Annotated in this window: 123 protein-coding genes, 2 tRNA genes and 1 pseudogene (1 of these 126 running past the window's edge); 59 read left to right on the top strand and 67 right to left on the bottom strand. The window is 64.1% G+C overall.

Features of this window, described 5'->3' with window-relative positions; genetic code table 11:
- Positions 1–74, bottom strand: partial view of a class I SAM-dependent methyltransferase gene (locus tag DH08_RS22940; protein WP_192181451.1) — the beginning only. It extends 997 nt beyond the left edge of the window; the window shows 74 of its 1,071 coding nt (coding positions 1–74); its start codon is at positions 72–74; its stop codon lies beyond the left edge, outside the window.
- A gap of 149 nt (positions 75–223) precedes the next feature.
- Here DH08_RS22940 and DH08_RS22935 point away from each other — a divergent pair, with 149 nt between their 5' ends.
- Both DH08_RS22935 and DH08_RS22930 read left to right on the top strand, forming a co-directional pair.
- The gene (locus DH08_RS22935) at positions 224–1,255 is read left to right on the top strand and encodes a GlxA family transcriptional regulator (RefSeq protein ID WP_192181450.1); all 1,032 of its coding nucleotides are present in this window, start codon (positions 224–226) and stop codon (positions 1,253–1,255) included.
- A 457-nt stretch (positions 1,256–1,712) separates the two neighbouring features.
- Positions 1,713–2,366, top strand: a complete 654-nt coding sequence (locus DH08_RS22930) for a glutathione S-transferase family protein (protein ID WP_192181449.1) — start codon at positions 1,713–1,715, stop codon at positions 2,364–2,366.
- Between the two features lie 67 nt (positions 2,367–2,433).
- Here DH08_RS22930 and DH08_RS22925 read toward each other — a convergent pair whose 3' ends face one another.
- From DH08_RS22925 to DH08_RS22910, 4 genes are all read right to left on the bottom strand, one after another.
- On the bottom strand, positions 2,434–4,056 hold the full coding sequence (locus DH08_RS22925) for an ABC-F family ATP-binding cassette domain-containing protein (protein WP_192181448.1): 1,623 nt from the start codon (positions 4,054–4,056) through the stop codon (positions 2,434–2,436).
- A 176-nt stretch (positions 4,057–4,232) separates the two neighbouring features.
- Positions 4,233–4,976 carry a 2OG-Fe(II) oxygenase gene (locus DH08_RS22920; RefSeq protein WP_192181447.1) on the bottom strand — a complete coding sequence of 248 codons (744 nt, stop codon included), beginning with the start codon at positions 4,974–4,976 and terminating at the stop codon, positions 4,233–4,235.
- A gap of 270 nt (positions 4,977–5,246) precedes the next feature.
- Positions 5,247–5,771 (bottom strand): carboxymuconolactone decarboxylase family protein, encoded by a 525-nt coding sequence (locus DH08_RS22915; protein WP_192181446.1) that lies wholly within the window; start codon positions 5,769–5,771, stop codon positions 5,247–5,249.
- A 6-nt stretch (positions 5,772–5,777) separates the two neighbouring features.
- Positions 5,778–6,200 (bottom strand): OsmC family protein, encoded by a 423-nt coding sequence (locus tag DH08_RS22910; protein WP_192181445.1) that lies wholly within the window; start codon positions 6,198–6,200, stop codon positions 5,778–5,780.
- Between the two features lie 179 nt (positions 6,201–6,379).
- Here DH08_RS22910 and DH08_RS22905 point away from each other — a divergent pair, with 179 nt between their 5' ends.
- The 9 genes from DH08_RS22905 (at position 6,380) to DH08_RS22865 (ending at position 13,490) form a co-directional block, all read left to right on the top strand.
- Positions 6,380–7,048: a phytochelatin synthase family protein gene (locus DH08_RS22905; protein WP_192181444.1), complete on the top strand. Its 669-nt coding sequence runs from the start codon at positions 6,380–6,382 to the stop codon at positions 7,046–7,048.
- Positions 7,049–7,208: 160 nt separating this feature from the next.
- The gene (locus DH08_RS22900) at positions 7,209–7,394 is read left to right on the top strand and encodes a hypothetical protein (RefSeq protein WP_192181443.1); all 186 of its coding nucleotides are present in this window, start codon (positions 7,209–7,211) and stop codon (positions 7,392–7,394) included.
- A gap of 277 nt (positions 7,395–7,671) precedes the next feature.
- Positions 7,672–8,397, top strand: coding sequence for a 3-keto-5-aminohexanoate cleavage protein (locus DH08_RS22895; protein WP_192181442.1), 726 nt, complete (start codon positions 7,672–7,674; stop codon positions 8,395–8,397).
- 200 nt (positions 8,398–8,597) lie between these two features.
- Positions 8,598–9,107 carry an Lrp/AsnC family transcriptional regulator gene (locus DH08_RS22890; protein WP_192181441.1) on the top strand — a complete coding sequence of 170 codons (510 nt, stop codon included), beginning with the start codon at positions 8,598–8,600 and terminating at the stop codon, positions 9,105–9,107.
- Positions 9,104–10,267, top strand: a complete 1,164-nt coding sequence (locus tag DH08_RS22885) for a saccharopine dehydrogenase family protein (RefSeq protein WP_192181440.1) — start codon at positions 9,104–9,106, stop codon at positions 10,265–10,267. The genes DH08_RS22890 and DH08_RS22885 overlap by 4 nt, the downstream gene beginning before the upstream one ends.
- Positions 10,268–10,367: 100 nt before the next feature.
- A complete protein-coding gene (locus DH08_RS22880) occupies positions 10,368–11,156 on the top strand; it encodes an ABC transporter substrate-binding protein (RefSeq protein WP_192181439.1) in 789 nt (262 codons plus the stop codon).
- 227 nt (positions 11,157–11,383) lie between these two features.
- Complete coding sequence (locus tag DH08_RS22875) at positions 11,384–12,061, top strand: amino acid ABC transporter permease (RefSeq protein WP_192181438.1); 678 nt, start codon at positions 11,384–11,386, stop codon at positions 12,059–12,061.
- Positions 12,058–12,732 carry an amino acid ABC transporter permease gene (locus DH08_RS22870; RefSeq protein ID WP_192181437.1) on the top strand — a complete coding sequence of 225 codons (675 nt, stop codon included), beginning with the start codon at positions 12,058–12,060 and terminating at the stop codon, positions 12,730–12,732. The genes DH08_RS22875 and DH08_RS22870 overlap by 4 nt, the downstream gene beginning before the upstream one ends.
- A gap of 29 nt (positions 12,733–12,761) precedes the next feature.
- The gene (locus DH08_RS22865; RefSeq protein ID WP_192181436.1) at positions 12,762–13,490 is read left to right on the top strand and encodes an amino acid ABC transporter ATP-binding protein; all 729 of its coding nucleotides are present in this window, start codon (positions 12,762–12,764) and stop codon (positions 13,488–13,490) included.
- 3 nt (positions 13,491–13,493) lie between these two features.
- Here the strand turns inward: DH08_RS22865 and DH08_RS22860 are convergent, their stop codons facing one another.
- The 3 genes from DH08_RS22860 to DH08_RS22850 are packed head-to-tail and all read right to left on the bottom strand — an operon-like array spanning position 13,494 to position 15,829.
- Positions 13,494–13,895 (bottom strand): GFA family protein, encoded by a 402-nt coding sequence (locus DH08_RS22860; protein ID WP_192181435.1) that lies wholly within the window; start codon positions 13,893–13,895, stop codon positions 13,494–13,496.
- A 33-nt stretch (positions 13,896–13,928) separates the two neighbouring features.
- Positions 13,929–14,987, bottom strand: coding sequence for a Gfo/Idh/MocA family protein (locus tag DH08_RS22855; RefSeq protein ID WP_192181434.1), 1,059 nt, complete (start codon positions 14,985–14,987; stop codon positions 13,929–13,931).
- Positions 14,988–15,043: 56 nt separating this feature from the next.
- Positions 15,044–15,829, bottom strand: a complete 786-nt coding sequence (locus DH08_RS22850) for a ThuA domain-containing protein (protein ID WP_192181433.1) — start codon at positions 15,827–15,829, stop codon at positions 15,044–15,046.
- Positions 15,830–15,983: 154 nt separating this feature from the next.
- Between DH08_RS22850 and DH08_RS22845 the strand changes: the two genes are divergently transcribed.
- Complete coding sequence (locus DH08_RS22845; RefSeq protein ID WP_192181432.1) at positions 15,984–16,739, top strand: bestrophin-like domain; 756 nt, start codon at positions 15,984–15,986, stop codon at positions 16,737–16,739.
- 7 nt (positions 16,740–16,746) lie between these two features.
- Here the strand turns inward: DH08_RS22845 and DH08_RS22840 are convergent, their stop codons facing one another.
- A complete protein-coding gene (locus DH08_RS22840) occupies positions 16,747–18,225 on the bottom strand; it encodes a tlde1 domain-containing protein (RefSeq protein WP_246800964.1) in 1,479 nt (492 codons plus the stop codon).
- Here DH08_RS22840 and DH08_RS22835 point away from each other — a divergent pair.
- Together DH08_RS22835 and DH08_RS22830 are read left to right on the top strand one after the other, a co-directional pair.
- Complete coding sequence (locus DH08_RS22835; protein WP_192181646.1) at positions 18,224–18,826, top strand: hypothetical protein; 603 nt, start codon at positions 18,224–18,226, stop codon at positions 18,824–18,826. The genes DH08_RS22840 and DH08_RS22835 overlap by 2 nt on opposite strands.
- Positions 18,827–18,871: 45 nt before the next feature.
- A complete protein-coding gene (locus DH08_RS22830) occupies positions 18,872–19,018 on the top strand; it encodes a hypothetical protein (protein WP_006201500.1) in 147 nt (48 codons plus the stop codon).
- A 17-nt stretch (positions 19,019–19,035) separates the two neighbouring features.
- Here the strand turns inward: DH08_RS22830 and DH08_RS22825 are convergent, their stop codons facing one another.
- Positions 19,036–19,215, bottom strand: a complete 180-nt coding sequence (locus DH08_RS22825) for a hypothetical protein (RefSeq protein ID WP_192181645.1) — start codon at positions 19,213–19,215, stop codon at positions 19,036–19,038.
- Entirely contained in the window at positions 19,212–19,415 is a 204-nt protein-coding gene (locus DH08_RS22820; RefSeq protein WP_192181431.1) for a DUF3606 domain-containing protein, read from the bottom strand. The genes DH08_RS22825 and DH08_RS22820 overlap by 4 nt, the downstream gene beginning before the upstream one ends.
- A gap of 134 nt (positions 19,416–19,549) precedes the next feature.
- Here DH08_RS22820 and DH08_RS22815 point away from each other — a divergent pair, with 134 nt between their 5' ends.
- Both DH08_RS22815 and DH08_RS22810 read left to right on the top strand, forming a co-directional pair.
- On the top strand, positions 19,550–19,999 hold the full coding sequence (locus DH08_RS22815; protein ID WP_192181430.1) for a hypothetical protein: 450 nt from the start codon (positions 19,550–19,552) through the stop codon (positions 19,997–19,999).
- A 74-nt stretch (positions 20,000–20,073) separates the two neighbouring features.
- Positions 20,074–20,625 (top strand): dihydrofolate reductase family protein, encoded by a 552-nt coding sequence (locus DH08_RS22810; RefSeq protein WP_192181429.1) that lies wholly within the window; start codon positions 20,074–20,076, stop codon positions 20,623–20,625.
- A 21-nt stretch (positions 20,626–20,646) separates the two neighbouring features.
- Here DH08_RS22810 and DH08_RS22805 read toward each other — a convergent pair whose 3' ends face one another.
- From DH08_RS22805 to DH08_RS22785, 5 genes are all read right to left on the bottom strand, one after another.
- Complete coding sequence (locus DH08_RS22805; protein ID WP_192181428.1) at positions 20,647–21,543, bottom strand: dihydrodipicolinate synthase family protein; 897 nt, start codon at positions 21,541–21,543, stop codon at positions 20,647–20,649.
- A gap of 130 nt (positions 21,544–21,673) precedes the next feature.
- Complete coding sequence (locus tag DH08_RS22800; protein WP_210328840.1) at positions 21,674–23,743, bottom strand: ABC transporter ATP-binding protein; 2,070 nt, start codon at positions 23,741–23,743, stop codon at positions 21,674–21,676.
- Positions 23,740–24,645: an oligopeptide ABC transporter permease gene (gene opp4C, locus DH08_RS22795; RefSeq protein ID WP_192181427.1), complete on the bottom strand. Its 906-nt coding sequence runs from the start codon at positions 24,643–24,645 to the stop codon at positions 23,740–23,742. The genes DH08_RS22800 and opp4C overlap by 4 nt, the downstream gene beginning before the upstream one ends.
- Positions 24,638–25,594 (bottom strand): ABC transporter permease subunit, encoded by a 957-nt coding sequence (locus DH08_RS22790; protein ID WP_192181426.1) that lies wholly within the window; start codon positions 25,592–25,594, stop codon positions 24,638–24,640. Before DH08_RS22790 ends, opp4C begins: the two co-directional genes overlap by 8 nt.
- A gap of 94 nt (positions 25,595–25,688) precedes the next feature.
- Positions 25,689–27,287 (bottom strand): ABC transporter substrate-binding protein, encoded by a 1,599-nt coding sequence (locus DH08_RS22785; RefSeq protein WP_192181425.1) that lies wholly within the window; start codon positions 27,285–27,287, stop codon positions 25,689–25,691.
- 185 nt (positions 27,288–27,472) lie between these two features.
- Here DH08_RS22785 and nanR point away from each other — a divergent pair, with 185 nt between their 5' ends.
- On the top strand, positions 27,473–28,183 hold the full coding sequence (gene nanR / locus DH08_RS22780; protein ID WP_192181424.1) for a transcriptional regulator NanR: 711 nt from the start codon (positions 27,473–27,475) through the stop codon (positions 28,181–28,183).
- Positions 28,184–28,417: 234 nt separating this feature from the next.
- A complete protein-coding gene (locus DH08_RS22775) occupies positions 28,418–29,125 on the top strand; it encodes an SOS response-associated peptidase (RefSeq protein ID WP_192181423.1) in 708 nt (235 codons plus the stop codon).
- Between the two features lie 74 nt (positions 29,126–29,199).
- Here DH08_RS22775 and DH08_RS22770 read toward each other — a convergent pair whose 3' ends face one another.
- The gene (locus DH08_RS22770; RefSeq protein ID WP_192181422.1) at positions 29,200–30,015 is read right to left on the bottom strand and encodes an oxidoreductase; all 816 of its coding nucleotides are present in this window, start codon (positions 30,013–30,015) and stop codon (positions 29,200–29,202) included.
- A 124-nt stretch (positions 30,016–30,139) separates the two neighbouring features.
- On the opposite strand from DH08_RS22770, the gene DH08_RS22765 reads away from it, so the two are divergent.
- Together DH08_RS22765 and DH08_RS22760 are read left to right on the top strand one after the other, a co-directional pair.
- Positions 30,140–30,703: a TetR/AcrR family transcriptional regulator gene (locus DH08_RS22765; RefSeq protein WP_192181421.1), complete on the top strand. Its 564-nt coding sequence runs from the start codon at positions 30,140–30,142 to the stop codon at positions 30,701–30,703.
- A gap of 82 nt (positions 30,704–30,785) precedes the next feature.
- Positions 30,786–31,658, top strand: a complete 873-nt coding sequence (locus DH08_RS22760) for an MBL fold metallo-hydrolase (RefSeq protein WP_192181420.1) — start codon at positions 30,786–30,788, stop codon at positions 31,656–31,658.
- An 84-nt stretch (positions 31,659–31,742) separates the two neighbouring features.
- Here DH08_RS22760 and DH08_RS22755 read toward each other — a convergent pair whose 3' ends face one another.
- Positions 31,743–32,063, bottom strand: coding sequence for a hypothetical protein (locus tag DH08_RS22755; RefSeq protein WP_192181419.1), 321 nt, complete (start codon positions 32,061–32,063; stop codon positions 31,743–31,745).
- A gap of 101 nt (positions 32,064–32,164) precedes the next feature.
- Here DH08_RS22755 and DH08_RS22750 point away from each other — a divergent pair, with 101 nt between their 5' ends.
- Both DH08_RS22750 and DH08_RS22745 read left to right on the top strand, forming a co-directional pair.
- Entirely contained in the window at positions 32,165–32,341 is a 177-nt protein-coding gene (locus tag DH08_RS22750) for a hypothetical protein (RefSeq protein ID WP_006201518.1), read from the top strand.
- Positions 32,338–32,547 (top strand): hypothetical protein, encoded by a 210-nt coding sequence (locus tag DH08_RS22745; protein ID WP_006201519.1) that lies wholly within the window; start codon positions 32,338–32,340, stop codon positions 32,545–32,547. Before DH08_RS22750 ends, DH08_RS22745 begins: the two co-directional genes overlap by 4 nt.
- Before the next feature lie 74 nt (positions 32,548–32,621).
- Here the strand turns inward: DH08_RS22745 and DH08_RS22740 are convergent, their stop codons facing one another.
- The 3 genes from DH08_RS22740 to DH08_RS22730 all read right to left on the bottom strand — a co-directional run bounded on the left by DH08_RS22740 (position 32,622) and on the right by DH08_RS22730 (position 36,711).
- Positions 32,622–34,061: an FAD-binding oxidoreductase gene (locus DH08_RS22740; protein ID WP_192181418.1), complete on the bottom strand. Its 1,440-nt coding sequence runs from the start codon at positions 34,059–34,061 to the stop codon at positions 32,622–32,624.
- A 91-nt stretch (positions 34,062–34,152) separates the two neighbouring features.
- Positions 34,153–35,085, bottom strand: a complete 933-nt coding sequence (locus DH08_RS22735) for a dimethylarginine dimethylaminohydrolase family protein (RefSeq protein WP_192181417.1) — start codon at positions 35,083–35,085, stop codon at positions 34,153–34,155.
- Positions 35,086–35,106: 21 nt separating this feature from the next.
- On the bottom strand, positions 35,107–36,711 hold the full coding sequence (locus DH08_RS22730; RefSeq protein WP_192181416.1) for a zinc-binding metallopeptidase family protein: 1,605 nt from the start codon (positions 36,709–36,711) through the stop codon (positions 35,107–35,109).
- 82 nt (positions 36,712–36,793) lie between these two features.
- Between DH08_RS22730 and DH08_RS22725 the strand changes: the two genes are divergently transcribed.
- The 5 genes from DH08_RS22725 (at position 36,794) to DH08_RS22705 (ending at position 41,741) form a co-directional block, all read left to right on the top strand.
- Complete coding sequence (locus DH08_RS22725) at positions 36,794–37,681, top strand: LysR substrate-binding domain-containing protein (protein WP_192181415.1); 888 nt, start codon at positions 36,794–36,796, stop codon at positions 37,679–37,681.
- Between the two features lie 105 nt (positions 37,682–37,786).
- Positions 37,787–38,878: an ABC transporter ATP-binding protein gene (locus tag DH08_RS22720; RefSeq protein WP_192181414.1), complete on the top strand. Its 1,092-nt coding sequence runs from the start codon at positions 37,787–37,789 to the stop codon at positions 38,876–38,878.
- 83 nt (positions 38,879–38,961) lie between these two features.
- Positions 38,962–40,074, top strand: coding sequence for an ABC transporter substrate-binding protein (locus DH08_RS22715; protein WP_192181413.1), 1,113 nt, complete (start codon positions 38,962–38,964; stop codon positions 40,072–40,074).
- A 24-nt stretch (positions 40,075–40,098) separates the two neighbouring features.
- Positions 40,099–40,932, top strand: coding sequence for an ABC transporter permease (locus DH08_RS22710; RefSeq protein WP_192181412.1), 834 nt, complete (start codon positions 40,099–40,101; stop codon positions 40,930–40,932).
- A gap of 2 nt (positions 40,933–40,934) precedes the next feature.
- Positions 40,935–41,741: an ABC transporter permease gene (locus DH08_RS22705; protein WP_192181411.1), complete on the top strand. Its 807-nt coding sequence runs from the start codon at positions 40,935–40,937 to the stop codon at positions 41,739–41,741.
- Between the two features lie 116 nt (positions 41,742–41,857).
- Here DH08_RS22705 and DH08_RS22700 read toward each other — a convergent pair.
- Positions 41,858–42,611 (bottom strand): annotated as a pseudogene (locus DH08_RS22700) (2-keto-4-pentenoate hydratase).
- Between the two features lie 407 nt (positions 42,612–43,018).
- Entirely contained in the window at positions 43,019–43,378 is a 360-nt protein-coding gene (locus DH08_RS22695; RefSeq protein WP_006201529.1) for an ArsR/SmtB family transcription factor, read from the bottom strand.
- A gap of 433 nt (positions 43,379–43,811) precedes the next feature.
- On the opposite strand from DH08_RS22695, the gene DH08_RS22690 reads away from it, so the two are divergent.
- Both DH08_RS22690 and DH08_RS36550 read left to right on the top strand, forming a co-directional pair.
- A complete protein-coding gene (locus DH08_RS22690) occupies positions 43,812–44,057 on the top strand; it encodes a DUF982 domain-containing protein (RefSeq protein ID WP_192181410.1) in 246 nt (81 codons plus the stop codon).
- A gap of 300 nt (positions 44,058–44,357) precedes the next feature.
- Positions 44,358–44,633: a PilZ domain-containing protein gene (locus DH08_RS36550; protein ID WP_246800961.1), complete on the top strand. Its 276-nt coding sequence runs from the start codon at positions 44,358–44,360 to the stop codon at positions 44,631–44,633.
- Positions 44,634–44,962: 329 nt separating this feature from the next.
- Here DH08_RS36550 and DH08_RS22685 read toward each other — a convergent pair.
- Positions 44,963–45,039: transfer RNA gene (locus DH08_RS22685), tRNA-Arg, on the bottom strand.
- Positions 45,040–45,094: 55 nt separating this feature from the next.
- Positions 45,095–45,400, bottom strand: coding sequence for an ETC complex I subunit (locus DH08_RS22680; RefSeq protein WP_006201534.1), 306 nt, complete (start codon positions 45,398–45,400; stop codon positions 45,095–45,097).
- A gap of 325 nt (positions 45,401–45,725) precedes the next feature.
- Between DH08_RS22680 and DH08_RS22675 the strand changes: the two genes are divergently transcribed.
- The 3 genes from DH08_RS22675 (at position 45,726) to DH08_RS22665 (ending at position 47,508) form a co-directional block, all read left to right on the top strand.
- Entirely contained in the window at positions 45,726–46,892 is a 1,167-nt protein-coding gene (locus DH08_RS22675) for a flavin-containing monooxygenase (RefSeq protein WP_192181629.1), read from the top strand.
- Between the two features lie 110 nt (positions 46,893–47,002).
- Positions 47,003–47,079 (top strand) — tRNA-Pro (locus DH08_RS22670).
- A 231-nt stretch (positions 47,080–47,310) separates the two neighbouring features.
- Positions 47,311–47,508, top strand: coding sequence for a hypothetical protein (locus DH08_RS22665; protein ID WP_192181409.1), 198 nt, complete (start codon positions 47,311–47,313; stop codon positions 47,506–47,508).
- Between the two features lie 123 nt (positions 47,509–47,631).
- Here DH08_RS22665 and DH08_RS22660 read toward each other — a convergent pair whose 3' ends face one another.
- A complete protein-coding gene (locus tag DH08_RS22660) occupies positions 47,632–48,456 on the bottom strand; it encodes an alpha/beta fold hydrolase (RefSeq protein ID WP_192181408.1) in 825 nt (274 codons plus the stop codon).
- A gap of 118 nt (positions 48,457–48,574) precedes the next feature.
- Between DH08_RS22660 and DH08_RS22655 the strand changes: the two genes are divergently transcribed.
- Positions 48,575–49,585 carry a GlxA family transcriptional regulator gene (locus tag DH08_RS22655; protein WP_192181407.1) on the top strand — a complete coding sequence of 337 codons (1,011 nt, stop codon included), beginning with the start codon at positions 48,575–48,577 and terminating at the stop codon, positions 49,583–49,585.
- Between the two features lie 278 nt (positions 49,586–49,863).
- On the opposite strand, the gene hdaA is transcribed toward DH08_RS22655, so the two are convergent.
- From hdaA to DH08_RS22640, 3 genes are read right to left on the bottom strand one after another with little or no spacing between them, the layout of a single operon-like run.
- Entirely contained in the window at positions 49,864–50,568 is a 705-nt protein-coding gene (hdaA, locus tag DH08_RS22650) for a DnaA regulatory inactivator HdaA (RefSeq protein ID WP_192181406.1), read from the bottom strand.
- Entirely contained in the window at positions 50,568–51,770 is a 1,203-nt protein-coding gene (locus DH08_RS22645; RefSeq protein ID WP_192181405.1) for an AI-2E family transporter, read from the bottom strand. Before DH08_RS22645 ends, hdaA begins: the two co-directional genes overlap by 1 nt.
- Positions 51,742–52,299: a CDP-alcohol phosphatidyltransferase family protein gene (locus DH08_RS22640; protein WP_192181404.1), complete on the bottom strand. Its 558-nt coding sequence runs from the start codon at positions 52,297–52,299 to the stop codon at positions 51,742–51,744. The genes DH08_RS22645 and DH08_RS22640 overlap by 29 nt, the downstream gene beginning before the upstream one ends.
- Positions 52,300–52,512: 213 nt before the next feature.
- On the opposite strand from DH08_RS22640, the gene purM reads away from it, so the two are divergent.
- The 3 genes from purM to DH08_RS22625 are packed head-to-tail and all read left to right on the top strand — an operon-like array spanning position 52,513 to position 54,833.
- Positions 52,513–53,592 (top strand): phosphoribosylformylglycinamidine cyclo-ligase, encoded by a 1,080-nt coding sequence (gene purM / locus DH08_RS22635; RefSeq protein WP_192181403.1) that lies wholly within the window; start codon positions 52,513–52,515, stop codon positions 53,590–53,592.
- Positions 53,589–54,296: a phosphoribosylglycinamide formyltransferase gene (gene purN / locus DH08_RS22630; protein ID WP_192181402.1), complete on the top strand. Its 708-nt coding sequence runs from the start codon at positions 53,589–53,591 to the stop codon at positions 54,294–54,296. The genes purM and purN overlap by 4 nt, the downstream gene beginning before the upstream one ends.
- Before the next feature lie 12 nt (positions 54,297–54,308).
- Positions 54,309–54,833, top strand: a complete 525-nt coding sequence (locus DH08_RS22625; protein ID WP_192181401.1) for a SixA phosphatase family protein — start codon at positions 54,309–54,311, stop codon at positions 54,831–54,833.
- Between the two features lie 70 nt (positions 54,834–54,903).
- Here the strand turns inward: DH08_RS22625 and DH08_RS22620 are convergent, their stop codons facing one another.
- Positions 54,904–55,110 carry a DUF680 domain-containing protein gene (locus tag DH08_RS22620; RefSeq protein ID WP_192181400.1) on the bottom strand — a complete coding sequence of 69 codons (207 nt, stop codon included), beginning with the start codon at positions 55,108–55,110 and terminating at the stop codon, positions 54,904–54,906.
- Between the two features lie 56 nt (positions 55,111–55,166).
- Positions 55,167–55,400, bottom strand: coding sequence for a DUF680 domain-containing protein (locus tag DH08_RS22615; RefSeq protein ID WP_006201546.1), 234 nt, complete (start codon positions 55,398–55,400; stop codon positions 55,167–55,169).
- A gap of 485 nt (positions 55,401–55,885) precedes the next feature.
- On the opposite strand from DH08_RS22615, the gene DH08_RS22610 reads away from it, so the two are divergent.
- Together DH08_RS22610 and DH08_RS22605 are read left to right on the top strand one after the other, a co-directional pair.
- Positions 55,886–56,554 carry a response regulator gene (locus DH08_RS22610; protein ID WP_192181399.1) on the top strand — a complete coding sequence of 223 codons (669 nt, stop codon included), beginning with the start codon at positions 55,886–55,888 and terminating at the stop codon, positions 56,552–56,554.
- A complete protein-coding gene (locus DH08_RS22605; protein WP_192181398.1) occupies positions 56,544–57,896 on the top strand; it encodes a sensor histidine kinase in 1,353 nt (450 codons plus the stop codon). The genes DH08_RS22610 and DH08_RS22605 overlap by 11 nt, the downstream gene beginning before the upstream one ends.
- A gap of 4 nt (positions 57,897–57,900) precedes the next feature.
- Here the strand turns inward: DH08_RS22605 and DH08_RS22600 are convergent, their stop codons facing one another.
- From DH08_RS22600 to DH08_RS22570, 7 genes are all read right to left on the bottom strand, one after another.
- On the bottom strand, positions 57,901–58,779 hold the full coding sequence (locus DH08_RS22600) for an ABC transporter permease (protein ID WP_192181397.1): 879 nt from the start codon (positions 58,777–58,779) through the stop codon (positions 57,901–57,903).
- A 103-nt stretch (positions 58,780–58,882) separates the two neighbouring features.
- Entirely contained in the window at positions 58,883–59,737 is an 855-nt protein-coding gene (locus tag DH08_RS22595) for an ABC transporter ATP-binding protein (RefSeq protein WP_210328839.1), read from the bottom strand.
- Positions 59,738–59,895: 158 nt separating this feature from the next.
- Complete coding sequence (locus DH08_RS22590) at positions 59,896–60,846, bottom strand: ABC transporter substrate-binding protein (protein WP_246800977.1); 951 nt, start codon at positions 60,844–60,846, stop codon at positions 59,896–59,898.
- A gap of 239 nt (positions 60,847–61,085) precedes the next feature.
- Positions 61,086–61,859, bottom strand: coding sequence for a 4-hydroxy-tetrahydrodipicolinate reductase (gene dapB, locus DH08_RS22585; protein WP_192181395.1), 774 nt, complete (start codon positions 61,857–61,859; stop codon positions 61,086–61,088).
- Positions 61,860–61,921: 62 nt separating this feature from the next.
- Positions 61,922–62,731, bottom strand: coding sequence for an agmatinase family protein (locus DH08_RS22580; RefSeq protein ID WP_192181394.1), 810 nt, complete (start codon positions 62,729–62,731; stop codon positions 61,922–61,924).
- A gap of 204 nt (positions 62,732–62,935) precedes the next feature.
- Positions 62,936–65,056: a molybdopterin-containing oxidoreductase family protein gene (locus DH08_RS22575; protein WP_192181393.1), complete on the bottom strand. Its 2,121-nt coding sequence runs from the start codon at positions 65,054–65,056 to the stop codon at positions 62,936–62,938.
- Between the two features lie 86 nt (positions 65,057–65,142).
- On the bottom strand, positions 65,143–67,020 hold the full coding sequence (locus DH08_RS22570; protein WP_192181392.1) for an ABC-F family ATP-binding cassette domain-containing protein: 1,878 nt from the start codon (positions 67,018–67,020) through the stop codon (positions 65,143–65,145).
- A gap of 342 nt (positions 67,021–67,362) precedes the next feature.
- On the opposite strand from DH08_RS22570, the gene DH08_RS22565 reads away from it, so the two are divergent.
- Positions 67,363–67,563 (top strand): hypothetical protein, encoded by a 201-nt coding sequence (locus DH08_RS22565; protein ID WP_192181391.1) that lies wholly within the window; start codon positions 67,363–67,365, stop codon positions 67,561–67,563.
- 142 nt (positions 67,564–67,705) lie between these two features.
- Here DH08_RS22565 and DH08_RS22560 read toward each other — a convergent pair whose 3' ends face one another.
- The 4 genes from DH08_RS22560 to DH08_RS22545 all read right to left on the bottom strand — a co-directional run bounded on the left by DH08_RS22560 (position 67,706) and on the right by DH08_RS22545 (position 70,354).
- Positions 67,706–68,152, bottom strand: coding sequence for a Ros/MucR family transcriptional regulator (locus DH08_RS22560; protein WP_192181390.1), 447 nt, complete (start codon positions 68,150–68,152; stop codon positions 67,706–67,708).
- A gap of 166 nt (positions 68,153–68,318) precedes the next feature.
- On the bottom strand, positions 68,319–68,522 hold the full coding sequence (locus DH08_RS22555) for a hypothetical protein (RefSeq protein WP_006201563.1): 204 nt from the start codon (positions 68,520–68,522) through the stop codon (positions 68,319–68,321).
- A complete protein-coding gene (locus DH08_RS22550) occupies positions 68,515–69,462 on the bottom strand; it encodes a DMT family transporter (protein ID WP_192181389.1) in 948 nt (315 codons plus the stop codon). The genes DH08_RS22555 and DH08_RS22550 overlap by 8 nt, the downstream gene beginning before the upstream one ends.
- A gap of 58 nt (positions 69,463–69,520) precedes the next feature.
- The gene (locus tag DH08_RS22545) at positions 69,521–70,354 is read right to left on the bottom strand and encodes a hypothetical protein (protein ID WP_192181388.1); all 834 of its coding nucleotides are present in this window, start codon (positions 70,352–70,354) and stop codon (positions 69,521–69,523) included.
- Between the two features lie 111 nt (positions 70,355–70,465).
- Between DH08_RS22545 and DH08_RS22540 the strand changes: the two genes are divergently transcribed.
- Entirely contained in the window at positions 70,466–71,419 is a 954-nt protein-coding gene (locus DH08_RS22540) for a LysR substrate-binding domain-containing protein (RefSeq protein ID WP_192181387.1), read from the top strand.
- Positions 71,420–71,780: 361 nt separating this feature from the next.
- Here DH08_RS22540 and DH08_RS22535 read toward each other — a convergent pair whose 3' ends face one another.
- Positions 71,781–71,948, bottom strand: coding sequence for a hypothetical protein (locus DH08_RS22535; RefSeq protein ID WP_192181386.1), 168 nt, complete (start codon positions 71,946–71,948; stop codon positions 71,781–71,783).
- A gap of 135 nt (positions 71,949–72,083) precedes the next feature.
- On the opposite strand from DH08_RS22535, the gene DH08_RS22530 reads away from it, so the two are divergent.
- The 5 genes from DH08_RS22530 (at position 72,084) to DH08_RS22510 (ending at position 75,440) form a co-directional block, all read left to right on the top strand.
- A complete protein-coding gene (locus tag DH08_RS22530; RefSeq protein ID WP_192181385.1) occupies positions 72,084–72,251 on the top strand; it encodes a hypothetical protein in 168 nt (55 codons plus the stop codon).
- Positions 72,252–72,348: 97 nt separating this feature from the next.
- Complete coding sequence (locus DH08_RS22525) at positions 72,349–74,427, top strand: ATP-dependent helicase (RefSeq protein WP_192181384.1); 2,079 nt, start codon at positions 72,349–72,351, stop codon at positions 74,425–74,427.
- A 71-nt stretch (positions 74,428–74,498) separates the two neighbouring features.
- Positions 74,499–74,804, top strand: coding sequence for a hypothetical protein (locus DH08_RS22520; RefSeq protein ID WP_192181383.1), 306 nt, complete (start codon positions 74,499–74,501; stop codon positions 74,802–74,804).
- Complete coding sequence (locus DH08_RS22515) at positions 74,801–74,965, top strand: hypothetical protein (protein ID WP_210328838.1); 165 nt, start codon at positions 74,801–74,803, stop codon at positions 74,963–74,965. Before DH08_RS22520 ends, DH08_RS22515 begins: the two co-directional genes overlap by 4 nt.
- A gap of 172 nt (positions 74,966–75,137) precedes the next feature.
- Entirely contained in the window at positions 75,138–75,440 is a 303-nt protein-coding gene (locus tag DH08_RS22510; protein WP_192181381.1) for a DUF982 domain-containing protein, read from the top strand.
- 106 nt (positions 75,441–75,546) lie between these two features.
- On the opposite strand, the gene DH08_RS22505 is transcribed toward DH08_RS22510, so the two are convergent.
- The 3 genes from DH08_RS22505 to DH08_RS22495 all read right to left on the bottom strand — a co-directional run bounded on the left by DH08_RS22505 (position 75,547) and on the right by DH08_RS22495 (position 77,875).
- Complete coding sequence (locus DH08_RS22505) at positions 75,547–76,335, bottom strand: GGDEF domain-containing protein (protein WP_192181380.1); 789 nt, start codon at positions 76,333–76,335, stop codon at positions 75,547–75,549.
- Positions 76,336–76,551: 216 nt separating this feature from the next.
- Positions 76,552–76,992, bottom strand: a complete 441-nt coding sequence (locus DH08_RS22500; protein ID WP_246800960.1) for a hypothetical protein — start codon at positions 76,990–76,992, stop codon at positions 76,552–76,554.
- Positions 76,993–77,362: 370 nt separating this feature from the next.
- A complete protein-coding gene (locus DH08_RS22495) occupies positions 77,363–77,875 on the bottom strand; it encodes a DinB family protein (RefSeq protein WP_192181379.1) in 513 nt (170 codons plus the stop codon).
- Positions 77,876–77,991: 116 nt separating this feature from the next.
- Here DH08_RS22495 and DH08_RS22490 point away from each other — a divergent pair, with 116 nt between their 5' ends.
- Positions 77,992–78,684 (top strand): glutathione S-transferase family protein, encoded by a 693-nt coding sequence (locus DH08_RS22490; protein WP_192181378.1) that lies wholly within the window; start codon positions 77,992–77,994, stop codon positions 78,682–78,684.
- A gap of 26 nt (positions 78,685–78,710) precedes the next feature.
- Positions 78,711–79,346 carry a 5,6-dimethylbenzimidazole synthase gene (bluB, locus tag DH08_RS22485; RefSeq protein ID WP_192181377.1) on the top strand — a complete coding sequence of 212 codons (636 nt, stop codon included), beginning with the start codon at positions 78,711–78,713 and terminating at the stop codon, positions 79,344–79,346.
- A 114-nt stretch (positions 79,347–79,460) separates the two neighbouring features.
- Here the strand turns inward: bluB and DH08_RS22480 are convergent, their stop codons facing one another.
- A complete protein-coding gene (locus DH08_RS22480) occupies positions 79,461–80,054 on the bottom strand; it encodes a TetR/AcrR family transcriptional regulator (RefSeq protein ID WP_192181376.1) in 594 nt (197 codons plus the stop codon).
- Between the two features lie 284 nt (positions 80,055–80,338).
- Between DH08_RS22480 and DH08_RS22475 the strand changes: the two genes are divergently transcribed.
- A complete protein-coding gene (locus tag DH08_RS22475; protein WP_210328837.1) occupies positions 80,339–81,718 on the top strand; it encodes a hypothetical protein in 1,380 nt (459 codons plus the stop codon).
- A 235-nt stretch (positions 81,719–81,953) separates the two neighbouring features.
- On the opposite strand, the gene DH08_RS37200 is transcribed toward DH08_RS22475, so the two are convergent.
- Entirely contained in the window at positions 81,954–82,250 is a 297-nt protein-coding gene (locus DH08_RS37200) for a GNAT family N-acetyltransferase (RefSeq protein ID WP_345892433.1), read from the bottom strand.
- Between DH08_RS37200 and DH08_RS36545 the strand changes: the two genes are divergently transcribed.
- Complete coding sequence (locus tag DH08_RS36545) at positions 82,237–82,494, top strand: hypothetical protein (RefSeq protein ID WP_246800985.1); 258 nt, start codon at positions 82,237–82,239, stop codon at positions 82,492–82,494. The two genes, DH08_RS37200 and DH08_RS36545, sit on opposite strands and share 14 nt — an antisense overlap.
- Positions 82,495–82,500: 6 nt before the next feature.
- Here the strand turns inward: DH08_RS36545 and DH08_RS22455 are convergent, their stop codons facing one another.
- Entirely contained in the window at positions 82,501–82,701 is a 201-nt protein-coding gene (locus DH08_RS22455; protein WP_120016686.1) for a hypothetical protein, read from the bottom strand.
- A 180-nt stretch (positions 82,702–82,881) separates the two neighbouring features.
- Here DH08_RS22455 and ndk point away from each other — a divergent pair, with 180 nt between their 5' ends.
- Positions 82,882–83,304 (top strand): nucleoside-diphosphate kinase, encoded by a 423-nt coding sequence (ndk, locus tag DH08_RS22450; RefSeq protein ID WP_006201580.1) that lies wholly within the window; start codon positions 82,882–82,884, stop codon positions 83,302–83,304.
- A 167-nt stretch (positions 83,305–83,471) separates the two neighbouring features.
- Here the strand turns inward: ndk and DH08_RS22445 are convergent, their stop codons facing one another.
- The 6 genes from DH08_RS22445 to DH08_RS22420 form a co-directional block, all read right to left on the bottom strand.
- Positions 83,472–84,236 carry a YbaY family lipoprotein gene (locus DH08_RS22445; RefSeq protein ID WP_192181374.1) on the bottom strand — a complete coding sequence of 255 codons (765 nt, stop codon included), beginning with the start codon at positions 84,234–84,236 and terminating at the stop codon, positions 83,472–83,474.
- Positions 84,237–84,315: 79 nt separating this feature from the next.
- Positions 84,316–84,795, bottom strand: coding sequence for a molybdenum cofactor biosynthesis protein MoaE (locus tag DH08_RS22440; RefSeq protein WP_192181373.1), 480 nt, complete (start codon positions 84,793–84,795; stop codon positions 84,316–84,318).
- Between the two features lie 4 nt (positions 84,796–84,799).
- Positions 84,800–85,057, bottom strand: coding sequence for a molybdopterin converting factor subunit 1 (gene moaD, locus DH08_RS22435; RefSeq protein ID WP_192181372.1), 258 nt, complete (start codon positions 85,055–85,057; stop codon positions 84,800–84,802).
- Between the two features lies 1 nt (position 85,058).
- Positions 85,059–85,655: a CDP-diacylglycerol--glycerol-3-phosphate 3-phosphatidyltransferase gene (pgsA, locus tag DH08_RS22430; RefSeq protein WP_006201585.1), complete on the bottom strand. Its 597-nt coding sequence runs from the start codon at positions 85,653–85,655 to the stop codon at positions 85,059–85,061.
- 140 nt (positions 85,656–85,795) lie between these two features.
- Entirely contained in the window at positions 85,796–87,868 is a 2,073-nt protein-coding gene (uvrC, locus tag DH08_RS22425; protein WP_192181371.1) for an excinuclease ABC subunit UvrC, read from the bottom strand.
- Positions 87,865–88,629: an SDR family oxidoreductase gene (locus tag DH08_RS22420; RefSeq protein ID WP_192181370.1), complete on the bottom strand. Its 765-nt coding sequence runs from the start codon at positions 88,627–88,629 to the stop codon at positions 87,865–87,867. Before DH08_RS22420 ends, uvrC begins: the two co-directional genes overlap by 4 nt.
- A gap of 411 nt (positions 88,630–89,040) precedes the next feature.
- Between DH08_RS22420 and DH08_RS22415 the strand changes: the two genes are divergently transcribed.
- The 6 genes from DH08_RS22415 to DH08_RS22390 all read left to right on the top strand — a co-directional run bounded on the left by DH08_RS22415 (position 89,041) and on the right by DH08_RS22390 (position 95,235).
- Positions 89,041–89,697, top strand: coding sequence for an outer membrane protein (locus tag DH08_RS22415; protein WP_192181369.1), 657 nt, complete (start codon positions 89,041–89,043; stop codon positions 89,695–89,697).
- Between the two features lie 243 nt (positions 89,698–89,940).
- The gene (locus tag DH08_RS22410; protein WP_192181368.1) at positions 89,941–90,870 is read left to right on the top strand and encodes a substrate-binding domain-containing protein; all 930 of its coding nucleotides are present in this window, start codon (positions 89,941–89,943) and stop codon (positions 90,868–90,870) included.
- Between the two features lie 54 nt (positions 90,871–90,924).
- On the top strand, positions 90,925–91,989 hold the full coding sequence (locus DH08_RS22405; RefSeq protein WP_246800959.1) for an ABC transporter permease: 1,065 nt from the start codon (positions 90,925–90,927) through the stop codon (positions 91,987–91,989).
- 2 nt (positions 91,990–91,991) lie between these two features.
- The gene (locus DH08_RS22400) at positions 91,992–92,786 is read left to right on the top strand and encodes an ATP-binding cassette domain-containing protein (RefSeq protein WP_192181367.1); all 795 of its coding nucleotides are present in this window, start codon (positions 91,992–91,994) and stop codon (positions 92,784–92,786) included.
- The gene (locus DH08_RS22395; protein WP_192181366.1) at positions 92,783–93,742 is read left to right on the top strand and encodes a cyclase family protein; all 960 of its coding nucleotides are present in this window, start codon (positions 92,783–92,785) and stop codon (positions 93,740–93,742) included. The genes DH08_RS22400 and DH08_RS22395 overlap by 4 nt, the downstream gene beginning before the upstream one ends.
- Positions 93,743–93,756: 14 nt before the next feature.
- On the top strand, positions 93,757–95,235 hold the full coding sequence (locus tag DH08_RS22390) for an amidase (protein WP_192181365.1): 1,479 nt from the start codon (positions 93,757–93,759) through the stop codon (positions 95,233–95,235).
- 220 nt (positions 95,236–95,455) lie between these two features.
- On the opposite strand, the gene DH08_RS22385 is transcribed toward DH08_RS22390, so the two are convergent.
- The 4 genes from DH08_RS22385 to DH08_RS22370 all read right to left on the bottom strand — a co-directional run bounded on the left by DH08_RS22385 (position 95,456) and on the right by DH08_RS22370 (position 98,573).
- On the bottom strand, positions 95,456–96,727 hold the full coding sequence (locus tag DH08_RS22385; RefSeq protein ID WP_192181364.1) for an ROK family protein: 1,272 nt from the start codon (positions 96,725–96,727) through the stop codon (positions 95,456–95,458).
- Positions 96,728–96,850: 123 nt separating this feature from the next.
- Positions 96,851–97,273 carry a GFA family protein gene (locus DH08_RS22380; RefSeq protein ID WP_192181363.1) on the bottom strand — a complete coding sequence of 141 codons (423 nt, stop codon included), beginning with the start codon at positions 97,271–97,273 and terminating at the stop codon, positions 96,851–96,853.
- A gap of 73 nt (positions 97,274–97,346) precedes the next feature.
- On the bottom strand, positions 97,347–97,724 hold the full coding sequence (locus DH08_RS22375; protein ID WP_192181362.1) for a TfoX/Sxy family protein: 378 nt from the start codon (positions 97,722–97,724) through the stop codon (positions 97,347–97,349).
- A 252-nt stretch (positions 97,725–97,976) separates the two neighbouring features.
- Entirely contained in the window at positions 97,977–98,573 is a 597-nt protein-coding gene (locus tag DH08_RS22370; protein WP_192181361.1) for a glutathione S-transferase, read from the bottom strand.
- A gap of 259 nt (positions 98,574–98,832) precedes the next feature.
- Here DH08_RS22370 and DH08_RS22365 point away from each other — a divergent pair, with 259 nt between their 5' ends.
- Positions 98,833–99,336, top strand: coding sequence for a hypothetical protein (locus DH08_RS22365; RefSeq protein WP_192181360.1), 504 nt, complete (start codon positions 98,833–98,835; stop codon positions 99,334–99,336).
- 438 nt (positions 99,337–99,774) lie between these two features.
- On the opposite strand, the gene DH08_RS22360 is transcribed toward DH08_RS22365, so the two are convergent.
- Complete coding sequence (locus DH08_RS22360; RefSeq protein WP_192181359.1) at positions 99,775–100,305, bottom strand: DinB family protein; 531 nt, start codon at positions 100,303–100,305, stop codon at positions 99,775–99,777.
- A 96-nt stretch (positions 100,306–100,401) separates the two neighbouring features.
- Between DH08_RS22360 and DH08_RS22355 the strand changes: the two genes are divergently transcribed.
- Positions 100,402–101,001 (top strand): TetR/AcrR family transcriptional regulator, encoded by a 600-nt coding sequence (locus DH08_RS22355; RefSeq protein ID WP_192181625.1) that lies wholly within the window; start codon positions 100,402–100,404, stop codon positions 100,999–101,001.
- Between the two features lie 8 nt (positions 101,002–101,009).
- On the opposite strand, the gene DH08_RS22350 is transcribed toward DH08_RS22355, so the two are convergent.
- The 7 genes from DH08_RS22350 to DH08_RS22320 all read right to left on the bottom strand — a co-directional run bounded on the left by DH08_RS22350 (position 101,010) and on the right by DH08_RS22320 (position 106,233).
- On the bottom strand, positions 101,010–101,846 hold the full coding sequence (locus DH08_RS22350; protein ID WP_192181358.1) for a DMT family transporter: 837 nt from the start codon (positions 101,844–101,846) through the stop codon (positions 101,010–101,012).
- On the bottom strand, positions 101,843–102,418 hold the full coding sequence (locus DH08_RS22345; protein WP_192181357.1) for a TetR/AcrR family transcriptional regulator: 576 nt from the start codon (positions 102,416–102,418) through the stop codon (positions 101,843–101,845). Before DH08_RS22345 ends, DH08_RS22350 begins: the two co-directional genes overlap by 4 nt.
- A 283-nt stretch (positions 102,419–102,701) precedes the next feature.
- Positions 102,702–103,316, bottom strand: a complete 615-nt coding sequence (locus tag DH08_RS22340) for a LysE family translocator (protein WP_192181356.1) — start codon at positions 103,314–103,316, stop codon at positions 102,702–102,704.
- A 176-nt stretch (positions 103,317–103,492) separates the two neighbouring features.
- On the bottom strand, positions 103,493–103,945 hold the full coding sequence (locus DH08_RS22335) for a hypothetical protein (RefSeq protein ID WP_006202602.1): 453 nt from the start codon (positions 103,943–103,945) through the stop codon (positions 103,493–103,495).
- 139 nt (positions 103,946–104,084) lie between these two features.
- Entirely contained in the window at positions 104,085–104,951 is an 867-nt protein-coding gene (locus DH08_RS22330) for a 23S rRNA (adenine(2030)-N(6))-methyltransferase RlmJ (RefSeq protein WP_192181355.1), read from the bottom strand.
- The gene (locus DH08_RS22325; protein WP_192181354.1) at positions 104,948–105,565 is read right to left on the bottom strand and encodes a hypothetical protein; all 618 of its coding nucleotides are present in this window, start codon (positions 105,563–105,565) and stop codon (positions 104,948–104,950) included. The genes DH08_RS22330 and DH08_RS22325 overlap by 4 nt, the downstream gene beginning before the upstream one ends.
- A gap of 8 nt (positions 105,566–105,573) precedes the next feature.
- Entirely contained in the window at positions 105,574–106,233 is a 660-nt protein-coding gene (locus tag DH08_RS22320) for a TetR/AcrR family transcriptional regulator (RefSeq protein ID WP_192181353.1), read from the bottom strand.
- Between the two features lie 85 nt (positions 106,234–106,318).
- On the opposite strand from DH08_RS22320, the gene DH08_RS22315 reads away from it, so the two are divergent.
- Positions 106,319–106,798, top strand: a complete 480-nt coding sequence (locus DH08_RS22315) for a carboxymuconolactone decarboxylase family protein (protein ID WP_192181352.1) — start codon at positions 106,319–106,321, stop codon at positions 106,796–106,798.
- Positions 106,799–107,126 lie beyond the last annotated feature (328 nt).

The following is a 107,126-nucleotide window of genomic DNA, read 5'->3' as shown; positions in this document are numbered from 1 at the left end:
GCCGTCAGGTCGCCGATGGCGCGGGTGGCGAAGGCCTCGAGCTTTGCTTCGTCGATCTTTGGTGTATCCAGCATCGTACTTTCCCTTCGGGCGTTGAGTTGCGTTTGGATGCGGCTGTGGTGTAGGCCCTTGGGGAGTCTGCGCGACAGAGCCGCTATCGCCCGCAATCGGTCCATTCGTGCCATGTGGGCCGCTTTCTCGTCGCGCGGCGCGAAAGGTCGCGATGTCCAGACAGGTCAACCAGAACGGATCGGTCCCGCTGCGGGTCTGCCTCGTGGCGCTGCCGGATGCCGTCATTTCGACGCTGGCGGGGATCTACGACGTCATGAACGGGGTCTCGATGATGGGGATCGCCAGCCCCGGCGCCGAACATCCCTTCAAGGTGGAGATCGTCGGCGAACAGGCAGGTCCGTTGCGATTGGCCAGCGGCGTCCCCATCGACGTGCAGCGCACGATCGATGACATCACGACGTGTGCCATCGTCATCGTGCCGTCGGTTCTGCTGAAGCCGGGCGGATGGGAAACGGGCCGCTACCCACGCCTGGTGGACTGGCTCAAGCGCATGCACGATGAAGGTGCGAGGCTGTGCTCCGCCTGCTCAGGGGTCTTCCTGTTGGCCGAGACGGGGCTATTCGACGGCCGGGACGCGACCGTCCATTTCGGCTACGCGAGGGAATTCGCGGCTTGCTACCCTGCCGTACCGATCCATCCCGAACGTGTACTGGTGATCGCTGGCCCGCGCGAGGATTTGGTCAGTTCGGGCGCGTCGAACACCTGGCACGACATGGTGCTTTACCTGATCGCCCACCACGTCGGCGCGACGGTCGCGCAGGAGGTCGCGCGCATGTTCGCGCTGCAATGGCATCAGGACGGGCTGGCCCCCTACATGGTCTTCGAGGGCAGGAACGACCACGGCGACGCCGAAATCCAGAACGCGCAGGAGTGGCTTGCGACCCACTTCTCGATCGCCAATCCGGTCGACGAGATGGTCAAGCGGTCCAAGCTCGCCGAACGCACCTTCAAGCGACGTTTCGCCGATGCGACGGGCCTTGCGCCGCTTGCCTACGTACAACGTCTGCGGATCGAGGACGCCAAGCGGCGGCTGGAGCGCACCAGTTCGCCCGTGGACGAGATCAGCTGGCGCGTAGGCTACGAGGACGCCGCATTCTTCCGTCGTCTGTTCAAACGCACCACTGGAATGACGCCCGGCGCCTATCGGAGGCGGTTCCAGATACCGGAGTTCGCTCGCGGGTAGCCCGCAATCGGGCGGTTAGCCGCGCTCAGGACCGGAAGTCTCGCATCCATCTGGACCAGCGCACGACATGTTGAATGCCGACATTGACTCGAGATGACCAGACGGCTGCCTAAGCTCAGGTCACGATTATGCTCACGCCGATCTGAAAGTCCGCTTTTGAAGGTCCGAAACCAGAAGCTGCCAGTCTGCTCGCGGCCCGAGTCCGGCCGTTCTAAAATAGCCGCTTTGCGCCATTTTGAGACCTTCGCCGACGGAAGGGTTTCAAGCCGTTCGCCGGCAACGGCCGCGTGCAGAAGGTTCGGACCGCGAAATCCCATGGCCAAAGAAAACGAGATAGTTGTCGGGACCCGCGCGGCTCGTTCGTCCTCTGAAGGCAAAGCGCAAGAACCGGATACCTGACCATGAGAAAGATCGTCGCAACCACGCACAGCATCATGCAATCACCCGGAGCCTTCCAATGACCCCCACCATCACAGCCTTTGAACGATCGCCCGACCGCGGCAGGGGACAGGCCCGTGACATGCGTGTTCGTTGGGCACTCGAAGAAGTCGGCCAAGCTTACGACGTTCGTCCTGTTTCGTTCAGCGCGATGAAGCAACCCGCGCATCGTGCGCTTCAGCCTTTCGGGCAGATCCCGACCTATGAGGAAGGTGATCTCGCTCTGTTCGACTCAGGGGCCATCGTGTTCCATATCGCGGAGCGCAATGCGGGCCTGCTGCCGGACGACGCGAATGCCAGGGCGCGCGCGATCACATGGATGTTTGCCGCGGTCAGCACGCTGGAGCCGCCGATCGTGGATCGGGAAACCGCCATCCTCCTGGAGCGCGACGAGGCCTGGCACAAGCAGCGCCTGCCCATGGTCGAGGATCGTATCCGTGGCCGGCTGGGCGAACTCTCCGATCGCCTTGGCGACGCCGACTGGCTCGATGGTGGGTTCAGCGCCGGTGACCTCCTGATGGTGATGGTGCTGCGCAGGTTGAACCGATCGGCTCTGCTGGACGAATATCCGAACCTCTCCGCCTATGTCGCCCGCGGCGAAGCGCGGCCGGCCTTCAAGCGTGCTTTCGACGCTCAATTGGCGGTTTTCGCCACCGCATCGGATGGCGGATGAGGCCGCTCCAGGTCACTTGCGGCAGACGCGAGTGGGCGTCCGCCTTGTGCCAATTGCCGCCTAGCCTCTAGCTCCTCAGCCCCGGCGCTTCCTGCCCGGTGCGCTCGACATATTCCGTATAGCCGCCGCCATAGGTGTGGATGCCTTCGGGTGTCAGTTCGAGCACGCGGTTGGAGAGCGCAGCCAGGAAGTGGCGGTCGTGCGAGACGAACAGCATCGTGCCTTCATATTGCGAGAGGGCGGTGATCAGCATCTCCTTGGTGGCGATGTCGAGGTGGTTGGTCGGCTCGTCCAGCACCAGCAGATTGGGCGGGTCGAACAGCATCAGCGCCATCACCAGCCGGGCCTTTTCGCCGCCTGACAGCACGCGGCATTTCTTCTCGATCTCGTCGCCGGAAAAGCCGAAGCAACCGGCGAGTGCCCTAAGCGGCGCCTGGCCGGCCTGCGGAAAGCTGTCCTCAAGCGTCTGGAACACGGTGCGCTCGCCCTCGAGCAGTTCCATGGCGTGCTGGGCGAAATATCCCATCTTGACGCTCGGGCCGCGCGCCACCGTGCCGGCATCGGGATCGGACGCGCCGGCCACCAGCTTCAACAGCGTCGACTTGCCGGCGCCGTTGACGCCCATGATGCACCAGCGCTCGCGGCGGCGGACTTGAAAATCCAGCCCCTCATAGATCGAGCGGCTGCCGTAGCCCTTGTGGACGTTCTTCAGCGTCACCACGTCCTCGCCGCAGCGCGGCGCCGGCTGGAATTCGAAATTGACGATCTGGCGGCGCTTCGGCGGCTCGACGCGGTCGATCTTGTCCAGCTTCTTCACCCGGCTCTGCACCTGGGCCGCATGCGAGGCGCGCGCCTTGAAGCGTTCGATGAAGGCGATCTCCTTGGCCAGCATCGCCTGCTGGCGCTCGAACTGCGCCTGTTGCTGCTTGTCGGCGATCGCCCGCTGCTGCTGGTAGAATTCGTAGTTTCCGGAGTAAGCGGTGAGCGAGCCGGCGTCGATCTCCACCACCTTGTTGACGATGCGGTTCATGAACTCGCGGTCGTGCGAGGTCATCAGCAGCGCGCCGTCGTAACCCTTGAGGAACTGCTCCAGCCAGATCAGGCTTTCGAGATCGAGATGGTTGCTCGGCTCGTCGAGCAGCATGACGTCCGGCCGCATCAGCAGGATGCGGGCCAGTGCCACGCGCATCTTCCAGCCGCCGGAGAGTTTGCCGACGTCGCCGTCCATCATCTCCTGGGAAAAGCCGAGGCCGTCGAGCACCTCACGTGCGCGGCCGTCGAGCGCATAACCGTCGAGCTCCTCGAAACGGTGCTGCGCCTCGCCATATTTTTCGATGATCTCGTCCATCCGGTCGGCCTGGGCGGGATCGGCCATGGCCGCCTCGAGTTCCGCCATTTCGGCCGCCACGTCGCTGACCGGCCCTGCGCCGTTCATCACTTCGGCGACTGCGCTGTGGCCTGCCATGTCGCCGACATCCTGGCTGAAATAACCAATGGTGACGCCGCGATCGACTTGCACCTGGCCCTCGTCGGGCTGTTCCTCGCCATTGATCATGCGAAACAAAGTCGTCTTGCCGGCGCCGTTGGGGCCGACAAGGCCAATCTTCTCGCCCTTCTGCAGCGCGGCCGAAGCCTCGATGAAGACGATCTGACGGCCATTCTGCTTGCCGATGCTTTCGAGACGAATCATGGGGTGTTCCGGGAGGCCGATGCGAGGTTGAGGGATTTGTCCGGGGCCATACGCGAATGAGGGTGCCGGGGGAAGAGGCAGAAGCGCCGCAGCGCCGACAGTGAAGACTGGCGACGGCGGCAGTGACAGCCGATCTCCCCCTTCGCGGGGAGATTGGCAGCCGCGGCGCCAGGCCTCTACTTCGCGTCGTGGAAGATGATGCCGACCGTATGCCGCATGCCCGAGCGCAGGCGGCTGACGCCGTGCCTGAGGTTCACGCGATAGTGGCCCTTGGTGCCTTGCACCGGGCGATTGTGGACTGCGAAGACCACAGCGTCGCCCTGGGTGAGCGGCACGACCTCGGCGCGGCTCTGCATGCGCGGGCGCTGCTCGGTCAGCACGAACTCGCCGCCGGTAAAATCCTCACCTGGCTCTGACAGCAGGATTGCCACCTGCAGCGGGAAGGCGAGATCGCCATAGAGGTCCTGGTGCAGGCAGTTGAAGTCGCCGGGGCCGTATTGCAGCAAGAGCGGTGTCGGCCGCATCTGGCCGTTGTCGTGGCATTGTTTCAGGAATGCGGCGTGGTCCGCGGGATAGCGCTGCGCCAGCCCCAAGCGCTCGTTCCAATCATTGGCGACCTCGGCCAGACGCGGATAGAGCGCGGTGCGCAAGGCGCCGATCAGATCAGGCAAAGGGTAACGGAAATAGCGATACTCGCCCTTGCCGAAACCGTGACGTGCCATGTGGACATGACTGCGGAAGTGCTCTTCGTGCGGATAGAGCGCCGCGATCTCGGCGCATTCCTCGGGCGAAAGCAGCTTTTCCATGACGGCGCAGCCATGGTTGTTCAGTTCGCCAGCCAGTTCGCTCCAGTCCTGATCGGCGACGCGCGCCTCCGCCGAACGATTTGCACGACGAGCACTTATAGAATGGATGGTCATGGATTTCGCTCCCGATAGCTTTTGTTGCCCATGAAAGTGGGGCGGACGGCAGGTGGGAGCCACCCGTTTCCTGCGGAGATTGGGCGCCACTTTCCCTTCTCCCCTTGTGGGAGAAGGTGGATCGGCGCGACAGCGCCGAGACGGATGAGGGGTGTTGGAAGGAATGAGGCGGCGGCGATTTCAGACACAATACCAAGCTGGAACACCCCTCATCCGACCGAGCTTCGCTCGGCCACCTTCTCCCACAAGGGGAGAAGGGAAGATCGCACGTCACCGCTTCCGATAACCCTCCAGCTCCGGATCGAGATCGACGCGCACCGCGTTGGTGAACACGCAGGTCGCCACCATGATGCCGGCGAAGGCGACGAGATTGACCAGAAGCGGCTCGTCGTAACTTGCTTTCAATTGCGACCAGATCGCATCAGAAACCGCGTTGGCGTCGGTTGCAATCGCCGTGCCCAAGTCGATCAGCACTGCTTCGTCGGCGGTGGGTTCGATGCTACCGGGGTCGAGCCCTGAGTCAATCAGCGCGCGGCGGAAGAAGGTGACCGGAATCTCGGCGCGGCAGGCTTCAGAGATCGCCAGCGACAACAGCCAGATGGCGCGATCGCCGAGCGTGGGCCTGAGCAGGTCGCGCAGGGTGAACCATTCGGCGTAGATGCGGTGGGCGGCCGGCGACTGCAGGAGGATCCGCTTCATGTTGGTCATGCGGCCGCGCAGCGCGAGTTCCCTGTCGTGCTCGGCGCGGATTTCGGCGGATGCCGTCGCGTAGTCGATCGGGGAAAGTTCGGCCATAACCCCTCACCCCAACGTCGCGTGCAATTCAGGCAAGCCGCGCAGCGTGTTGGAGACGGTGCAAATCGCCTCGGCATCCTCGACGATGCGCTGCTTGGTGGCCAAGTCGAGGTCGCCGGCAATCTCCAGCCTGATGTTGAACGTCTCGACGCGCGATGGCTCGTCCTTCGCCTTCTCGCCGCCGACCTCCGCCCTCACCTCGCCGAGCCGGTCGGCAACGCCGAGGCGCGTGGCGGCGATGCGGGCGCTCAGCACCATGCAGGCGGCCAAAGAGGCGTAGAGCAGGTCGAGCGGATTGAAACCCGGCGCGCTGACTGCGGTGACGACATCGACCGTGCCGCCGGTCGGCGTGGTGACGAGCGGCAGGCCGCCCGGCGGCAGGACGGCCAGCGCGCCGGTGACGCGGGTCCTCACCTTGAGTTCACCCATGGTAAAATCCTTTCGACCGCGGCAGACAAGAATCAAGGGCGCAGCCGCCGTGGCGCGCGCCCTGCCCCGCTATATGGTACGCCCGGGGTCGACGCCGCAACATCGACTGTTGTCTCCGATTTCGCTACGCTGTGGCACTTCTGAATTGTCCTGTTGCTGCACTGTTTCGAGGTTCGGCAATGAAGCGCAGTCTCGCCTTTGGTTTGATTGCAGTTGCCGGCCTTGGCCTGCTTGGCGGCGGCGCACTGTTGCTTGTTGGCCAGACCGCGGTTTCGCCCGACGCAATCCAATCGTCGGTTATCCGTACCCCTGCACTGATCGACAGCGCCTGGAAGCTGCCGGTGGCGGCCACGTTCAACGCCGGCCTTGACTGGCAATCGAACGGCTCGCGGTGCGGTCCGGCCAGCGTCGCAAACACATTCCGTTCCATCGGAGAGGAGGAGACAAGCGAGGCCGAGGTCCTCGAGGGCACGGGAAAGTGCTGGACAGGCTTTTGCATTATCGGGCTCACGCTGGACGAGGTTGCCGAGGTCGCTCAAACGAAGACCCGTCGGAAAGTCTCCGTGCTGCGGGACCTGAGCGCCGAAGAATTCCGCGAGCACATGAAGCGCGCCAACGACCCGGGCCGCCGTTACATCATCAACTTCACCCGCGAGAAGATCTTCGGCGCCGGCAGCGGCCATTTTTCCCCGATCGGTGGCTATCTGGAGGCCGAGGACATGGTTTTCGTCCTCGATGTCAACGAACGCTACAAGCCCTGGCTGGTCGAGCGTGAACGCCTGTTCTCGGCCATGGACACGATCGACAGCGATGGCGACAAGAAGCGCGGCTTGCTGCTGATCGAGTGAAAACGACAGCGACGCCTGGGTGCACCCAGGGCGTAAAAAATTGCCCGATTTCAAGCCGATACGAACAAGCGCGAAGGCGCAGCTTTCCATATGTGGGCTCATTCACACGGCCGCAGGGCGCTGACTGCTATATTGGCCTCTTCGCACAATGGAGGCTCAAATGAGGTTCGTCGCAGTGCAGGAGCCGGATGACAGTTGGGCGGTGTTTGACTCGACGGTCGACGAGCCCACCGACTACTCTGGTCGCGTCCTTCTTGGTTTGACGTCGAGTGAGGCCCAGTGGTTCGCCGAAGTAGCAAACGATGAAGTCGCATGGCGGGAAAGCAACCGATTGGGCGCGCATTAGTGCCTGGTCGAGCCGGAACCTGTCATCTGAGCCGAATGGGCAATCGTCAAGCGGCTGACCATCTGCCAGAATGCTTGCCGGCACGGAGTCCGGTTCTTACGGCCTTGGCTACCGGCAGCGCCGCCGGCCGCTTCCCCTCTCCTGCTTGTGGGATCGGAAAGGCGTTTGCCTGCAGCCACCACCGGCGTATCGCCTGTCAGGAATGATTGGCTGCCTGATTCCGGTTTGCGCCGGCCTCGGCTAGAGTGGCCGCAACCGCAACCGGGTCGTTCCTCCGATGATCGTCCAGACCTGCATCAACGGCGCGCGCGGCGCCGAATTTCATCCGCAACTGCCGCTCGATGCCGACGCCATGGCGCGCGACGGTGCTGCTTCTGTGGCCGCCGGTGCGGCCGAGTTGCATGTGCATGCGCGCGGGCTGGACGGCCGCGAAAGCCTGGCACCGGCGGCGATGGACGCGACGGTTCTGGCGCTGCGCCGGGCTTGCCCGGGCACGCTGATCGGCGTCTCCACCGGCGCCTGGATCGAGAATGACGACCAGCGCACGCTTGTGGCCATCGCCGGCTGGCGCGAATTGCCGGACTATGCCTCGGTCAATCTCAGCGAGGCGGCGGCGCCGCTGGTGATGGAAAGCCTGCGCCAGCGCGGCATCGGCATCGAAGCCGGGCTGGCGTCGATCGCCGACGCCGAGCGCCTGGTCAGCCTCGACCATGGCGGACGGGTGCTGCGCATCCTGATCGAGATTTCAGAGCAGACGCTGGACGAGGCTTTCGCCGTTTCGGACGGCATCGAGGCCGTGCTGGAACGCGCCGGCATCCGGCGCTCGATCCTGCTGCATGGCGAGAACGCGACCGTGTGGCCCTTCCTCGAGCGGGCGGCGGAGCGGAAGTGGTCGACGCGCGTCGGGCTGGAAGACGGCAAGGAGTTGCCTGACGGAACGACTGCACCCGGCAATGCGGCGCTGACGGCGGCCGCGGTGGCGATCTTCCGTGCTGGGCGATAGTCGCTGATCCATCCAGATAGACCCTTTGCGCCGAAACGATGTTTCGCGCGGCGATGCGACCTGGTCGGGCGTCGGGTGTATCCGGCGTGTTGACAAACCGTCGGAACCGCTCTTGCTGTTTTAAAATATTGTCCCTATGATATTTTCATATAATAAAGAAAACGCCTCAAAATTTTTCTCTTTTGTGAAAGTTTGAGCCTTTGCGCGAACACCTCGACCAGACCGACCGCCGACTGGTCAAATTGCTGTCGCAGGATGCCCAGCCCGGCATCAATCGGCTCGCAGAGACAATGGCGGTCTCGGTGCCGACGGTGCGCACGCGGCTGCGCAACCTGCTCGACCGCAACCTGCTCAAGATCGTCGGGCTGCTCAACCTGACCGAACGCCCTGAATTGATCTCGGCTATTGTCGGCATCAATGCGCAGGGGCGCGGCCGCGCCCGCGAATTGGCGCAGCGCATCTCGGAACTGCCTTTCGTCAACTCGGCCTCCGTCGTCACCGGGCGTTTCGACATCATCGTCGACGTGACCGTGGCCGGCGATGTCGCCGACCTCTACCGCATCACCAGCGAGCTGATCCCCGGCGCGGGCATTCCGGGCGAAGTCGTGCGCAGCGAGACCTTCGTCGTCATGGCTTCCTGCAACAAATGGGTCAGCCTGCCGGAAGGCTGCTGGTCGGAAGAAACACCGGCGCGCAAGGAGCCGGCATGAGGATCGCGGTTCTGGGCGGCCTCGGCCTGCAAGGCCGGGCAGCCATTGCCGATCTCGTCGCCAGCGTCGATGTCGAAGAAGTCGTCTGCGTCGATACCGCCTCTGACGGCCCTGCCCGGCTTGAGGGCCTGACCGACCTTTCGCGCGTACGTTTCGTCGTGCCCGAGGGTGCGATCGGCCCGGCACTCGTTAATGTGCTGGCCGATGTCGATGCGGTCATCGATCTGTTGCCGCAGCCGCTGATGCGCGAGGCGGTGCTGGCGGCGATCGCGACGCGCACGCCGCTGGTCACCACCAATTACGGCAAGGCCATCGCCGATCTGGCACCGGCGGCGGAAAAAGCCGGCGTTTCGATCATGACCGAATGCGGGCTCGACCCCGGTATCGACCTTGTGCTTTACGCGCGCGCCGCAAGGCAGTTCGACAGCATTGCATCGATCGATTCCTATTGCGGCGGCATCCCCGAGCCAAAGGCGATGGCCAAGCCGCTTTGCTACAAGGTGAGCTGGAACTTCGACATGGTTCTGGTCAGCCAGAACCGCGACAGCGTGATGATCGAGGACGGCGAGCGCGTCGCGGTGCCGGCCGGCCGGCAACACGACAACCGCTTCATCCATGAGATCGAGGTCACGGGCCTGGGCCGGCTGGAGGCCTTCCCCAATGGCGACGCGCTGCATTACGTCGAGATGCTGGCCGCCGCCAAGGGGCTGCAGCGCTCCGGCCGTTATACGCTGCGCTGGCCGGGATGGTCGGCGTTCTGGGCGCCGCTGAAGGAGCTTGGCTTCCTATCCGAAGACAAGGTGCCCGGCACCAGCGCCAGCCCGCGCGAATTTCTCGGCCGGCTGCTCGGCCCGCAATTGCAGTACGGCGCCGACGAGAAGGACCTTTGCGTGATGCGCAATGTCTTTTCCGGCAGCGAAGGCGGCCGCCGCAAGACGGTGACCTCGGAGTTGATCATCGAACGCGACCTCCAATCCGGCCTTTTCGGCATGAGCCTCGGCGTCGGCTACCCCGCAAGCATCGTGGCGCAGATGCTGGCGCGAGGCGAGATCACTACCCCCGGCCTGCTCAACCCGCTGCTGCATGTGCCCGACGGTCGCTTCTTCGACGAACTGGCCAAGCACGGCATCCGGGTGACCGAAACGGTCGACTGGGACTGAGACAGATTTTCGGACGGTGGTCGCCGCCGGCAACGGCGCTGCCGCTCAGAAAGCACCCCGAAGGGTGAAAATAACAAACGACAACAAGGAGGAATGCCCAATGAAGATTGCCAAGCTTTTCATCGCCGGACTTGCGCTCGCCGGCCTCACCACTGCTGCCGGTGCCGGGACACTCGACGACATCACCAAGCGCGGCGAGTTGCGCGTCGCGGTACAGACGCAGGGACCACCCTTCTCTTTGGTCGGCGCCGCCGGCGAACGCACAGGCAGTTCGGTCGAACTCGCCGAACTGATGGCCAAGGAAATGGGCGTCAAGATCACCTTCCTCGATTTCGACTGGGACGGGCTGATCCCGGCGCTGTTGTCGGGCAAGGCCGATCTGCTGGTCGCCGACATGACGCCGACCTTGGCGCGGGGCATGAAGGTCGCCTTCACCAAACCTTACATGTATACGGGCAGCACCGTCTTCACCAAGGCCGACAGCAAGTTCAAGACCACCGAGGACTGCAAGGCCAAGGGCACCAAGATCGCCGTGCTGCTTGGCGCCACCGGCGAGAAGGAGGCCAAGACCGCCTTCCCCGATGCCGACATCAAGAGCTACAAGGGCGGCGGCCCGCTGCTGCTCGACGCCGTCAACAACGGCCAGGCCGATTGCGGCGTCAACGACGTCTCGGCGGTCAAGGGTCAGTCGACCGCCTATCCGGCCGGCAGCTTCACCATCATGCCGGACCTCCTGTCGAAGGAGCCACTTGCGTTCGCCACACGCTATGACGAGCCGGACCTGCTGGTCTGGATGAACCTGTTCCTCGATCAGGTCAGCGTCGACGGCCGCCTGCAAAAGAACCTCGACTACTGGGTCAATTCCGACGCCTGGAAGAAAGACCACTGACATAGGACGTAGTGAGTAGTGAGTAGTGAGTAATGAGTAATGAGTAATGAGTAGTGAGTAGTGAGTAGTGAGTAGTGAATCGCAAATCCCGACACGCTTCCCTATTTCTTGCTTCCCAATCACCACCTCCTAATTACTACTTACTACTTACTACTTACTACTTACTACTTACTACTTACTACTCACTATTCACTATTCACTATTCACCACTCACCAGTCACCGCCCCATGCTCGAAAATTTCAGCTTCCGCACCATCGTCGAATATCTGCCTCTGTTCGGGCAGGGCCTCGTCACGACCGTGTGGCTGTCGGCGCTGTCCTTTGCCGGGGCGCTTGCCGTCGGCATCGTGCTCGCTGCCATGAACCTGCAGCGCGGCTGGCTGTTTCGCGTTCCGGCCAAGGCCTATATCGACGCGGTGCGCGCCACGCCTTTGCTGGCGCAGCTCTATTTCCTCTATTTCGGCCTGCCCCGGCTCGGCTTCGTGCTGCCCGAGCTTGTCGTCGGCATCCTCGCGCTGTCGTTGAACAGCGGCGCCTATATCGCCGAGATCATCCGCGCCGGCATCCTGTCGATCCCGCGCGGCCAGGTGGAAGCCGGCGTCGCCTCGGGGATGACCTATATCCAGCGCATGCGCCTTGTCATCCTGCCGCAAGCGTTCAAGGTGACGATCCCGCCACTGCTCGGCCAGGCGATCGTGCTGGTCAAGGATTCGGCACTGCTGTCGCTGATCTCGGTTTCCGAGCTGACGCGCGCCGGCCAGTTGCTTGCGTCTGACCGCTTCATGCCGGCGGAAGGTTTCATCACCATCGCCGCCTTCTACCTGCTGCTCTATTACGGCCTCAAGGGACTGGCGGCGCTCTCCGGTCGCTGGCTCGGCTTGCAGCCGGCAAGGAGCAGCACATGATCTGGCAGCAACTGCAAAGCCTCGCCGGAAGCTACCCGCTGGCGCTGCGCGGCCTCGGCATGACCGTGGTGCTGTCGCTGATCAGCCTGGTGCTGGGCACGCTGCTCGGCTTTGGCCTCGGTATCCTGCGCACCGGCGGCAACCGGCTGATCAGTGTGGCGATCGGCGCCTGGGTCGACCTGATCCGCGGTACGCCGTTCCTGGTGCAGATCTTCCTGATCTTCTTCATCCTGCCGGAATTCTGCATCGAGCTCGATGCTTTCACCGCCGGCATCATCGCGCTGACCAATCTCGCCGCCTGCTTCATCTGCGAGATCGTCGCCGCCGGCATCCGTTCCGTCCCGACTGGTCAGGTCGAGGCAGCCCTTGCATCCGGACTGTCTCGCTGGCAGCGCATGCGCCAGGTGGTGCTGCCGCAGGCGATGCGCATCGTGCTGCCGCCGCTGGTCGGGCAATATGTGCTGCTGATCAAGGACTCTTCCGTCGTCTCGGCGATCGGGCTGACCGACCTGACCCGCGTCGGCTGGCTGGTGGTGCAGCGTGTGCCCAACGGGCTGCTGGTCTTCTTCCTGGTCGGCGTCGGCTATTTCATCGTCTGCTATCCGCTGATCATGCTGGCCCGCCGGCTGGAACGCCGCATGGGTGCGGCACATGGCGAGGTGCAGTTGTGACGTCGAGCCCCAGCAAAAATGGTACCGGCATGATCGAGTTTCGCGGCGTCAACAAATGGTTCGGCGCACTCAACGTGCTTCGGGATATCACCCTCAGCGTCGAGCCGCGCGAGGTCGTCGTCGTCTGCGGCCCGAGCGGCTCGGGCAAGAGCACCTTGATCCGCTGCATCAACGGGCTGGAGACGATCAAGGACGGCGATCTGGTGGTCGACGGCCAGCGCCTCGGCGACCCCGCCACCAACATGACGCGGCTGCGCACCGAGATCGGTTTCGTCTTCCAGTCGTTCAACCTCTATCCGCACAAAACAGCGCTCGAGAACGTGACGCTGGCGCCGATCCATGTGCGCAAGATTCCTCGCACCGAAGCCGAGCAGGCCGGGCGCGAGCTGCTGGCCAAGGTCGGCCTGGCCGACAAGGTCAACGCCTATCCTTCACAACTGTCCGGTGGCCAGCAGCAGCGCGTGGCGATCGCGCGCTGCCTCGGCATGCGCCCCAAGATCATGCTGTTCGACGAGCCGACCTCGGCGCTCGATCCCGAGATGATCTCGGAAGTGCTCGACGTCATGGTCGCGGTGGCCGAGGAAGGCATGACCATGATGGTGGTGACACACGAGATGGGCTTTGCCCGCAAGGTCGCGCAGCGCATGGTGTTCATGGATGCCGGCGCCATCGTCGAAAGCGGCACGCCGGATGAATTTTTCGCGCAACCGAAGACCGACCGCAGCCGCGCATTTCTGAGCAAGATTCTGAGGCACTAGGCTTCAGCCGAACGTCACCAGAGGCTCGGTGCGGATCTCGACCCACTCGCAGCGCCGGCTGTCGTGATAGAAGGACTGGAAGGGCGGCGGGAAGGATGGGTCGGCGAAGGCGCCCACCGGGATGGCGATCACGCCGGGCTGGACATCGATCCGGTAGTGCACCGTGGTCCCGCAATCGGGGCAGAAATTGTAGGTGACGCGGCCGCCCGCTTCGCCGATGCGCGTGAATTCCGCCGATCGTCCCTGGACCGATACGCCGTCTTCGGCAAAGCGGACATTGAAGCTGAAGGCGCTGCCGGTGCGCCGCTTGCAGTCCAGGCAATGGCAGACCGAGATGCGGACGGGTTCGCCCACGCAAGTGGCTGACAGCTGGCCGCAAGAACATTCCGCGCGACGCGTGACCATGGCTGGCTCCTTTCCGAACCGGACGAAACGGCCTCACTGCGTGTCGGCGTGGGCCCTCAGTTCCGCCCTTTTTTCGTCCGAGACGACCGCAAGGTCCAGCACCTTCTGCAATTCGGCGGCGTGGTGAAAGGACGGCTCGGGCTGGACGCCGCTCAGCACCGCATCGGCGAAGCGCTGGTAGTTGGTCGGCACGGTGCCGGCATCGAGCACCTGCCATTTGGCTGTCTCGATGTTGGCGCCCATACATGCCTTGAGTTCCGAGCCTTCCAGATTGTGCACCACTTCGAGGCCGCCACTGTCGCCATAGATGCGCAGCCTCAGCTCGTTGAAGTGGCCGGTCGCCCAGCGGCTGGCGTGCACGACGCCGAAGGCGCCATTGGCGAAATCCAGCGTCATGGCGAAGCTGTCATTGGCGTCGAGACCGTATTCGCCGATGCGGTTGCCGGGCGCCTTGTCGAAGGCCCTGAGGCGGCAGAAAACATGGTCGATGTCGAGGGCGGCGCCATAGCTGGCAAAATCGAGGATGTGGATGCCGACATCGCCGAGCACACCGTTGGAGCCGTGGTCGCGCGACAGGCGCCACAGCCATTTCGGATCGGTGCGCCAGTCGCCCCAATGCTTCGACACCAGCCAGCTCTGCAGATACGACGCCTCGACATGCCGGACCGTGCCGATCTCGCCTGCAAGCACCATGGCGCGTGCCTTCTGAAGTGCTGCGACATTGCGATAGGTGAGGTTCACCATGTTGACGATGCCGGCGGCTTCGGCGGCATCCGCCATCTCGTTGGCCTTGCCGAAATTCTCGGCAAGCGGCTTTTCGCACAGCACCGGCTTGCCGGCGGCGATCAGAGCCATGGTGGTCGGATGATGGATGCGGTCCGGCGTGACGTTGGCGACCGCGTCGAAGGCGCCCCATTTCAGCGCTTCCTCCAGCGACGCGAAGCGGTTGGGAATGCCGAAGCTGTCGGCGAATTCGCCGACGCGCCTGGCGTCGACATCGACGGCGGCGACGATTTCGACGCCCTTTATCTTGCCGAACTGCCGGGCATGCTCCTGCGCCATCCAGCCGGTGCCGAGTATCAAAAGCCGCATTTTTTGCTCCCTGGAGCCAGAAATGGAGATTAAACGATCAGGCCGCGCCGGCGTCCTCAGCGGAAGCCGGCTTCGCCGGTGGCGTGGAGTTTTCCGCCGCGCTCGACGATCGGCTCCAGCGCCTTGTCGACCGGCACGTTCGGCGCATCGAGGATGGCCGGCTTCGCACCCTGCGGGTTGTGCGCCCATTTCACGGCGTTGCGCAGCACCTTCTGCACGGTGGCATCGTGATAGGTCGGATAGGTCTCATGGCCCGGCCGGAAATAGAAGATGCTGCCGGCGCCGCGCCTGTAGGTCAGCCCCGAGCGGAACACCTCGCCACCCTGGAACCAGGAGATGAACACCGTCTCCAGCGGCTCCGGCACGGCGAACTGCTCGCCATACATCTCCTCGTTCTCGAGCTCGAAATATTCGCCGATGCCCTCGGCGATCGGGTGGCTGGGGCTGGTGACCCAGAGCCGCTCGCGCTCGCCGGCCTCGCGCCATTTCAGCGTGCAGGGCGTGCCCATCAGCCGCTTGAAAATCTTCGAGAAATGGCCGGAATGCAGAATGATCAGCCCCATGCCCTCGAAGACCCGGCGCGCCACGCGCTCGACCACCTCGTCGGCGACGGCGCCATGATCCTTGTGGCCCCACCAGACCAGCACGTCGGTCTCGGCCAGGCGCGCGGCCGGCAGGCCGTGCTCCGGCTGCTCCAGCGTCGCGGTCGAGGCGGAAATGCCAGTGTCCGCGTTCAACGCCCTGGCGATCGTGGCGTGCATGCCTTCGGGATAGATCGAGGCGACCACCTCATTGGTGCGCTCATGGATATTCTCGCCCCAGACGACAGCGCGTATTGTCATGACATCCTCTTGATGGTGTGAAGCCGGAGCCGCCCCGATCATACATAGTGCCTTCGGCTGGCATTGAAAGCGCTTTTCGCGCAACGCCGTAGCCGCCAGTTCTGCCAAAATGATTCAGCGCGACATTTGCCCAATGTCGTGCGCAATATCAGCCATGAGGGAGGGCCTGATTGGATTGGGGATCTTCATCTGTCTGGCCGGCGCTTCGCTGACCAGCCTGATGATCTATGAGAGATTTCCGAGCCACCATCGCCAGGACGACACGAGCGCCGTCGTGCGGCATGCCGCGAACCTGTTCGTGGTGATGTCTTCGCTGGTGCTCGGCCTGATGATCAATTCGGCCAAGAACACGTTCGAATCCATCGACCACAACGTCCACGCCTTCGCAACGGAACTGATCCTGCTCGACCGCTCGCTCAGGCAATACGGACCCGAGACGGACCCGGCACGCCAGTCGCTCGCCGCCTACGCGCAGCGGGTTGTCGATGCCACCTCCCCCAGCCAGCAGACTCCGGCCGTCGCCAACCGGCTGTCCGAGCTGCTGCTCAACCAGGTCGGCGACATGCTGGCGGCGCTGACGCCGCCGGAGGCCAGGCATGCGGCCCTGCTGCAGAGTGCGGCCCAGCAGCTGCAGAAGGTGATCGAGCGACGCTGGGTGCTTATCGAACAGTCGGAAGGTGCGATCCCCGCGCCGCTGATCGCGCTGCTCGTCGCCTGGCTGACGCTGATCTTCGCCAGCTTCGGCTTCCGGGCACCGCGCAACGCCACCGTCGTCGGCACCTTCATCGTGTCGGCAGCACTGGTCGCCTCGGCACTCTATCTGATCCTGGACATGGACCTGCCGTTCTCGGGCCCGATCCAGATTTCGCCGGCGCCGCTGCAGCGGGCGCTGGCGGAAATGACGCAGTGATGTCCGGCTAGCCCTGGCGGCCTTCCTGGGCGACCTGCGTCAAGGGCTTGGACATGCGCGGCACCACGACGAGGCGCTTGATCTTGCCCTTCTTGAAGGCAGCGAGGAAGCGGCCATAGTCCTTGAAGGCCACGCAGCCGCTGGATTGGGCTGGGGCGTTGCGCAGCAGATAGGTATGGGCGAGCAGGCCGTTGCGGTTATATTTGTTCCTGCCGCTGGTCGGCGTCAGCCGGATGGCCTCGACGCCGTGGAAGCGCGATTCGCGCATCGACAGATTGTAGGTGTCGGGCGGCGTCGGGCCGGAATTCTTGCGGTTGGAGAAGCGCGGTTGGTCGACCATGGCGCCCTTCCCCGAATGCGCCTCGAGCTTCGAGCCATCGGGCATGTAGACCGTCGCCGCCGAGATGTCGTAGACGGCAACGCCATCGCCCATGCTGGGCCGGCTGGTGAACAAATTGCCGAACACGCCGCCTGCGCCGCGCTCGGGCATGTCAGGCTTGGCATAGGCCAGCATTTCGCCGTCCTGAGCCTTCGACCGCTTGGCTGGCTTGGCCGGCTTGCCCTGGCTGGCTTGCACGACCTGGTTGGCTTGCACGCCCGGCAGGACCCCGTGCTCGGCGCTGCGTGGCGACAGGGCCGGCGCGCGCGGTGCCTCGGCCGTCGGCACATCCGCGGCCTTGGCCGACTGGGTCTTGGTGGGCTTTGCAGCCTGCGCCTTTGGGACTTGAGCCTTTGGCGCCTCGGTCTCTGTCTTGGAGGCACGGGCCCTGGGGGACTCGATCTTGGGAGATTGGGCCGGTTGGTCGATCTCCGCCTGCGGCCGGCCAGTCGGCAACGGAATTGCGTCCGGCATCTCGTCCTGTGGCGGCAGCGAGGCTACCTGAACCTCGGCCTGCTGCGTGTCAGGCGCCGCCAGCGCAACGGACGGCGGCGGCGACAACATATCGGCGGCCTCCGGCATGGCATTGGCCAGCGCAAGGGCCAGGCGCGACGAGCGTTCGATCTCCGCCACTTGCGGCCCGAAGCGCACCGATGCCGGGCCGTTTTGGTCGGGCAGGCGAACAACGGGCTCGGCAAAGCGGGCATCGGATGGCAGGCTCGCCAGCATGAGGGGCCCGTTTTGCGCGCGGGCAAAGGCGGCAGCGAGCTTTTGCGGCGACAGTTTTGCCCTCGCCACCACGCCGTCGAAGCGGTCGCCGGGCAAAGTGGCAAGCGCTGCGACATCCGCTGTCTTCGGTGCGATACTGTCCGGCTTTGCCGCCGGCTGCAGCCGCGCCATCTTGCCGTCATGGGCGAAGCTGGAAGCCGCGCGCAGGCAGCCGGCATCGCACTGGCCGAGCAGGGAAGCTGGCCGGCCGTTGGCGGGTGCCCAGGCGAGCGTCCGGCGCGGATCGGCAAACGCAATGGTTCTGGGCGCAAGCAGGCTTTGCGGCAGTCCGCTGGAAGCGGCGGTGAGCGAGGTGCCGACGGAATCGAGGCCGGCCATGGTCGCCACCGACCAAAGAGCGATCACCGCGCCGACGGCGGGAACCGCGACCCAGCGCAGGCCGGGCTTCTTCGAAGTCAATCCACGATCAGGATTGTCACCCCGGTCTTTCAAACGCACAAACGCCATACAACCACTCTCAATCGGCGTGCCGGCTTATGGGCCTGGCATCCGTCTCGATTACAGTTCGCCTGGTGCCCCCTGCACCTTCCTGCGTCTGTTGCCGATTGAATCAAAAGATGGACAAAGTTGGTTAACCAATCCCTCCATCGGTCGCCGATTGCACGGCGGTCGATACGAAAAAAGAGCCCTCCACAGTCTTCGCTATGGTAAAAATGCTCTCCCTCGCCTGCCTTGCTGCCCGTTTTTGCTGATCAAGTCAAGAAACCCCGGCACGAGCGGCCGCGCGGAACAGCCATTTGGATCGATCATATTAGATTTCACTAATGAAATATTGGGTGTGGTGCCCTTGCCGGCGCGTTTTGGTGCGCGCGGCCACGAGTGGTTTGCGCGACCATACGCGGTGTCCGGCGAAGGCCTGGCGGCAGGACAAACGACCAACCAGCCACTCGTTTGCCAAATGCTGTTTGCCAAAAATTAAGCTATTGAGGACAAGCTAATATGCTTGATCGTCGACCACGAGCCAATGACCAAGAATCTCAACAACGCCAAGCCCAACAGTCCAGCCAACGAGACAAGGCCGTCGCCCCTCGGCAAGGTAGCGCCGGCGCTGTTCCCGCTGGCGGTGGTGGCACTCGGCTACATGGTCGGCAAGCAGTTCTTCGGCTTCTGAACAGAGGCGTCGAAGGCTCAGCCTTCAGCCTTGAAATTCCTCGCCTCCTTGTCGACCTTTTCGCTGTCCTTGCCGTGCTCGCGCATCAAATCCCTGGCTTGCTTGGGCGAGACATCGGTGGTCTCGGCCAGGCGCATGGCCTTCCGCTCCACGCTTTCGGTCATTGACTTGCGTACGGATTTGCGGTTGGCCGTCACGGTTTTTCACTTTCCTGCTGCTTCAGCTCCCTTGCCGCCTGTTCCAATGCAGCGCGATCGTTACCGATGCGGTCGACCAGCGCCTGCGCCTGGTCACCGGTGATGCCGGTTCGCAGCGCCAGCGCCTCGACGTCCAGCACGTTGTCCGGGTCGATGGCCTGATCGTCTCGCGGAATGTTGTCCTTGCCGAACTTGTTCATAACGCACCTCCCTGCTTACGGAACAACGGCAGGGGCGACCGACAGGTTCCCTTCTCCGGCAGTTCCGCCAGCCGCCTCGTCTCCTTCCCTAGCCTGCCTGCCGCGCTAGCTGTCTCCTCGAAAGGAGGATCGGCATGGCGATCTATGGTCTGAGGGTGGTGAGCTTCATCTTCGCGGCGCTGGCCTTCGTGCCGGCCGGCGCGCATGTCTTTGCGATGTTCAACAAGCTTGGGCTCGACGGCACCAGCTACCTTGCCGCCCAGCGCGCCTATGACGGCTGGAGCCTGTTCGGCATCGTCGTGCTGGGAGCGCTTCTGTCGACCGCGGCACTTGCGGTTCTGCTTTACCGCTCGGGCGGCGCCTTCGGCCTCGTCGCCCTCGCCTTCATCGCCATCGGCGCCACGCAGTTCGCTTTCTGGACGTTCACCTTCCCGGTCAACCGGGCGACCAGCAACTGGACCATGCTGCCCGACAATTGGGAGGTGCTGCGGCGGCAGTGGGAATATTCGCATGCGGCCGCCGCCTGCCTCAATGCGCTGGCGCTGCTTTTGCTGTTCCTTTCGGCGCTGCGCCGCGTCGGGTGACTTTTATCCGTCACGTGAAAACCGATTGCAAAATGCAATCTGTTTTATATCCTTGGTGAAACAAGGAGACCCCGATGGGAAGGATCATCTATTCCATGCTGATGTCGCTGGACGGCTACATTGCCGGGCCGGACGGAAACATCGACTTGCCGGTGCCCGAAGAAGAATTGCACCAGCATTTCAATGACGAGATGAGACAGACCTCGGTCATGCTCTGCGGACGACGGTTGTATGAGGCGATGCGCTTCTGGGACAGCCCGGACCGAGAGACCGGCGCCGAAGTCGAGCGGGATTTTGCCCGTGCCTGGCGGGAAACGCCGAAGATCGTGTTTTCGACGACGCTGCGGGACGTTGGCCCGAACGCCCGGCTGGCGAGCGGTGACACCGAGACCGTGGCCAGGAATCTCAAGGCGGAGACGGATGGTGAGATCGGCGTCGGCGGCGCCGAACTGGCCGCGCATCTGGCACGATCGAGCCTCATCGACGAGTATCGGCTCTATATGCAACCGGTCGTGCTCGGCGGCGGCAAGCCGTACTTTCACGCCGGCCTGTCGCTTACGCTGACGCCGCTTGGCACGGAAAGCCTTTCCCAAGGCGTGACGCTGCTGCGTTACGCACCAGCCTGAGCTTCAACGGCGTCGCTTGCCTCAGGCCAGCCATTCCCGGATCGCCGGGCGGGCCAGGACCTCGCGCATGCGGGCTTCTGCGTCGCTGACGCCCGGTGCCATCGGCGCCCGCGTGGGGCCGCAGTCGACACCGATGACGCGGAAGGCCGCCTTCATGCCGGGCAGCACGCTGGTTTCCATCAGCGCCTCGACGAAGTCCTGCGACACCATCTGCAGGGTGCGGGCACGGGCAAGGTCGCCGGCGCGCACCGCCTGGTCCACCGCCACATAGAGCCGCCCGAGCAGATTGTACGTGGTGCCGATGCCGCCCTCGGTGCCGAGCATTCCGGCGGCGGCATAGATCTCGTCAAAGCCGTAATAGAACAGTTTTTGCGGCTGTCGCTTACGCAGCAGCGAATATTTGAACAGGTCGGTGGAGGTATATTTGATGCCGACGACATTGGCGATATCGAGCAGCCGCACCAGAAGCGCCAGCGGCAGCGGCCGGCCGGTGCGCAAGGGGATCTCGTAGACGATCAGCGGCAGGCCGGTGGCACCGGCCAAGGCCTGGTAATAGCCAAACACTTCCTCGTCGGAGAACGGGTAGGAATGCGGCGGCAGCGCCGACAGCGCGTGGTAGCCCAGCTTCTCGGCCTGCCGCGCCAGGCGAACGGAATCACGCAGATTGGGCATGCCGACATGGGCGATCAGCGTTGTGCCACTTGGCTTGGCGTTCTCGGCGACCAGTTCCTGCTGCGCCAGCAGTTCGTCGACCGTCAGCAGGCCGGACTCGCCGCTGCTGCCGCCGACATAGAGGCCGGCCAGCCCCTGGCGCAGCACATAGTCGTTGATGTTGCGCTGGCGCTGCGGATCGAACTCGCCCGCGTCGCTGAGGCCGGTCATCAAGGCGGCATACATGCCCGCCAATTCTCTCGTCATTGTTGGACCCTCGGTGCTTTCAGGATTTTCTCAGGGACATCGGAGCCTGATCTGTTGATTCCGGTTACGGCTCTATCGTCTTGTTTCGGCATGACCTTTTCGGCAACCAGCTTCGCTCTGAAGGCATCGCTTACACCTCCCCGGCATGGTGGCAGGTGACGAGGTGTTGCCCTGAGGCGGATGAGCCGAAGTCGCGCGGCTCGGGTGCCACCTTGGCGCAGATCTCGGTCGCCTTCGGGCAGCGCGGATGGAAATGGCAGCCGGATGGCGGCTTCGACGGATCGGGCACGCCGCCGCCGAGCACGATGCGCCGGCGCGTGCCGCCGGCCTTCGGATCGGGCACCGGGATCGCCGACAAGAGCGCCCGCGTATAGGGGTGCAGCGGCGTGCCGAATACCGCCGCAGTCGAGCCAGTCTCGACGATGCGGCCGAGATACATCACCGCGACGCGGTCGCTGAGATAGCGGATCATCGACAGATCGTGGCCGATGAACAAATAGGTCAGGCCAAGCCGCGTCTTCAGATCGTCGAGCAAATTGACGATCTGCGCCTGGATGGAGACGTCGAGCGCCGAGATCGGTTCGTCGGCGATGATGAATTTAGGGCTTCCGGCGAGCGCGCGGGCGATGCCGACGCGCTGGCGCTGGCCGCCGGAGAGCTCGAACGGGTAGCGGTCGCGTAGCGCTTCGCGCAAACCGACCAACGCCAGCAGGTCGCTAACGCGCGCCTCGCGCGACGTGCGCGTTCCGATCTTCTGGGCGCGCAAGCCCTCACCGATGATCCGGCCGACGGTCATGCGCGGATTGAGCGAAGCGAAGGGATTCTGGAACACCATCTGCATGTCGCGCCGGCGCTCTTTCAGCCGCTCGGCCGTCGCCTCGGCATAGTCCTTTCCCTCGAACAGGATCTCACCTTCGCTCGGCCGTTCGAGGCCAAGCACGGCGCGGCCGGTCGTCGACTTGCCGCAGCCGCTTTCGCCGACCAGTGCCAGCGTCTCGCCGCGCAGCACCTCGAAGCTGACGCCGTCGACGGCGCGCACCGCGCCGACCTGGCGCCTCAGTACGCCGCGGCGGATCGGGAAATGCACCTTCAGGCCAGAGACGGTGAGCAGCGGCTCATTTGGCGCGGCGCCGGATGCCCTTGCGGTCGCCATGACTGCTTCCGGCGTGCGCGGCAAGCCTTGCAGCTCGCGCCAGCGCCAACAGGCAGCGGCATGGCCCGATACGACCGGCTCCAGCACGGGCTTTGCCTCGCGGCAGCGAGCGACGGCATGGTCGCAGCGCGGCGCGAAGGCGCAGAAGGTCGGCGGTAGCGTAACGTTGGGCGGCGCGCCCTTGATCGGCACCAGCCTGGTGTTTGCCGCCGTCAGCGACGGGATCGAGTTGAGCAGGCCGATCGTGTAGGGATGGGTGGGCGCTGCAAACAGCCGCTCCACCGGTGCGGTCTCGACGAGACTGCCGGCATACATCACCGCCACGCGCTCGACGAAGCCGGCGACGAGGCTGAGGTCATGGCTGATCCAGATGATCGCCATGCCGAGTTCTTTCTGCAGGCGGGCGACGAGTTCGACGATCTGCGCCTGGATGGTGACGTCGAGCGCCGTCGTCGGCTCGTCGGCGATCAGGATCGAGGGCTTGCAGACCAGCGCCATGGCAATGCCGATGCGCTGCAATTGCCCGCCAGAGAACTGGTGTGGGAAGGCCTGCATGCGCTGCGCCGCATTGGCGATGCCGACGAGGTCCAGCATGTCGAGCGCCTGACGCTCGGCTTCTCTTTCGCTGAGTCCCTGGTGCTCGCGTAGCGCTTCGGTCAGTTGCAGGCCGATGGTCAGCACCGGGTTCAGCGACGACATCGGATCCTGGAAGATCATGGCGATGTCGCGGCCGCAGATCTGGCGCAGCTCGCTGTCCGGCATGGCGAGCAGGTCGCGGCCGCGAAACAGTGCGCGGCCTGATGTCACCCGGCCTGGCGGCTTGCGGATCAGGCCCATCAGCGTCTGCATGGTGACCGACTTGCCGGAGCCGCTCTCGCCGACGATGGCCAGCGACTCGCCCTCGGCGAGCTGGAAGGAGACGTCGTTGACCGCATAGACCGCGCGGCCCTCGGGGCCGAAGGCGACGCTCAGCCCTTGCACGTCGAGCAAGGGCCGCTGCCCGGCCGCTTCCACCTTGTCACGCGCAAGCGTATCGGCGTGCATCATTTGCCGCCTCCGCCGATGATGTGCTGCGGATCGAGCGCATCGCGCAGGCCGTCGCCGACGAAGTTGATGCTGAGCACGGCAATGGCGATCATGGCGCCGGGCGGGATCCACATCCAGGGCTGGCTCTCCAGGATCGACAAAGTGCGGGCGTCGCGCAGCATGTTGCCCCAGCTGGCGGCCGGTGCCTGCGCGCCGAGACCGAGGAAGGAGAGCGAGGCTTCGAGCAGGATGACGGTCGCCACGTCGAGCGTGATCGCCACCAGGATCGGGCTCAGCACATTGGGCAATATGTGCTCGAGGATGATGACCGAGGGCGAGGTGCCGAGCGAGCGAGCGGCGAGGATGAATTCCTGGTTGCGCAGCGAGAGAATCTCGCCGCGCGTCAGCCGGGCGATGGAGGGCCAGCTGAGCAGGCCGATGACCAGCATGGTGTTGAGGATGCTGGGGCCGACCACGGCAACGAAGGCGATGATGATGACCAGGCGCGGAAAGGTCAGCACCATGTCGATCAGGCCCATCAGGAAGAGGTCGACCTTGCCGCCGAAATAGCCGGCGACGGCGCCGACGAAGATGCCTATGGCAGCCGAGATCGCCACGGCGATAAAGCCCACCGACAGCGAGATGCGGCCGCCATAAAGGATGCGGGCGAAGATGTCGCGCCCGGTGCCGTCTGTGCCAAGCCAATGGACGCCGCCCGGCGGCTGGTTACGACCCCTGAGGTCGATGTCGTTCGGCCCGTAATGGGCGATCAGCGGCGCGAAAATGCAGGCGAGCACGATGATGGTGAGCACCACCAGCCCGACCGTTGCCAGCCGGTGGTGCAGGAAGCGGCGCGCCGCCTCGCCCCACAGGCCACGCGAGGCGCCTGCGGTAATGCCGGTATCGAGGGCGGCCTCAGTCATAGCTCACCCTCGGGTCGAGCACGCTGTAGGCGAGATCTGTCGCAAGGTTGGCCAGCATGACAATGATGGCGGTGATCAGCACGTAGCCCATGATCACCGGACTGTCGCGGTTGACCACCGCGTCGATGAACATCAGGCCGATGCCCGGCCACTGGAAGATGGTCTCGATGACCACCGAGCCGCCGAACAAAGTCGGCAACGCCAGGCCAAAGACGGTGACCAGCGGGATCAGCGCGTTGCGCAGGCCGTGGCGCAGCACGATGGTGCTGGGCTTGAGCCCCTTGGCCCTGGCGGTGCGCATATAGCTCTGGTTCAGCACTTCGAGCATGCCGGCGCGCGCATAGCGCATGAAGATCGCGGCGCGGAACAGAGCAAGTGCTGCCGCCGGCAGGATCAGGTGCCTGAGATTGTCGGCCAGCGAAAAGCTGTCGCCCGCGGTCGAGATGCCCGATGAGGGCAGCCAGCGCAATTCCAGCGCAAAGACATAGACCAAGAGCAGGCCCATGAAGAAGTCCGGGATCGAGACGCCGACGAAGCCGCCGAGCGTCAGCGAATAGTCCGTCAGCCTGTATTGCCTGAGCGCGGAGATGACGCCCAGCGTGGTTCCGATGACGAAGGCGGCCAGCAGCGCCACGCCCATCAGCTCCAGCGTCATCGGCAGCCGTTCGCCGATGATCGCGGCGACGCTGCGGCCATTGACGAAGGAGCGGCCGAGATTGCCGTGCAGGATCTGGCCGATCCAGTTGAGGTATTGGATGTAGAGCGGCTGGTCGAGGCCGAGCTCGCCGCGCCGCATGGCGATCAGCTCCTCGCTCGACGGCGCCTCGGCGGTGATCATCGCCAGCACCGCATCGCCCGGCATGGCGTGGGCGATGGCGAAGACGATGATCGTGACCCCGAACAGCACCGGCACGCCGAGCAGGAGCTTGCGCAAGAGATAGCTGAGCACCGGCCTCTCCTATGCCAAGCGCGAGTGTTGAAAGCGGGGAATCATGGGGCTCCGCTGGGCCGGAGCCCCATGGCAGTCGAGCATGCTCGGCGGCCTACTTGGCCACTTCCCACTTCTCGACTTCGTTGTAGACGGCGTGGTTGAAGATCACGAGCGGCTGTTCCTTGAAGTGCTGGGCGAGGCCGACGATGCGGTTGTTGAAGGCGAGCGGACGCACCTCGTTCCACAGCCAGGCCTTGGGCAATTCCTTGTTGAGGATGCGCGAGGCTTCCTGGTACGCCTCGGCGCGCACCTCACGATCCGCCGACTCCAGCCCCTTGTTGAACAGCTCGTCGAGCTTCGGGTTGCAGTAGCCGAAGCCCAGCGGCTTGGCGCCGCAGACGACCAGCGGCGAGCCGAGCGAGGGATCGAGCCCCATGCCGTTGGCGAAGAAGCCCATCTGGAAAGTGCCGTCGGCATAGACCTGGTTGATGGCCGCCGGATCGAGCAGGCGCGGCTGGACGTTGACGCCGACGGCGGCCAGATAGCTCTGGATGGCGGTGACGGTGTCGACATTCATCTGGTCGGAATAATAGTAGATGAAATCGACCGGCTGGCTGCCGTCCCAGCCCGCTTCGGCAAGCAGTTGCTTGGCCCTGTCGGGATTGTAGTCATAGGGCTCGAGGTCCTTGGCGCGCGCCCAGTCCTGCGGGAACAGCGTGTTCGACAATTCGCCGGCGCCCTGCTTGACCGTCTCGATGATCGCCTTGCGGTCGATGGCGTAGAGCATCGCCTGGCGCACCCTGACATCGGCGAAGCGCTTGTCGGCCAGGTTGAACTGCAGATAGGTCGGCAGGCCGGCGGAGAATTTCGGCAGCACCGTCAGATAGTCGAGCTTCTGCAGCCGGGCGAGTTCGGAGATCGGCACGCCGCCGCCCTCATAGGACATGGCGTCGACTTCCTTCGTCTCCAGTGCGGCGATGATCGGCGGCACGTCCTTGTAGATCTGGTAGATGATGCGGTCGAGCTTGGGCGCGCCGAGGAAATAGTCGGGATTGCGGTCGACCTCGACATACTGGTCGCTCTCGTATTTCTTCCAGATGAACGGGCCGGTGCCGACGCGGTTGACCCAGAAGGTGTTGCCCTTGATGTCCTGCGGCGCGACCTTGCCCAGAATGTGTTCGGGAAAGATGCTGATGGCGATAAGCTGCAACTGGACCCAGAGCGGCTTGGCGCTGTCGAGTTCGACCTGGACGGTCATGTCGTCAAGTGCTTTCACCCCTGCAAGCGAGGAGGCGGAGCCATCCTGAAACGCCTTGTATCCGGCCACCGCGCCAAGCTTCTGCGACCAGGGCGAGCCAACCTTGGGGTTGGCGTAGAGGTTGAGGCTGAACACCACGTCCTTGGCGGTGAAGGCCGTGCCGTCATGCCATTTGACGCCATGGCGCAGGTTGAAGATGTAGGTCTTACCGCCGTCCGGCGTCTTCCAGCTTTCGGCCAGCATCGGCTGCACGTCGTCGCCGGTCCACTTGATGTGGACGAGGCCCTGCAGCACCGTCTCGTCGAGCCTATGGCCGCAGGTGGTGTGCAGCGTGCCCATCTCGATGCAGCCGGTGCGCATGGCCGAACGGAACGTGCCGCCATCCGCCTTGGCGGCACCGGCGGCAAACATCATGGCCAGCGCCGGCACAAGGCTCATCAACAGTCGTCTCATGGAATTCTCCTCCCGTTGTTTTCCGGCGGCCGAAATTGGGGGCCATGCCCCCTGCTCCGGGCCTGCTCCCGCGCCAGGCCTCGCCTGTCGCGCCGGCCGCCGCGCCATCAGCCAGCGGCGCTCCAACCCTTCGGTCACGCAAGTCCTCACTTGCGTGACTGGTATAATAGCTTAAAAGGTAGACCATGCACAATATGCCGGTACGAAAAAAATTGTCGGACGAGGTTCGCCTGCGCCTTGAGGAGATGATCCGCGACGAGGTCTATCCGGTCGGCGCCTCGCTGCCGTCCGAGCGCGAACTGATGACGATGTTCGATGTCGGCCGCCCCTCGGTGCGCGAGGCGCTGTTCGCGCTGGAGAAGATGGGGCTGGTGCGCATCAACAGCGGCGAGAAACCCAAGGTGACGCGGCCGACGCCGCGCAGCATGCTGGAGCAGCTGACCGGAACGGCGCATCTGTTGATGGACCAGCCCGACGGCATCGGCCATTTCGAGCAGTTGCGCCTGTTCCTCGAAGTTTCCATCGCGCGCCATGCCGCCGAGGTGGCGACATCCGCGCAGATCGCGGCACTTGCGGCGGCCCTTGCCGAGAACGAGCGTGCCATCCCCCGCGCCCGCGCCTTCGCCGTCACCGACGTCGCCTTTCACCGCGTGCTGACCGAGGTCCCCGGCAATCCGATCTTCCTCGCCGCGCATGAGGCGCTGGTCGAATGGCTGATCAACCAGCGCATCCACATGGCCAACACAGAGGTCGAGAACCGCCGGAGTTTCGCCGGCCACCAGGCGGTGTTCGAGGCGATCGAGCGTCACGACCCGGAAGCGGCGGGACGAGCAATGCGCGAGCATCTGGAAAACGCCCGGCGCAAGTTCAATGCCGGCGCGTCGAAACAGGACTAGTGGTGCATTGGTCCTAGGCTACCAGGGCCGTTGGTCGATATTGCCCTTACATTAGCTTCAGCGCATGTTCATATCAGCCGGCGAGGTCGCAGAAGCCGGTCAGGCCCGGCGGCCAACCCATACATCCCCCCCGGCAGCCGGGCCACCGACCTCGCCCGTGCGGATCTCTGAAAGTGCGCCGGCCCGACCCACGCCCCCGTTGCGGAGCCGGGCCAATTCCGCAATTCTGCTCATATGTGCAACCTCTACAACATTACCACCAGCCAGGAAGCCATCCGCCAGTGGACCCGCGCACTGCGCGACATCGCCGGCAACCTCGAGCCCTCGGTCGACATCTATCCCAACCAGTTCGCGCCGGTGGTGCGCAACGCGGCCGACGGAGCGCGCGAGCTTGCCAATCTGCGCTGGGGCATGCCGACGCCGCCGGAGCGCATGCGCGGCAATGCCGATTCCGGCACGACCAACATCCGCAACCCGCAATATGGCCACTGGCAGCCCTTTCTCGGCGTCGAGAACCGCTGCGTCGTGCCGGTGACCAGCTTTGCCGAACCGAGCCCCACGCCCGGTCAAAAAGATCCGGAGACAGGTGTGCAGAAGAACTACTGGTTCGCGCTCGGCGAAGAGCGCCCGCTGTTCTTCTTCGCTGGCCTGTGGACGCACTGGCAGGGCGTGCGCAAGGTCAAGGAGGGACCCGGCGAGCACGAGCTCTACGGCTTCCTGACCACCAAGCCGAATGCGCTGATCGCGCCGATCCACGAGAAGGCGATGCCGGTCATCCTGACCTCGCCGGAGGAGACGGAGACGTGGCTCAGTGCGCCGTGGTCCGAAGCGAGAAAGCTGCAGCGCACGGCGCCTGACGACGCGCTGGTGATCGTCGAGAAGCCGGCCACGCAGATCAAGTTTCCGGCGGGCGACACAGACAGCCAACTGTCGTTGCTCTAAGGGCTAACCCGAGCAGGCTCGCGACCAAAGACCGATCGACAATCGGTGGATCACTCCGGCCCATTTAGCCCGCTTCAAACCGGCAGTTCGTTGAACTTCCGCAGGCTCTTGTCGACCATGGATTCGGGGAGGAAACGGCGCAGGAACCGAACCTGGCCCGCCTGTTTTCCAGCGGTGTACCGCCTGCGCGGTGTTGCATCCGTCGCGGCTTTCACCACCGTACTTGCGACAATGTCGGGGGCATCGCCGGCTTCTATCCACTTCCGCATCAACGCTTCCATACGAGGGCGCACCGAATCATAGACGGGAAGCAGCCGATCAGGTTTCGTGACATTCTCTTCGAACGCCGTGCGGGTAACGCCGGGCTCGACCAGCACCACCCGAATTCCGAAAGTGCGCAGTTCGTGGTCGAGCGACTCGGAGTAGCCTTCGATGGCATGCTTCGTCGAGGCATACAGCGCGTTAAAGGGAGACGGGATCAGACCCAGAATCGAACTCATATTGACGATCCTGCCCTTTCCTTGACGTCGCATGATCGGCAACACCGCGTTCGTCACCCGGAGGACGCCGAAAACGTTCACATCGAACAGCGCGTGAGCCTGGGCGGTCGAGGATTCCTCGGCACCTCCGAGCAAACCGATGCCGGCATTGTTGACGAGCAGGTCAATGCGCCCGGCCCTGGCCAGCACCTCATCGACCAGTCTTGCCACGGAGGCCTCGTCGGTCACATCGCAAGTCAGCATGGTAATGCCGTCGGACCTGTCGGCGACCGCGCGGCGGCTGGTTCCAAAGACGCGAAAGCCGGCAAGCTGCAGAGCTCTGGCCGTTGCCCGTCCGATGCCCGTCGACGCTCCAGTGACGAGCGCGACGCCACGATCGATTTTGGTCATTTTCGTTTTCCTTCTCTCAGAGTGGATTGCCACCAAAAGGATCTAGCTTGTTTCTACCGATTGGATTATGATTGTAATATCAGATTATGATCATAATGCAATGGCAAATCTGAAAGGAGAGACCATGCGCTACGAAAAGGGTCGAAAGGACGCATCGCGCGGCCGGATCATGGAGGTCGCCACTGAGCGTTTTCGGTGTGACGGCATCGCGGCGTCGGGGCTCGCAAAAATCATGAGCGACGCCGGGCTGACGAACGGGGCCTTCTATCCCCACTTTCAATCCAAGGCGGCGCTTGTCCGTCAAACCGTGGCGGCGGCCCTGGAGGATCAATCCGACCAGATACGGGAAGCATTGGCCTCCGGCGGTCTGACAATGGCCATAGACGCATATCTGTCGGCGGCGCACCGAGACAATCCTGGGAAAGGCTGCGCTTCGGCCGCGTTGCTGCCGGAAATCGCGCGCGAGCCAGCCGAAACGCGTCAACTCTATACCGAGCGTTTGCTGACCCTGGTGCGCCAGGTGTCGGCGGATCTACCGCCGCGAACCCCTCATCCGGAGAGCGTTGCGCTCGGCATCTTTGCAACCCTCATTGGCGCTCTTCAACTGGCCCGTGCCGTGGAGGGGACGGAATTGTCGGATCGTATCCTTGCCGCAGGAGCAGATGCGGCGCGGTCGCTGACGCAGTGAGCGCGGCGCGATGTTCTGACGCCAGATGGCCGCAAATGTTATATCTATCGTTCCGTCCCTGGATCGAAGAAGGATCGCACCGATGGATGCCTGGAGAATCGGGGATATTTGGGTAACCAGAATTCTGGAGATGTGCGACCCGCTGCGGACGCCGTCGGAATGGTTCCCCGACTGCACCGACGAAGCACTCGCACCGCATCTCAATTGGCTCACGCCCCGATTGATATCGCCGGCAACCGGCCGGCTTATTCTTCCCATCCAGAGTTTTCTGGTTCGTACCGGACGCCACACCATTCTGGTCGACGGTTGCGTCGGCAACGACAAGACGATCGCAGACTTCCCGCATTGGCATCGCCGCAATGATGGTACCTTTTTGGAGCGGCTGGCGAATGCCGGTGTTGCTCCCGAGCAGATCGACTACGTGCTGTGCACCCATCTTCATGTCGACCATTGCGGCTGGAACACACGATTGGTGGACGGACGTTGGATACCGACATTCCCCAACGCCCGCTACATCATGGCGCGGCGCGAGTACGAGGCTGCACAGGCGGCCTCCGGCGATGCCACACGGACTTATGAGGACAATGTACTGCCAATCGTCGAGGCTGGCCGGGCTGTGCTTGTCGATATGGACCATGAACTCGATGGCGAAGTGTGGCTGGAGCCGACGCCGGGCCACACCATGGGGCACGTAGCCATCGGCCTGAGATCTCGAGGCGTAGGGGCAGTGTTTTCCGGCGATCTCATGCATTGGCCGATGCAGTGCATTTACCCCGACTGGAACTTTCTGTACGACGCGGACCCTGATCAGGCACGTCGGACGCGGTGGGCATTCCTGGAGGCTTGCTCGGACAATGGCCGCATCGTCATGACGTCGCATTTTCCCTTGCCGTCGGTGGGAACAATCTCGCGACGCCACTCATCATTCTGGTTCGATGATTATCAGCCGCGGTAATCGCCGAGGCCCACCACCACGCCAACCCGAGCGGCGCGGGCGATGTGTTGTTGACGAGGGAAACGGGGGCGTTGTCCGCGCTCCTCATTCTTCATCCTTCCACACCACCCGGCGAACCACCCTTATCTCGGCCAGACGCCGCACCCGGATACCGACGCGTTCCCGTGCGGTGAGGTGCCGGGCTTCGGCACGGACGAATTCCTTGTTGCGGCACTGTTCGCAAAGCATGTGACCGTCAATCAGGTCGATGTCGACATCGCCGAACAGCCTGATCAGATCGGACGGCTCATACCAGCGCTTGATGTTGCAGTGACCGCAGCGGATGAGGATGAGATCGCCTCTCTCGTGCGATTTGCCGAGCGTCCAGGCGTTGCCGCGCTTTCGTCTTCCATCCGTATCAGGCATTGCTAAAAATAGGAACTCATTCCTGACAAAGTCAATTCGACCTTGACATTTTTGTTCCCTTTTTGTTCACTGTCGGCACCAGGTTCAAGGAGGTGTTTGACATGGACCAGATCGTGACACTGGATAGCCGCCAGGAGGCGGCATTGCAGGCAACCGCCGAAAATTTCATCGCGCACTACAAGGGCGATGCGGTGAAAGCCCTGAAGGAAATGATCGTGCTCAACGGACATTTGCAGCAGCGCCTCGATGCGCTCTCGGCGCCGAGGCGGCCGCAATGAGCATCCTGCATCTCGACCCCGACGCCGAGGCGGAGCTTCACGCCGAGGCGGAAAAGCTGATCGCCCGCTACGCCAGCCCACTCGAAACGGTGAAGGCGCTGATGGCCTATAATTGCGAGCTGGAGACGCAGATCGTCGCGCTTGCCCACCGCCACCCCGAACTGGTGACGCTGAGCTATGACGACACGCCGCCGGTCCTGGGCTGACGGCCGCGCCGCCACCGTGCAATCCATTGGCGGGACGGCGCGGCTGCCCGCGCCGTCCCGGACGGATGCCGGTCTCAGGCGGCGCGCAGACCTTCCTTCGGACGCAGGTTCTGGTTCATGCGGAACAGGTTCTGCGGGTCGTAGCGCTGCTTGATCTCCAGCAGCCGGCGATAGTTGTCGCCATAGGCCGCTTCGACCCGGTCGATCTCGTCCTCCGGCATGAAGTTCACATAGGCCGTGCCGGCGGCATAGGGCCGTGCAGCTTCATAAATGCCGCGGGCCCAGTCGATGCAGGCCTTGTCCATTGCCGGCTCGCGCCAGCGGGCGTGGACGTTCATGACGAAATGCGAGCTGCGCTGCGGGAACGCCGTTTCATCTGCCCTGACGCGGCCCGCCGCCCCGCCGACATGGCCGAAGAATATTTCGCATTCGGGACCCGGAAGCTGGGATACAGCCGCCGTGGTGACCTCGATCGCACTGTCGGAAAGCTCCGTGAAGTCATGGCTCTTCCAGTAGTTGCGGGCGCCGGGCGCAAGCAGCGGGTCGAAGGCCTGCTGCCAGCCGGTGAACGGATTGGGGCCGACGACGTCGGCGATCGGCGTACCGATGGCGCGAAGCGTCTGCGTCGCCTTTTCGCCGGTCTGGATGTCGCCGCAATAGCACATGGCCAGCACCAGCACCTCCTTGCCGTGCCATTCCTCCGGCAGGAAGGGCAGCGGCGGGGCCTGCCGCATGACCACCCAGCAGGTCAGTTCGTCGGGCGCGGTTTCCAGCGCCTTGCGATATTCGCGCAGCACCTTGTCGGCATCGGCGAACGGATGGACGACAAGCCCCGACAGCACTTGCGGCCCGAACTGGTGGAGTTGGAACTCGAACGCCGTGACGACGCCGAAATTGCCGCCACCGCCGCGCAGCGCCCAGAACAGGTCGGGATTTTCGTTGTGGCTGGCGCGCAGCAGCTTGCCGTCGGCGGTGACCACGTCAGCGGAGACGAGATTGTCGATGGTCAGCCCGAATTTGCGGGTGATCCAGCCAAAGCCGCCGCCCAGCGTCAGGCCGGCAATGCCTGTGGTCGAGTTGATGCCGGTCGGCACCGCCAGTCCGAAGGCCTGTGTTTCGCGGTCGACATCGGCAAGCGTGGCGCCGGGTCCGACCCAGGCCCGCCGCGCCGCGACATCGACCCGCACCGACTTCATCATGGACAGATCGATCATCAGGCCGCCATCGCAGACGGCGCTGCCGGCGATGTTGTGGCCGCCGCCGCGCACGGAGACGAGAAGTCCGTTTTCCCTGGCAAAATTCACGGCGACGACGACGTCGGAGGCGCCGACGCAACAGACGATCAGGCCTGGCCGCCGGTCGACCATCGCATTCCAGATGCTGCGTGCGTCATCGTAGGCGGCGTCGCCTTCCCGCAGCACCGTGCCGCGTATCTGTGCCGAAAGTGCTTCGAGGGCCGCGGCATCGATTATCGTCTTGCCGCGTTCAAGCGTGGTGAGGCTCATGCCCGTCATGGTTTCCTCCCGTTTTTGCTGGTGAGCGCCCCTCCCTGATTTTTTAAGTGTGCTCTTATGTTAGCCGTCGCGCAAGTTATGCGAACCGCCCCTACGCCGGCTCACGCTTCAGCGCCTGCGCCATGCAGTGGATGCCGCCGCCGGTCTTGGAGATCTCGCTCATGTCGATCGCCGCCACCTCGAAGCCGCGCGCCCTGAGCTGGCCGATCAGCGTCTGGCTGGAGGTCGGCGCGATCACCCTGTCCTTGCCCAGCGACATGAAGTTGCAGCCGAGCGCCATCGTGTCCTGGAAGGGCACGTCGATGATCTCGTGGCCCTTGCCCTTCAGCCAGTCGACGATGCCGGGCTCGGTGCAGGCGAGGCAGACGGCGGTCAGCTTCTCGGCGATCGGCACCACCATCAGGTCGATATGGACGTAGTATTCGTCGATGAAGGCGATGCGGGTTTCCCAGCCTTCCTTGTCGAACCAGGCCTGCACCTGGCGGGCGCCCTCTTCCTGGGTACGGGCGCCGCCGCAGCCGATCAGCACGACGCCCTCCTCGATGACGTTGAAATCGCCGCCCTCGAAGGTGCCGGCGGTGACCATGTCGTAGATCGGGATGCCGAGCTTTTCATAGGTGCGGATGGCGGCATAGTTCTCGCCGCGCCGCCACCAATTGGCCATGGCGGTGATGAAGGCGCCATAAGGCGTCATGACGCTGGAGTCGCGCGAATAGACCTGCATCGGCAGTTCCGGCGTCGGCTCGTGCCAGTGGATGTTGACGCCGAAATGCTCATAGGCGGCGACGAGGTCCTTGTGCTGCGCCTGCGCGATCTGGACGTTGCAGGGCGCCTCGCGCAGATGCTTGCGCGACAGCGAGCTGGTCGACAGATGGCGCAGGAAATTGGGCGAGCCGAGCAGCACGTCGGTCAAGACGTCGGTCTCGTTAGCGAAGCCCCAGGCGGTTAGCGGCTTGGTGCCGCCGGCCGGGTTGCGGCGCTGCAGCGAGAACGGTTCGGCGACGATGCGGTCATGGACGGTCATGGGGTTCTCCTCGTGCTTTGATCATGCGGTTTGATTGGGTTGGCCGCTCGGTATCCACCAGTCGCGCCCGCGCGGTGTGGTGACATATTCCGGCCAGCGGAAGTTGATCGGCGGTTCGTAGTCGCAGAGCGGCGCGATCCAGTTCGTGCCGCCAATGCCACCGCCGGTGCGGGCGACGAATTCATCCATCGCCGCGTCGCGGGCGGCCTTGTCTTCGAGCAGACGAAGGGCCGATAGCGCGATCGTCTTCGCCGCACAGATGACCATCGGGTCGATGGTGGCGGGGATGCCGCCCAGCGCATTCATCACCCAGGACGGATAGGGATAGCCGGTCTCCGAGCGCAGCGCCGGGCGGGCGACATAGAAACGCGCCGTCGGCGCGTGCCACGACATGTCGGTGTAGTCATCGGAGGTCGAATTCACCTGCGAAGGCGGCAGGTCGCGGCGCAGGATGGCTTCCGCCGCCTGCGGCTCGATCAGCCGCTCCAGTTCGTCGATGAACGGCTCGTCGCTTCCCATGCGGCCGGCATTGACCTGGATCTCGCGCGCGACCGCCTTGGCGTCTTCGTCCCAGCGGGGCGGACCGACCGCCGACAGTGCCTCATAGGCAATGCCGGCCATGGCGTGGTTGGCGAGCCCCGGCCGCGACTTCGACACAAAATGCCGCTCGTAGCGGCAGCCGCTCATCGTCGCGGCGGCTTCGGCGTTGCGGTCGAGCACGGCGGTGACCTGCTCGGCCATCTCGAGCGTCGGCACGCGGATCATGTACTGGATCTCGGAGAGCCCCGCCGGCAGATTGTCGGCGGTTGCCTGCCCGGCGGTCAGGATCGCCTCGCTGATCGACCAGCCGCCCTGGTGCGGCAGCATGGAATCGCGCAGCGCCTTCGAGGCCATGTACATCATCATCAGCGCGTCGTTGGCGCCGGGCGCCCTGATCGCGGAATGCGACTGCGGGATGGGGGCCGCGCCGCCGGCCGGCCTCGCCCAGCGCTCCGGCCGGTCGCAGATGAAACGGTAGATCATCGCGTAGGCGGCACCGCAATGCGTGTCCCAGCGCGCCGTGTTGCAGAGCGGCAGCATGTAGAAAGGGTGGAAGGAGATCATGCCGGCGAGACCGTCATAATAGCCTTTCGCCGCATGGATCGGCTTCGATCCCCTCACCTTCTCGGCCGGCTCGCCGGTGAAGCGCAACGTGCCCGGAATGTCGTGCTGCTGCATCGCCGCCTTGGTGGCGAGCAAGCCGCCGAGACTGGCAATGCCCAGCCCCGAATGCGGATCGGTGTGGCCGCCGGCCTCGCGGCCGAGGCCCGGGCGCGGACGCTGCACCGTCGCCGCGTCCTGACAATTGCCGGGCACGGCATCATATTCGGCATACATGCCGATGGTCGGGCCGACGCCGTTCGTCCAATGGGCACAAAATGCGGTCGGCATGCCGCCCGAGCCTTCCTCGACAGAAAAGCCCTCGCGCTTCAGCCGATCGACATACCAGGCGGCCGACTGGTATTCGCGCCAGGCGGTCTCGCCGAAGTCGAAGATGGTGCGCGTCCACACCGACAGCAGCGGCTGGATGCCGTCGATGCAGGCAAGCGCGGTCGCTTGCGCCGAGGTCGTCACCGGTTTCTCCATCCGTCAAAGAAAGCAGTGAAGCGGCTTTCCAAAAAGTGATATGTTTTCCCGGCTCATGCAAATTCGGTTCACCTGAGGCTTCTTGAGAATACCCTCCACCCAGGCGCTGCGCGCCCTCGACAGCTTTGCCCGCCACGGCAGCGTGTGGCGCGCCGCCGACGAATTGCACTTGACCCGCAGCGCCGTCAGCCACCAGTTGCGGCTGCTCGAGCGCGACCTCGGCTTCGACCTGCTGGAGCGCATCGGCAAGGGCGTGGCGCTGACGCCGCGCGGCCAGCGCTATGCCAGCGACGTGCGCAAGGCGCTCACCGTGCTCGGCGACGCGGTGACGCGCCATGCCGGCACCGGCGTCGGCGGTTCGTTCAGCGTCTCCTGCACGCCGGGCTTCGCCTCGCTGTTCCTATGCACCCACATCGGCGAGTTCCGGCAGATGTATCCGGACGTCGCGCTGCACATCCTTACGCCGCGGCGTCTCGACGATGTCAGCAATCCGGACGCCGACGCCTTTATCGCCTTTGGCGTCGGCAACTGGCCGAACCGGGCGGCCGAGCTGCTGTGCGAGATCTCGTTCACGCCGCTGTGCAGCCCGACGCTGCTCAACAAGGTTGGCGGTTTTTCCAAGCCGGCCGACGTGCTGCGCGCCAATCTGCTCCACCTCGGCGACACGGAGGACTGGGCGCGCTGGCTGGCGCTGTCGAAGGTGGAGAACCCCGACACTGAAAGCGGCATCTTCTTTTCCGACATGAACCTGGTCTTCTCGGCAGCGATCGCCGGCCAGGGCATCGCCATGGGCGACGAACTGACCAGCCGCCGGGCGCTCAGCGAAGGCCGGCTGGTGCGCCCCTTCGACATCGCGATCAAATCGCCGCGCTCGTATTTCCTGGTTTCCGAGCACGCCAAGACGAGCCATCCGGTGCTGGTGGCGTTCGGCGGGTGGCTGAGGTCGAAGCTGTCGGAGAACCGGCTCTAAACCCACGATAGATGAATCAAATTTGCCGATCAGGCGAAAACTATTCGGTTGCGGTGAGGCCGCGCCCTGCCCTACGCTCAAGGCTGGAGTGAGGATCAAGGCAGGATGCAGCAACCCGGCCGGGCCGCAGAGATCAAGGCAATCGGGATCGGCAAGAGTTTCGGCTCGTTCCGTGCGCTGGACAATCTGACGCTCGATATCGGCCGCGGCGAGTTTCTGACGCTGCTCGGGCCCTCCGGCTCTGGCAAGACCACCTTCCTGATGATCCTGGCCGGCTTCGTGAAGCCGAGCGACGGCCGCCTCTTCAGCGACGGCGTCGACATCACCGAGCGGCCGGCCGAGCAGCGCGCCGCCGGCATGGTGTTCCAGGGCTACGCACTGTTCCCGCATATGTCGGTCGAGGCCAACATCGCCTTCCCGCTCAAGGTGCGCAAGAAATCGGCGGCCGAGATCAAGCGCCGTGTCGGCGAGATGATCGAGCGCGTCGGGCTGAAGGGCCACGAAACAAAGCTGCCGGCGCAGCTTTCCGGCGGCCAGCAGCAGCGCGTGGCGCTGGCCCGCGCGCTGGTGTTTGAGCCGGGCGTGCTTCTGCTCGACGAGCCGTTCTCGGCACTGGACAAGAGCCTGCGCGGCCAGATGCAGGCCGAGATGAAGCGGCTGCACCAGGAAACCGGCACCACCTTCGTCTTCGTCACCCACGACCAGAGCGAGGCGCTGGCGCTGTCGTCGCGTGTCGCCATCTTCAACCATGGCAAACTGCTGCAGGTCGGCGCGCCGGACGAAGTCTACGACCGGCCGGCCAACCGCTTCGTCGCCGAGTTCCTGGGCGAGATCAACATGCTGCCGCTGAAGGGCGTGCGCAGCGCCGACAACGGCGCTGTTGGGCTTTGCGAAGACCGCGCCGTCAGCCTGCGCGGCAACGCCGATGCGGTCAGCGGCAACGCCATCCTGGCGATCCGGCCCGAGCACATGTCGATCGCGCGCGAGGCGACGGTGGGCGAGAACGGCATTGCCGCCACGGCAATAGCCTCCACCTATCTGGGTGCGGCGACCAGGCTCGACCTGACGACGCGCCAGGGCGCCAGGGTGACGGTCTCGGTGCCGAACGAGGTTGCGGCGGCCGCACTCAGCAAGGGCAATTCCGTCTGGCTGACCTGGCCGGCGGAAAAAGGTTTCCTGCTTCCGGATGGAGGATGACGACCAAGGCGACGAATCCTCGAGCGATGATTCCGGGATTTGCGCCAACTACCGAAACGACCAACGAAAAAAGGGGAACTAACATGAACGATACCAAGAGAAATGCGATCGAATCCCTCTCCGCCAGGGCAAGGAGCGGCGAGATCTCGCGCCGGCAGTTCACGCAGCTGGCGGCGCTGGTGCTGGCCGGCACGCCGATGCTGCTGCGCTCGACCGGCGCCTTCGCGCAAGCCAAGGAATTGGTGCTGGTGAACTGGGGCGGCGACGCCATCACCGCTTATGACGCCGCCTACGGCCAGGCCTTCACAAAGGAGACCGGCATCGCCGTCAAGATGGACGGCTCGGGCCCGACCGAAGGCGCGATTGCCGCGCAGTTCAAGAGCGGCGCGCCGACCTGGGATCTGGTCGACGTCGACCCGTTCTCGGCCATCACGCTCGGCGCCCAGGGCGCTCTCGAGCCGATCGACTATGCCATCGTCGACAAGAAGAAGATGCGCGAGGGTTTTGGTTGGGAATACGCCGCCTCGACCTATTTCTTCTCCTATGTGATCGCCTATGATTCCGAGAAGTACGGCAGCAACGCGCCGACCGGCATGGCCGATTTCTTCGACGTGCAGAAATTCCCCGGCAAGCGCTCGCTCTACAAATGGGGCGTGTCGAGCTGGGAAGCCGCACTGCTGGCCGACGGCATCGCGCCGGCCTCGCTCTACCCGCTCGACTTGAAGCGCGCGCATGACAAGATCGCCGCCTTCAAGGAGAACGTCGTCGCCTATTGGGGCGGCGGCGCCGAGAGCCAGAGCGTGCTGCTCAACGGCGAAGCCTCGATGGCCATCGTCTGGTCGACACGCGCCTCGCTGATCGAGCAGGACTCGGGCGGCAAGATCAAGTTCATCTGGGACCAGGGCCTGATCTCGCCCGGCGCGCTCGCCGTGCTCAAGGGCAATCCCGGCGGCAAGGAAGCGGCGATGAAGTTCATCGCCAGCGCGCAGGATCCGGCAAAGCAGCTCGTCATGTTCGACAAGCTCGGACAGGGCCCGGCCAATCCGGCCGCCGACGCACTGATCCCGGCCGACAAGAAGCGCATCAATCCCGTCGACCCCGAGAACATGAAGAAGCAGATCGCGCTCGACATGGACTGGTACGCCAAGAACTACGGGCCGGCGCTCGACGAATACACCAAGATCATCTCGGCCTGACCGGGCCGGGATCATCGGATCGACATGAGAGGCATCCTCTCCGACAGGATGGGCGCGGCGCTGTTGATGGCGCCGCTGCTCCTGTTTCTTGTGCTGGCCTACGCCTGGCCGTTCCTTGGCGTGGTCAAATGGAGCGTCACGCTGCCGACGCCGGGGCTCGGGCAGTATGGCGCTCTGGCCACCGACCCGCTGGTCCAGTCGGTGTTCATCCGCACGCTGCGCATCGCCCTGATCGTCACTTTGGTGTCGGTGGCGGCGGCCTATGCCATCACCGTCGTCTGGGTGCGCGGCAGCCCAGTGCAGCGCGTCGTCGCCGAGTTCTGCATTCTCGTTCCCTTCTGGATCTCGGTGCTGACGCGCGCCTTCGGCTGGGTGGCGCTGCTTTCCAATCGCGGCCTGATCAATACGTGGCTGCAATCGATCGGTTTCATCACCGAGCCGCTGGCGCTGGTGCGCAATGAATTCGGCGTCATCGTCGGCATGACGCATTTCCTCATTCCCTTCGCGGTGTTTCCGCTGGCGTCTGCCATGCGCAGCCTAGACGACCGCGTGCTTTTGGCGGCACGCGGTCTCGGCTCCAGCCGCATGCGCACCTTCTGGTCGGTGTTCGTACCGATGACGCGCTCCGGCATCATCGGCTCGGCGCTGATCGTCTTCGTCTTCTCGCTGGGCTTCTTCGTCACGCCGGCGATCCTCGGCGGCGGCCGCAGCGTGATGATCGCCGAGCTGATCTACCTGCGCATCTTCCAGAGCCCTGACTGGGGCCTGGGCGCGGCGATAAGCGTCGTGCTGGTGCTGTTCGTCGGCGCGCTGATGGCGCTGTTGTTCCGCTACGTCAGACCGAAACAGCTGGTATAGCCATGCCGACCTATCGCCCCGGACCCGTCTCGCTGATCCTCGCCGTCCTGGTGGCGCTGTTCCTGCTGTTGCCGCTGCTGGCCGTCATTCCGGTGTCGCTGACGCCGAGCCGCATGCTGGCGATGCCGACGGGCGAATTGTCGCTGCGCCACTACCGGGCGCTGATCGAGGATCCGCGCTGGATCGACGCCATCCTGCTCTCGATCCGCATCGGCATCGTCAGCAGCGCCATCTCGACGGTGCTGGCGCTCTGCTTCAGCCTCGGCGTATGGATGTTCCAGCCGCGCTTCACCGCCGCACTTGTCGGCTTCGTTCTGCTGCCGATGGTGGTGCCGCCGGTGGTTTCGGCGATCACGCTCTACTTCCTGCTCACCTCCATCTCAGGCTTCAGCTCGTTCTTCGGCTACGACACCTGGCTCGGCGTTGCCATGGCGCATTCGGTGATGACGGTGCCCTTCGCCACCGTGCTGATCCTGGTCTCGCTCAGCCAGCTCGACCGGCGCATCGACCTTGCCGCGCGTGGCCTTGGCGCCAGCGTGTGGGAGCGCGCCACGCGCATCATCATGCCCAACATCAAGTTCGGCATCGTCACCGCCGCGCTGCTCTCCTTCGTGCTGTCCTGGGAAGAGATCGGGGTCACCCTGTTCATCACGTCGGTCAACGCGATTACGCTGCCACGGCTGATGTGGATGGGCCTGCGCGACAACATCGACCCGGCGATCGCAGCACTCTCGGTGATCCTGATCATCATCACCGTGCTGGTGCTGGCGGTGCGAAGCGTCGTGGCCAGGCAACGCGGCGGGCATTAGTCCTGGAACTGCTCCAAAGCGCGTCGCATCCAAACGGATTCATGCGACGCGCTTTAGGTTCTTGTCTTATGCATGTCGTTGTCGCAAAACCGCTGCGCACTTTTGCGCGACATGCATTAGACGAACCTGACCGACACGCGACCAAACCTGCCCAAATCGCCGGTGACCTCGTCACCGGCTCACCACTTGTCCCGGCTGGAGCGCTATACCCAGGCCCGACAGTTCATTGACGATCCATGCAAGCGCGATACGAGGGTCGCCCAACACCGCTGCCCCCGTTCCATGGTGCTCAGACTTTCCGGAAACGAAAGCGACCACCGGGTGCTGCGCGAGATCCGCGTCGCGCCAGTCGTCTTCTACAGCCTCGCCGATAACAAACAGATTGGCACAGGCGTTGTCCGCTATCAGTTGCGACGCCCCGACTGCGCAAAAATCCTCATATCGAGAATCCGGAATTTCGATCGTCGGGTGCACGGTCGCGACGGCATCCATCACTTCAGCGATTTCGTAGGGTGCCGAACGAGGCGGCAGCTGGCGGCCAAACCGAAAAGCGAATTCGATCTCGGCCACGCGCATCCTGCTTGTCGCCAGGGAAACAGCCCCGCCGACCTCAACCGCTTTTTCGGCGAGGAGACGCCCGGCCATCGGGCCGTCGACGTTGATGTGCCTTTGTCCAGCCAGACTGGTTGCGGCGATCTTCCATCCGAAAAGTGGCGCCGCCGAACGATCTATCACATGCGACTGGATGGCATAACCTTCGATCCGCGTTTGTGGCCGCAATTCCTCGGGTATGGCGTCGAGACGGGTGCCCTTGTCCCAATGGCGTACCAGCAACTGCGATGCAGCCCTGGCCTTTTCTGGATCGAACATCGTCGGCTCCCGAAATCGAGGAAGAGCTGCGCGTCGCTTCGTGGATCAGGAGCCCGGCAAGAGCCGTTCCGCTATGTGGGCCTGCCCTCGGCAGGATAGGTGAGCAGGAATCGAGAGTCTACATTGCCCGAACAGGTCCGGCGGGCACTGTCGATCCGACGGGCTTCAGGGTCAGTTCGTTCTTCAGCCATGGCACCCGGCACGATGTGGCCATGGTGTGTCACGCGACAGCATCGACCCGGCGACCGCCGCGCTGTCGATGATCCCGATCATCTGCGCAGTGCCGACAACACCTCGACAGCGGTGGCGTTCCCGACCCAACGCCGTCCGCCTTGACCACCAGCTACGGGCCTTAAGGCCGCGTCGCCGGACACAGGCTGTGCCCGGCGGATACCGGCGTCCCGCCCTCAGGCTGCCTGCGGCCGGCGCTGCCTTTCGGTAACGTACTGCTGATGGCGGCCTGCGAGCGGCCTCTCCTTTGCCAGCAAGCCGTCCAGCAAAGCGAGCAGTTCGCGCGCGGCGGCCGACTTGCAGGAATAGTAGACCATCTGCCGGTCGCGGCGGGTTTCGACGATGCCGAACCTCCGCAACTTGGCAAGATGCTGCGAGAGCGCGGACTGGCTGAGCTCGACTTTATCGGCGAGAACGCCGACCGACAATTCGCCCTCGGCCAGATAGTTCATAATCAAAAGCCGCTTGCCGTTGCCCATTACGGACAGGAAGGCGGCCGCTGTTTCGGCGTTGGAAGTAAGTTGCTTCGAGACCATTTATTTCCCCATATGCCTTGCTCTTCCGACGGCCATGGGGGCAATGGCATCAGACATCCAGAGCATTGCCTGAGCTAACCATCCCATTTTACGGGACGGGGCTCTGCTTCTCGTTTGACCATGATCCTTCTCGAAACAGGTTGCCACCATTCGGGATCATTGCCGGGACAGCATGCGCGATTTTTTCCGTTACGCAAGCCGGCGCAGATTCGATCTTTTTGAATCTGCGCCGCCAACAAGTACCAGCGCCGCGCTCTTTCAGCAAGAATATAACGAGTTCTTCGAGCCGCATTTACAGTGCGCCGCATGTTTCGCGACAGCCACAAGGGAGAAATCAGCGGCAACGGGCAGTTCACGGCCAGTTGAGACGCGGCGATGAAACCTAGTGCCGCATGGTGCGTTTTGTTGGATCATAACAGCAAGGGTTTTACCCATGACCCAGGGATGGTTTTCGAGGCCGGTTGCGGTTTCGGTGGGCATCGCGGGCTCGATCCGGCACATTTCCAATGCACAGCAGGCAGTCGAATTGCTGACAGGCCAATGGCGTGACGCCGGGAGTGCGCAACACGGCTCGGCGCTGCGCGCCTGCCGCCGTGCCATGAGTGGTGATCTTCCTGCCGATGCGGCCATGGATGCGTTTGTCGGCGCAGCCCGTGAGGCGCATGTGCTGGTCGAGTAGGCCGAGTAACCCGCCTGCCGCGTTCAGCGCCGTCGCACGCTGTCGTTGGTTCTGCCTGCCGACCAGAACGGCGGCCAGGGCCGGAAGGTTTCCGCAAACGTTTTAGCGACCGCTAACGGAATGGAAACAGCTCTACGATATTAATTGAAATTCAAGTTGCATGAGGTCCGATGCGTGAGCATGCCTGCCACGGTCCGAGCGGCCGCGTGAAGCATCTTCGAGGCGAGGAAGACTAGGGCTGGAAGACTTAGAGCTGGAAGACTTGGGGCTGCAGGATTTCCGGGAGAAGTGAGGTATCGAATGGACCCGTCCGAACCCCGCAAAGAGCGGCGCCTTCATGCACGAGAGATTGTGCTGAAGGAAGCGACCATCACAACGGAGGACGCCGAAATAGGCTGCTCCGTTAGAAATCAGCACGAAAATGGAGCTGAATTGCGCGTCGCTGCCGGCGTGAAAATACCGGATCGCTTTGTGCTTCACATACAAGCTGACGGCGCCACCTATCGCGCCGTCGTCCGGTGGAGGAGAAGCGAGCGACTTGGGGTGCAGCTCTATGGTGGCTCTCCGGACGTTTGACCCATCACGCGCCTCTGCTGCCTCACCGGCCAAAGCGGGCCGATAACGGTCGCGGAACCAAGCGAGTCGGGGCGCGTTCCCTCCTGCAAGCTAAGGAGGACATCATGCTACGAGGAGCGCTACTTTGGCTCATCGGGATTCCGATACCGGTCATCATCATCCTGTGGCTTCTGGGCTATCTGCATTGAGGGGTGTTGAGACTCAGATGATCGGCCTGACCTGGATCTCAACACACCTTGGCCAGGTGAACTTTCCAGCCAACCGCTTCCAGTTCTGCGCCGGCCGAGTTGAAACACGCTCGCCGCACAAACGCTAAGTCATTGAAATATTGGCGATCCCGACAGGATTCGAACCTGTGACCATCGGCTTAGAAGGCCGGTGCTCTATCCAGCTGAGCTACGGGACCGCTGGCCGGCCGTGCCGGCTGATTTTCACGCCCGGGCGTTGCCCGGCAATGCCGGTCAGTGCGTCCAGGGCGTCCTGCGGTCATAGCGGAAATTCTCCGCATAGGAAATCTGCCGGCGCTTGGGTTCCTTCGGTTCCTCGACGCGGAAGGCGAGGCCTTCCTTCTCGGCATAGGCTACCGCCTCTTCCCTGGTGTCGAAGGTCAGCCTGATCTGGCTCAGCATGTCGCCCGAGGTGGTGTAGCCCATCAGCGGGTCGATCTTCTTGCGCTGCGCCGGGTCGAATTCCAGCACCCAATGTCCGGTCTTGGCCTTGCCGGATTGCATCGCGGTTTTGGCTGGGCTGAAAATGCGCGCGGACATGACCACCTCGTTGCTCCCTGGGGCGGACGCTCCAGGCACTCCTGAACCGGCGCCTGCCCTCGAAAAACCCGATTCAGGGTCTCGGGGTCGTGCACCAACCCGTCATTACTGTGCAATGGCGCCGGCGGCAAGGCCGACAGGTCCTGCAGCCGCATCGAATGACGGTTTGGCGATCACGTCGGACGACGGCTCTTCGACCCGCGGGACGACGGTTTCCAGCCGCGTCTAGACGACGGTCTTTCGACCGCGTCGAGTTGGCGCGGCGCCGCATGCGGCATATGTCGGATACACTGGCGTGGCAATCACGGTTATGACAATGACGGACATGGTGGCGGAAACCTTGCGGACCGGCGAACCGGCGATCTTCGACGGCGCGATCGTGATCGGTGGCGGCGCCGCCGGGCTCGCTGCCGCGCACGCGCTGGTCAAGGCCGGCGTGGCGGTGCAGGTGCTGGAGCGCGAGAACCGGTTGGCCGAGCCCTGGCACCGGCGGCACAAGAACCTGCATCTCAACACGCATCGCGACCTTTCCGCGCTGCCGGGTGTCACCTACCCCACCGGCACGCCCGGCTTTCCGCACCGAACTGCCGTCATCCGCCACCTCAACGAATTCGCCGAGACACACCGGCTGCCGGTCACGTTCGGCGTCGCCGTGGACGAGATCGTATCCGGCGGCGATCACTGGATCGTGCGGACCAGCACCGGCCCACGGCGCGCGCACCATGTCGTCGTGGCCACCGGGCGCGACCGCCAGCCTTTCATTCCGCAGTGGAAAGGCATGGAGGGCTTTGCCGGACGGATTGTCCATTCGGCGGATTTCGGCGCGGCCAGGGATTATGACGGCAAGACGGTACTGGTGGTCGGCGCCGGCAATTCGGGCTTCGACGCGCTCAATCACCTCGCCGGGGCGAACCCCGGTCAGATGTGGCTGTCGGCGCGCAGCGGCCCGGCACTCCTGCCCAAGCGCATCGGCCGCAAGATCGCCGTGCACCGGTTTTCGCCGCTGCTGGCGCGCCTGCCGGTGTGGCTCGCCGACGCCGTGATCGCGGCCACGCAGCGGCTCGCCCTCGGCGACCTCACCAAATTTGGCCTGCCTGCGTCGCCTTCGGGCGGCGCCAGCCGCCTGGCCGGCGACTACACAGCGATCGCCGCCGACGACGGCGCCGCCGCCGCCATCAAGGCAGGCAGGATCATCGTCGTGCCGCAGCTGCGCGAGTTCACGTCGGACGGCGTCATTCTCGACAATGGCCAGACGATCGCGCCCGACGTCGTCATTACCGCCACCGGCTACCGCACCGGGCTGGAGACGATGGTCGGCAAGCTCGGCGTGCTCGACGGCAAGGGGGTGCCGCTGTTCAACGGTTCCGACAGCGATCCGAAACTGCCCGGCCTGTGGTTCACCGGCATGCGGCCGAGCATCCGCGGCTGTTTTTCCAATGCCCGCATCCAGGGCGACGCGCTCGCCCGCAGGATCGCCCGGCAGAAGCGCTAGGCGGCGGGCGACCCCGGCGTGTTTTGCACCCGTCACGCCGCAGCCGTTTGTTGCGGTTGCGTTTTAGGGGTTGCGCGGCAAGGCCCGGAACCTTATACGCCGCAAGGCCTCGGAGTGTAGCGCAGCCTGGTAGCGCATCTGGTTTGGGACCAGAGGGTCGGGAGTTCGAATCTCTCCACTCCGACCATTTCCCTACACGAACGATACGATCCCGGCGATGACGACAGGTCCGTCGCCTCGGCTGCCATGCCTGCCGTTCGATCCCGCGCGGTTTCCTGCAACCGCCGTTGGAGCGCGATTTCAGAATGTATCGTTTTAGCACAATTCCCAATTGCTGGACTTGCGCCGGCCGTTGGTGGTTAAATTTTTGCGTCTGACCAAGGAGGGGACAGGGTCGTAGAACGGGAGGAGACAGTGCATGGAATATGAGTTCGAGAGACGCAGTCAAGCTGACGATCAACCATACGAAGTTACCTCTTTCGCCAAAAAATATGGCCTGACGATCCCAGCCGCGGACGCGGTCCTTTTTGCCAAAGGTCCGTCTCGCACGGCATGTGACGCCGCCGCACTGGCTTTCCTCTGCGCGATTGCCGCCAGAAAACAATCGGGACGCTAGCTTCCATGATTCGATAGTGAGGCGCGGCGAAGGTCTTTCTCGCCGCGCATGACCGCCAAAGCGGCCATTTGTCTCCAAAGGCGGCCGCATCGTGGCCGCCACGCCTGCATCGGCACTGCCGCGTCAGCTCCGGATGAAGGTCAGCAGGTCCGGGTTGATGATCTCCGGATGGGTGGTGCACATGCCGTGCGACAGGCCCTCATAGACCTTCAGCGTGCCGCGCTTGACCAGCTTTGCCGCAAGCAGGGCGGAATCTTCGATCGGCACGATCTGGTCGTCGCCGCCATGCATGATCAGGACGGGCACGTCGAGCTTCCTCAGATCGTCGGTGAAGTCGGTTTCCGAAAAGGCCTTGATGCAGTCGTAATGGGCCTTGGCGCCGCCCATCATGCCCTGGCGCCACCAATTGTCGATGACCCCTTGCGAAACCTTGGCGCCGTCGCGGTTGAAGCCGTAGAACGGACCCGCCGGAACATCCCGGAAGAACTGGGCCCGGTTGGCGACAAGGGCCGCGCGAAAGCCGTCGAAGACCTCTAGCGGCAGGCCGCCCGGGTTGCTCTCGGACTTGACCATGATAGGCGGCACCGCACCGATCAGCACCGCCTTGGCGACGCGGCCGCCGCCGTGGCGGGCAACGTAGCGCGCCACCTCGCCACCGCCGGTCGAATGGCCGATATGGACGGCATTGCTGAGATCGAGATGTTCGGCAAGTGCCGCAACGTCGGCGGCATAGGTGTCCATCTCGTTGCCGGTCGCGGTCTGCGAGGAGCGGCCATGGCCGCGCCGGTCATGAGCGATGACGCGAAAACCCTTGTCGAGGAAGAACAGCATCTGGTTGTCCCAGTCGTCGGAACTGAGCGGCCAGCCGTGATGGAAAACGATCGGTTGGCCCGTGCCCCAATCCTTGTAGAAGATCTCGGTGCCGTCGCTGGTGGTGAATGTACTCATCGTTCTGCTCCTGAAGTTGGTTTGTCGGGGAAGGTTTGCTCCTTCTGTGGACAAGCTAGAGAAGCTCGGCCATGGTGAGGATCGGCAAAACTGACATCGAACGAGGCAAAACTGACAGATGGCCGCTGTGCATGATCCGATCGAAATCGGGCTCGTCATCTATCCCGGCGTGCAGCAGGCGGCCGTGCTTGGGCTCACCGATCTTTTCATGCTTGCCGACCAGATGGCGCAGGCGCGCTCAACACAGGCGCCGCGACTTCGCATCAGCCACTGGCAATTGCAGGAGGACGCCGTCATCCGCAGCTTCGACAGCGAGCCGGCTGGCAATGGACCCGCAGCCGACAACGGGCCGGCCATGGCCATCCTGCCGCCGACCCTCGGCCAGCCGATCGCGCGCGAGGCGGCAGCGCCCTATGCCGAGTGGCTGAGGGCGCGCCACGCGGCGGGTGCGACGCTGGGCTCGGTCTGCGCCGGCGCCTTCGTGCTTGCCGAAACCGGCCTGCTGTCCAGCCGCGTGGCGACGACGCACTGGGCCTACAGCGAGGCGCTGGCGAAGCGTTTTCCCGATATCCTGCTCGACGCCGACAGGTTGGTCATCGACGATGGCGACATCATCACCGCCGGCGGCTACATGGCCTGGACCGATCTCGGTCTCAAGCTGGTCGACCGAGTGCTTGGTCCGGCGGTCATGATGGCGACGGCGCGCTTCATGCTGGTCGATCCGCCGGGACGCGAGCAGCGTTTCTACAGCGCCTTCGCGCCGCGGCTGAACCATGGCGACGAGGCGATCCTCAAGGTGCAGCACTGGCTGCAGGCAAGAGGCGCGCGCGATGTCACGCTCGGCTCGATGGCCGAGCAGGCCGGCCTGGAGGAACGGACCTTCCTGCGCCGCTTCCGCAACGCCACCGGCCTCAAGCCGACCGAATATTGCCAGCACCTGCGCGTCGGCAAGGCGCGCGACATGCTGCAAATGACGACGCGATCCGTCGACCAGATCGCGTGGGAAGTCGGCTATGACGACCCCGGCTCCTTCCGCAAGGTGTTCGCCAGGATAACGGGGCTGGTGCCGGGCGACTACCGCAGGCGCTTTGGCGTGGAGCGGGCGGGCCAGTCCGGCGAGGAGGGCTGAGGTATGGCAGCGACCAGGTCGGCAGGCTCGTCCCGAGCCATCCGAGGCGGGATCGATACCCCCATTCGGATGACACAAGAAGGCAAGCTCGCCGGGCGAGGACCCCAACCGCCACAACTCCCGGCGAGCCCACAACCTGATTTGGAACGCAATCAGGACCGGGGGTTAAGCCGGCAAACTGGTATTGCAAGATGGATGCCAGCAATAGCATCCCGAAATGGGACAGTGGCGATGGCCTTCTCCTCCCCCCTGAGAAGAGGAAGCCTTCCGTCAACCACCTAAATCTCGAACTCGCCCTGCCCTTGGTCCATGGCGCTGACGGTCTCGGCGGCGAGCGCGCGGGTGATCGGGGTCTTGCGTTCCAGGGCTATACGGTCGAGCCGCTCCACGACGCGCATGGCGGTCGCCAGCGAGCGCTCGATGCGCCGAACCAGATATTGCACGACATGCGGCTCGACCTCGACCTGGCGGTCGGCGAACAGCTTTGTGATGACACCGGCGAGGAGCAGATCATCGGGCTCGTGGATCTCGACCGTCGCCGCCGCCTTCAGCCGCGAGACGAGATCGGGCAGCGCCACACCCCAGGCCAGGGGAAAACGCCGCGCAGTCAACAGCAGAGTCGAGCCGGCGCCGCGCACGGCGTTGATGAGGTGGAACAGGCCGGCCTCGTCGATCCGTGCCTTGTCGACATCGTCGATCAGCGCCGGCCGTTCGCCGAGGCCGGCGATGCAGTCTTCGATGCGGTTTGCCTCGATCGCCACTGCCTTGGCCCGCGCGTGCCAAATCGAGGCCAGATGCGTCTTGCCCGAACCTGCCGGGCCGGCCAGCACCACCACCGGCGAAGGCCAATCCGGCCAGCGGTCGACAAGTGCTGCGGCCTGGCTGTTGGTGCCGGAAACGACGAGCTCGTCGCGCGAATAGCCGGTGCCGTGGCCGAGATCGAGCGGCAGCTGGCGCGGCGGGTCGGTTTTCTGGTCAGCCATCAGGCTTGGCCACGCGGTCCCTTGCGGCGGTTGGCCGGCAGCGGCGGGACAGGTTCGGTGGCATGGCCCTTGTAAAGCGGCGATTCGAGATAGCGGGCAATGGCAAAGCGCACCAGCACGGCAACGGCGGCCGAGGCCGGCACGGCGATCAGCAGGCCGACGAAGCCGAACAGCGCGCCGAAGGCAAACAGCGCAAACATCAGCCACACCGGATGCAGGCCGACGCTTTTGCCGACCAGCCGCGGCTGCAGGATGTTGCCCTCGATGAACTGGCCGACGAAGAACACGGCGGCTACCGCCACAACCATGATCCAGTCGGGCCAGAACTGAACGAAGGCAACGCCGACGGCCAGCACCAGCCCGGTCAGCGAACCGACATAGGGGATGAAGGAGATCAGCCCGGCAAACAGGCCGATCAGAATGCCGAAATTGAGCCCGGTGAGCGTCAGACCGATGGCGTACATGGCGCCCAGCACCAGGCAGAGCGTGCCCTGCCCGCGCACGAAGCCGGCGGTGGCGGTGTTGATGTCCCTGGCGATCGCCCTGACCGTCTGGACATAGTCGCGCGGCACCCAATTGTCGACGATCGCCACCATGCGGTCCCAGTCGAGCAGCATGTAGAAGGCGACCACGGGCGTGACCACGAACAGGCTGACCACCGAGACCAGCGCCACGCCCGAGCTCCAGATCGAGGTGAAGACGGTGGTCAACAGCCCAAAGCCGGAGGTTAGCAGCGAGTTCAGCCCGTCGCGCAGGCTATTGGCATTGACGCCGAATTTTTGTTCCAGCCATTTTGGGTCGTAGCTGGTGATCAGGCCCTGCAGGCGGGTCAGATATTCCGGCAGCTTGCCGGCGAAATCGGCCATCTGCGTGGCCAAGACCGGAACCAGGATGACGAAGGCCAGCACTAGGACGACGATGAAAGCAATGAGGATGACGATCGTCGCCATCAGGCGGGAGAGGCCGATGCGCTGCAGCCGGTCGGCGACCGGATCGAGGAAATAGGCAAGCACCATGCCGGCGACGAACGGCAAAAGGATGCTGGAGAAGACATAGAGGAACAGCGCCAGCAGCGCGGCGGTGGCCAGCCAGAAAAAGATCTGGCGGCGGAAGGCCAGAGACGCAGCTTCGCCGGCCATCGCGGCCTCAGCGGCCGCGTCGATGGATCGTTGATCAGGTGCCCGGTGTGGAGCCTTCGCCATTGCCGCTCATATGCCTCAGCCAGCCCACGAGATAGGCCGCGGCCGAAGCCACGGTCAAGACCCCGGACAGCAATATGAGCGCGGGCCGCAGCGGGTCGAGAAGGATGTCGAGGGCAAGTTCGCCCAGCACCACCGCCGCCAGCACGATCTGGATGGCGGTGTTGGCCTTCGACACGAAGAGCGGCTTCATCTCGACCGGATGCGCCATCACGGTCGACAACAGCACGGCGCAGATGATCAGCGCGTCGCGCGAGACCATGGTGACGACCAGCCACAGCGGCAGCTCGCCGATGAAGCCCATGACCACGAACACCGAAACCAGCAGCACCTTGTCGGCCATCGGATCGAGATAGGCGCCGAGCTCGGAATGCTGGTTGTAGCGGCGGGCGATGAAACCGTCGACGCCGTCGGAAATGCCGGCGACAAGGAAACCGGCAAAGGCCCAGCCCCAGTGCGCCTGCAACATGGCCAACACCACGGCGGGCACCAGCACGAAGCGCATGATCGTGATCATGTTGGGGATGGTCAACAGTGTACCCCGTCGCTTTTGTTTTGTTGATAGATGATGGAGATGTGGAGTGGGCGCAAGACTAAGCTCCTCATTCTCGGACTTTGGCGATCGGCTCACCCGAACGCCGCTTTTGTCGGGGGCAAAACTCCCGCGCCGGCGCGTTATCCTTGCGGACCGAAACCGTTCATGCGAAGAGCCCGCAAGCAGAGTGGAAACAGCGACGAGCCAGATATGACGAAGCGCGATACATCCAAGCGCAAGAACGGGCTCACCTATGCCGAGGCGGGCGTCGACATCGATGCCGGCAATCTCATGGTCGAGAAGATCAAGCCGCTGGTGCGGGCGACGCGCCGGCCGGGCGCCGATGGCGAGATCGGCGGCTTTGGCGGCCTGTTCGACCTCAAGGCCGCCGGCTTCACCGATCCGGTGCTGGTCGCCGCCAATGACGGCGTCGGCACCAAGCTGAAGATCGCCATCGATGCGGGAAAACACGACACGATCGGCATCGACCTTGTCGCCATGTGCGTCAACGACATCGTCGTGCAGGGCGCGGAACCGCTGTTCTTCCTCGATTATTTCGCCACCGGCAAGCTCGACCCCGACCAGGGGGCGGCGATCGTCGGCGGCATTGCCGAGGGCTGCCGCCAGGCTGGCTGCGCGCTGATCGGCGGCGAGACGGCCGAAATGCCCGGCATGTATCACGGCAACGACTATGACCTTGCCGGCTTTGCCGTGGGTGCCGCCGAACGCGGCCAGCTCTTGCCGACCGACGACATCGTCGAGGGCGATGTGCTGCTGGGCCTCGCCTCCTCGGGGCTCCACTCCAACGGCTTTTCTCTGGTGCGGCGCATCGTCGGCGTGAGCGGCCTTGCCTGGAGCGACCCGGCGCCGTTCAACGACGAGTCGACGCTGGCCGAGGCGCTGCTCGAGCCGACGCGCATCTACGTCAAGTCGATCCTCAAGGCGATCCGCAACACGCATGGTATCAAGGCGCTGGCGCACATCACCGGCGGCGGCTTCCCGGAAAACATTCCGCGCGTGCTGCCGAAGGATTTCTCCGCCGAACTCGACCTCGAGGCCATCGAGGTGCCGGCGGTGTTCTCGTGGCTGGCCAAGACCGGCGGCGTCGCGCCGGAAGAGATGATGCGCACCTTCAATTGCGGCATCGGCATGATCCTGGCCGTCGCCTCCGGCCAGGCGGCGCAGGTCGCGGCCGTGCTGCAGGAGGCCGGCGAAACGGTGACGCCGATCGGCCGCATCGTGCCGCGCCGCGACGCCGGCGTCATCTATCGGGGCTCGATCGGCCTATGAGCAGGAAACGCACCGTGGTGCTGATTTCGGGACGCGGCTCCAACATGACGGCGCTGATTGCCGCGGCCAGCGATCCAGCCTATCCGGCCGAAATTGTCGGCGTCATCTCCGACCGGTCCAATGCCGCCGGCCTTGCCATCGCGCAGGCGCGGGGCATCCCGACGAAGGTCATCGTGCGCGCCGACTATGCCAGCAAGGAAGCCCATGACGGGGCGATCGACGCCGCGCTTATCGGATTCGGCGCCGAGATCGTGGCGCTCGCCGGCTATATGCGCATCCTCGGTGCGCGCTTTGTCGAGAAGTGGCTGGGGCGGATGGTCAACATCCACCCTGCCCTGCTGCCCGCCTTCAAGGGGCTGGACACCCATGCCCGCGCGCTCCGTGCCGGCATGCGCATCCATGGCTGCACGGTGCATTTCGTCACGCTGGATATGGATGACGGCCCGATCATCGCCCAGGCGGCGGTGCCGGTCATGGTCGGCGACAATGAGGATACGCTGGCCGCGCGGGTGCTCAAGGCCGAGCACCGGCTCTATCCGCTGGCGCTCGGACTGGTCGCCGAAGGCAAGGCGCGCATGGAGAAGGGCCACACCGTGCTCGCGCATTTCGCCGACGATGCGGAGAACGGCACCTCGGTGGTGATGGCGCCGGACCCGCTGCGCGAGGAGCGCGATCTCGAGCAACTGGCGCGGATCACGCCGTAAGAGAGGCTGGCAATGGCGACAACCAGGCAGCTGCTTGTACTGCGCCACGCCAAGTCGAGCTGGGACGACCCGAAGCTCGTCGATTTCGACCGGCCACTCGGCCCGCGCGGGTTGAAGACGGCGCCGCTGATGGGGCGCGAGCTGGCGAGGCGCGACTGGCTGCCGGATCTGGCGCTGGTCTCGTCGGCGCTGCGCACCCGCGACACATGGCGGCTGGTCTCGGCGGAACTGCCAAAAAAAGTGCCGGCAGACTTTGAGCTGGCACTCTACGAAGCCACCGCGGCGGACATTCTGGCCAAGGTGCGGCAGGCAAAGCCAAAGGCCGAACGCCTGCTGGTGCTCGGCCACAATCCCGGACTGGAAGATTTCGCCCACCGCCTCGCCGGCTCGGGGTCGGATGCCGGGGCATTGAAAAGGCTCGAAGAGAAATTCCCGACCGCGGCGCTCGCCCGTTTTGTCATCGAGGGCGACTGGGCGGACCTCACCTTCGGCAGTGGCCGGCTGACGCATTGCATCAGGCCGAAGGATTTGCGTTAGCGATCATCCCATCTCGACAGAGCGGCGGGACACGCCCGCCGCTTTGAGGTCCTTGAGAACCGGTGACCGCTCAGCGGCTGCCGAACAGGTCGCGGTCGCTGCCCTGGGTAACCGGCTTCTGGACAGGCGCGTCCGACTTCTTGATCGAAGCGGTGGATGAGGTGTCGACGGCGGCAGCCGGCTGGTTGCCGTTGGCCGAGCCATAATTGTCGCTGCCGGCGAAAGCCGTGCCAGTGGCAACAAGGATGGCGGCAGCGGTAAGAGCGATCTTGGTCATGTCAAATAGTCCTGATTTCGATGATTGATGTTCAGAGCGTCGGTGATCGGGTCCGCTTAGCGGCCCCAGATGCCCTGGCCGGATTCAGGCTGGTTGGAATCGGGCGTCAACTTGAAGCCGTTATGCTCGACGGGCTTGCGGATCGAAGCCGTGAAGCTGTGGTCGAGGTTGTCGGCAGGCGCGGTGACAGCCGGCTGGTTGACGTTGTTCGAACCATAGTGGTCGCTGCCGGCGAAGGCGCTGCCCGTGGCAACGAGGATGGCGACGGCGGTAAGAGCGATCTTGGTCATTTCATGTACTCCGGTAGTTCACTGTTCTGTCCGTCAAGTGGCGTGCCTTGGGAGGAATTCGCGTCGCTCGGACCACCCCGAGATGGGTCTGCCCTGCTGTCGTTTCCAGTCACGAAGATTTTCCCGAAAAACCTCTGAAGCGGCGCTTGAAATCCGGCTGGTGGTTTCCTGCGCCATAATCTTTCCGAGCGATTTCACGTGGTTAGGTGAGTACACCTCGTTCCGGCGACAAGATTTTCCGAGCCGGCGTTCACCCCATCGTGCACGGTCCGTCAACAGAAATCGAACCGAACGGTTCGGTTTTGTGTTGATTACGGGAGTTTCGCCATCCAAAGGCCAGCGATAATGTTCGCCAGCTTGGAGTTTGCCTTGCGCGCGGATCGATATTATCCGTTGTCACGGGCATCCAATCGGACGCTGCTGGCCGCGTTCGTCGGAAACACCGATGAGACCCGGCGGGCAGCATTCATGAACAGCAATAGAAAATGCGGCTGCTGCTTGTCGAAGACAATCGCGAACTGGCCGATTGGCTGGGCAAGACCTTGCGCCAGGCGAACTATGTCGTCGACGTCGTGCATGACGGCGAGGATGTCGAGCATGCCTTGGCCGCCGGCGACCATGCGCTGGTCATTCTCGACCTGGCGCTGCCGCGCATGGGCGGAATGGAGGTGCTGCGCATGCTCAGGGCGCGCGGCAACCGGGTGCCGGTCATCGTGCTGACCGCCAACGCCAGCCTCGACGGCCGCGTCAAGGGCCTCAACGAAGGCGCCGACGACTATCTGGCCAAGCCGTTCCAGATCGAGGAACTGGAGGCGCGCATCCGCGTCCAACTGCGGCGCGTTAACGACCGGACCGCGCCCGTCGTCGCCTGCGGCGATCTCGTCTTCGACACCAACACGCGACTGTTTTCGGTAGCCGGCGACACGCTGGCGCTGACGCCGCGCGAGCACGCGGTGCTGGAGCAATTGATGGTCAAGGCCGGGCGCACGGTGAGTAAGGCGGCGCTGTCGTCGGCGATCTTCGATTTCGAGACAGACGCCGACCCCAGCGCCATCGAGATCTATGTCCACCGGCTGCGCAAGAAGCTCGAAGGATCGCGCGTCCAGATCGCCACCTTGCGTGGCCTCGGCTATCTGCTGCGCGATGCCGGTTAGAAGCCTCCGCCTGCAGTTGCTCGCCTGGGTGGTGCTGCCGCTCGCCGGGCTCGCCACCATCAATTTGTGGACCAGCCAGCGCAGCGCACTGGCGACCGCGGACCTGGTGACGGATCGCATGCTGGTAGGGTCGGCACGCGCGATTGCCGAGCAGGTCGCCATCGTCGACGGCGTGCTCGATGCCACGGTGCCGCCGGCGGCGATCGAGATGTTCGACACCGGCGACCGCGACAGCGTCTATTATCGTGTCGAGACCGCCGGCGGACGGCTGCTGACCGGCTATCCCGACCTGCCGGTGGCGCCGGGGCGCCCAAGCATGAAAACTGTCTATCGCGACCGCGAACTGCGGCTGCTGACATACAGCCATGCGGTGGTCGGCGCCGGCGCGGACTCGCCGATAGCCGTCACCGTCGGCGTCACGCTGGCCGGACACGATGCGATGGTGCGGCATTTTTGGTTCAGCGCGTTTGCCCAGCAGCTGGCGCTGGTGGCGATTGCCGGCGTCTTCGTGCTGCTCGGCCTGCGCCGCGGCCTGGAGCCGCTGATCCGGCTGCGCGACGCCGTGCGCTCGCCAAGCCGCAGCGACCTCGATCCGATCGAAGTCACCGGCGCGCAGAGCGAGATCCGGCCGCTGATCGATGCGCTCAACGTCTATATGGAACGGGTGCGAGCGCAGATGGCGGCGCAGCGCCGCTTCATCGCCAATGCCGCGCATCAGTTGCGCACGCCGCTGGCGCTGCTGTCGACGCAGGCGAGCTACGCGCTGCGCGAAGGTGCCGCCGAGGCGCGCCAGGAGGCGCTGGTGGCGCTGCAGGCCAGTTCCGGCCGGCTGGCGCGGCTGGCTGAACAGCTGCTCACCCTGTCGCGGGCCGAGCCCGGCAGCCGGCGGCCGCGCGCCGACCGTGTCGACCTGACCGAGGCCGCCCGCCATGTGCTGGAGACGCAGGCGCCTGCGTCTCTCGCGCGCAACATCGATCTCGGTCTTGACGAAACCGGGCCGGTGACGGTCGTCGGTGACGGCACCATGCTGCGCGAGATGATCGTCAACCTGGTCGATAATGCGTTGCGCTACACGCCGGCCGGCGGCACCGTCACCGTCAAGCTGGCCGCCATCAATGGCGAAGCGGTCCTGACGGTCGCCGACGACGGGCCGGGCATCCCGGCGGACGAGCGCGAGCATGTCTTCGAGCGCTTCTACCGCCTGGCCGGCGCGACCGAGGAAGGCAGCGGGCTTGGATTGGCAATCGTGCGCGAGGTGGTCGAAAATGCCGGCGGCCGCGTCACCCTTGCGGATGGCGCGGCCGGCGGCCTGGTGGTCGAGGTGCGGCTGCCTCTGGCCTGATCGATCAGGCTCCCTGCTCGTTGAACGGAGCCGGGCGCCATTTGACGACATAGTTCTCGAAGCGGGTGATGATGAATTCCACCACAAGCGCCATCACCGCCAGGATGACCATGGCGGCGAAGACGCCGTTGGCATTGAAGGCGCCCTGCGCCGTCGAGATCAGCAGGCCCATGCCTTGCTTGGCGCCGAGGAATTCGCCGACCACGGCGCCGACCAGCGCGAAGCCGAAACTGACATGGAGACTCGCCAGGATCCAGCTCATCGCCGACGGGATGATGACGGTGCGGGTGATCTGGAACGGCGAGGCGCCAAGAATCTGGGCGTTGGCGATCATCGCCCGGTCGGCTTCACGCACGCCCTGGAAGGCATTGGCGAAGACGACGAAGAACACCATCACCACCGCCAGCGCCACCTTGGAAGCCATGCCGAGGCCAAGCGCGATGATGAACACCGAGCCAAGCACGACGCGCGGCACGGAATTGGCGATCTTGATGTAGATCGAAAACACGTCGGCGAGCAGCCGGTTGCGGCCAAGGATGATGCCGGCGGCGATGCCGCCAAGGGCGCCGATGACGAAGCCGAGGAAGGTTTCCTCCAGCGTCACATAGGTCTGCAGCCAGAGCGGGCCTTGCGAAGTGCCTTCGGTGATCCACGACCAGATCTGCTGCCAGATGCCGGAGGGGCTGGCGAAGAAGAACGGGTCGATGAAATTGTAATCGGCACCGAGTTCCCACAGGCCGAGGAAGACGACGAGGATAGCCAGGCGCAAGCCGATGACCAGCGCATGGCGAAGGCGCAGCTGCGCCTTCGCCATGCTTTCGGCAACGGCGATCGAGGCGTCGCGGACGGCAGCATGGTCGGCGGCGGGAGAGATGGCGGTCATGGCGGTGTCTCCTCTCAGAGCAATTCCAGGAAAAGTGCCAAGCGGTTTTCCGTCCGGAATTGCGAAAAAACAAAAATCATTAGAGGCGGGTCGGCGACCCGCTCTAATGGCCGGTCTGCAAAGTGCGGCTCTGGCCGAGCTGCACTTCCTCGCGCAAATCGTTCCAGATCACCTTGGCGATCTCGACGAATTTCGGGTCGTAGCGGATGTCGGCCATGACGCGCGGGCGCGGCAGGTCGATGCGGTAGACGCTCTTGACCGTGCCCGGCCCCGCCGTCAGCACATAGACCTTGTCGGCCAGCGCCACCGCCTCCTCGAGGTCGTGGGTGACGAAGACGACGGAGGATTTCTGCTCCGACCACAGACCCAGCAACTCGTCCTGCATGGCCGTGCGGGTCTGCATGTCGAGTGCGCTGAACGGCTCGTCCATCAGCAGGATCTTGGGCTGGTTGATGAAGGTCTGGGCGAGCGCGACGCGCTTGCGCATGCCGCCGGAGAGCTGGTGGGGATAATGCTTTTCAAAGCGGCCGAGGCCGACGCGGCCGATCCAGTCACGCGCCCGCTCATAGGCCTGCGCCTTCGACGTGCCGCGATAGAGCGGGCCGGCGGCGACATTGTCGATGACGCTGCGCCACGGAAACAGCGCATCGGCCTGGAAGACGAAGCCGATGTCGCGACTGATGTCGGTGACCGGGTTGCCCATGACACGGACATTGCCGGTGGTCGGTCTGAGCAGGCCGGTGACGAGGTTGAGCGTCGTCGACTTGCCGCAACCGGTCGGCCCGACGACGCAGGCGAACTCGCCGCGCGCCACCGTCATGGTGAAATCGCGGATCGCCGTCATCATGTGGCCGTCGGGCGTGACGAAGCGCAGCGTCACGTCGTCAATGGCGATCGCCGCATCGGCCGGTGGCGCGGCCTGAGACAGCCTCCCGGCCGCCATGGGTTGCAGTTGCATGGCACACTCCTGTCGCAATGGGTCAAGGGAGCCCGCAGCGCAGCCGCGGGTCTCCTGGTGGTCTGGCAAGGGCCGCGCTGCCGGTTTGATTCAAGCGAACGGCGAAAACCCTTGTTCTTCAACGGGCGATACAGAAACCGATGCCCGTGGGTGCGACGCTACTTGGCGGCGTCGACGAACGCAGTCGTGTAGGTCTTCGACAGGTCGATCTGCTTGCCCTGCAGGCTCTTGGAGAATGTCGAGAGGACCTTGAGCACGGTCGGCGGACCGTCGGCCGGCATGCGGCCGTCGGGCGTGAACATCGCCTTGCCGCCGGCCAGCCCCTGCACGTAGAGATCCCTGTTGCCGGCATAATAATCCTTCGGCATCTTGTCGGCGATCTCCTCGGCCGAATGGGTGGCGATGAATTTCATCGTCTTGACGAAGGCATTGGCGAGCTTCTGTGCCTCGTCCTTGTGGTCATCGAGCCAGGCGGACTGGACGTAGAAGGACGCCGCCGGATAGGGCCCGCCGAGCGCTTCCTTGGTCTTTTCAGGGGTACGCATGTCGACGAGGACGCTGGCCTCGCCGGTCTTCAGCAACTGGGCGATGGTCGGTTCGGTGGTCATGCCGGCCTGGATCTGATCCTGCTTGACTGCGGCGATGAAGGTGTTGCCGGCACCGACCGGCAGCAGCGTGTAGTCGCCGGGCTTCAGCCCGTTGCGAACGGCAAGATACTGACTGAGGAAATCGGTCGAGGAGCCAAGGCCGGTGACGCCGAGCGTGGCGCCCTTGAAGTCGGCCGGCGACTTGATCTCCGGGTGCTTGGCGGAGACCAGTTCGACCTCGCCCGGCGCCTGGCTGAACTGGACGATCGACTGGATGTATTTGCCCTTCGACTGCAGGTCGATGGTGTGGTCGTAGAAGCCGACGACGCCCTGCACGGCGCCGGCCAGCAATTCGTTTTCGGCCTCGACGCCGGCGCGCGAATTGACCAGCTCGACATCGAGCCCCTGATCCTTGAAGTAGCCGAGCTGCTGGGCAAGCACCGCCGGCAGATAGATCTGCTTTTCCATGCCGCCGACGATGATGGTGATCTTGTCGGCCGCCGATGCCGTCGTGGCACCCATGGCGGCGATGGCCAACGCCAGCGCCGCTGAACGCAAGGCGTACTTCGAGATGAAACCGGTCACGAAACTTCCTCCACCTGGGCGGCGCGCGCCAAAGGCTGCGCCGCATTTCCTCCTCGCCGGCCACCAGGACTGGTCACACGGTGAACACCGCGGCACCGTCATGGCACGGCCAAGCTTTCAGCTGGCTTTCAGCCGTTCGATGACGGCAAATAGTCGAAATCAGGCAGGATTGCTCATCACGAGGCGTTGAACCCGAGCACATCGCGCATGTCGTATTGGCCGGGCGGGCGTCCGGCCACCCAAAGGGCGGCGGCGATGGCGCCGCGCGCGAACATGATACGGTCGCCGACCGAATGCGACAGGGTGACCACCTCGCCCTCGGTGCAGAAGCTGATGCTGTGCTCGCCGACGATGCTGCCACCGCGCACTACCGCGAAGCCGATTTCGCCTTGCGGCCGCGGGCCGATGATGCCATCGCGAACGCGCCGCGCCACGACGTCGAGTTCGATGCCGCGTCCCCTGGCCGCGGCCTCACCCAGCATCAGCGCGGTGCCGGACGGCGCATCGACCTTGTGGCGATGATGCGCCTCGAATAACTCGACATCCCAGTCATCGGGATCGAGTGCGCTGGCCGCCTGCTCGACCAGCCCGACCAACATGTTGAGCCCGAGCGAATAACTGCCGGAGCGCACGATGGCGATGGTTTTGGCCGCAGCTGCAATCGCGGCAAGTTGCCCGTCGTTGAAACCGGTCGAGCCGATCACCAGTGCCGGCCCGCCACGCGCTGCGCAGGTTTCTGCGAGTTCAGCGGATGCGGCCGGCGTGGTGAAGTCGATGACCACGTCGGCAGCGGCCAGTGCATCATCTCGACTGACCAGCCCTTCGCCGGCGACGCCGGGCCGATGGAAACAGGCGGCCAGCGCCAGCCGCGGATCAGCCTCGATGGCTTCCACCATCTGGCGACCCATGCGGCCAAGCGCGCCGGCGATGGCTATCCTGAGGAGTGGCATGGCGTGTCCTATTGAAAGGCGAGTCGGAACAATCGTCTAGCACGCCGCCTTGCCAAATTGATTCAGCCGGCAGTCGCGCCGTTGGTCTTCAGCATCATGCCGGCGATCTCCTTCACCAGCTTGGCGGCAACCAGTGCCGTCAGGTTCGAGACATCCTGGCTTGAATTGTATTCGACGACATCCGCGGCGACGATTCGTTGGTCGATGCCCTGGATGAGGCTGATCACCTGGCGGGTCGACAGCCCACCGGGCTCGCGGTGGGAGACGCCAGGCGCAAAGGCCGGATCGAGACCGTCGAGATCCACCGAGAGGTAGACGGGCGTCTTGAGGTCGAGCCGCAGACCTTCGCTGAAATGGCGCGCCTCGACCACCTCGACGCCGAAGCGCCTGATCTGGTCGCGAAGGTCGTCATTGAGGGTGCGCAGGCCGATCTGGATCAGCCGGTCGGCCAACCGCTCCTCCATGATGCGGGCGAAGGACGAGGTGTGCGAGCGCAGATTGCCCTGATAGGCAGGATAGATGTCGGGGTGGGCGTCGATCTGGACGATCGTCAGGCTGGGGTGGCGGCGACGCACGGCGCGCAGAACCGGCCAGGCGATGGCATGGTCGCCGCCGAGGCTGATCAGCGGATGGCCGGCATCCAACGCGCGGCCGACCTCATTTTCGATCTGATCCCACGGGTCGCCGGCGCCTGCGAAATCGATGTCGCCATGGTCGACGAAGCGATCCGTCAAATCGAAGCCGGTTTCGCTCCACGAGCTGTGGGCGTCGCTGTGCAGTTCGCGCCTGATCAGTGTCGGCGCTGCCGCCGCGCCGCGCAGATAGGACGAGTTCTCGTCATGCGGTATTCCCAGCAGCGAAATCCCGGCCATGGCATCCTTCCTCGTCTCAGCTGAGGGGAGCCTCCATAGACGCGGAAGCTGGCAGCCGCGACGGCAGGCATTTGGGCCAGATGCCAAATCTGGAAGCCACCGCTAGAGCGGTTGATCGTTTCACGGAAACGCCGAACCGCTCTATCTCTTTGTTTTGACGCAATTCCGGACGGAAAACCGCTACGCACTTTTCCTGGAATTGCTCTAGGCGCCCAGCTCTTCCGCCTTGCGCAGCCAGACCTTGTTGTCGTGCAGCGCCGCACCGCCATAAGGCGCCGGCGCGTCGGAACCGGTCAGAACGTTGATGCCCTCGCCGCGCTCATGCGCGCTGTTCGGCCAGATGCCTTCGGCGATCACCACGCCGCGCTTGATGCCGTCGAACAGTTTTGCATGCAGCACCACTTCGCCGCGCTGGTTGCCAACCTCGACGCGGGCGCCATCGGCAAGCCCAAATGCGGCTGCGTCGTCGGGGTGCAGAAGCAGTTCCGGCCTGCCTTCCTTGGCCTTCGACACCGGCGTCTCGGCGAAGGTCGAGTTAAGGAAGTTGCGTGCCGGCGACGTCGTCAGCCGGAACGGATGCGCTTCGTCCGCCACCTCGATCAAGTCGACATGATCGGGGAATTCCGGCAGCCGCTCCACCGGCCCGAACAGGCCCATGCTTTTCGGCGGCCGGTTGGGAGCGGCCTGCCCGGTCCAGTCGGCGCGAAAGCGGAATTTTCCGTCCGGATGGTCGAAACCATTGATGAAATGCGCGGCCTCGAAATCCGGCTGCAGGTCGACCCATTTTTGCTCTTTCAGGCTGTCGAAGCTGCCCAGCCCGCGCTTGCCGAGAATGATGTCGATATGCTGCTGCTCCGTGAGCCCGAAGCCCGGCCGGTCGGCGACGCCGAGCCGCTTGCCCAGTTCCTCGATGACGAAGTGGTTGGTGCGAGGCCCTTCCGGCGGGTCGATCAGCTTCGGGCCGAGCGTGATGTGCTGGTTGCCGCCGCCCTTGTAGACGTCGTCATGTTCCAGAAACATCGTCGCCGGCAGCACGACATCGGCGAGCTTGGCCGTGTCGGTCATGAACTGCTCGTGCACGCAAGTGAAGAGATCGTCGCGCAGGAAACCCTGGCGCACCAACCGCTGCTCGGGCGCGACATTGGCCGGATTGGTGTTCTGGATCAGCAGCGCCGTCACCGGCGGGCCGCCATAGAGCGCGTCCGCAGCGCCGGTCAGCACCGGACCGATGCGCGAATGGTCGAGATAGCGCACGCTGGGGTCGCGCATCGCGGTGCCTTCGAGCACATCCTGGTTCAGCTTGAAGATGCCGGAATTGGAGTGGAAGGCGCCGCCGCCTTCATACTGCCAGCAACCGGTGACGGCGGCGATGCAGGACGCCGCATGCATGTTGACCGCGCCGTTGCGCTGGCGTGCAAAGCCGTAGCCAAGGCGAAAATAGGTTTTCTTGGTCGTGCCGACGAGGTGGGCGAAGGTCTCGATCTCGGCCACGTCGAGCCCGGTGATCGAAGCCGCCCATTCCGGCGTGCGCTCCTTTAGATGCTCTTCCAGCCCACGCGGATCGTCGGTGTATTTTTCCAGATAGGCGCGGTCGGCCATGCCATCCCGGAACAGCACATGCATGACCGCGCAGGCCAGCGCGCCATCGGTGCCGGGCTTCAGCACCAGGCCGAGATCGGCCTGCTTCATCGTCGCGTTCTCGTAGACGTCGATGACGACGATCTTGGCGCCACGCTCCTTGCGCGCCTTGATGGCGTGGGTCATGACGTTGACCTGCGTGACCACGGCATTGGTGCCCCAGATCACGACGCAGTCGGACTTGGCCATCTCGCGCGGGTCGGGTCCGCGCAAGGCGCCGGCCCCCATCATCCAGCCGGTCCAGGCCAGGTTGGTGCAGATCGAGCCGAAGAAGCCGGAGTACTTTTTCGCGTGGCGCAGCCGGTCGATGCCGTCGCGCTGCACCAGCCCCATCGTGCCGGCATAGTAATAGGGCCAGACCGTCTGCGAGCCGTGTTTTTCCTCGGCCGCGATGAATTTCTCGGCGACAAGGTCGAGAGCCGCCTCCCAGCTGGATTCCTTCCAGGCGCCCTCGCCCTTGGCGCCGGCGCGGACCAGCGGCTTCAGCAGGCGATCAGGGTGATGGACGCGGTCGGCGTAGCGGGCGACTTTGGCGCAGATCACGCCTGCGGTATAGCTGTTGGCCTTGGCGCCATGGACGCGGCCGATTCGCTTGTCGTCGAGCAACTCGACCTCGAGCGCACAGGTCGACGGGCAATCATGCGGACAGGCCGAATGGCCGATGCGGAGCTTGGCGTGCTGGTTCATGGGGTTTTGTCTAGCGAATTTCGGCGGTGGCGTGTAGGGCCAGACGATTAGCCAATCTCCCCCCAAGTGGGGAGATCACGCTACCCCTACTCCGCCGTGCCTTCCTCATATTCCGCCGACATGGTCAGCCACTTCTCCTCGTGGCCGGCCAGCGTATGGGCGAGCTGCGAGCGCTCCTTTGCGAGCCGTGTCGCTGTCGACGGATCCTTCTCATAGATCGCCGGATTGGCGAGTTCGTCCTCGATCAGGTCCATGCGCTTGCGGATGCGGTCCATCAGCGCTTCGGTGGCGCGGATTTCCTTGGCCAGCGGCTCGAAGGCGGCGCGGCGCGCCGCCGCCTCACGACGGCGGTCGGCCTTCGACGCCTTGTCAGCTTCGCGCCGCTCGCGGCGGTCGCCGGAGACGCCGGTCACCAGCGTCTTGTAATCCTCCAGATCGCCGTCATACGGATTGACCGCGCCGTCCTTGACCAGCCACAGCCGGTCGGCCGTCGCTTCCAAAAGATGGCGGTCGTGCGAGATCAGGATCACTGCGCCCGGAAACTCGTTCAGCGCATGGATCAGCGATTCGCGGCTGTCGATGTCGAGATGGTTGGTCGGCTCGTCGAGGATGAACAGGTTCGGCCCGTCGAAGGCCGACAGGCCCATCAGCAGCCGCGCCTTCTCGCCACCCGACAGGTCCTTGGCGGCGGTGTTCATCTTTTCAGTGGTGAGGCCGAACCGGGCGACGCGGCCGCGCACCTTCGATTCCGGTGCCTCCGGCATCAGCCGGCGGACATGCTCATAGGCATTTTCCTCCGGCCTGAGATCGTCGAGCTGGTGCTGGGCGAAGATCGCCACTTTCAGCCCGGGCGCCACCGTCATGGTGCCGGTCTCCTGCTTCAGGCGGCCGGACAAAAGCTTGGCGAAGGTCGACTTGCCGTTGCCATTGGCGCCGAGCAGCGCGATGCGGTCGTCGGCATCGATGCGCAGCGTCATCTTCTTCAGGATCGGCTGGCCTTCGGTGTAGCCCACATTGACGCTGTTCAGCGCGATGATCGGCGAGGCCACCGTCTTGACCGGCTCGGGGAAGGAGAACGGCCGCACCGTGTCGTTCACGATCGCCGCGATCGGCTTCATCTTCTCCAGCGCCTTGATGCGCGACTGCGCCTGCCTGGCCTTGGAAGCCTTGGCGCGGAAGCGCTCGACGAAGGACTCCATATGCTTGCGCGCCGCTTCCTGCTTGACGCGGCCCTTCTCCTGCAATTCGCGCTGCTCGGTGTATTGGCGCTCGAACTGGTCGTAGCCGCCGCGCCAGAAGGTCAGCTTCTTCTGGTCGAGATGGACGATCGAGTTGACGGCGCGGTTGAGCAGGTCACGGTCGTGCGAGATCAGAAGCACGGTGTGCGGATATTTGGAGACGTAGTTCTCCAGCCACAGCGTGCCTTCGAGATCGAGATAGTTGGTCGGCTCGTCGAGCAGCAACAAGTCGGGCTCGGAAAACAGTACGGCGGCGAGCGCCACGCGCATGCGCCAGCCGCCTGAGAAAGACGAGGCCGGGCGGCGCTGCGCCGCATCGTCGAAGCCGAGGCCGGCCAGGATGGTGGCGGCGCGGGACTCGGCCGAATGCGCATCGATGTCGGCCAGTCGCATGTGGATGTCGGCGATGCGGTGCGGATCGGTCGCCGTCCTTTCCTCTTCGAGCAGCGCCTGGCGCTCGACATCGGCCTTGAGCACGATCTCGATCAGCGGCTCCTCGGTGCCCGGCGCTTCCTGCGCCACCTGGCCGATGCGGGTGTTCTTCGGCAGGCTGATCGAACCGGTCTCGGAGGGGAAATCGCCGGTGATGGCCTTGAACAAAGTTGTCTTGCCGGTGCCGTTGCGGCCGACGAGGCCGGCCTTGGTGCCGGCCGGCAAGGTCAGCGAGGCGTGGTCGAGAAGCAGGCGCCCGGCCATGCGCAGCGAAAGGTCGTTGATAACAAGCATGGCCGCGCTTTTGCACGGGACACCGACGCTTCGCAAGGGCTTGCGGCTGGGCTGGCCAAATAGGCCTCGCCGTGACGTCGGACGGCCAGACAGCACCACCTGAATCGGCCCGACCCACGTTGCCGAGCAAAAAATCGATTCAACAGACAACTTGAAGTCAGCCTCAACATATACTAGCGCATCGCGTGCGCTTCGGATGCGCAAGGACCAGAAAAACTTTTGCTCCGGCCACGATGTTTTTTCGAAGAATTGATTTCAATTTTTGCGCCGATGCTGTGACCTTGTCTTTGCGCCTCGATTCGACTTGGGCGCCAAGAGGATTTACTTGGTCGGGAGCCCATCATGGACGAGTCAGCGAACGATCTGCGCGCGCTCAGATATGTCGCCGGCATCACCCGGAAATTGGCGAAAATGCTATCGCGCACGCGCTATCACATGCTGGTGTATTTTCTTGAGATGACGGCGGTCGAAGCCGACAATCTGGCGAATGCGCAAGATCCGAAACGGATGGGCGCTCAGACGCTGCCGGAACCGAGAAACTGATAGGGGCAACGTTGGAGCACGTTGGAGCACGTCAAAGCGCGTCGCGTTGAAACGGATTCACGCGACGCGCTTCAAGTCTTTGGCTTTATGCATGTCGCCCAAAGCGCCGCGCACTTTGGGCGACATATCACATAGTTCGCGATCAGCTCTTGGCCTTGCGCTTGGCCGCCTTGGCCGGAGCAGCCACGGCAGGCTTGCGGCCGAGACCAGAAGACTTCGCCAGCGCCGAGCGGGTCGCCGAATAGCTGGGCGCCACCATCGGATAGTCTGGCGCCAGACCCCATTTGGCGCGGTATTCGTCCGGAGTCAGCCCGTGGTCGGTGCTCAGGTGCCGTTTCAGCGACTTGAACTTCTTTCCATCCTCGAGGCAGACGATGTAGTCCGGAAATACCGACCGCTTCGGATTGACGGCCGGCGTCAGCGCCACGCTTTCCTTGACGGCGCTGGCACCAGCCAGCTTGCGCACCGAGGCGCTGACACTGGCGATCAGGTCCGGCAGGCCGGCGGCCGGAAGCGGATTGTTGCCGACATAGGCCGAGACAATGTCGGCGGTGAGTTCGATTGCAGTCCTGTCATCGATATTGTTCAATTTTTTTCCCTCTGCTGGCGATCAAGTCGCCAGCTCTTTTGAAGACTTCTTTGGATGTATCGATTCGCCCCGTTCCCCAACGGACCCATCAAGAGTCAGTAACCCATGCAGACTCAATACGGTCCGATATTTTCATAGCCGCCTACGGCGGCGCAAATTAGAAAATCTAATACTTGGACGCGGTCGACTTTGAGTGCACGGAATCGGACAGAATCTCGAGAATACGCTTCCAACGGGCACAACGACCGAAATCTTTCTGCTCAATCGCCTTTTCTGCCTTCATTGCGGCATAGAGCGGCGCCTCGGCGCCGAACTCCCTGACCAGCCAGTGCGCTTCCTGTCTAGCGCGGCGTTCATCCTCGTCAAGCATGGTTTTCGGCCTCCGAACCTTCGATGCCAACCGCAATGCAACTGCCGATGACGAGGACGGCGCCGGCAATGGCCGTCATCGTCAGCCTTTCGCCCGAGAGCGTAAGCAAAAGGGTCGAGGCGATCGGCGTGAGATAAGCGGCAACTGCGACCTTGCCGCCCTGGTCGAGCTTCAGAGCCCGCGACCAGAAATAGTAGCCGAGGCCCATCGGACCAGCGCCGAGATAGAGCCCGGCAAGCAGGTATGGGCCGATGTCCCAGGCGACACCGTCGTGAACGCACCACAGGAATGTCAGCGCCACGCCGACCAGCGCCGAAGGCAGCAGCAGGCGGTCCGGTGACGTGGCAAGGCGACCGACGACGATCGAATAGAAGGCCATGCACAGCGCCGACCCGAAGGCGGCGAGATAGCCGGCGAGATTGCCCTGGAACCACGACTGTTCACGCCCGCCCGAAATCACCAGCGCGACGCCGACGAAGCCGAGCGCGGCGGTGATGCCGAGCAGCGCCGGACGACGCGGCCTGTCGAGGACGATGATCGCCGCCGCGACCATCAGCGGCCAGGTGTAGGCAACGAGATTGGCCTCGATGACCGGCATCGAGGCGAAGGCGACATATTGCAGGATCATGGTACCGACAAGCCCGATGATGCCGACGGCGAACGGCACCAGAGCAGCACTCATCCCCGCCCCGCCATCTTGCGGCATCCGTCGCCTGCCGCCATCCCGACCGATCAGCCGGATCAAGGCAAAGACCAGGGCGGCGCCAACAAATTGCAGGAACTGCACCTGCGACACCGAATGGCTTGCGAGCAGGGATTTGCCGACCAGCGCGTTGGTCGCCCACAGCGCGACCGCGCCGGCGGCAAAGACCAGCGCGGACCTTGAGCCCGACCCGCCCAGGGCGGACCGGAACGGGAGTGTATGCTCCTGTTTGACCATGATCTGTTCCGAAATCGAAGGTCAGCTCAGCAAAAACCGGTTCCCGCCCATGGCCTGCTTACCATGATTCCCTTGCGCCGCCCCGCACGGCCGCGTCGAGCGGCTGCGGCACCGGGCGTTCCTCCTCGTGGCGGCGGTAGGCCGGCAGCTGGTTGGTCCACACATCCTCGGCCAGTTCGTTGACCCATTCGCGGTCGTGATCGTTGTCGGCAGCGAGGTAGAACATGCGGTTGTCGTCGACATAGGGTTTTGACACCGAGCGCTGGTTGAGCACCAGCGTGACGCGCTCGCCGAGCTGGATCGGCGCTGTGCGGTGGAGCACGCCGAGGAACTGGCCGAGCGTGGCGTAGTTCATCTTGTGGTCGATGCGCATGACGCGGTTGCGCGGGATCTCGCGGCCAGATTCGAGGATGGCGCGGCCGGTCTCTGAATCGTCGCAATAGATTTCGAGATGGCCGCCGACCAGCGGATCGCTGATCGACAGCGGAATGAGCTCGGTGACCGGAACGCCGTCGCAATGCCAATCGACGGCGCCATCCCTGGGATTCATGAAGGTGACGGTCGAGCCGACGATCGACAGCGGATAGGGTTCGAGTTTGGTGCCCATCATGTCGGAGAGCCGCTCCAGGCGCAGCTTGTCGTGCAGCAACTCCCTGATTTCGGGAATGAAACGGTCGGCGCCGGTGATGAAGGTGAGGTCGAGGTGCTTGTGCACGGCGTGGCTGGCCTTGAGCTTGAGCGCAGCCTCCTCGATCGCGGCAAGCAGCGCCGGGTCATAGCCGTGACGATACTGCGCGACGCCGAAACTAGACACTTTCCAGGCCGTCTCGTGGCCGATGATGGCTTCACGGCTCATCGCATAGCGCAATTCCGGGATGGTATGTGCGTTCATTGTACTTCTCCAGGATCGGGGACAACACTTGAACGACAGTCGATTAAATTAGCACCCCCTGTAAAATTAGGAATGCTGGTGCTACCCTAAGCCCAGCTTAAGGTCGAAACCGTGCGTCTGCTCAGTCAGGTCAACCTCAATTCGCTGAAAATCGTGGAGAGTGCCGCGAGGCACAGGAATTTCACGCGCGCCGGCGAAGAGCAGTTCATCACCGCCTCCGCGGTCAGCCAGCGCGTCAAGAGCCTCGAGGACCAGTTGCGCTTCAAGATCTTCCAACGCGGCGGCAATGCCGTCTCATTGACGCCTGAGGGCGAGACCTATGTGTCGCGCGTGCGCGAAGCGCTGGAGCGGATCGTGGCGGCAAGCATGGAGGCGACCGGACAGTCGCAGGCGCATGTGCTGAAGATTTCGGTGCTGCCGACCTTCGCGGCGCGTTGGCTGTTCCCGCGCCTGCCGGCGTTCCAGCAGCAACATCCCGATATCGAGATGCGGGTCTCGACCTCCTATGCCACGCATGAATTCGCGACGTCGGAGTTCGACCTCGAAATCCGCTATGGCGACGGCCACTTCCCCGACCTGAAGGCGGATCTTCTGTTCAAGGAAGATTTGACGCCGGTATGCAGCCGCAAGCTGTTCCACGAAATTCTCGGTGACAAGCCTTTGTCCAAGGTGACGCCGGACGATTTGCAGTACTTCACGCTGCTGCATTCCGACACCTGTACCCAGAACTGGCAGTCATGGCTGGGCTTTGCCGGCGCCAGCTTCGTGCTCGGCGAGACCAGAAGCATCTATTTCGATTCCTGCATGATGTCCTACGAGGCGGCCAATGCGGGCATGGGCTTCGCCGTGGCCAACCGCGCCTATATGGCGAGCGACATCCGCGCCGAGCGGCTGGTGGCGCCGTTCGCGGTCCACCATCCCAACACCGCCGGCTGGTATTTCGTCAGCCCGGATACGACGCTGGCAGCGCGCAAGGTGGTGCTGTTCAAGCAATGGGTGATGGCCGAGGCAGCGCTAACGCAACGCCAGCTGGACATCGAGATGAGCGGCGAACGCCAGCAGTGAGGGGCGGCCCGCCAGAACCGCCGAACGAACATCAAAGCAAATACATCAATTCGATTGCCTCTTGGCGCATGTTCAAGTTTGCAACTTGCATAGTCCAAGGCAACAATTGAATTTCGAGACGTTTCCTCGAGCAACTCACCTATGCGATGCACGTTTGCAACAGCCCGACGACTGTACGCATTCGTACAATGACGCAACGGCAAGACTCAGCTATCTTTCCTTGTGCGGCGGGCCTGATTTCCCGCTTGGCCGGCGCTTTCAGCTTCCTCCCAAGCAGCGCCGGCCTTCTTTTGCGGCCAGCGTGATTTCCCGCCCGATGTCCTGGTCGGGCCGCACGCCCTTGCCCTGAGAGGCATCATCGCTATTGCGCCGGTGGCGTGCCAGCCTGATCACCGCCAGTCGCCGACTTGGGTACCGCATTCTTGTCGACCTGCAGATTCTGGTCGACGGGCGCTTTGGTCGGCGGGATGTTGTTGTCGCAGGCAGCGAGCGCGAGCCCCAAGGCCAGCAGCATCGGAAGCTTCTTCATGACAACCTCCTCTCGTTCGCCCCTTTCATCAGGTGCAAACGACGCGGTGCCGGTTTGGTTGCACGGCAAGCCGGCCGCAGGAGGGCGGAACCAAATGCTCTCTCTCCGGTTGGTCCGCCGAAGGAGTATTTGATCATGATCCGTCAGCTGATTGTTGGCCTGTTCGCCTATGCGACCTATCGCTTCACCAGGAAGGTCATCGACGACGTGCCGGATGATTTCGATCCGTTGCCGATGCCTGGCGACGAGCGCCGTGCGCTGCGGCGCCAGTCGGCCGCGATGGGTATGGAGCCGAGGCGATAGATTGCGAAGTCGACGGCGGCACAGCTAATCTCCCCCTCGTGGGGGAGATCGACAGCTTCGACGTTGCGAACAAAGCGGAAACGATGCTTGATGGGCGATGAACCTTGCTGCCCGTGATTCGACCTTCCAGCCTGCCTATCTCGCCAAGCTGAACGACCAGCAGCGCCAGGCGGTCGAGCACGGCGACGGCATGGTTGCCGCGCCGCTCCTGGTGATCGCGGGCGCCGGGTCCGGCAAGACCAACACGCTCGCCCACCGCGTCGCGCATCTGATCGTCAAGGGCGCCGACCCGCGCCGCATCCTTTTGATGACGTTTTCGCGCCGCGCAGCCACCGAGATGGCGAAGCGCGTCGAGCGCATCGCCGGCGAGGTGCTGGGGCGCGACGCCTCGGTCATCACGGACGCGCTGACCTGGGCCGGCACCTTCCATGGCATAGGCGCCCGGCTGTTGCGCGACTATGCGCTGGAGATCGGCCTCGATCCGGCCTTCACCATCCATGACCGCGAGGATTCTGCCGACCTGATGAACCTTGCCCGCCACGAGCTTGGTTTCTCGAAGACGGAAAGCCGTTTTCCGACCAAGGGCACATGCTTGGCGATCTATTCGCGCGCCGTCAACGCGCAGGCGCCGCTGGGCGAGGTGCTGGGCTCGGCGTTTCCCTGGTGCGCGGGGTGGGCTGACCAGTTGAAGGCGCTGTTTGCCGCCTATGTCGAGGCCAAGCAGGCGCAGAACGTGCTCGACTACGACGACCTGCTGCTCTACTGGGCGCAGATGGCCGCCGAGCCGGAGATCGCGGCGCATCTCGGCAGCCGCTTCGACCATGTGCTCGTCGACGAATATCAGGACACCAACCGGCTGCAGGCCTCGATCCTGACAGCGCTGAAGCCCGACGGCTCCGGGCTGACGGTGGTCGGCGACGACGCGCAGTCGATCTATTCCTTCCGCGCCGCCGAAGTGCGCAACATCCTCGATTTCCCAAAACAGTTCGCTCAGGCAGCCGCGATCGTCACGCTGGAGCGCAACTACCGCTCGACCGAGACCATTCTCGCCGCCGCCAATGCGGTCATCTCCGAGGCCTCCGAGCGCTTCACCAAGAACCTGTGGACCGAGCGCAAATCCTCGCAGAAGCCGAAACTGGTCAGCGTGCGCGACGAGGCCGAGCAGGCCAACTATGTCTGCCAGGCGATCCTGGCCGAGCGCGAGGCCGGCACGGTGCTGAAATCGCAGGCTGTGCTGTTTCGCGCCTCGCACCACAGCGGGCCGCTGGAGATCGAACTGACGCGCCGCAACATCCCCTTCGTCAAGTTCGGCGGGCTGAAATTCCTCGACGCCGCCCATGTCAAGGACATGCTGGCGATGTTGCGCTTTGCCGAGAACCCGCGCGACCGCGTCGCCGGTTTTCGCGTGCTGCAGCTCCTGCCCGGCATTGGCCCCTCGGCCGCCTCGCAAATCGTCGAGACCATGGCGACGTCGCTCGACGAGGCGATGGGGCTCGCCCGCTACCGGCCGCCGCAGCGCGCGGCGGAAGACTGGCCGGCCTTCATCGCGCTCTATTCCGCCTTGCGGGCCGGCGCGAAATGGCCTGCCGATCTCGAACAGGTCCGGCTCTGGTATGAGCCGCACCTTGAGCGCATCCATGAGGACGCGACGACGCGGCGGGCCGACCTTCTGCAGCTCGAGCAGATCGCATCCGGATACGCCTCGCGCGAGCGCTTCCTCACCGAGTTGACGCTCGATCCGCCGGATGCGACCAGCGACCAGGCCGGGCCGCCGCATCGCGACGAGGATTATCTCATCCTGTCGACCATCCATTCGGCCAAGGGCCAGGAGTGGAAGAACGTTTTCGTGCTCAATTCCGTCGACGGCTGCATTCCGGCCGATCTCGGCGTCGGCACCAAGGAGGACATCGAGGAGGAGCGCCGGCTGCTCTATGTGGCGATGACGCGGGCCAGGGACAGCCTGCATCTGGTCATGCCGCAGCGCTTCTTCGTCCATGGCCAGGCGGCGCGCGGCGACCGCCACGTCTATGCTTCGCGCACGCGCTTCATCCCGGCCTCGATCCTTGCCGCCTTCGAACAGACGGCGTGGGCGAGCGTCCAGGCCAAGGACGATCCGCGCCGCCAGCCGCAGGTGCGTGTCGACCTCGGCGCACGCATGCGCGGCATGTGGAAATAGGCTGCAGCTTCACTTTGCCGGCAACCAAAGACCGCGCTTTGCGTTGATCCGCGATCAAGCGGAGCACGACGATGGAACCCGTAGTGGCGGCGGCAATGATCTTGCTTTCATGCAGTCCGGACATGGTTTTCTGTCACCCGGCTCAGACACAGCCCGTCGTCTATCCGGACATCGCCGCGTGCACCGCCGCCCTGCCCCGCAGGCTGCAAGGCACCGGCATGATCGGCCAATGCCGGGCGGTCGACGGAACGATACCGATGCCCGGGGCGAGCGCCGACGCAAGTCTCTCCGGACAGAAACTGGCGACCGTGCGCGTCACGCGAGGAACCGGCCCCAATGCCGTTTCCACCGACTATCTGGTCCTTCGCGCGCCATGAGCTGGCGGCAGAGATTGGGGCAACTCGCCGGGAGGCTGTTCGTCAATCTCGTTGCCGCCCTTATCGCCGGCATCGCCATCCTGTTCCTGGTGCTGTCGGCGCATTTTGTGGGGCCGCCACTCGCTCCGGGCCACATGACGACGACCGCTTCCGTTCCATAGGTTCTTTCGGACTATCCCACTCGCCCTGTAGCGCAGCGCCTCGACCAGCGCCCACTGCCCGAAAAAAGCCCCTCACCATGGAACCTCATGCCACCCTCCGCGTTCTCTGGCGTTCGACCCCAACCGGAAGAGCGGCGGCCGCCGCCTTTTTCGCCCAACCCGAGAGGCCAGAATGCACGACAGGATGTTCTTCACCCCGGTCGCCGTCACCGTTGGCGCCGGCCACAAGCGCGTGATCGCGTCGCTGTTCGACATGCACGAATTCCTGACCGAATTCCCGCCGTCGCGGCGCCGCCTGAGCTATGGCGCGGCGGTGAAGGCCTGCGAAGCGGCACGTGCCGGCGATGTCTCCGCCGAGGCGGCGCGCGATGCGCTGATCACCTTTGCAGTGACCGCCGGCGTGCTCTGGCCTGCCGCCCAGCCCGCCGTCTCGGTCAAGCCGGTCGCGCGTGGTTTTGGCGGCTACGCCGCGTGATCGTGAATAGTGAATGGTGAATGGTGGAATAGCTGATGGCACTGGATAAGCGTGCAGGCGGGTAGCTGCTCAGCACTTACTATTTACTATTTACTATTCACTAGTTTCAGTGGACGGTCGCGGCGTCGCCGACCGCCGGGCTGCGCAGCGCGGTCGTTTCGAAGCTGACCTGGTCGCGGCCGTTCGACTTGGCCTTGTAGAGGTGCTCGTCGGCCACCCGGAACATGTCGGCATAGGTGGTCGGGCCGTTGAAGGCGATGCCGCCTATGCTTACGGAAAGCGGGCAAGGCCGGCCGCCCGGGGCGAATTCCACCTCGCGGATCCGCCGCCTTATGCCCTCGGCGACCAGCCAGGACTGCGAGGAGTCGGCGCCGGGAAGAAAGACCGCGAATTCCTCGCCGCCGATGCGGCCGACGATGTCGGCGCCGCGCAGCTGGTCCTGGATCGTCTTGGCGATCAGCTTCAGCGCCTGGTCGCCGCAATCGTGGCCGAGACGATCGTTGATGGTCTTGAAGTGATCGGCGTCGACGATCAGGAACGCACCGGCATTGACGACCGCCTGGCTGCGGGCCTGATCGAGATAGGCTTCGACGAGCATCGAAAACGCGCCGCGGTTGAACACCGCCGTCAGGCTGTCGGTGGCCGCGACGATGCTCAGCTCCCTCTGGGCGATGGCCAGCTGGCGCATCTTGTACATCAGGAAGAAGAAAAACGAGCCGGCCAGCACCAGCGGCAGAAACAGGTCGGTCAATTGCGCGTGCCACAGCGCCTCGGGCGACAGATGGGGGAAATTGAAGGAATCGACGAAGAACGCAGCGCCAATGCAGATCGCCGTGCCGACCACCGTCACCACTATGACCCTGCCCCAACTTGTCGGGGACAAATCGATGCGCATGCCATTGCTCCCGCTACGTCAGATCATCCTGAAGCGGGAAGGCAAATGAAATCCTAAGATCGGACTTGCAATCCGAACATGGTTAAGCTTTTCCCCGCAAAGACACTAATGTTCGACACGCTAATATTTATTGGCCGGACCAGCGCAAAAAGGCCCGCCATCTGAGTGGCGGGCCTTCAGACTGCCGGAAGTTGTCGTCAACGCGTGGCAGGCGCGCTACCGGCGCGAGATCAGCAGGCACAGCTGCCGCAGCTCGCGGTCATAAGTGCCTTCGCTGCTGAGCACATCGACGCAGCGCTTCTTCAAGCGCGTCAGCTGGCTGGTCGACATCTGGGCGACGACGCCGGGCAGACCCAGCGTGTCAGGATTTGCCGCAGTGCCGGGAATGCCAGGTGTTCCAGCCCCGGTGCCGACACCGACATTGGCGCTCGTGCCGCCGAGCGTCGTTCCCAGCGCTCTATTGACGCCATTGCTGGTGCCCAGGGACGCATTGGTCCCTACGCCGTTGGTCCCGCCCAGGGACGCCGCAACCCCGGCACCGCCGCCACCAAGGGTGGCATTGGCATTGGCGGCACCCGAGCCGCCGATCGAAGCGTTGGCGCTGGTGCTGCTGCCGCCGAAGGAAGCATCCGCGTTGGCCCCATTGGCGCCGCCCACATTGCCGCTGGCTGAATTGCCGCCGATGGAAACGCCGCCAAGGCCACCAAGGCAACCTCAGCCGCATTTGCAGGAGCGGCGAGAATAACGATAATCGCTCCACTTGCAAAAGTTTCAGCTATTTTCCGAACGATACTAGGCATGACACTCTCCTTTGTTGCCATCCAGTTCCTGCATCGCAATTTCCTGGAACAAATCCGCTATATTGCTCATGCAACAAGGGCTACGCTTGGAGATGCACTTCAGTTTCACCGCTCTTTCTGTTTCAGTGAATCCTGGTTTTTGAATATTTCATTAATGCGCTAAAACAAATCATGTTTTATTCTAAAACTTTAGAAGTTACTAATATGCTACATGCCCGATCCCAAAATCAGGCATAGGCGCGGCCCTCCTCGCTGCGCTGGAACAGCGTCAGGTCGAGCGGCACGGAGGGTCGGCCGAGCACGGTCAGGATCATATGCGCCTGGCCGCGATGATGGGTCTGGTGGTTGAAGAAATGGTCCAGCGCCGGCGCCAGCCTCTGCGAGACGGTGCGCATGTCGGTAAGCGTCATGTAGGAGAAGCGGCCGGCGAGCGCCTTGTCGCTCATGCCGCCGACCCAGTCGATGATCCTCTTGTCCTCCGCTTCGCGTGCCAGGCTGAGGACAGACAAGGCGCGGTGGATGATCGTGTCGGTCCTGGAAGGTGCGTCGCCCTCGCCGGTGAAGCGCTTCATCCAGACACGGTCGGCGGCCAGCAGATGGTTGAGCGTGCCCGCCATCGAGCCGAAAAAGGCGCCGACATCCCTTTCGAATTCTTCGTCCACGAGATCGGCGGCGGCCTCGTAGATGCGTCCATTGGCCCATTGATTGTAGACCGCAAACATCATGAAATGCTGTTTCATCTCTTTCACCGGCTCGCTTCGAATTCCGGCTCTACCTAGAGCAAAGGATGGTGTGATGGAAACGGAATGGCTCCATCAGTCATGCTTTTGCTCCAACCAGAGGAACGGCTCCGCCAATGACCATTGTGCTCTATGAACTTGTCGGGCGCGATGCCGCGCGCCCGTTCAGCCCGCATTGCTGGAAGATCGCGATGGCGCTCGCCCACAAGGGGCTGGACAGTTCCAGCGTGCCGACGCGCTTCCTCGAAGTGCCTGCCGTCGAGGCCGGTATTTCGAAGCTCGTTCCGGTGATCCGCGATGGCGAGAAGGTGATCGCTGATTCCTTCGCCATCGCGCTCTATCTCGACGAGACCTATCCGGAGCGGCCGACGTTGTTTTCCGGCGACGGCGGCAAGGCGATGGCGCGCTTCATCGAACGCTGGTCGCAGTTGACCATCCATCCCTACATCAACACCGTGGCGGTCATGGACCTGCACGCCATGCAGGACGAGCCGAATGCCGCCTATTTCCGCCAGAACCGCGAGCAGCGCTTCGGCAAGCGGCTGGAAGAGGTGGTGGCTGGCCGCGACGCCGGACTAAACGCATTCCGCGCCTCGCTGGAGCCATTGCGCTCGATGCTCGGCTACCAGCCTTTCATTGGCGGCGCCTCGCCGCTTTTTGCCGACTACATCGTCTTCGGCGCCCTGCAATGGGCACGCATCGCCTCGCCCTACCGGCTGCTGGAGGATAGCGACATCGTGGCGCAATGGTTCGAACGCTGCCTCGATCTCAATGGCGGCCTCGGCCGCACGGTGGCGGCGGCAGCATAGTGGCGCTGGTCCGAGACGATAGAGCCATGACGTCAGGCCCGGAATTTCCCGACGGTTTTCGCGCCGAGCTCGTCAACCTCTTCCTGTGGCGCCGGGATGTGCGGCGGTTCAAACCGACGCCGCTTCCCGAAGGCGCGCTGGAGCGGCTGCTCGACCTCGCCAGTATTGCGCCTTCCGTCGGGCTCAGCCAACCCTGGCGCTTCGTCGTGGTCGAGAGCGCGCAGTGCCGTGAGGCCGTCAAGGCGTGCTTTGAACGCTGCAATGCGGAGGCGCTGACATCGTTCTGCGGCGAGCGCGCCGCGCTCTATGCCCGCCTGAAGCTCGCCGGCCTGAACGAGGCGCCCTGTCAGTTTGCGGTTTTCGCCGACCGCACAACGGAGCAGGGGCACGGACTTGGCCGCCTGACCATGCCTGCCACCATCGAATATTCGGCGGTCATGGCGGTTCACACTATGTGGCTGGCGGCGCGCGCCGAAGGCATAGGCATGGGCTGGGTCTCGATCCTGGATCCGGTAGAGATGGCGACGATCCTCGACGCGCCTCCGCAATGGACGCTGATCGGCTACTTCTGCGTCGGCTACCCCTCAGAGGAACACGCCGTGCCAGCACTGGAACGGGAAGGCTGGGAGTTCCGGCGGCCGTCGATGGTGATCACACGCTGAGTGAAAAAGCTGCCCATGGTTTGGGGCTAGAGCTCCAACAGACCCGCTTGAGGCCCTTCGACGGCGGAGCGACCGCAGGGCCTTGATCGACCCTACCACTAGCTGGCCGCCGGCTCACAGTGTTGGCTTCAAACGAGGGCTGAAGAGCAGTTTCAGATAGGTCCGGAACAGCATGATTTGCGCCGGCAGTGCACTCGGCTCATTCAACGCCTTGGACAGAACGATACCTCCTTCGGCTACACCCATGACCATATCGGCGAGCGCGTCGATATCGACCGGCTCGTTGGGGGGGTATAACGCCCGGATGTCCTCGAGCATTGCGAGAAATCTGGCACGCCAGCCCAGGATTGCAGAACGATTCAACTCGCGAACCTCGGCGTCGAACATCCTGTCCTGATAGGCGGTCGTGGCGACCAGACAGCCGGGGTGGGCGTGCGGCAAATTCTCGAACAGTTCCGCTAGCATTTTCAGGCCGATCAGCATGGCATGCAATGGGTCGTCATTGAGTTCGCCGGCCCTGCCGAACAAGTCGTCGAAAATACGATCCTCTTCCTCGATGTAGCGCCTGATCAACGCCTGAGCCAACGCGTTCTTGTCGGCAAAATGGTAGAAAAAGCCGCCCTTGGATATCTCTACGGCCGCGACGATTTCATCGATCGACGTCGCTTCGAAGCCCTTCAGCAGGACAGCGTCCTGGGCGACGTCCATAATGCGCTGTCGCGTCGAACTCCCGCGTATATTTGTGCTCAAGGCATACCCGCTTTCTGGACCATCAGTACAAAATCCTGCGACGGCGGCGGGCGGACATGCCGGCTGCGGCTCTGCAAGACATTGTCTTTAAACAACAATCTTCGATTTGTGATCAATGTACCGTAAGCCAACTGGTTTTGGAACGCTGCACCGTGGATGTTCTGGGCACACGAAACCACGAACTAGACGGCGCATCCGCTGGCTGAACTCAATTCGCCGACGCGCCGCAGGAGACAAGAACAATGTTCGACCAAACCCGCAGAAACGTACTGGGTGCATCCGTGATCGGTGCAAATGGCCTGCTGACTGGCATCGCGTCCGGCGCCACTCCGGTGAACCAGCAAAACGATGCCAGTACTGCCCCGGAGCGTGGCCTTGCGCAAGTCACCAATTTTCCACTGATCCAAGCGATTCATGGGCGCCGCTCACGGCGTTTTGCGAAGGGCGCATCCATACCGGACGGTCCTCTTGCCTATACCTCAAAAAAACCTGCGGCGCCAATCACCGAGATGGAAAAGATGCTGCTCTTGAGCACGGTGGCGGGCAATACGGGATGGGCAAATCTCATTCCGCACAACAAACACTACGTTCCAAAAATGCCGAACTATGCGGGCGCCGCCGGTGGCCGCACATTCCCGTCTTCGGCAGGGTTTCACACGTCGGAGATATTCTTCACCGACGATACCGGGGTCTATTTCCTGCCGACGCGGGACATGGCGTCCATCATGTCGACCGGCGGCGAGACCGACTTGGACGCGTATCTCGGGGCACACCGGTCGCGCATCGTCAAACTGGCGGATCAGCGGCTAAACATCCCGCGCACTCCCGAGCACATGGAGATGCACAACGAGTGGTGTGGCAATGTTGCCGGCAGCACGCTGATCATTCCTGTCGCGGATCTCGCTCAGCACATGGTGCTCACGCTTTGCTACCTCGTTCAGAACGGCGCCTGCGTCTACGACGACGTCAATGGCCGGCCAATCCCGGGGCTCGAAAACTTCGCCGGGCTGGTGGATCTGCAGAATCCGTATCCGCTGACGTTCGTAGAGCAGCTGGCTCTCACCGAAGTCACCGTTGAAACCTCGACGGCCTGCTACGCGGGCGCCCTAATGCTGCAGGCACTTGGTCTCGGTGGCTGGATGTACGATGGCCTCAACCCATTCACGGTTCAGGGCGCCAGCGGTGATCCCGCCGTTCCCGGTCTCGGATTCCGGTTCGACATGATCCCCGGAAAACCACTGCCTCATGTGACCGGACTGCCGGGCGTGTTCGAGGCACACTGCCCGCCGCATTTTCCGGACATGCGCGCCGCTGTGGAAGCGGTGGTCGAGCGCAAGTTCGGTAAGGGCGGGCCGTTCCATGGCGAGACAAAAGGCCCCTACAAGCACTCGGAGATGGTCCGCACCAGCGCCGCGCCGATGGGAGCGGAGTTCGTCGACTGCGTGTCCGCGATGGCCCAGTATATATACGATACCTTCGGCAGATTCCCGGCCACAGTGCCGGCGATCTTCAACCTGATGTATCTCCAAGCGCATCGGCTCGACACAGAGTTCTACGACACGCATTTCGCGCCGGGCGCCTACCTCAGTACGCACGCGGAGCACGACGGCAACTGGGGCTGAGACCCATTCCGCTAGGCCGCTCTTTCGCAGCCTTCAGCCCCGATATCCCGATCAACGCAAAGCGAGGCCGAAGTCGAACCCTTCGGTCGTTGGAAACCCCTATGTCCGGATGGTCAAGTTCCCTCTACCACAAGCTCGCGGCGTGTTTCGGGAGGCAGCCAAGATCAAATCTCGATACATGGCCTGAACTCGCGCCACTCAGTTATCTCAATGACCATCAGCTTTTGACATCGGTCTAATCCGCTTCAGCGGCTCTGAGCGGCACATCCATGAAGACGATTTGGGGCAGGAGCTCGTCGGGATACTCGTTGTAGGCGGGGCAGTCGCGGAAGCCGACGGACCTGCACAAAGCGATCGTTTCGATGAGCAAATTGGCGGTGTCGAGTCGCATGAGCGCATAGCCGTTGCTTCGCGCGGCATCGATCAATGCGAGGCAAAGACGTCGCCCCGTGCCCTGGCCTTTCCGAACGAAAGGCTGCTTCATCTCGCAGATCGTGCCTGACAGATCCCGGTAGGCGATGCAGCCGACCACCTTGTCTGCCGAGCGCGCGAGAGGATGGAGTCGGCTCGGCCGGCTGCAGCGTCGGCTACCAGAGCCCGTCGCAGTTCAGCCGCGAGTACAGCCGGCTCTATGGCCTCCCGCCGCTGACACGCCGCCCGAATGGACGCTGATCGGCTATTTCTGCGTCGGCTATCCGAGCGAGGAACATGACGTGCCGACGCTGCAGCGCGAGGGCTGGGAGCAGCGGCGGCCGCCGGTGATGATCAGGCGGTAGCGCCGGCTACCTCGCTTCATCCTCTTGGACCAGCCTGACGCAGATTGGATCGCCCTCCTCCATGCGCGCGCATTGCCATTCCGGGCCAAGGCCGAAATCCTGTTTCAGCTGGGGCAGGAACAGCAGGACCAGGGTGATGACAGTGAAAAGAACGGCCACGAAGAGGATGCCGGTGAAGTCGCCGCGTTTGACGTAAGGCCAGTTCATCGCCTTCGGCTCCGCTGCCGCGATGCTCCCCGACCTGGCGCCCAGGCCCGCGTGCAGCCGTCTAATTATCCCGCAAACATCCGGCCTTGGCCAGAACCCGCCTCCCCTTGGCAAGGACCGAAGCGGCTTGTATAGAGCCCGCCACTCCAATTCCCATTCTCAAAAAGCAAGGACGACCCAATGGCGATCGAACGCACCTTCTCCATGATCAAGCCCGACGCGACGCGGCGCAATCTCACCGGTGCCATCACCCAGATGCTTGAGGATGCCGGCCTGCGCGTCATTGCTTCGCGCCGGGTGTGGATGAGCCGCCGCGAGGCGGAAGGCTTTTATGCCGTGCACAAGGAGCGTCCGTTCTTCGGCGAGCTGGTGGAGTTCATGTCCTCGGCGCCGACCATCGTTCAGGTGCTGGAAGGCGAAAACGCCATTGCCAAGAACCGCGAAGTGATGGGCGCCACCAACCCGGCCAACGCCGCCGAAGGCACCATCCGCAAGGTGCATGCGCTGTCGATCGGCGAGAATTCCGTGCACGGCTCGGACGCGCCGGAGACCGCCGCGCAGGAGATCAAGTACTGGTTCTCCGATACCGAGATCGTCGGCTGAGCCGGCATCGCCAAATCTGACCAAAAGGCCGGCGCTTCGCCGGCCTTTTTGTCCGGCTCAGCTTCGGCCCCAAGATGGCGCGGTTCGAGGATCCAAGACACGTCCCGTAGCGATCCTTCGCGCCCCCCTCTGTCCTGCGGCGTCAGAGGTCTGCCCTTGGTGAAACCTCAGCTCGCGGCGTTGAAGCGCAGGATGTCCTTGCCGTCCTTGTCGGTGATGGTGAGCTTGCCTGCATCAACATGGTAGGAGGCGGCCCTGGCCAGCGCCTCGAACAGCGCCTTCTCCTCGGCCATGACATCGGGCGCGCAGGCCTTGAAGGTCGAGCCGATCTCGCTGATGGCGATCGTCGAACCGTCGACCTTCGCGGTGGCGAAATAGACGTTGCAGGGGCCGCTGCCGCCGGCCTTGCCGGCTTCGCTCACCCGGAACGTCGCCTGCGGCTCCGCAATCACGCCGATGCCGTCGATGTATTCGACCAGCCAGCTCTGGCCGAGCAGGGCGCCGGCCGCCTTGTCGTCCGGCGCCACCATCTTCAGCATGATCGTCTGCGGCGCATCGCTCAGCGGGTCGACCTGATGGCGCGTATCGGAGATGAACATCAGCCTGTCGTCGACGGTGATGCGCGCCTGCAGCGCATAGGTCATGTTCGGGCGGATCACCTGGGGATCGAAGCTGATCTCGAACTTGATCGGCACCTGGCCGGCCGGCGCCACCTTGCGCTCCCCGATGATCGCCGCCGGCGCATCGGCCAGCGACACGTCGGCAAGCTGGACGGACAGCACGGCATTGGGCGGCAATGCGATGCGCTCGCGATACATCACCTCGCCCTTCAGGGTCTTTTCGGCGGCATTGGACATTTCCGGCACCGCCAGCATGCCGACGACCAGCGGCACGAAACCAAAGATGAAGAATTCGGCGATCCTGTCGAGCATGACCTTCTCCCTTGCCCAGGCTGACCGATGGCAGCAAATTGGCCAAAGGATTGCGGTCAATGAATGGCTGCGGGAGAGTTTATTTGGACGGCGCCTTCCAGCGGCCGGCGGCCTTGTCGTCGATCTCCTTGGCGTCGACCCAGCCGCCCGCGGAACCGTCGGCATGGTGCTCCTTCTTCCAGAACGGCGCCCGCGACTTCAGGTAGTCCGTCAAAAAGTTCGCCGCCTCGAATGCCGCCTGGCGATGCGCGGAAGCCGTCACCACGAGAACGATGTTCTCGCCCGGCCGGACCTTGCCGTGGCGGTGGATGACGGTGAGGCCCTGCAGCGGCCAGCGTTCGATCGCCTCGCTGGCGATACGGGCGATCTCGGCCTCGGCCATGCCGGGATAATGTTCGAGTTCGAGGGCCGACAGCCGGCCCTGCTCGTCGCGGCAGAGACCGCAGAACGTCACCACGGCGCCGATGTCGGCGCGGCCTTCGGTCAGCCTGGCGATCTCGGCGGCGACGTCGAAATCTTCGCGCTGGATGCGCACGACAGGCACCGCCGCGCCGGACATGGTTTCAACCCCCGGTCATCGGCGGGAACAGCGCGATCTCGCGCGCGCCGGCGATCTTTTCCCGATGCTCGACATGTTCCTGATTGATGGCGACGCGGATCACGTCGGGATATTGCAGCGCGTGCTCATATTCCTTGCCGCGCGACTTCAGCCAGCGCAACAGTTCGGCTACCGTCTCGATGCCGGCGGGCAGTTCGACGTCCTCTTCCGGCTTGCCGATCCGCTCGCGCACCCAGGCGAAATAGATGAGCTTGGTTGCCACGTCACTCGTCCATGATGTGCTTGAGGCCGGCGCGGAAATAATCATAGCCGGTGTAGAGCGTGACCAGGGCGGCGATCCACAGCAGCACCAGGCCGGTCTGCGTGGTCAGCGGGAAGATCTTGTCGCCGGCCGGGCCGGCAAGCAGGAAGGCGATGGCGACCATCTGGATGGTGGTCTTCCATTTGGCGAGCTGCGTGACCGGCACCGAGACCTTCAGCGCGGCCAGATATTCGCGCAGGCCGGAGACCAGGATCTCGCGGCACAGGATGATGATCGCAGCCCATAGCGACCAGCCGGCAATGCCGGCATGGCGATCGGTGTCGGCGGCTAAAAGCAGCAGGCAGGTGGCGACCAGCAGTTTGTCGGCGATCGGGTCGAGCATCTTGCCGATGTTGGAGGTCTGCTTCCAGGCGCGTGCAAAATAGCCGTCGAAGTAATCGGTGATCGAAGCGAGCAGGAAAATGGCCAGAGCCAACCAGCGGGCGAAGTCGCTCGACTTCAGATGGCCCTCAAGGAAAAAGCACAGCACGACCAGCGGCACCGCGAGGATGCGGGCGTAGGTGAGCATGTTGGGCAGGTTGAACGCGCGCTGTGCCATATTTTTGGGACTCTTTCTGCCTGCGTACTCAAATCAGAAGCGAATGTGGGGGGTCAACAGAACAATTTCGATTGGCCAGTCGAAAAGACCCTGGGCGTATCGAAATTCAGGTCAGGCCGGCTGAATAGCGATACACCTCGTCAACTCTCGTGGAAATGATTGTAGACCAGCTTGGCCACCTGCTCGGAAATGCCGTCGACCTTGACCAGATCCTCGACCGCCGCGCGGCTGACCGCCTTTGCGGTGCCGAAATGGAGCAGCAGTGCGCGCTTGCGGCCGGGGCCGATGCCGCTGATCTCGTCGAGCGGGCTCTTGACCATCTCCTTCTTGCGCCGCGCGCGGTGCGAGCCGATGGCAAAGCGGTGCACCTCGTCGCGCAGGCGCTGGACGAAGTAGAGCACGGGGTCGCGCACAGGCAATGAGAACGAGTCCCTGCCCTTGACGAAGAAGCGCTCGCGGCCGGCGTCGCGGTCCTGGCCCTTGGCGATGCCGATGGCCACGACGCGATCCTCGATGCCGAGATCGGACAGGATCTTGCGCACCGCACTCATCTGGCCCTGGCCGCCGTCGATCAGGATGACGTCGGGCCATGCGGGGAAGCCGCCATTGCCCTCGATGTCGTCTTCCGTCTCGCCCGCGGCCTCACCGCGCTGCGGCGCATCGCCATGCTCCTTCAGCAGCCGCGAAAAGCGCCGTTCCATCACCTCGCGCATCATGCCGAAATCGTCGCCCGGCGTGATCTCGGTCGAGCGGATGTTGAATTTTCTGTATTGGTTCTTCACGAACCCTTCCGGCCCGGCGACGACCATGGCGCCGACGGCGTTGGTGCCCATGATGTGCGAATTGTCGTAGACCTCGATGCGCACCGGCGGCTTTACCATGCCGAAGGTCTCGGCGAAGCCGGTGAGCAGCCGCGTCTGCGTCGAGGTTTCGGCCAGCCGGCGGCCAAGCGCCTCGCGCGCATTCTGCAGCGCATTGTCGGTCAGGTCCTTCTTCTCGCCGCGCTGCGGCACCGAGATCGACACCTTGCGGCCGGCACGGGTGGAGAGCGCCTCCGCCAGAAGCTCCTGCTCCTCGACGCAATGCGACAGAAGGATGGCGCGCGGCGTCGGCTTATCGTCGTAGAACTGCGCCAGGAACGAGCCCAGCACTTCCGATCCCTCCAACGCCGGATCGGCCTTGGGGAAATAGGCGCGGTTGCCCCAGTTCTGGCCGGTGCGGAAGAAGAACACCTGGATGCAGACCTGGCCGCCTTCCTGATGGATGGCGAAGACATCCGCCTCTTCCACCGTCTGCGGGTTGATGCCCTGGTGGCTCTGCACATGCGACAGCGCCGCCAGCCGGTCGCGATAGATGGCGGCGCGCTCGAAATCGAGGTCTTGAGAGGCCTGCTGCATGGCGCCGGAGATTTCCGTCTTCACCTTCTGGCTGCGGCCCGACAGGAAATCCTTCGCCTCGCTGACCAGCTCGGCATAGTCCTGGTGCGATATCTCGCCGGTGCACGGGCCGGCGCAGCGCTTGATCTGGTAAAGCAGGCAAGGCCGTGTACGGTTCTCGTAGAAGGAGTTGGTGCAGCTTCTCAGCAGGAAGGCGCGCTGCAGCGAATTGATGGTGCGCCCGACGGCGCCGGCCGAGGCGAAGGGGCCGAAATAGTCGCCTTTGCGCGAGCGCGCGCCGCGATGCTTGTAGATGCCGGGCGAGACGTGGTCGCCGGTCAGCAAGATATAGGGAAACGACTTGTCGTCGCGCATCAGCACATTGAATCGCGGCCGCAAACGCTTGATAAGATTGGCTTCGAGAAGCAGCGCCTCGATCTCGGTGCGGGTGACGACGAACTCCATCGTCGACGTCTCGCGCACCATGCGACCGATTCGACTGGTGTGGAACCGCCCTTGCGCGTAGTTGGTCACCCGCTTCTTCAGGCTGCGCGCCTTGCCGACATAGAGCACGTCGCCGGCGGCATTCATCATGCGGTAGACGCCGGGCGCGTTGGGCAGCCGCTTGACCAAGGTCTGGATGACTTCGGCGCCGACCATGCCGTCGGCATCGCCGGCATGCGGCGTCCAGTCTATTGCGGTGAAGGCGACGTCGGGCGCGGCGGAAACGGCTTCCGGTTCGACGATCTCCTCGGCCGCATCGTCCTCGAGGTCGATTTCGGGCGGCAGATCGTCGGCGGCGCCGCGCTGCTTGTGTTTGTGGTCTGCGGGACTCATTCCACCATGCCTGTCACATCGGGCGTCTGCCACGCAAGATGCTGGCCGCCATCGAGCGCGATCATCTGGCCGGTGATCGAGCGCGCCGCCCAGAGATAGCGGATGGTGGCGCCGAATTCGGGCAATTCAGGGCCGCGCTTCAGGATCAGCCCGTCGACCTGTGCGGCAAAATCGGCGTCCTCCTGGCGCGTGTTCTTCAGCGTCGGTCCGGGGCCGATGGCGTTGACGCGGATGCGTGGCCCCAGCGCCTGCGCCAGCATCTCGGTCTGCCTCCACAGCGTCGACTTCGACAGCGCATAGGAGAAGTAGCGCGGCGTCGGCCGCCAGACGCGCTGGTCGATGATGTTGACGATCAGCCCCTCCTTCCCCAGCGGCAGGGCGCGGGCAAAGTTCTGCGCCAGAAGCGCCGGGGCCTTCACATGAATGGCGAAGTGGCGGTCCCATACGGCCCAGTCGAAATCCTCGATGCTGTCGTCGACGAACAGGGAGGCGTTGTTGACCAGGAGCGTGACCGGGCCGAGCGCTGCCTCGGCGCGCCCGACGAGGTCGCCGACCTCGTCCATGTCGGTGAGATCGGCGCCGACCACGGCGGCGCGACCGCCGTCATCCCGGATCCGCACGGCAAGCGCCTCGGCCTCGACCAGCGAATGGTTGGCATGAATGGCGACGGCGAAACCATGCCTGGCCAGATCCTCGACGATCGCCTTGCCGATCCGCTTTCCCCCGCCTGTCACCAGCGCCGTACCGGCGGCTTCGCTCATCCTGTCAATCCTCAATCGCGGCCTCGATTCCGACCGCCGGCAAATTATGACACGCCTAGGGGTTAAATGCCGTTTCCACCTGGGGCAGGATTGTGGCAAAGCGGCCCGATCGGCATTTCGGCTCGGCCGAGACTCGGCCAACTGGACCGCAATATAGGGCGCTGGACTCCTTGCACCAAGCCGAGTGCAGTGCAGCATGGCAAGCGTGCTGACATCTCGCTGTTGCGAAGATGCAACGTCAAGGTTCAGCCTCATTCGCGCCGGGTAATGACCCAAGTTCAGGTTCGCTTCAGCCGCATTTTGACACGACATTTGGAACATACGAACGCCAGATCCGTTTCACCCCCCGGACGGGTCGATGGCGATCGTGAAAAACAAGCCTGTGTCCTGTGGCTTAAGGAGTAAAGAACAATGCAAGCCAATCTCAAATTTGCGCGACCGATTGCGGTGGCGCTCGGGCTCTTCGCCCTCAGTGGAACCGCCTACGCGGCGGACGTGGTCTCGGAAGAGCCGCCGGCACCGGCAGCCCCGGTTGAACTTCCGGTCGCTTCCTGGGCCGGCCCCTATGCTGGTATCAGCGCCGGCTATGGTTTTAGTGGCCATGCCGATGCCCGTGACGCCGGCGTCGACGTGAAGACCAAGGGCTTCATCGGCGGCGTCTTCGGCGGCTATCAGTGGCAGCAGGAGAACTTCGTGTACGGCGCTGAAGCCGATCTCGGCTACAACGGCGTAAAGGGCGACAGCGACGGCATCGACGCCAAGGGCGGCCTCGACGGCTCGCTGCGTGCCCGCCTCGGCTACGCCGTGACCCCGGAAATCCTGCTCTACGGCACCGGCGGTCTCGCCGGCAAGAACCAGAAGATCACGGATAGCGTCACCGGCACCGACGACAGCAATGCGATGTTCGGCTGGACCGCCGGCGTCGGCACCGACATCAAGATCACCGACAACGTGTTCGGCCGCGTCGAGTACCGCTACACCGACTACGGCGACAAGGACTTCGGCTCTCTTGGCAACGTCAAGGTCAAGGACAACCGCGTCACCTTCGGCGTCGGTATGAAGTTCTAAGTCGTTCAAGCCACGACACGAAAAAGCCGGGCCTCGCGCCCGGCTTTTTTTGTGTCTGGACCCTCCCTTCCCTGCACCCGAAAAAATTGCCGTTGCACCGCTTCCTACCTTGTGCCTATAGTTAGTACGTGGCTCGCACGAACAAACAGCCCTAGCTGTGACACCCGGTGGAAAGCCCCGATGACGACGGGCCGACGCGCGCGGGAGGCGAGCCGGAACACTCGCTCAACAGGGGATAGGAACGTGAACCGCTTTCAGAAACTTTCGGCTGCAGCGCTCGTCGCGGCATGCCTCGCGTCGGCTGCCCATGCCGATGACAAGCTGACGATCGGCATCGTCACCTTCTCGACATCCGACGTCGACACCAACCAGATGGTCGACACCATGACCAAGGAGGCCCAGTCCAAGGGCTGGACGGTGGAAACACTCAACGCCAATGGCGATCCCTCGCAGGCGATCACCAGCATCAAGCAGCTGGCGACCAAGAAGGTGAACGCCATCATCGTCACCGTCTTCGATTCGACCGGCCTTGCCGCCGGGCTGCAGGCCGCGGCGGATGCGAAGATCCCGGTGCTTTCGGCCGGCGGCGGCATGGCCGACGGCATTGCGCTTTCGGCCAGCACGGGCGCCGCACCGCCGCTGATCGACCTGATGCTGAAGGATGTCGGCGACACCGGCACACTGCTCGACCTCACCTATCACCCCGGCATACCGTGCCGCGAGCGCGCCGATGCCTTCGATGCGGCGGTCAAGGCCAAGCCGGGGCTCCAGGCGACCTCGCACGAAATCAGCATCCCGGGTGCCGCCGAATCCTCGCAGGCCGCGACCAGCGCATGGCTCGCCGCTAACGCCAATGCCAAGGGGCCGTTCGCGATCTTCAATTGCTATGACGACAACGCCATGGGCGCCATCGCGGCGCTGAAGCAGAACGGCCGCAGCGACGTGAAGGTCTATTCGTTCAACGCCACCGCGCCCGCCGTGCAGGCGGTCAAGGACGGCACGATGACCGCCACGCTCGGCGTCGACCTGACCTCGGCCGGCAAGATGCTTGTCGAGCAGATCCCCGACATTCTTGCGGCCGGCGACAAGTGGCAGCCGAAATCCTTCGTGCCCGGCTACACGCTGGTCACCAAGGACAATGTCGACCAGTTCATGAAGGACAATCCGCAGTAAACGCTGCAGATTGACGGTCCGGCCGGGCAAGCCCGGCCGGACCCGATTTCCATCATGAACAGAGCTGTCATGTCCGCTGACCATTCCCTGCCCGAAACCTCCGCTCCGGCGGAGGGCGCCTCGCCGGTCACGCAGGTCGGGTCTCTCCCTCCCGGCGCGCGCGACCGGCGGGCGCTTCTGATGCGCCTGCTCGGCACCTACGGCACCATCATCGTGCTCGGCTCGATGCTGCTGATCTTCTCGGTCCTGCAGCCGGGAACTTTCGCGACGATCGGCAATTTCCGCAACATCATCAACGATATGGCAATCGGCACCATCGTCGCGGCCGGCCTCACCGTGCCGCTGGTGGCCGGCGATTTCGACCTCAGCATCGGCTATGTCGCGAGCTTCTGCGGTCTGCTCGTGGTCGGACTGTTGAGCTATAGCGGCCTGTCGATCCCGCTTGCCATCGTGCTTGTCATCGGCCTCGGCACGCTGATCGGCATCGTCAACGGCATCGTCGTTTCCAAGATCGGCGTGAATGCCTTCATCGCAACGCTCGGCACCGGCACCATCGTCGTCGGGCTGAACTACGCCTATTCAGGCGGCATCCCGCTGCAGCTCACGCAGAGCCGGGAATTCACCAGCATCGCCATTGGTCGCATCGCCGGGGTGCCGCATCTGGTCATCATCATGGCCGTGGTGCTGGCGCTGCTGTGGGTGATCCTCAACCGCACGGTGCAGGGCCAGCACATCAAGGCGATCGGGGTGAGCCCGGAGTCGGCGCGCCGCGCCGGCGTTGCCGTCGACCGCAGCCGCATCGTCGCCTTCGCCATCGCCAGCACCTGCGCCGCGATCGGCGGCATGCTGATGGCCTCCAATCTCGGCTCGGGACAGGTGACGGCGGGCGACAGTTTCATGCTGACTTCGTTCTCGGCCGCCTTCCTCGGCTCGGCAGCACTCAGGGAAGGCCAGTTCCACATTCTGGGCACGCTGATCGGCGTGCTGACGGTCGCCGTCGGCAACAATGGGCTGGCCATGATCGGCGCGCCGATCTTCACCCAATTCCTGTTCACCGGCTCGCTTCTGGTCGTCGCCGTGGCGCTCGGCGGCATCGGCCGCCGCTACGGAAGGGGGTAGCCATGGGCCAGGCTTCGCTGCTTTCGCTCCGCCACATCTGCCGCAGCTTCGGCGGCATCCAGGCTCTCGACAATGTCTCGCTCGACATCGCCAGGGGCGACATCATCGGCCTGGTCGGCGACAATGGTGCCGGCAAGTCGACGCTGATCAAGATCCTGGCCGGCGCGCATGATCCGACCTCCGGCGAGGTGATCCTCGAAGGGCGGCCGCAGAAACTGTCGCCACCGGCCGAGGCGCAACGCCTCGGCATCGAGACGGTCTATCAGGACCTGTCGCTGATCGGCACCTTCACCGCGGCCGAGAACTTCTTCCTTGGGCGCGAGCTGGCGCTTGGCCGCGGCCCGGCGCTGCTGCGCTGGATCCGCCGGAAGTCGATGGGCGACACAGCGATACGAGGCCTCGAGCAACTCAACATCGACATCCCCGGCGTGCGCAGCAAGTCGGTCGACCGCATGTCCGGCGGCCAGCGCCAGCTGGTGGCGATCGCGCGCGGCGCCTTCTGGGGCCACAAATTGCTGCTGCTCGACGAGCCGACCGCCGCACTTGGCGTGCGCGAATCGCGCGAGGTGCTCGACCTCATCAGGCGGCTCGGCGCCCAGGGGCTGACCATCGTCATGGTCACGCACAATCTCGATCACCTCTGGCAGGTGTGCAACCGCGTGGTGGTGATGCGCCGCGGCCGCAAGGCCGCCGACCTCGGCAGCGCCGCCACCAATATGGAGGACGTGGTCGCCTACATCACCGGCGCCAGGGAGGCGATGACGCCGCGCTCCGCCATCGCGGAGGCTGGCGCATGAGCGCGACCGACACGATGACGCTGCGCCGGCTGCTCGCCGACGCGCCCAACCGCTGGGGCCGATGGGGCGCCGACGACGAGATCGGCGCACTCAACTATCTCACCGCCGAGGAGGTCATGTACGGGCTGGCGACGGTGCGGTATGGCCGCACCTTCACGCTCGGCGTGCCGATCGCCACGCATGAGGGTGACGCAGTGTTTCCCGGCCGCTGGCCGGCCAAGCATTTCATGGTCGCCGACAAGGCCGGCTTCGAGAACGGCCATTGGCATCCCCTGCCCGGCGGCCTCGAATTCGCCGACGACTACGTCACCGGTTTCGCGCAGGCCGGCACGCATTGCGATGCGCTCGGCCATATGTGGTTCGACGACACGCTGTGGAACGGCTTTCCGGCATCGAGCACCAATGGCGGCATGACCAGGGCCGGCATCATGCCGATCGCCTCGCGCGGCATCGTCGGCCGCGGCGTGCTCATCGACATTGCCCGCTTTCGCGGCAAGCCGGCGCTGGAACGCGCCGAGACCTTCACGCATCTGGACCTGATGGAGTGCGCGCGGGCGCAAGGCGTCGAGATCCTGCCGCGCAGCATCCTGCTTGTCCGCACCGGCTGGGTCGGCGCACTGGCGGCGGGCAGTCAGACGGTTGGTGAAAACTATTGGGAGCCCGGCCTCACCTTCAGCCTCGACCTGGTGCGCTGGTTCGACGAGATGCAGATCCCCAGCCTGGTCACCGACACGCTGGCCAACGAGACCACCTACGAACCCGAAACCGGCCTGATGCTGGTGCTGCACGCGGCGCTGATGCGCAATCTCGGCGTCGTCTTCACCGAGATGGCGTCGCTCGATGCGCTGGCGGCCGACTGTGCCGCCGACCGCCGCTACGAAGGTTTTTACTGCGCGAGCCCCGCCAAGGTCAGCAAGGGCACCGGCGGCTCGGCAAATCCAGTGTTCATCAAATAGACGGAAATGGCTTCATGACTTCTGCAGAAACGCAGCTTTGCTTCCTGCCGGCCACGGAACTGGCCGAGCGCATCCGCCGCCGCGACCTGTCGCCTGTCGAAGTGACCGAGGCGTATCTGCGCCGCATCGAAGCGCGCAACCCGGTGATCAACGCCTACACGCTGGTGCTCGGCGACGAAGCGATAGATGCCGCGCGCGTCGCCGAAAAGGAGGTGATGGCCGGCGGCCCGCTCGGCCCCCTGCATGGCGTGCCGGTCGGCATCAAGGATCTCGACGACGTCGCCGGCGTGCCGACATCGATGGCCTCGCGGGCGGTCAAGAACCGGGTGCCGAAGACAAGCGCGGTGGCGGTCGAGCGCCTGCTCGGCGCCGGCGCCATCGTGCTTGGCAAGACCAACACGCCGGAGTTCGGCCACAAGGGCATCACCGACAATCTGCGCTTCGGCCCGACCAGCACGCCGTTTGCGATCGGCTACAATTCCGGCGGCTCGTCGGGCGGCAGTGCCGCGGCGGTGGCCGACGGCATGGCGGCGCTGGCGCAAGGCACGGATGGCGGCGGGTCGGTGCGCATCCCCGCCTCGTTCAGCGGCTGCGTCGGCTTCAAGCCGTCCTTCGGCCGCATCCCGTCGGTGACGCGTCCCGACGGCTTTCTGTGGGGGCATCCGCTGGTCCATATCGGACCACTGACGCGCACCGTGGCCGATGCCGCGCTGATGGCCAAGGTGATGGCCGGGCCGCACAGCCGCGACCCGCTCAGCCTGCCAGATGACGGCGTCGACTATGTCGGCGCCGTGCAGGCGCCGGCGCGAAAGCTGCGCGTCGCCTACAGCCCGCGCCTCGGCAATTTTCCGGTCGACCGCCAGGTAGCCGCCGTGATTGCCGACGCAGTCGAGGCGATGCGGCAGGGCGGCGTCGAGGTCGATGAGGTCGAGCTCGATTTCAAGGCCGACCACAAGGAGTTGGCGGCGCTCTGGGTGCGCACGATCTCGATCCACTATGCGGCGATCGCCGTCTACTGGAAGCAGGAAGGCATCGACCTGATGGGCGAACACGCAGCAGTGCTGACGCCGCAATTCCTGGCGATGCTGGAGGGCGCCTACAAAGTGTCGGCGGTCGAGCACGCGCTCGATGACCTCTTGCGCACCGGCGTCAGCGACGGGCTCGAGGATTTGTTCGAAACGCATGATCTGATCGTCTCGCCGACGCTGGCAATTCCGCCGGTGAAGAACGCGACCGACGGCAACACGATCGGCCCGACCTCGATCAATGGCGAGGTGGTCGATCCGCTGATCGGCTGGTGCATGACCTACCCGATCAACTACACCGGCCATCCGGCGATCTCGGTGCCGGCCGGGCTGACGCCACAGGGCCTGCCGGTCGGGATGCAGATCATTGGGCGGCGCCATGCCGACGAAAGCGTGCTCAACATGGCCGCGCGGTTCGAGCGGATGCGGCCGTGGTTCGGGAGTTTTCCGGGGCTCGCGGGGCGTTGAAGCAGCCGATCTCCCCCCTTGCGGGGGAGATGGCCGGCAGGCCAGAGGGGGGTGCTGTCCTGCCGACCTGTCAGAGAAGTCCTGGTGAACTCTTCGAAATGGCCTGTGGTCGTGAAGCGTGGAAACGTCGCGTTCCTTCACACCCCCCTCTGTCCTGCCGGACATCTCCCCCGCAAAGGGGGAGATTGGCTGTCACGGCCGCCTTCGCCAATCACCAAAGTCAGATCGGCAGTTGCAGCAATTCCGAAATCACCAGCCCCGCTGCGCCCAGCAATGCCGCGCCATCGCCCGCGTCGCCGGCGATGAATTCGATCTGGCCGCCCGGCCGCGCCGGCACCATGGCGCGGACGTGGGCGGCGATGGCTTCGAGCAGGCGCTCGCCGCCGAGCACGACATCGCCATGCAGGATGAAGATGTTGGGCGCCACCGTCTGCTGCAGATTGGCGATGCCGACGGCAACGTTGCGGGCATAGCGGTCGAGCAGTTTCTCGGCGCCCGGCAGCCTGCGCGCGGCCATATCGACGAGACGGCCGGAATCAATCAGCTCGGGTTCGGGCAGGCCCGCACCGGCTGCCTCGCGCCTGAGCCAGCTCAGCGTCGCGATCGTGTCCCAGCAGCCGCGCCGGCCGCAGCGGCAGAGTTCGCCGTCGAGCTGCACGAAGGTGTGGCCAAGTTCGCCTCCGGCGCCCGCCGTGCCGCGATAGAGATGGCCGTCGAAATAGAGCGCGCCGCCCAGCACCTCGCCGGTGTAGACGACGGCGAATTGCCTGACGCCGCGCCCGGCGCCGAACCAGCGGTCGCCGAGCAGCAGGGCGCGCGGATGGTGGTCGAGCTTGACCGGCAGGCCGAAGCGGCGGCCGAGCTCGTCGGCGAGCGGATAGCGATCGAGCGCAGGCGCCAGGTTGACGGTGACGATCGAGCCGCGATCGGTGTCGACCATGCCGCCGACGCCGACGCCGATGCCGAAGGGCGTGCGCCGCGCCTTGGCCAGCGTGTCGCCTACACACTCAGCAATCGTCTCGATGATCGGCTGGACTGGCCCCCTGCCATCGGGCAGCACCATCTTGCGTTCCGCCTCGATCTTGCCGTCGAGCGTCGACACGCAGGCATGCACCGCGTCCGGCATCAAGAGCACGCCGCAGATCGGACGCGCGTTGGGCGAGAACCACAGCGGCCGCGCCGGCTTGCCGCCGCCGGGATTGGCGGGGATCGGATCGCTTTCGACCAGCACCTGGTCGTCGATCAGCGGCTGCACGATGCCGGAGATGGTTGTGCGGTTGACGCCGGCCAGCCGCGCCAGATCGGCGCGGCTGGTCGGACCGAGATCGAACAGCGTCTGCAGCACGCGGCCGCGGTTGGTCGAGCCGACCATCGAGGACGACAGCAGCGCCTTACGCGGGCGCGCAACGCGCTCGGCGCTGGATGCATCGCCGGGTGGCGTGAACATGGCGTTGTGCCCGCCATTTGGGCTGTCGTCGTCGGTTATGTTCATCTCAAGGGTTCACGCCGCCGTTCTTGAAAAACCTTTCTAGCCCAAGAGCTTGCCGGTTTCGAGAACTTTGTACGAGCGGGCAACAAACTTGTCCGTTCAGGCAGGCCCGTGTTCGCCCCGACCTCAGGGCGTATCGGCAGAATTCGACGGAACTTGCTGAAAACCCTGATGAGCGGGAAGCGACTGCAGCCGGTCGAGCCATTTCACCCGCGAGCGCATGAAGACCTGCGCGTCTGGTTGGTATTCGCCCGGGTCGGTCATCGTGGCGGCGTGGACGTGAATTTCCGAAGGCCATTTCCGGGAGCGGAAATAGAGCCTTGTGCCGCAGGACGAGCAAAATCCCCGAAACGTTCCGGGGCTGCTCTCATAGTGCACGATCTCGCCTGTCCAGTTCAGATGCTCCGGCTTCATGCCCAGGAAGGCCGTGACGGGGGAGGACGTGGCGCGCTGGCAATCGGCGCAGTGACAGACCAGATTGCGCGTCAAGGCTCCGGAGTAGGTCCAGGTGACTGCCCCGCACATGCAATTTCCCGTAAGATGGACCATCGCACCCTCTCCTCGCCGTGCGCCCCTCGGCAACATTGACCTGGCGAAGCCCAGAATGCGCTGCGCCATCCGTTCAGGCGCGCTTCTTTGCGACCTTGGCGGGTTTTGATTTTGGTGGAAGCGTGCCGACGAATGCCAGCGCGAGATCGACCCAGCCGCCAAGATCGGCTTTTGTCGCTGTGCCTTCCGGCGCGACATGGACGTAGCCTTCCATCGAACGCCCGCCCATTTCCATGGGGCGTGCATGCGGACGCGCTACCGCAGCTTCATGCGCGGCCTTGCCAACGCGGACCAGCAGCCCGCGCTTCGAGGTTCCGACGAGCATGTTTCCGTTGACGAGAAAGCAGGTGCCGCCGAACATCTTCTGCTCGGTGATGGCGCGCCGGCCAAGGGCGGCGCGCAGACGCTCGAGCATGGGATCCGCTGTGCTGTCGCTGGCTGATTTCGGCATGCTCACCGCCCGTGTGCGATTTGCAGGGCGACAGGCAAGCACGAAAACGGTCAATATGGAAGTGGAGCGCGGCGGCCAAGCTGCCGATCTCCCCCCTCGTGGGGGAGATGTCCGGCAGGACAGAGGGGGCGCGAAGGAACTCGATCGTCGACCCTCTCGATGTGGGGATGCTTCCAATGGGCAGGCCGGCGGGACAGCGCCCCCCTCTGCCTTGCCAGGCATCTCCCCCACAAGGGGGGAGATCGGCAGCTTCTACCCCGGCACCGCGCCCTTCAGCTCCGGGAACTTCTCGTCAAAGCGCGCCGCCCAGCGGGTCAGCCGGCCGCGGCCCTTTTCCCATTTGCCGGCGAAACGCAGCGCGAGATAGCCGAGGCAGGCGCGCAGCGCCATCTGGCCGGCGGTGATCTTCTTCGGCAGTTTCGGCGGGATGGCGTTGAGCAGGTCGAGGGCTGCGGTGATCTTTGCCCACTGGCGGTCGAGCCAGGGCTGATAGACCATCTCCTCCGGCCGCGTGCGCCGCTCATAGACCATCGACAGCGCGCAATCACAGATGCCGTCGGCCATGGCCTCCAGCACCTCGGCCTCGAGCCGCTTGTCGGGGTTGCGCGGAAACAGCGCGCTCTTCGACAGCCGGTTGAGGTGCTGGGTGATGGCACGGCTGTCATGGATCGAGCGGCCATCGTCGAGCACCAGCACCGGGATCTTGCCGAGCGGATTGACTGATATCAGATCGGCTGGCTTGTCTTCGGTCTTCACAGGCACGAGATCGACAGCGATGCCGGCGTAGAGTGCCGCCATGCGCACCTTGGAGCTATAGGGGGACGTGGACGCGTAGAGCAGCTTCGGCATGATCGGTTCCCTGTTTTGCTGACAGTGAGTTTTGCCGATCGCCTTCTACAGGGCAAATGCCAGCAGAGGAAAAACCAGCCGCCAGAGGCGACGGCACTCGCGCTCGCCGTCTGTCCGATCACGGCAACAAAAAAAGCCCCACCGGACTTCGCCGTGTGGCGAAGTCCTGGGAGCTGCGAAAGATATCTACGTCCGCCCCTCTTTTCGTGCGCCTCAACACCGGTGCGGAGAGCGCGGTGCATCCAAGGCACCCGCCCTCATGTCCCGGTACTGTCCCCGGCGCGCGAAGAAACGCGATTACTTCTTCGCGGCCTTCGCAGGCGCCTTCTTGGCAGGCACGGCCTTCTTCACCGGTGCCGAAGACTTCGCCGCGGCTGCCTTGACCGGAGCCTTGGCTGGCGCTGCTTTCTTCGCCGCAGGTTTCGCCGCAGCCTTTGCAGCCGGCTTCTTGGCAGGTGCTGCCTTCTTTGCCGGTGCAGCCTTGGCCTTGGCCGGTGCTGCCTTCTTCACTGCGGGTTTCGCCGCGGCCTTTGCAGCCGGCTTCTTAGCCGGTGCTGCTTTTGCCTTGGGCGCAGCCGCCTTCGGCTTGGCCGCAGGTGCTGCTTTCTTCACTGCAGTCGCGGCCTTCGCCGCTGCTGCTTTTACTGGTGCTTTCTTTGCCGGTGCCTTGGATGCCGGCGCTTTGGATGACTGCTTAGCCATGCGATGCCCCTTGCGTTGTTGCCGATGGCCGTTAGTGACCCGGCGTGTCATGCTTATCTGACTCGCGCGTGTCTAGCCAGCGAAGCATTACATTGATTTTAGCAGATTAAATTTCGGTTACGAGCGCAATGCGATCGTGCTGATCGTCGAAGAATTTCACTACCCATCTTTGATCTCGCAACGAAGTTCTACGCCGGAAATTCTTCACGCTCTATCTTGGTCGATCTTGTCGATGCGCGCAGGATTCTTCGCGCCGCTTCGAGCGCAGACATCGACTGCGCGTTGCGAAGATCATGAAGAGTTTCCGGATCGCTCGCTTCGTCTTGTCCAGTGCGACGAAGAAGGGTGCGGAGGATAGCAACACGACAGGCGCGCCGTCGCATCATCTTGCGGCATTTGACAAGAAGTGAGCTTTTAGCTCGCTTTTTCTGGAGATCACAGTGCTGACGTCAGAGCCTCGTTTGTGCCGACATCGTCAGATCGTAAAACTCTTGCAAGATCAGTCGCTTAGTGGCTCCTGCACCGCCTGCAACCGGCGCGAAGGTTCGGTCTGGTGCAAGTGGACAGCGAACGTATCCCATGGCGGCTTGATGGAAATCTGCGAGAGCATGCGCCCGACTTCGCCGCGATGGTAGCCGCCATGGATGATGACATGGGTCAGCATCTCCTGGCGCGACATCGATCCCTTGTCGCCGTCGGTGAAGACGAACGGCACGGGCTCGGACAGATGGTCCGGCGCGACGGTTTCCAGATAGTCCAGATACCAGCAATCCATTGCCGCGACATCGGTGCGTAGCGTGTCGAGCGCGGGCGTGTCCGCAGTGTTGTCGGCGCTGTAGCCGTGGCGTGCGCCGGTGAGATGCGCCGCAAATATTTTTGACACAACGAGGTTGTGATTGAGGAGACGGGTCGCGACGAGGCGCTCCTTGCCGTGCGCAGGTGAGTCGAGGCTCGCGAGCTTCTCCAGCAACTCGTCATTGGCCCAGGCCTGATAGGTGAAGAAGCTGCGAAGCAAGACCAGGGCACTCATGACCGATATCCCTTTCCAGAAATGTGAGTATGTTGTTTATATTCTTGCGGAGACGGATCAGGCATGTCTACTCGCATTGCAAAGCCGCGCTCGCGCATGCGCAAGGAGCCGAGCCAGGCGCGTTCCAGGGCAACCGTCGAGGCGATCATCGAGGCGGGTGCTCGCGTTCTGAGCGATCTCGGGTGGGCCGGCTTCACCACCAACAAGGTGGCCGAGGCGGCCGGTGCCAGCATCGGCTCGCTCTACCAGTATTTCCCCGACAAGCTTTCACTGGTCGAGGCGATCCGGCGCCGGCACTTCGATCAAGTCCTCGCGGTTATCAGCGATGCGGCAGCCGACGAGAAACCGCTCCGGCAATTCGCGCGCGAACTCACGCGCGGCATGATCGCGGCGCACAGCATCCATCCGACGCTGCACCAGGTGCTGCTCGACGAAGCGCCAGGCGATCGCGGCTCAAGGGCCGCGCATGCCGCTTTCCAGTCGCGCTATCTCGAACACTACGCGGCTGCCGTAGCGCAGTATCGCAGACGCACGAAAGACACCGAGACCGTGGCGCGCGTGTTGTCCTCCGCGATCGAGGGCGTGATCCACAATGCGGCGCGACGCGGCATGATGGAGGCGCCGGAATTGCAGAAGCAACTCGTCGACCTGATCTGCGCTTACCTGTCCGGACAGCACAGAACAGCGCCGCGGTAAGACGGCGGTTACGGCTGGTAGCCGAGGCAGATGGCGCCGACGGCAACGATCGCACAAGCACCGAGGCGTCTTGGCGTCAGCATCTCGCCGAGGAGCAGCCGGCCGATGAAGGCGGCGAAGACGACGCTGGTTTCGCGGATGGCCGTGATCGGACCGGCCGGCCCCAGCGCGAAGGCGGCAACCACGACGCCATAGGCCAGCAGCGCGAACAGACCGCCGCCCAGCGCCTTCCAGGTTTCCGGCGCACCGAGGTCGACGACGAGCCTGCCGCGCATGGCGATGAAGGTCGCGGGCAGCAAGGCGCCGTAGAGCACCAGCACCCATGCCGTGTAGGCGCCGCTGTCTTGCGCCGCGCGCACGCCGATCGCGTCGACCGTCGCGTAGGCGGCGATGATCGCTCCGGTCGCCAGCGCATAGAGGATCGATGTCGTCGACGCCCTCCCTCTGCCCAGCGAAAGCCCCATGATGCCGCCGGCGACGAGCGCAACGCCGACGATCTCCGGAATGGTCAGCTGCTGGCCGGCAAGAAAGAAACCGCCGAGCGCAACGAGCAGCGGCACGCTGCCGCGGACGATCGGATAGACCTGCCCCAGCTCGCCATATTTGTAGGCGGCGACCAGGAACACGCTGTAGCCGACCTGGAGGCAAGCCGAGAGCACGACATAGGGCCAGGCCGCCGCCGCCGGGAGCGCATGGAAAAGGGCGACGGGGATGGCGACCAGCGTACTGGAAAAGCTCATGACGGTGACCGTCCACAGCCGGTCGGCCCCGGTGCGCAGGAAGGCGTTCCAGCTGGCATGCAGGATGGCCGCGAACAGCGCCAGTCCGACGACGGTCGCGCTCATTGCGGCACGCTCGCAGCGGCGATGATGGCTGCCGCAGCCTCGCGGGCATTGCCGATGGCCGGCTGCCCCATCTGCGCCATCAGCGTGGCGCCCTCGATCAGCATCAGCAAGGCGGCGGCCGCGCCTTCGGCACGGTCGGGCGGCATCACATCCTCGAGGATTGCCTGCATGCGCGATCTCAGGCCGTTCTTCTGCCTGGCAACTGCCTTGAACACCGGATGCCCGGGGTCGCCGAATTCAGCCAGCGCATGCGCGAACAGGCAGCCGTGGAAGTCGGCGCTGCGAAACCAGCGCTCATGCCAATCGAAGATTTTTCCGATCTTCTGTACGGCTGTGATGCCCTCTTGCTCGAGCCGGTCGAGCTGACGGTCGAAACGCCCGGCGCGATAGTCCAGCACCTCGACGATCAGCTCGTCCTTGCTGGGAAAGTGGCGATACATCGTCATCTTGGCGATGTCTGCCTCGGCGATGATCCGGTCGATGCCGGTGGCGTGGAAACCGCCCTGCTTGAACAGCGCATAGGCGGTGTCGACGACATGCTGGCGTTTGCCGGAAGCGGATGAACGCGTCATGTGATCTCTAAGTGATGAGACAGGTCTGTCTCTTTTTAGGAGATGATGACGGCTCTTGTCAACTGGTAGAGGTCGGCGCTGCCCCTCATCTGGCTGCCGCCATCTTCTCCCCGTGAACGGGGAGAAGGACGCTCGTCACGGATTTCGCCAATCGCCAGCGTTGCAGGATAAGCGCCAACGTCGCGGCCAGCCTCCTTCTCCCCGTTCACGGGGAGAAGGTGCCGGCAGGCGGATGAGGGGCGGCGCCAGCGTTGGTGGTCAGCACGCTCTTCCGCGGCGGACCTCAGCGCGTGGCGACCACGGCGACGCCGGCGCCGATCATCACGCCGCCCGCCGCCCGGTTCACGCGGCGCACGATCCTGGGCGTGCGCAACAGGTTGCGGGCGCGCGCCGCAAGGATGACGTGGCCACCGATCACCACCACCTCGACAGCCAGGATCACCGCCATCAGCACGCCGAGATGACCTGATGTGAGCGACGCGCCGACAACGTTGGGCAGCAGTGCGACGTAGAACAGCGGCATTTTCGGATTGCCGAGGTTGAGGGCGATGCCCGTGGCGAAGATCGTCAACAACCCGCGCCCGCCCGCAACGGGCTGCAGTTCCGGCACCACGGGGACCGCGGTCCACAGCCTGACGCCCATCCAGATCAGGTAGGCCGCTCCACCATAGCGAAGCACTGTCATGACCACCGCCATCTTGGCGGCGATGACCGACAGGCCGAAGGCGGCGAGCACCAGAAAGATGAGGATGCCGACCACAGTTCCGGCACCATAGGCGATGCCCGATGCCGCGCCGCCGGAGATCGTGCGGGCGACGATCGTCATATTGTCAGGGCCGGGGCTGGCTGCGAACACGAAGAAGGCGGCCGCAAACGCAAGGAGGGTCGTAAGATCCATGACGGTACCCGAAAGTGGCTGTTGCTCTCGGGCGTTCAGACTAGCCGATTTGCCGGGCGGCGATAGAAGGAAAAGTCAGGATCTTCGCGACAGGGCGGCTGCCGGCAACATGCCAAGCCGAGCCGCCGCGACCGATCCAGCCGAGGCGCGAAAATATCCTCGTCGGAAAGCTGCGTTCAGCGCAGGACGCGGCAGCGGCCGTTGTAGACCATCCAGCGGTCGAAGCCCGCGACGCAGAATTCGACATTGTCGCCAATCGAGGCGAAACCTTGCCCCTCCTCGATCAGGTACCAGATGGTGCGGTCGTGGCCGTCCGACAGGGCGACCGTGGCGCCGCAATAGCGGCGGCCAATCGGCCATTGTTCGCTGGCCGGCAGATAGCGGTGCTGGTGGATGCGGCGGAAATCGGTGATGGCGACATCCGGCAGATGCGGCACGTGGCGCACCTGGTAGGAAAAGCGGCTGGTGATCTTGTTCAGCACCCAGGCCTCGCCGCATACACCACCGTCCTCGTCGGAATAGACGGAAAGATCGGCGGCGTGCGCCGCCTGGGTGAAGCCGAGCGAGGTGGCGAGCGGCGTGCAAAGCGAAATCAGTGCGGCAAGGGCGGATTTGGCGAAGCGAGTCATGACAGCCTCTCAAGGTCGATTGCGCGCACTGTGCGGATTCGCCGGTCGGCGGTCAAGCGGTTGTGATGATGATGGTTTCCAGCTTCGAACTCGCCATCCGCCAGAGATGGCTTCGCGAGGTGGGAAACCGCTGCCGCCTTTACCCCGCTTCCCCAGCGAGCCAGCGCAGCGACCAGTCCGCCGGTCGCCCGACCGCGAGCAATCTGTGCAGGGCCGGCAGCAGCACCCGCAACTCGCCCTCAAGTGTGAAAGGCGGGTTGACCACCACCATGCCGCTGCCGTCGAGGCTGGGCTCCGACGAGGCCGGCCTGATCTCGAATTCTATGTCGAGCAGCTTGGGGATGCCTGTCTGCTTGAGCGCCTTCCTGAAGGCGATGACCGCCTTGCGGTCCTTGATCGGATACCACAGCGCATAGATGCCGCCCGGCCAGCGCTTGTGGGCCTTGACCAACCCGTCGACCAGACGGTCGAATTCGCCCGCCTCCTCGAATGGCGGATCGATCAGCACCAGGCCGCGCTTTTCCTTCGGCGGCAGTTGCGCGCCGAGCGCCAGCCAGCCGTCGAGCTCGATCACCCTCGCCTGAAAATCGCCGGCGAAGACCGCTTTGAGCCGGTTCGCATCGTCGGGATGCAATTCGATCGCCGTCAGCCGGTCCTGCTTGCGCAGCAGATGCCTGGCGATCAGCGGCGAGCCCGGGTATTTTTTTATGCCGCCATCTGGGCTGCCGTCGGGGTTGAGCGCGCGAACCGCCTCCAGATAGGGCGCCAGCAGGGCGGCTGCCTTGGCATCCAGGTTTACGCCGACCAGCCGGCCGATGCCGCCCTGCCATTCGCCGGTCTTCTGCGCCTCCGTCGACGACAGATCGTAGCGGCCGATGCCGGCATGGGTGTCGATGACCCGGAACGCCTTGTCCTTCTGCTTGAGATATTCGAGCAGCCGCGTCAGCACTACATGCTTGACGACGTCGGCGAAGTTGCCGGCGTGATAGGCATGGCGGTAGTTCACTTCGAGCCCCTGCCCCAGCGCGGCGGTGGCGGCTGCGAGTTCGGGTTCTCCGGCCGGCCGCCGCCACGACCAAAGACCATCGCCAGCACCAGCCCGATCAGGCCGGCCGCCATCAGCGAGAAGCCGACCGGCCGCGCGCGGTTGTCGATCTCGCCGGCGCCGGCGCGCAGCACGAGGTCGACCGCGCGCATTGGAATGTTCTCGGCATCGCCAAGGCCGACGGTGAACAGATAGGCGCCAGGGCTGACCGTCTCGATCACACCCGCCTCGTCGCGAAAGATCTTGTCCGGCGACTGCGGGCTGGGCTGGCGCGGATTGTCGGTATGGTTGAACTGCAGCGTCGAGGCGAGCGTCGTGCGGCCGCCGGTAGCGGCGGTCAGCGTCAGCACGGTGCGTTGCTGCGAGACGATGCGCTCGGCCCTGGCGGTCAGGTCGACCAGCACCCTGACCGGCGCGTCACTGACGGCTAACGGCACTGTCACCGGCCTGAACCGGCCCTTCTCATAGACCCGCCAGGTGCCGATCTCGTGACCGGAGAAGTTGCTCATCGCCCAGGGATAGGCGACGCCGATGGCGGCTCCGGCGAGCAGGATCAGAACAAACAGAAAGCGCATGCGCCAGGCTACCTCGAATTGGCGCCGCCAAGGGCGCGCTCCATTTCGTCGAGCAGCATATCGAGGCCGAGATCGAATGTCCGGTCGAATTCGGCGGCGCCGAAATAGCGCCCGGCGGCAGCAACATTCGGGAAATCCCGCGCCAGCTGCTCGTCGCTGACGGTGGTGACCGCCGACGGGCCCTTGGCATAGCCGGCGGTCTCGTCGAGGATCGCACCCATCAGATAGTAGCCGACGGTGCGGAACAGCCGCGCGCTCAGTTCGGGACCGAAGCCTCCGGCCTCGAACAGGCCGAGGATGCCACTCAGCCACGCGAGGCAAGTCGGCGAATTCATGCGGTAGGTGACGAGGAACGGCGCGAAGGCCGGATGCTCGCTGCCGATACGGCGGAAGTCGTGCATGGCGATGTGCATTCTTTGCCGCCAGGGCAGACCGGCGTCGGGCATTTCGAGCGAGCCGATCAGCCGGTCGACCAAGGCTTCGTGCAGGTGCGCCTGCGACGGAAAGTGGTGATAGATGCTCATCGCCTCGCAGCCGAGTTCGGCCGCCAGCTTGCGCATCGAAAAGCCGGCAAGGCCCTCCCTCTCGATCACCCCGAAGGCCGCATCCTCGATCATCTCGCGGGACAGCCGCCCGCGCGTTCGCTTTTTTTTGTTCGATGAGTCCATGGCGCCGCTTGACAGCTTACACTGTAAGGTTCATTTTCTGCATTACCTTACATCGTAAGGCTAACAAACACCAGAGGAGAAAACGATGTCTGCCTATCTCATAGTTTCATCCGCGCATTCCTGCCTTCGCTATGCGTCCGCATCCGTGCTTGCCGCTGCCTGCGCACTCACCCTGACGCTGGCCGCCGCACCTGCCCAGGCCGACGACTATGACGCTGCCATCAAGGACATCCAGTCGACCATGGGCGGCGTGCCAAGCTTCGTGAAGCAGTTCCCGAAAGCCGGTCTGCCCGGCGCATGGGCCGAGGTCAAGGCCATCCAGCTCAGCGACAAGACGGCGCTGCCGCCGAAGGTCAAGTCGCTGATCTCGCTCGCCGTGGCGGCGCAGATCCCGTGCAGCTACTGCATCTGGTCGGACACCCAGGACGCCAAGCGCGCCGGCGCCACCGACGAGGAAATCCAGGAAGCCGTAGCCATGGCCGCGCTGACCCGCCACTGGAGCACGGTCTTCAACGGCATGCAGGTCGATTTCGACACATTCAAAAAGGAAATGGGCGGGGAATAGGTCCCGCCGGCAAAAAGGAAATGGGCGGGGAATAGGTCCCGCCGGCAAAAAGGAAATGGGCGGGGAATAGGTCCCGCCGGCAAAAAGGAAATGGGCGGGGAATAGGTCCCGCCGGCAAAAAGGAAATGGGCGGGGAATAGGTCCCGCCGGCAAAAAGGAAATGGGCGGGGAATAGGTCCCGCCGGCAAAAAGGAAATGGGCGGGGAATAGGTCCCGCCGGCAAAAAGGAAATGGGCGGGGAATAGGTCCCGCCGGCAAAAAGGAAATGGGCGGGGAATAGGTCCCGCCGGCAAAAAGGAAATGGGCGGGGAATAGGTCCCGCCGGCGG

The sequence above is a fragment of the Mesorhizobium amorphae genome (assembly GCF_014843845.1).
GTDB classification, from domain to species: Bacteria; Pseudomonadota; Alphaproteobacteria; order Rhizobiales; family Rhizobiaceae; genus Mesorhizobium; species Mesorhizobium amorphae_A.
Note: the sequence above shows the minus strand (reverse complement) of the source record. Positions and strands in the feature narration are given on the sequence as shown.

What these genes read in the sequence shown, in the direction of transcription:
- DH08_RS22525 (WP_192181384.1), top strand. Translation starts at nt 72,349, where the DNA reads ATGAACCTTGCTGCCCGTGATTCGACCTTCCAGCCTGCCTATCTCGCC.
- DH08_RS22420 (WP_192181370.1), bottom strand. Translation starts at nt 88,629, where the DNA reads ATGAGCGAAGCCGCCGGTACGGCGCTGGTGACAGGCGGGGGAAAGCGG.
- DH08_RS22415 (WP_192181369.1), top strand. Translation starts at nt 89,041, where the DNA reads ATGCAAGCCAATCTCAAATTTGCGCGACCGATTGCGGTGGCGCTCGGG.
- DH08_RS22715 (WP_192181413.1), top strand. Translation starts at nt 38,962, where the DNA reads ATGAACGATACCAAGAGAAATGCGATCGAATCCCTCTCCGCCAGGGCA.
- DH08_RS22850 (WP_192181433.1), bottom strand. Translation starts at nt 15,829, where the DNA reads ATGACAATACGCGCTGTCGTCTGGGGCGAGAATATCCATGAGCGCACC.
- DH08_RS22705 (WP_192181411.1), top strand. Translation starts at nt 40,935, where the DNA reads ATGCCGACCTATCGCCCCGGACCCGTCTCGCTGATCCTCGCCGTCCTG.
- DH08_RS22915 (WP_192181446.1), bottom strand. Translation starts at nt 5,771, where the DNA reads ATGGCCGAACTTTCCCCGATCGACTACGCGACGGCATCCGCCGAAATC.
- ndk (WP_006201580.1), top strand. Translation starts at nt 82,882, where the DNA reads ATGGCGATCGAACGCACCTTCTCCATGATCAAGCCCGACGCGACGCGG.
- DH08_RS22545 (WP_192181388.1), bottom strand. Translation starts at nt 70,354, where the DNA reads ATGAACGCACATACCATCCCGGAATTGCGCTATGCGATGAGCCGTGAA.
- DH08_RS22575 (WP_192181393.1), bottom strand. Translation starts at nt 65,056, where the DNA reads ATGAACCAGCACGCCAAGCTCCGCATCGGCCATTCGGCCTGTCCGCAT.
- DH08_RS22350 (WP_192181358.1), bottom strand. Translation starts at nt 101,846, where the DNA reads ATGAGCGCGACCGTCGTCGGACTGGCGCTGTTCGCGGCCATCCTGCAT.
- DH08_RS22880 (WP_192181439.1), top strand. Translation starts at nt 10,368, where the DNA reads ATGAAGATTGCCAAGCTTTTCATCGCCGGACTTGCGCTCGCCGGCCTC.
- DH08_RS22455 (WP_120016686.1), bottom strand. Translation starts at nt 82,701, where the DNA reads ATGAACTGGCCTTACGTCAAACGCGGCGACTTCACCGGCATCCTCTTC.
- DH08_RS22370 (WP_192181361.1), bottom strand. Translation starts at nt 98,573, where the DNA reads ATGCCGAAGCTGCTCTACGCGTCCACGTCCCCCTATAGCTCCAAGGTG.
- DH08_RS22885 (WP_192181440.1), top strand. Translation starts at nt 9,104, where the DNA reads ATGAGGATCGCGGTTCTGGGCGGCCTCGGCCTGCAAGGCCGGGCAGCC.
- DH08_RS22495 (WP_192181379.1), bottom strand. Translation starts at nt 77,875, where the DNA reads ATGAAACAGCATTTCATGATGTTTGCGGTCTACAATCAATGGGCCAAT.
- bluB (WP_192181377.1), top strand. Translation starts at nt 78,711, where the DNA reads ATGACGTCAGGCCCGGAATTTCCCGACGGTTTTCGCGCCGAGCTCGTC.
- DH08_RS22550 (WP_192181389.1), bottom strand. Translation starts at nt 69,462, where the DNA reads ATGGTCAAACAGGAGCATACACTCCCGTTCCGGTCCGCCCTGGGCGGG.
- DH08_RS22695 (WP_006201529.1), bottom strand. Translation starts at nt 43,378, where the DNA reads ATGGTCTCGAAGCAACTTACTTCCAACGCCGAAACAGCGGCCGCCTTC.
- hdaA (WP_192181406.1), bottom strand. Translation starts at nt 50,568, where the DNA reads ATGGCTGACCAGAAAACCGACCCGCCGCGCCAGCTGCCGCTCGATCTC.
- DH08_RS22745 (WP_006201519.1), top strand. Translation starts at nt 32,338, where the DNA reads ATGAGCATCCTGCATCTCGACCCCGACGCCGAGGCGGAGCTTCACGCC.
- DH08_RS22935 (WP_192181450.1), top strand. Translation starts at nt 224, where the DNA reads ATGTCCAGACAGGTCAACCAGAACGGATCGGTCCCGCTGCGGGTCTGC.
- DH08_RS22865 (WP_192181436.1), top strand. Translation starts at nt 12,762, where the DNA reads ATGATCGAGTTTCGCGGCGTCAACAAATGGTTCGGCGCACTCAACGTG.
- DH08_RS22365 (WP_192181360.1), top strand. Translation starts at nt 98,833, where the DNA reads ATGTCCCGGTACTGTCCCCGGCGCGCGAAGAAACGCGATTACTTCTTC.
- DH08_RS22590 (WP_246800977.1), bottom strand. Translation starts at nt 60,846, where the DNA reads ATGGGTGCCACGACGGCATCGGCGGCCGACAAGATCACCATCATCGTC.
- DH08_RS22530 (WP_192181385.1), top strand. Translation starts at nt 72,084, where the DNA reads ATGATCCGTCAGCTGATTGTTGGCCTGTTCGCCTATGCGACCTATCGC.
- DH08_RS22855 (WP_192181434.1), bottom strand. Translation starts at nt 14,987, where the DNA reads ATGCGGCTTTTGATACTCGGCACCGGCTGGATGGCGCAGGAGCATGCC.
- DH08_RS22750 (WP_006201518.1), top strand. Translation starts at nt 32,165, where the DNA reads ATGGACCAGATCGTGACACTGGATAGCCGCCAGGAGGCGGCATTGCAG.
- pgsA (WP_006201585.1), bottom strand. Translation starts at nt 85,655, where the DNA reads ATGGCACAGCGCGCGTTCAACCTGCCCAACATGCTCACCTACGCCCGC.
- DH08_RS36550 (WP_246800961.1), top strand. Translation starts at nt 44,358, where the DNA reads ATGGACCCGTCCGAACCCCGCAAAGAGCGGCGCCTTCATGCACGAGAG.
- DH08_RS22660 (WP_192181408.1), bottom strand. Translation starts at nt 48,456, where the DNA reads ATGAGTACATTCACCACCAGCGACGGCACCGAGATCTTCTACAAGGAT.
- DH08_RS22710 (WP_192181412.1), top strand. Translation starts at nt 40,099, where the DNA reads ATGAGAGGCATCCTCTCCGACAGGATGGGCGCGGCGCTGTTGATGGCG.
- DH08_RS22625 (WP_192181401.1), top strand. Translation starts at nt 54,309, where the DNA reads ATGGCGACAACCAGGCAGCTGCTTGTACTGCGCCACGCCAAGTCGAGC.
- DH08_RS22730 (WP_192181416.1), bottom strand. Translation starts at nt 36,711, where the DNA reads ATGGAGAAACCGGTGACGACCTCGGCGCAAGCGACCGCGCTTGCCTGC.
- opp4C (WP_192181427.1), bottom strand. Translation starts at nt 24,645, where the DNA reads ATGACTGAGGCCGCCCTCGATACCGGCATTACCGCAGGCGCCTCGCGT.
- DH08_RS22785 (WP_192181425.1), bottom strand. Translation starts at nt 27,287, where the DNA reads ATGAGACGACTGTTGATGAGCCTTGTGCCGGCGCTGGCCATGATGTTT.
- DH08_RS22840 (WP_246800964.1), bottom strand. Translation starts at nt 18,225, where the DNA reads ATGGCCGGCCTCGATTCCGTCGGCACCTCGCTCACCGCCGCTTCCAGC.
- DH08_RS36545 (WP_246800985.1), top strand. Translation starts at nt 82,237, where the DNA reads ATGCAGCCGACCACCTTGTCTGCCGAGCGCGCGAGAGGATGGAGTCGG.
- DH08_RS22760 (WP_192181420.1), top strand. Translation starts at nt 30,786, where the DNA reads ATGGATGCCTGGAGAATCGGGGATATTTGGGTAACCAGAATTCTGGAG.
- purM (WP_192181403.1), top strand. Translation starts at nt 52,513, where the DNA reads ATGACGAAGCGCGATACATCCAAGCGCAAGAACGGGCTCACCTATGCC.
- DH08_RS22565 (WP_192181391.1), top strand. Translation starts at nt 67,363, where the DNA reads ATGGACGAGTCAGCGAACGATCTGCGCGCGCTCAGATATGTCGCCGGC.
- DH08_RS22800 (WP_210328840.1), bottom strand. Translation starts at nt 23,743, where the DNA reads ATGATGCACGCCGATACGCTTGCGCGTGACAAGGTGGAAGCGGCCGGG.
- DH08_RS22615 (WP_006201546.1), bottom strand. Translation starts at nt 55,400, where the DNA reads ATGACCAAGATCGCTCTTACCGCCGTCGCCATCCTCGTTGCCACGGGC.
- DH08_RS22775 (WP_192181423.1), top strand. Translation starts at nt 28,418, where the DNA reads ATGTGCAACCTCTACAACATTACCACCAGCCAGGAAGCCATCCGCCAG.
- DH08_RS22815 (WP_192181430.1), top strand. Translation starts at nt 19,550, where the DNA reads ATGGCGATCTATGGTCTGAGGGTGGTGAGCTTCATCTTCGCGGCGCTG.
- DH08_RS22515 (WP_210328838.1), top strand. Translation starts at nt 74,801, where the DNA reads ATGAGCTGGCGGCAGAGATTGGGGCAACTCGCCGGGAGGCTGTTCGTC.
- DH08_RS22570 (WP_192181392.1), bottom strand. Translation starts at nt 67,020, where the DNA reads ATGCTTGTTATCAACGACCTTTCGCTGCGCATGGCCGGGCGCCTGCTT.
- DH08_RS22860 (WP_192181435.1), bottom strand. Translation starts at nt 13,895, where the DNA reads ATGGTCACGCGTCGCGCGGAATGTTCTTGCGGCCAGCTGTCAGCCACT.
- DH08_RS22675 (WP_192181629.1), top strand. Translation starts at nt 45,726, where the DNA reads ATGGTGGCGGAAACCTTGCGGACCGGCGAACCGGCGATCTTCGACGGC.
- DH08_RS22380 (WP_192181363.1), bottom strand. Translation starts at nt 97,273, where the DNA reads ATGGTCCATCTTACGGGAAATTGCATGTGCGGGGCAGTCACCTGGACC.
- DH08_RS22765 (WP_192181421.1), top strand. Translation starts at nt 30,140, where the DNA reads ATGCGCTACGAAAAGGGTCGAAAGGACGCATCGCGCGGCCGGATCATG.
- DH08_RS22920 (WP_192181447.1), bottom strand. Translation starts at nt 4,976, where the DNA reads ATGACCATCCATTCTATAAGTGCTCGTCGTGCAAATCGTTCGGCGGAG.
- DH08_RS22665 (WP_192181409.1), top strand. Translation starts at nt 47,311, where the DNA reads ATGGAATATGAGTTCGAGAGACGCAGTCAAGCTGACGATCAACCATAC.
- DH08_RS22335 (WP_006202602.1), bottom strand. Translation starts at nt 103,945, where the DNA reads ATGACTCGCTTCGCCAAATCCGCCCTTGCCGCACTGATTTCGCTTTGC.
- DH08_RS22605 (WP_192181398.1), top strand. Translation starts at nt 56,544, where the DNA reads ATGCCGGTTAGAAGCCTCCGCCTGCAGTTGCTCGCCTGGGTGGTGCTG.
- DH08_RS22405 (WP_246800959.1), top strand. Translation starts at nt 90,925, where the DNA reads ATGAACAGAGCTGTCATGTCCGCTGACCATTCCCTGCCCGAAACCTCC.
- DH08_RS22440 (WP_192181373.1), bottom strand. Translation starts at nt 84,795, where the DNA reads ATGTCCGGCGCGGCGGTGCCTGTCGTGCGCATCCAGCGCGAAGATTTC.
- DH08_RS22390 (WP_192181365.1), top strand. Translation starts at nt 93,757, where the DNA reads ATGACTTCTGCAGAAACGCAGCTTTGCTTCCTGCCGGCCACGGAACTG.
- DH08_RS22645 (WP_192181405.1), bottom strand. Translation starts at nt 51,770, where the DNA reads ATGGCGAAGGCTCCACACCGGGCACCTGATCAACGATCCATCGACGCG.
- DH08_RS22345 (WP_192181357.1), bottom strand. Translation starts at nt 102,418, where the DNA reads ATGACGCGTTCATCCGCTTCCGGCAAACGCCAGCATGTCGTCGACACC.
- DH08_RS22315 (WP_192181352.1), top strand. Translation starts at nt 106,319, where the DNA reads ATGTCTGCCTATCTCATAGTTTCATCCGCGCATTCCTGCCTTCGCTAT.
- DH08_RS22555 (WP_006201563.1), bottom strand. Translation starts at nt 68,522, where the DNA reads ATGCTTGACGAGGATGAACGCCGCGCTAGACAGGAAGCGCACTGGCTG.
- dapB (WP_192181395.1), bottom strand. Translation starts at nt 61,859, where the DNA reads ATGCCACTCCTCAGGATAGCCATCGCCGGCGCGCTTGGCCGCATGGGT.
- DH08_RS22610 (WP_192181399.1), top strand. Translation starts at nt 55,886, where the DNA reads ATGCGGCTGCTGCTTGTCGAAGACAATCGCGAACTGGCCGATTGGCTG.
- DH08_RS22810 (WP_192181429.1), top strand. Translation starts at nt 20,074, where the DNA reads ATGGGAAGGATCATCTATTCCATGCTGATGTCGCTGGACGGCTACATT.
- DH08_RS22320 (WP_192181353.1), bottom strand. Translation starts at nt 106,233, where the DNA reads ATGGACTCATCGAACAAAAAAAAGCGAACGCGCGGGCGGCTGTCCCGC.
- DH08_RS22930 (WP_192181449.1), top strand. Translation starts at nt 1,713, where the DNA reads ATGACCCCCACCATCACAGCCTTTGAACGATCGCCCGACCGCGGCAGG.
- DH08_RS22595 (WP_210328839.1), bottom strand. Translation starts at nt 59,737, where the DNA reads ATGCAACTGCAACCCATGGCGGCCGGGAGGCTGTCTCAGGCCGCGCCA.
- DH08_RS22535 (WP_192181386.1), bottom strand. Translation starts at nt 71,948, where the DNA reads ATGAAGAAGCTTCCGATGCTGCTGGCCTTGGGGCTCGCGCTCGCTGCC.
- DH08_RS22505 (WP_192181380.1), bottom strand. Translation starts at nt 76,335, where the DNA reads ATGCGCATCGATTTGTCCCCGACAAGTTGGGGCAGGGTCATAGTGGTG.
- DH08_RS22490 (WP_192181378.1), top strand. Translation starts at nt 77,992, where the DNA reads ATGACCATTGTGCTCTATGAACTTGTCGGGCGCGATGCCGCGCGCCCG.
- DH08_RS22845 (WP_192181432.1), top strand. Translation starts at nt 15,984, where the DNA reads ATGAGGGAGGGCCTGATTGGATTGGGGATCTTCATCTGTCTGGCCGGC.
- DH08_RS22835 (WP_192181646.1), top strand. Translation starts at nt 18,224, where the DNA reads ATGGTCGCCACCGACCAAAGAGCGATCACCGCGCCGACGGCGGGAACC.
- DH08_RS22805 (WP_192181428.1), bottom strand. Translation starts at nt 21,543, where the DNA reads ATGACGAGAGAATTGGCGGGCATGTATGCCGCCTTGATGACCGGCCTC.
- nanR (WP_192181424.1), top strand. Translation starts at nt 27,473, where the DNA reads ATGCACAATATGCCGGTACGAAAAAAATTGTCGGACGAGGTTCGCCTG.
- DH08_RS22510 (WP_192181381.1), top strand. Translation starts at nt 75,138, where the DNA reads ATGCACGACAGGATGTTCTTCACCCCGGTCGCCGTCACCGTTGGCGCC.
- DH08_RS22475 (WP_210328837.1), top strand. Translation starts at nt 80,339, where the DNA reads ATGTTCGACCAAACCCGCAGAAACGTACTGGGTGCATCCGTGATCGGT.
- DH08_RS22445 (WP_192181374.1), bottom strand. Translation starts at nt 84,236, where the DNA reads ATGCTCGACAGGATCGCCGAATTCTTCATCTTTGGTTTCGTGCCGCTG.
- uvrC (WP_192181371.1), bottom strand. Translation starts at nt 87,868, where the DNA reads ATGAGTCCCGCAGACCACAAACACAAGCAGCGCGGCGCCGCCGACGAT.
- DH08_RS22355 (WP_192181625.1), top strand. Translation starts at nt 100,402, where the DNA reads ATGCGCAAGGAGCCGAGCCAGGCGCGTTCCAGGGCAACCGTCGAGGCG.
- DH08_RS22520 (WP_192181383.1), top strand. Translation starts at nt 74,499, where the DNA reads ATGGAACCCGTAGTGGCGGCGGCAATGATCTTGCTTTCATGCAGTCCG.
- DH08_RS22690 (WP_192181410.1), top strand. Translation starts at nt 43,812, where the DNA reads ATGACCCAGGGATGGTTTTCGAGGCCGGTTGCGGTTTCGGTGGGCATC.
- DH08_RS22735 (WP_192181417.1), bottom strand. Translation starts at nt 35,085, where the DNA reads ATGACCGTCCATGACCGCATCGTCGCCGAACCGTTCTCGCTGCAGCGC.
- DH08_RS22905 (WP_192181444.1), top strand. Translation starts at nt 6,380, where the DNA reads ATGAAGCGCAGTCTCGCCTTTGGTTTGATTGCAGTTGCCGGCCTTGGC.
- DH08_RS22925 (WP_192181448.1), bottom strand. Translation starts at nt 4,056, where the DNA reads ATGATTCGTCTCGAAAGCATCGGCAAGCAGAATGGCCGTCAGATCGTC.
- DH08_RS22385 (WP_192181364.1), bottom strand. Translation starts at nt 96,727, where the DNA reads ATGAACATAACCGACGACGACAGCCCAAATGGCGGGCACAACGCCATG.
- DH08_RS22655 (WP_192181407.1), top strand. Translation starts at nt 48,575, where the DNA reads ATGGCCGCTGTGCATGATCCGATCGAAATCGGGCTCGTCATCTATCCC.
- DH08_RS22720 (WP_192181414.1), top strand. Translation starts at nt 37,787, where the DNA reads ATGCAGCAACCCGGCCGGGCCGCAGAGATCAAGGCAATCGGGATCGGC.
- DH08_RS22870 (WP_192181437.1), top strand. Translation starts at nt 12,058, where the DNA reads ATGATCTGGCAGCAACTGCAAAGCCTCGCCGGAAGCTACCCGCTGGCG.
- DH08_RS22680 (WP_006201534.1), bottom strand. Translation starts at nt 45,400, where the DNA reads ATGTCCGCGCGCATTTTCAGCCCAGCCAAAACCGCGATGCAATCCGGC.
- DH08_RS22600 (WP_192181397.1), bottom strand. Translation starts at nt 58,779, where the DNA reads ATGACCGCCATCTCTCCCGCCGCCGACCATGCTGCCGTCCGCGACGCC.
- purN (WP_192181402.1), top strand. Translation starts at nt 53,589, where the DNA reads ATGAGCAGGAAACGCACCGTGGTGCTGATTTCGGGACGCGGCTCCAAC.
- DH08_RS22910 (WP_192181445.1), bottom strand. Translation starts at nt 6,200, where the DNA reads ATGGGTGAACTCAAGGTGAGGACCCGCGTCACCGGCGCGCTGGCCGTC.
- DH08_RS22830 (WP_006201500.1), top strand. Translation starts at nt 18,872, where the DNA reads ATGACCAAGAATCTCAACAACGCCAAGCCCAACAGTCCAGCCAACGAG.
- DH08_RS22620 (WP_192181400.1), bottom strand. Translation starts at nt 55,110, where the DNA reads ATGACCAAGATCGCTCTTACCGCTGCCGCCATCCTTGTTGCCACTGGC.
- DH08_RS22400 (WP_192181367.1), top strand. Translation starts at nt 91,992, where the DNA reads ATGGGCCAGGCTTCGCTGCTTTCGCTCCGCCACATCTGCCGCAGCTTC.
- DH08_RS22740 (WP_192181418.1), bottom strand. Translation starts at nt 34,061, where the DNA reads ATGACGGGCATGAGCCTCACCACGCTTGAACGCGGCAAGACGATAATC.
- DH08_RS22360 (WP_192181359.1), bottom strand. Translation starts at nt 100,305, where the DNA reads ATGAGTGCCCTGGTCTTGCTTCGCAGCTTCTTCACCTATCAGGCCTGG.
- DH08_RS22895 (WP_192181442.1), top strand. Translation starts at nt 7,672, where the DNA reads ATGATCGTCCAGACCTGCATCAACGGCGCGCGCGGCGCCGAATTTCAT.
- DH08_RS22480 (WP_192181376.1), bottom strand. Translation starts at nt 80,054, where the DNA reads ATGGACGTCGCCCAGGACGCTGTCCTGCTGAAGGGCTTCGAAGCGACG.
- DH08_RS22820 (WP_192181431.1), bottom strand. Translation starts at nt 19,415, where the DNA reads ATGAACAAGTTCGGCAAGGACAACATTCCGCGAGACGATCAGGCCATC.
- DH08_RS22395 (WP_192181366.1), top strand. Translation starts at nt 92,783, where the DNA reads ATGAGCGCGACCGACACGATGACGCTGCGCCGGCTGCTCGCCGACGCG.
- DH08_RS22755 (WP_192181419.1), bottom strand. Translation starts at nt 32,063, where the DNA reads ATGCCTGATACGGATGGAAGACGAAAGCGCGGCAACGCCTGGACGCTC.
- DH08_RS22770 (WP_192181422.1), bottom strand. Translation starts at nt 30,015, where the DNA reads ATGACCAAAATCGATCGTGGCGTCGCGCTCGTCACTGGAGCGTCGACG.
- DH08_RS22325 (WP_192181354.1), bottom strand. Translation starts at nt 105,565, where the DNA reads ATGCGCTTTCTGTTTGTTCTGATCCTGCTCGCCGGAGCCGCCATCGGC.
- DH08_RS22900 (WP_192181443.1), top strand. Translation starts at nt 7,209, where the DNA reads ATGAGGTTCGTCGCAGTGCAGGAGCCGGATGACAGTTGGGCGGTGTTT.
- DH08_RS22875 (WP_192181438.1), top strand. Translation starts at nt 11,384, where the DNA reads ATGCTCGAAAATTTCAGCTTCCGCACCATCGTCGAATATCTGCCTCTG.
- DH08_RS22580 (WP_192181394.1), bottom strand. Translation starts at nt 62,731, where the DNA reads ATGGCCGGGATTTCGCTGCTGGGAATACCGCATGACGAGAACTCGTCC.
- DH08_RS22375 (WP_192181362.1), bottom strand. Translation starts at nt 97,724, where the DNA reads ATGCCGAAATCAGCCAGCGACAGCACAGCGGATCCCATGCTCGAGCGT.
- DH08_RS22340 (WP_192181356.1), bottom strand. Translation starts at nt 103,316, where the DNA reads ATGGATCTTACGACCCTCCTTGCGTTTGCGGCCGCCTTCTTCGTGTTC.